Genomic DNA, 115,343 nt, shown 5'->3' with positions numbered 1-115,343 from the left:
TTTGGAAGTTTCGGATATTCTTATACCATCAATCCATTCCATTGTAAGAACATTACGTCCTGTCCGTTCCCAGTCAATACGTGGAACCCGAAATCCTGTATCATGTTGAATATTTTCAGCCATTTCAGATATAGCTGCTGCTTCTAAGCGTAAATCCATTTCAAGTCGTGTTGTTTGTGCTAAAGTATCCACCACACAAACAGGACGAAGCCTTCGAGAGGCAGGGATATAGCGCTCTTGTAAATGAGCAATGAGATAGAATCCTCTAAGATCTTTAGAAAAACGTGCTCTGATATTGGGACGAATAACTTTTACAGCACATTTTTTCTTATGGCCAGTTTCATCACTGTATTCAGCTGGATGAACTTGAGCAATAGAAGCGGCGGCAATGGGGGGATAAAAATTTACGAATAAATCATCAATAGAGCGACCAAGAGAACTTTCAATTTGAGCAATAGCGGCAGTGCAAGAAAATGTTTGGACACGATCTTGTAGCTGTGACAAATCTTCCGCAATATCACGCCCAACAATATCAGGTCTTGTGGCAAGAAATTGACCAAGTTTTATGTAAGAGGGTCCAAGCTTATTAATGGCATATGAAATATTTTCAGATCGCTGTTTCTTTTTTGTTTTGCGTCGTGCTAATGCATTCGCTATACGATGACATAGCGCTGGAAATCCTTGAAGATCATCATGAGGAAGAGCACTTAAAACACCTTCACGTGTTAAAACCCATCCTGCACGCATCAATTGAAAGTAAGGGGAAATTTGCACCATTTTTAAATTTTCCAACCTGAATGCAGCGCTGCAATCGCACCGGTGAGATTGCGGTACGATACCCGCGAAAACCCCGCATGCTTGATCATATGGGAAAAATCATCTTGCTTAGGAAATTTGCGGATAGATTCAACCAAATAACGATAAGCATCGCCATCATTTGCGATAAATTGACCTAGCTTAGGGATAGCATGGAAAGACCAAAGATCATAAATTTTATCGAGCCAAGGCATCTCGACATTTGAAAATTCTAAACATAAGAAACGTCCACCGAGCTTTAAAACACGAAAAGCTTCTCTAAGAGCTTGATCAATATGAGGAACATTGCGAATTCCAAAAGCAATCGTGTAAGCGTCAAAGCTTTGATCTTCAAAAGGTAGATTTTCTGCATTGGCTTCAACAAAATCAATCAGAGGGGCAAGACCATTTTTTTGTGCGCGTTTTTTGCCAACGCTGAGCATTGAGCCATTAATATCAAGCACTGTAGCATGGGCTTTTTGGCGTGAAGCATTAAGAATACGAAAAGCAATATCACCTGTACCGCCAGCGACATCAAGAACTTTCCAATGAGAAAGTGCTGGTGGGGAAAGCCAAGCAATCATGGAATTTTTCCACACACGGTGTAGCCCTAAGGATAAGATATCATTCATCTTGTCATAATTTTCAGCAACAGAATGAAACACACCATCCACCATGGATTGTTTTTGTGTTTCATCTACTATTGTAAAACCAAAAGAGTGCTCCATGCCACCCTTGGTTCCTACACGTTCTGTTTCAATTGCCATGTATATGATCTTCCTTATTTTTCTTTTATCGTAAATGAAATAGAGAGGGAATGTTCAACTACGAAAAAACAACGTATAAAACTACGACGTTTACACAGCCAAAAACAGAAGAGTACCTTTAGATATCAAGATTGGCAACGCTTAAGGCATTGTCTTGAATAAAAATACGTCTAGGTTCAACTTCATCACCCATGAGACGAGAAAAAAGTGAATCTGCATCGGTTGCATCATTAATCTTTACTTGTAAAAGAGAACGTGCATTGGGATCAAGCGTTGTTTCCCAAAGTTGTTCAGCATTCATCTCCCCAAGACCTTTATAACGTTGAAGAGTAACACCTTTTTTACCGTTTGTAAAAATGCTCTCTAAAAGGCTCATAGGACCAAAAATACGCTCTGTTTTATCTTTGCGACGTAAAAGAACAGGAGGATGATATATGTCGATAAAATTTTGAGAAATGCGATCAATTTGGCGTGCGTCAGTTGAATTTATAAGTCCCACATCAAGCGTAACAACATCTTTAACACCACGCAAAATACGCTCAAAACATAAACTTCCATCTGCTGTATATTGTCCACTCCAACCTTGTTCCATATCATCAGCAATCAGATTAAGGCGGTGTGCTGTAGTATCTGCTATTTTTTGCGCTTTTTCTTGTGTTGCAAAGACTTCAAGATTAAAAGCGCCAGCAATTGCTGCTTGTTCAACAATATTACGGTCATAACGGGTATGAAGACCATTTAAAAGTTGACGTAATATACGAGCATCTTTAGCGAGTTGATACAAATCAGCTCCTGCACGAACTTCTCCCGTTGAAAGCTCAAGCGTTGTTTCTTCTAATCCAGTATCGATCAAGAATTCTTCAAACGCTGCTTCATTTTTAATATATTGGGAAGATTTTCCACGCGATACTTTATAAAGAGGAGGCTGAGCAATATAAAGATGTCCACGTTCAATCAACTCGGGCATTTGTCTAAAAAAGAAAGTGAGCAGCAGAGTACGAATATGGGCTCCATCAACGTCCGCATCCGTCATGATAATAATCTTATGATAACGTAATTTATCAGGCGAAAATTCATCCTTACCGATAGACGTTCCAAGAGCTGTAATAAGTGTTCCAATCATATCAGATGAGAGCATGCGATCGAAACGTGCTCGTTCAACATTGAGGATTTTACCACGAAGGGGTAAAATTGCTTGATTTTGACGTGAGCGCCCACTTTTTGCTGAACCGCCAGCCGAATCCCCCTCGACAATAAAGATTTCTGATTTTGCGGGATCTCGTTCTTGGCAATCGGCAAGCTTTCCTGGTAGAGAAGTGATATCAAGTGCCCCTTTTCGTCTTGTGAGTTCACGTGCTTTGCGTGCTGCTTCACGTGCTGTTGCAGCTTCTACCACTTTACTAATGAGAAGTTTTGCTTCATGAGGATGTTCTTCCAGCCATATTGAAAGACCTTCATTGACCAAACTTTCAACAATAGGGCGCACTTCAGAAGAGACTAACTTATCCTTTGTTTGTGAAGAAAATTTTGGATCAGGAACTTTGACAGAAAGAATAGCTGTTAATCCTTCACGGCAGTCATCACCGGTTAAGTTCACTTTTTCTTTTTTAGCAATACCTGAAGATTCAGCATAGCCATTAATTTGGCGTGTAAGGGCACTTCTGAAACCTATCAAATGCGTTCCACCGTCACGCTGAGGGATATTATTGGTAAAACACAAGACCTTCTCATGATAGGAATCATTCCACCACAGGGCAACATCAACGCTCATACCATCCTTTTCACTTGCAATATAAATAGGAGTATCAAGCAGAGCTTTTTTTGATTGGTCAATATATTTCACAAACTCTATTAATCCACCTTCATAATGCAATTCAACGGATTTAATATCAGCATGACGCTCGTCAACAAGAAGAATATAAACCCCAGAATTTAGAAAAGCTAATTCCCGTAAACGACGCTCTAAAGTTTCAAAATCAAACTCAACCATAGTAAAGGTTTCAGAGCTTGGTAAAAATCTAATTTCTGTTCCACTTTCTTGATCGCAATCGCCAACAACTTTTAATGGAGCATCAGCTACCCCGTGGGTAAATGATATTTCATGAATTTTACCATTGCGTTTGATTTGCAATTTAAGCCAAACGGATAATGCATTCACAACAGAAACGCCAACACCGTGTAATCCGCCTGAAACTTTATAAGAGTTTTGATCAAACTTTCCACCGGCATGAAGCTGTGTCATAATAACTTCAGCGGCAGAAATACCTTCTGTTGGATGGATATCTGTCGGAATTCCACGTCCATTATCACGAACAGAACAAGAACCATCAGCATGGAGTGTGACGTTTACAAGAGTTGCATGACCGGCTAAAGCTTCATCGATAGCATTGTCTACAACTTCATAGACCATATGATGTAACCCCGATCCATCATCAGTATCACCGATATACATACCAGGACGTTTGCGTACAGCATCAAGACCTTTGAGAACTTTGATAGAAGCGGCATCATAGTTATTGCTTTGTGCTGGTGAGGTTATTTCATCACTCATAAGTTAGTCCATTCCTGTGTTCAATTTACAATATTTTATCCGCTTTTTTAAAGCTCAATGTTCTGATCAGTTATTTATGGAATAACCACATTAAATATTTACCGTATATCAGATCTAGATTCAATATCTGTCGATATATAATGGAGAGAATGATAAAATGATAGTGTACTGTTATGCTGTAAAACACTAGGACGGTGATATAAGGCGAATAAACACTTATGACTTATACAAAAAACTGTTTCATAAACGATGCTATTTACTTTGTTTATTTTTGCATATGCGTAATGTTTCAGAATTAGTTATGCATTTTTGTGTTACACTAATAAAGGTCTCACTTGTTTTATCCATAAATCAATTTTTCAATCCTAATTCTACCATATATTTAAAACAAAGGTTGCGAGCTCTCTAAGCAGTTCAAACTTTTGTATGTTAGATTGAGGCGAAAATATTTTGTATATTGGTTTGTGTCATCTTTAAAATGTGAAAAACGCTTCATTTGAGGAAAATATAAATGCGTAAATGTAAAAATACGTTTCCACGATCATCTTTTATATTCAACTTTACAATTAAAAAAACGTCTACGGTGATGTTTTTGAATAATGAGGGTAATGACGAATTATCTTACGCTTTTGTTTCTTGCATTCTCGTGAGGTTGCATCGCTCATTCAAAACAAAACGCCATTGTACTGTTTATTCACGCGCTTTTTTAAGGAGCATCTCTCAATGTTCCCAAACTCATTTTACAACGATGTTTGAATAGTATAACGCAAAATGCCCTGTGAATACTACAAGATTTATGTCCCCCATCTTTCCCATCGTGACAATAAAGTGCAAATCAGAATCATCATTTTATTTTTCAGCTCTTAAATGTTGATGCAACCTTAATGTTGAGAAAACCCTCGGCATTTGAGGGGTATTTTTACTCTTTTCTTCAATAGTATCTATATACTTCCCAGGTTGTGATACGCAAGGAAATGGTCTTAATATTTTAAGGTACGCGGGATATTTTGATAAAATAAAGTGTACCACTAAAGTATATACAGCTTATTTCTTATATTAAAAAATTAAATCGCTTTTCTCTAAAATTACTTTTTATATATTCATTTTGGAAAATTAACATCAGAAATCTAAGCATTTTCAATGGTTTCAAAAATAGCAAGAATTTTATTTATTAAACGCCAGATATTTTGGTGAAGTGCGTTAGATAATAATTAAGAAGTGTTGCATCTTAGTTTTGAAAAATGGGGGAGAGATTTTGAAAATAAAAAAATCTATATATGTGAAACATCTTCAATTGCGTTTACAGTACTTTTTATTCAATAATCCATACAATATTTTTATTCGTATTTTATTTGTAGCAGGGGGGGTTCTATTTTCCTCTTACGCAGAAGCTGAAAGGCTGCCTTCTTTTTTTGATTCGCATGAACATTTGGTACAACCTGATACAACGGATATCTTTCGTTTGCGTTTTGTAACAACTTTTGATTTTCCTCCTTTTAATTTTATTGATCAATCGGGGTATCTTGCAGGTTATAATATCGATTTATTGCGCGCTATTTGCTCAAAATTAAAATTAGAGAAGCTTTGTGAAATAGAAGTGATTCCTTGGAAAGAGCTTTTAGAACATGTTAAAAATGGTGGTGCAGAAGTCATTATTGCGGGTTTAAAAGAAACAAGTAAAACCCAGCAAGATCTTGTTTTTACAAAGTCATATTTGCGCTTTCCAGCGCGATTTGTTGCTTCTCGACGTTTAAATCTCGATGAGCCAATAAGCGATCAATTGATACATTTAACCAGTGGTGTTTTGTCTAAAAGTGTTCACGAAAAACTCTTTCAATATTATTTTCCTAAAGCCAAATGGCAAGGGTTTAAAAAGAGAGAAGAGCTCTATAAAGCATTACAAGAGCGTAAAATTGACCTTATTTTTGATGATGGATTTGCTTTATCATTATGGTTCAAAAAACAAAAATCTGTTGATTGCTGCCATTTTGTTGGGGGGGCATATATGGCGCCACAGTTATTGGGGCAAGGAATGCAGCTTGCTGTTGCAAAAAAGAATGAAAAATTGGTTGATATACTCAATTATGCGCTGAAATCTCTAGAAGAGGATGGTAAACTTACAGAACTTTATTTGCGTTATTTTCCAATAAGTTTTTTTTGATGAGTAGTTTTTTAATTAAGGGCTGTTAATCTTTCTGCGCCTAGTCGATAGGAAATAGCTTCTGCGAGATGATAGCGTGAAAGAGTATCTGATCCGTCAAGATCAGCAATTGTGCGTGCAACTTTGAGAATGCGATGATAAGCGCGTGCGGAGAGGTGCATTTTTTCACTCACATCTCGTAAGAGTATGGTCGCACTTTTATCAGGAATGGCAATCTGTTCTATAATTTTGGCAGGGCAATCGCCATTGGTACGAATATGATCAAACCCCATTGTTGAAAAACGTTTAGCTTGAATGGTACGGCACCGTGCGACGCGTTTGGCAACGTCGCAGCTTTTTTCTGATTGTTCTGGTTGCATAAGGTCCATAGCCGTCAAAGCAGGGACATCAATCCGTAAATCAATTCGGTCAAGCAGAGGACCAGAAATACGGGACTGATAATCGATTTGACAGCGTATCCCTTTAGGGCAAACATGGTCTTTTTCGCCTGCCATACCACAACGGCAAGGATTCATTGCGGCAATAAGTTGGAAGCGAGCAGGATAGCTAATATGGTGATTAGCGCGGGCGATAACTGACTCCCCACTTTCTAAAGGTTGACGAAGAGAATCAAGAACCTGTGGAGAAAATTCAGGCAATTCATCAAGGAATAACACACCATTATGAGCAAGGGAGACCTCTCCCGGTCGTCCTTTAAGCCCTCCACCAATCATTGCGGCCATGGAAGCAGAATGATGTGGGGAACGAAAGGGACAATGAAGTGAAATGGTATTATGAACCGTTTCTCCTGTAATAGAAGCAATCAGAGAGACATCTAAAAGCTCACGGCTATCAAGAGGTGGCAAAATGGAAGGTAAGCGTTGCGCTAGCATAGATTTTCCAGCACCAGGGGGACCTACAAACAAAAGGTTATGGCGTCCAGCAGCACAAACTTCTAAGGCACGTTTGGCTGTTTTTTGTCCTTTGATTTCGCAAAGATCTGGAAGTTCAGTTTCGATAGTATATTGGCGCGGTTGTGGACGTTTTTGAATTTGGGTTCCTTTGAAATGGTTGACTATAGTGAGCAGAGTCTCTGGGGCAAGAATATTTATTTCTGCATTTGCCCATGCTGCTTCAGGTCCACATTGGAAGGGACAAATTAGTCCTTTATCGAGTGATAAAGCTGTCATGGCAGCTGGTAAAACACCATTAACGGCGGTAAGTGAACCATCCAGTGATAATTCTCCTAAAATGACATAGTCTTGAGCTACTTCGGGAGGGAGGATTCCCATAGCAAGCATTAAGCCTACGGCGATTGGCAAATCATAATGCGATCCCTCTTTAGGCAAATCAGCTGGTGCAAGATTAATCGTAATTCGTTTAGTAGGCATAGAAAGTCCACAAGCGTGGAGGGCTGCTTGTACACGTTCACGGCTTTCTGCAACTGCTTTATCAGCTAATCCAACAATAGCCATTCCTATTTTACCAGACGAAATCATAACCTGTACATCGACAGGGACTGCCTCTAGACCGCGAAAAGCAACAGTTGTAATACGTGCGATCATTTATTTATTTTCCCCCTTTAGACTTGGTAGAGACAATCATATCTATTTATAAAAATCAAGAAGCATCTCTATAGCTTTTTTTATAGAGAGAACTATATACGTGGGCAGTTTTTTAGCATTCCCATGGAAAGTCATTTGTACAAATTTAACCATGATGATATGGGACGCAATAAAACATTTATAATAAGCTAAATAAATATGTTAAGAAAAAAAGAATGAGGCTGTTCGTGTTATACAACAGTGCAAAATTTTATGAAAATATAAGGGGAGGATAACGTTATGTATCGCAGAGTGTTATTTGATGTGATAAAACGTGTAAAATGTGCAAAGCAATTATATTTACCTTTCTTATTTTTATATTATTTCAAAGCGTAGTAGATGCAAAGTGTATTATAAGGTATCTGATTTTATGGTATACCAGACAAGAATTTTGTTAAAATCAGGGACTGTGCGCTGTGTATTTATAGGCTTGTGTTTTACTTTTTCTTTTCCACAGCCACTTGCTGCATTTGATTTTTTCGGCATCCCTCTTTTTGGTCAAAAGAAAACAAATTCTTCTTCACATTATGCCAAAAGTACAGAGAAATTTTATAAAGTTGATGTTGTTGCACCGCCAGGTGCACCATTAGAAGGTATAAAAATAGTTAAATCTGTTTCTTCTCTTGTTGCTGATAAAGAGAAAGCATCCGCCAGTTCTTCTGGTTTGCTCGCCAAGGCGCGTTCAGATTATCGAGCAATTCTTTCTGCTCTTTATGCTGATGGACGCTATGGTGGTGTTATTAGTATTAAAATTAATGGCTTAGAAGTCGCTGATTTAAGTCCGGTAACTCAACTTCCAGCACGATCCAATATTGTTATTACAATTAATGCTGGTCCACAATATGTTTTTAGTATTGCCAATATTGATAAAGTAGCTCCGTTTGAAAAACGTAAAGCGCATAAAATGCCCACAATTGAAGAATTGGGCTATAAAGTTGGGGCTATTGCTAAATCTGAAACCATTTTGAAAGCAGAAAAATGGGCGATAGAAGGATGGCGGCAACAAGGTTATGCTAAAGCTAAAATTATGAAGAGTGAGGTCGTGGCTGACCATGCTGCGTTGCGTGTTGAAGGACGGATTGTTGTTGCTCCTGGACAAAAGGCTTATTATGGTCCTTTAAGTGTGCGTAATATAAGTAAGAAACCACGTGTAGATTCAGCTTATATCGCGTGGATGACCGGATTGAAACCAGGGCAGATATACGATTCTGATGCGTTAGCTAAGGCAAATGAACGTCTTGCGCGCCTTGGTGTTTTTCGTGCTATCAATATACGTGAGGCTGATACTATTAATCTAGATGGTAGTTTACCGCTTGCACTTGTTGTACAAGAACGTAAACCGCGTCGTTTTGGTGTAGGCGGTAGCTATTCAACTTTAGACGGTGCTGGTTTTGAGACTTATTGGATGCATAACAATCTTTTGGGTCATGCAGAGACTCTTAAAATTGAAACAAAAATAAGTGGTGTTGGTAGCAATAAAAAGCAATCATATAATTTTAAAAATTTTGATTATCTTTTCGGTGCTACATTTGTAAAGCCCGGTGTACTCACGCCAGATACAGATTTCAGGTCAGAATTAAAAATACAACAAGATGTTTTAGAAAATTATACGACAAAAGCCATCAAAGGAAAATTAGGTATTACGCATATTTTTAATGGTAATCTATCGGGACAGGCTGCTGTAGAAGTTTCAAATGGTTATTCACGTGATATCTATTTTGGGAGCCGTAATTTTACAACAATCGGTTTCCCTAGCGGTTTGATTTACGATAGTCGTAATAATAAGTTTAATGCAACAAAAGGTTTATATGGTGAAGTTTTCATTGAGCCTTTTTATGAGATGCGTTTTAGCAACTTTGTTGCAAAAGTAACAGCAGAAGGTCGTTCTTATTGGGCGTTGGATGAAGGGGATCGTTTTGTTGTTGCTGCGCGGGCAAAGCTTGGTGCAATTCTTGGGAATGATGCAGCACAAGTACCCGCAAATACGCTTTTTTTTGCTGGTGGTGGGGGCTCTGTTCGTGGTTATGCTTACCGTAATATTGGTATCAAAACAGAAAATGATGGGGTTGTTGGTGGACGGGCGCTTATTGAGGGGTCAGCAGAATTGCGTGTTTCTTTAAATGATAAAATAGGGTTTGTCAGTTTTCTTGATGGAGGTTTAGTCGGGGAAAAGGCGAATTTTGATTTTTCTCAAAAAATTAAATGGGGAGCCGGTATAGGAGGTCGTTATATGACGGGTCTTGGTCCTTTACGCGTTGATTTAGCCTTTCCTTTAAAGAGAGAGAAGGGTGACCCTCGCATTGGTTTTTATGTGGGTATAGGGCAAGCATTTTAATGAAAAAAGGTGTACATTTATCAGCTTTCTTCTTTGTATTTTTGTTTTTTGGGGTGGGTGGTTTTGTTTTTGCGCAAAGAGGAGACATTCTTCCCTCTAGCGAAATGAAAACAGATGATCGCTCATGGTTTGTTTCTTTAATTGAACGAAAGCTTTCAGCGCCTAATCGTCAAGTTCGTTTACACAATATGCAAGGGACACTGTCTTCTCAAACATCAATTGATACTATTACTGTCAGTGATAAAAAAGGGGTTTGGCTTAAAATTACCAATGCTAAAATGGATTGGAATCGTCTAGCGTTGCTGAGAGGACGGATGGATATTAACCAGCTTTCGGCAGAACAGGTTACATTTTTACGCAAACCGCAAGGCAATTCTTCTTTTGTTTCTTCCCTTGAGACTGGTAAATTCTCTTTACCAAAATTACCGCTTGCTCTTTCTATCAATACGCTTACAGCTCAACATGTGACATTTGAACAGAATCTTTTTGGTTTTTCTGCTGATATGTCCTTAAAAGGCAATTTCACCTTGGCTGGTGGTAATTTTGATGTCGATATAGCGGCGCATCGTTTAGATGCACCGGGTTCTTTTTCTGTTCTCACCAAGATATCTGATAGTAATCGTACAGCTCAAATTGATATTTCTGCTAACGAACCACAAAATGGTATTTTGGCGAATATTTTTAACATTGAACAACGTCCAGCATTAAGTCTCGTCGTGAAAGGTGATGGTACTTTTGATGATTTGGTTATCAAACTTTCTTTAGAGTCCGATCATCATTCTATTTTAGATGGTAATGTTATTCTTGCAAGTGTTCCAGAAGGACAGAGTTTTTCTACGAAATTAGAGGGAACACTGAGCCCTTTAATACCTGTTCAATATCGTAGTCTCTTCGAATCTGATATAACATTAAAAGCAAAGGCAAGAAGAACAAAAGAAGGTGTGACACACCTTGATCAGATGGTTATTCAGAACAAAGCAATGAATGTTATAGCCAATGCTGAAATAACCGCCGATGGATTCTTGCGACGGCTTTTTGTTGATGGCAAAATGGCTCTTGATAACGAAAAGGAGTCTATTCATTTACCTATATCAGAAGTGCCAAAACCTGCGAATACTCTTGCTTTGAACATTGACTATGGTCGCGAAGGTCAACAATCTTGGAATGGGCGGTTGGTTGTAAATCATTTAAGCAATAAAAATATTTATATTCGCGATGCAATTTTTGATATGGGAGGAGTAAGCGAAAATCTTGATAATGCAGCTTCTCGTCATGTTGGTGTTCAGGTTAAAGGGACGCTTCAAGGGGTTAAAAAGATTAAGGGAGCGTTAGTAGAAAATTTAAGCCAAGCGGTTCATGTGCATTTAGATACGGATATTGTTTCGAACAAACCAATTTTGATTCATGATCTGAGTGTTACGGCTCAGGGTTTTTCTTCTTGGTTAAAAGGGACAATGGAGAATTTTGTTTTTAAAGGCGATCTCGGTTTAAAAGCTCAAACATTAACTCCTTTGGAAGTGTTCAGTAAACAATCACTTTCTGGTAATGCAGATATTAAAGCCAAAGGAACGATCAGTTTGTTGAGTGGCATTTTTGATCTCCAATTATCAGGAATGGCTGACGATATGAAAATAGGCGTGCAGTCTTTTGATCGTTTATTCAAAGGAAATACTACTCTTTCAGGTGGCACTGCTCGAAATACAATGGGCTTCACTTTACGTCATTTTAATTTGAAAAATCAATATGCAAACATAAAGGCTGATGGTTATTTTTCAGATGAAAGCGCTAAAATGGATCTATCTGCTCAAGTATTTGATCTAGCTCAATTAGATCCGAAGATAAGTGGTGCACTTACAATTCAAAGTACGGCGAGAGGGCGCAATAGCCATATAAAACTAAATACGCGTGCCCATATTTCTGAAGCATTAATTGTAGGGAAGAAACTTCAAAACACAACATTTAACATAGATGCATTTGTAGATAATACAGCACCAGTTACTTCTTTAACAGGGGTGGTAAAGGGTGAAGGAATTTTTGCTAAGAAACCTTTGCATTTATCGGCCTCTTTTGAAGATTCTCATAAAATTCGAAAACTTGAAAATATCGATATTAGAGGGGGAAGTGCAAAAATAACGGGTGATCTTTCTCAACAACTTGGCGGTTTTTTGAAAGGAGCGCTGCATATTGATGCCGATGATATTTCCGTACTTTCAGCGTTATTTTTGCAGGATGGTAGTGGAAAAGTAAAAGGAGATTTTATTTTTGATGAACAAAATGGCAGACAAAAAACCAATGTGAAGGCGCATGTTAACCATTTGAAATTTTCCAAGAATAAAATAAAAAAATTGGCAATAGATGCTGACATATTCGATCCTTTTGGCATGACTCAGTTTGAAGGAGTTATCAATGCAGAACATATTCAAACACCTTTGGTAATGGTCAATCGTTTAAATGCTCACGCTGATAGGAATAATGGACAAACGGTTTTTACTGTCCAGGCGACGTTGCATGATACTCTCAATGCACGGCTTTCTGGTCGTTTAATGGTTGAGGAACTTCCAGAAAGTATAAAACGAGAAGTGCAAATTGAAGCTGTGGACTTAAAACAACATACTTTTCATGCGACATTGCCGAAGCCATCTATAATCTCTTTTGATAAAGATGGAATGACAATCAATGAATTAGGAATTGCAATAAATGGGGGCAACATCATCTTAGCAGGAAATATTCAAGATACCCTGAATTTACAACTTACAATGAATGCCCTTCCTGCTACTTTAGTCAATTTGTGGAAATCCGATCTTGGTGCAGCAGGGAGTGTAACAGGGCAGGTTATGATTCGTGGTCATTTAAAAAAACCTGATATAACTTACGATATAAAAGGTGAGGGACTGACAACCGTTGCTTTTCAAGATAAAAAAATTATGCCTTTTTCTCTTTCTGCCACGGGAAACACTGTAGATCAAAATCTTACTTTGAATGCAAATTTAACAGGAGAAGGAGTACAAGCACAAGCTCAGGGGCGTGTATCTCTAGAGAAAAATGCGCTTGATCTTCGTATTAATTTGCAAAATTTATCTGCACGTTTGGCGAATGGTTTTATTGCAGGACAAGCGCTTGATGGGACAGTGATAGGTAAAGTTGATATTGGTGGAACAATGAAGGATCCATCTGCTCATTTTGAGCTTTCTAGTCAAAATTTAACCGCTATGACGCATAAAGGACCGATGTCAATCAATATAAATGCTCGTGGTTCTTATAAAAAATCGACATTTCATATTGAAAATATGATAGCTACTGGAGATAAAGGATTAGATCTTTCCATCCATGGGCCTGTATCTCTTAATGGTTCAGAGGCAAAATTAAACGTTAAAGGGATAATGCCTCTTGATTTTGTTAATCTCTTATTAGCTAAGCGTGGTGCACATATAACGGGTACAGCAAGAATTGATACAGCTCTTAATGGGTCATTATCAAAGCCACAATTGATAGGAAATATTTCTATAGGCGACGGTAGCTTTTTTGATTCACAAACAAATGTAGGATTAAATAATATAACAATTGAAGGCAAATTGAAAGGTGATCATATCCTTATAGAAAAAGCTTCAGCTTCTTCGTTTGAGGGGGGAGGAATTTCTGCTTCAGGTCGTATCTCTAATGATCTAGAGACAGATTTGATATTTCATCTTGATAATGCCAATTATAATGATGGTTCTATGATTCTGGCAACATTATCAGGTGAGATGACAATGACAGGTCATTTTTTTAATAGTCTTGTTCTTGGTGGTGATATCATCGTTGAAAAAGCTGAAGTTTTTGTTCCTGATCATTTTAAAAGTGCCAAGTTTCTTGATGTTAGAAATAAGAATTTAACTAAATCGATTCAAACAACACTTGAACGTGCTGATGTTAAGAACACGAACAAAAGCAAAAGCCGTATAGTTACACAAGAATCTTCATCTGTCGTGCTATCAAATATGCGTATTACAGCACGCAATCAATTTTTTGTACGCGGAAAAGGCTTAGATGCTGAACTGGGAGGACGCATTAATCTAGCAGGTCCATTGAATGATGTGCATCCAGTTGGTGAATTTAGAATGATTCGTGGACGTTTTGATATCTTGTCGCAACGTCTTAATTTTGATCAAGGACAAGCGAGTTTTAGTGGTAATCTTAATCCTACGGTTTATTTTGTAACCAACAATAACAGTGGTGATATTCGTGTCACTGTAACTGTAAGTGGGACGGTTGATAATCTTGATATTAATTTTTCATCACAACCAAATTTGCCTCAGGATGAGATTTTGGCGCGTTTGATTTTTAAACGCTCTCTTAATGAATTATCACCATTTCAGATTGCTCAACTTGCAGCAGCAGCGGCTGATCTTGCAGGTAGTTCTAATACATCTTTGTTGAATACTTTACGAACTAAAATTGGACTTGATGATCTTGATGTTATCGTTAATGAGAAGGGGAATACAGGCTTACGTATTGGACGCTACATACACAATAATATTTATTTGGGCTTTGAAGCAGGGTCTGATGGAACGACGAAAGGGACAATTAATTTAGATATTTCGCGTCATCTCAAAGCTAAAGGTGCCATAGGAAATGAACAAAATTCTAGTATAGGTCTCTTTTATGAAAGAGATTATTAAAGATTGAATTTTAAAAAAACAATTTCTTCGTTTTTTGTCTCTCATTTCTAAATCTGAGGAAGGAGGCATAGACTAGAAATCCTATAAAAGAAGAAGCTTTTTGTTGAGGCGTGAAGAGATGTATCTGAAATATTTGATTTTTGTTATGCTATTCTCTAAAGGGACAAAATCTTCACGAAAGATAGTATGTTATTTTGCTGCTATATATTTATTTTAGAGAAATACCTTACCTTGTTTTCAAGCCCATATCGTGCTGTTGCCTAAAGAATGTAGTGTGTGCAATATATTGATTTATAAAGATAATTTATTGTTATTCAACTTGAATTAGAACTTTGAATATCGTACGAATCTCTTTCGTATTGAATCAATCAAAATCATTCGGCTTGTATGCTACAAGCGGAGAATCCTGTGTGGATAAAACTATTAAGAAATAACTAAAAATGCCTCTTATGAATCATCTCGAGAGCTAAGAGCTGTCGCAACATTAGGGACTGGCAGAATAGTGTGAGTGGTGCCGGCTTGTTACTCCATAAGCGTAAAGATAGAGGGGGTTAATGGATTTATCGTTATACAATTCACGAATGTTATTGCGAATGGGCTTAGGGAAGACTTTGAGAGAGATCTCTTTAAAACAAGTACGTGAATTTGCAACACAATGGCATTCTGTTTTTACGTGAAGGACATGATTCCATTAAAGACCGTCAAAAACGTGAGGCAAGCAGAGAATTCATAAGATATCGATTTTATTGTCAAACGCATTTAAAGCAATATTTTTTAATAATAAAAATTACCTATTATTTTAGATTTTGTTTATTGTGTCTGGAATAAGATCACTTTTCTTATAACGAATAGCTCCCCAAACAGAATACTCCAAAATATAACATTATTGTGTTGCAAGTTTATGTACTTGTTTTAAAGGAACATTTCTCAGTGTGCGCTTGAGTCTATTTCATAAGATTGCTTGTGAAATGGTATAAAGTATCTCTTATGAATGGTATAAAATCTACACTACCGTTATTAATAAAGGTATAAGTATTTACTAAAGCTATAAGCCGGCATTATCATTCTATTTTCCAGCTTCTCATGTTGCTGACAATCTTTTCACTTGAAAGTGTAGAGGTATTTTTATTGCTTATCTTAAGAGTTTTTATGCATATACCAATATCTCTTATGACGTACAACAAGCGCTTTTGATTGATCCATCATAAATATAAAGAAAATTTGCAATAAGCAAATTACATCTTATCTTTTGTTTAAGATATAAAATAACAAATTACGATTATAAATCAAAGTATTAAAATGTATATTAAAAGATATTTTTGTAAAAGTATTTATCAGAATTATATGTCGTATTTTTCTATTTTAGCGGTTAAAAGAAAGAGGAATGTCATTTTGCTTTTCATCTGTTTTTTTACATATTGAAATTATAGCCTTATATAGGCACTAACGTTGTGCATTTATAAACTCTTCAAGCCGTTAAGGTATTGGAGGAATATCATTTTAGTTTCTAAATGTAGAAAAAGCAGCAAAGCTTGCTTTAAAGCAAGCTACAACAGTAAAAAAGTTTTATAATAAAACCTCTCTTATTTTTTCAATGTTTTTCTTTTAAACGGAGTGTATCTATAATTTGCAACACAATTTATAATTGTTAGCTTATTCTGTTGTACCATAAAAGATCGACATTTGAGGTGTGGTGATATAAGGTATGTAAGCCTTTTTGACACAGTATTCTGAAAGCACGTGGTGAATATTTAGGGTAAGCCTTGTATAAGTGAATCACATAAGTTGTTATCAAGAGGAATGAGCTCAATAAAAATCTAGATTGTTTACAGATCAGATTGGGTAGAGTCTTTGTCCTTTAAAAGTTGTGTGGAGAAAAAAATTATCAGTGCAGGGATAAACACGGATAAAGGTTGTATTAATCCAGATTCATCATCATCCGCGATAATTTTTTCAAACTTTTATGCTTTCTCTTTCAGGATTCACAACACTTATGAATGTTTCAACACTTATTTGAGGAAGGGAAGGGGTTTTTGAAATTTCATGGTTAAAGTCAATTGCATTCAACAAAATAGCGAGTAAAGTTTTCATCTAAATCCAAGAAGTTTATTTTCAATAAACCATAAATTCCTTGCCAACTTTGATTAAAGTAATGCTTTTTCGTGGTAACAAGTCTTTTTTATAAATGGAGCATTACCTTCTATCCATTTTTTATTTCAAATTTTATTTAAGGATCTAGAAATTAGGAGGTATGTTTTTTGAACTGGATATTATGAAGTTTTTTATAAAACCCATGTTCTTTTGCTAGCAATTCTTTTTGAGTACCTTGTTCAATCAGTTGTCCATTTTGTATGACCACAATTTTATGAGCACGAGCAATCGTTGAAAGGCGATGAGCAATAATGATCGTTGTGCGTCCTTTAGTAAGGTGATGAATAGCTTCATTAATTTGTGCTTCGGTGTGTGAATCGAGCGCACTTGTTGCTTCATCAAGAATCAGAATTTCACTATCGTGAATCATTGCTCTAGCGATAGCGAGTCGTTGTTTTTGCCCCCCTGAAAGATTACAGCCATTATCACCTATCTGTGTATCATAACCATTTGGCAAACTCATAATAAAGTCATGAGCATTTGCTGCTTTTGCTGCTTCGATAATTTCGTCATCACTAGCCCCTTCTTTTCCAAGCCCGATATTATATTTAACAGTTCCTTGAAAGAGAAAAGTATCCTGTCCTACATAGGCCATCAGGTTTCTCAGAGAGCGAAATGTTGTGTAGCGAATGTCTTGATCATTAATCAATATGCGTCCTTTTGTGGGGTCATAGAGGCGCATAATAAGGTTGATAAGGGTTGATTTTCCCGAACCGGATGGTCCCACCAATGCTGTCATTTTTCCGGCTTCTATTTCTAGGTTGATGTCTTTCAATATCATTTTGTTATTAGTGTATGCAAAAGAAACATGTTCGAAACGAATAGTTCCTTGCGTTTTATTCAGATCTTTAGCTTCTTTATGTTCTACAACTGTAAGGGGACAATCGAGTATTTCAAACATCGTACGGATATTGACCAAGCCAGATTCAATTTTAACACGTACATTTGCTAGTCTTTTTGCGGGTTCATAAGCTAAAAGTAAAGCAACAATAAAGGACATAAATTCACCTTGAACACCTGCGCGTTGGGTTGCAAGATAACCGGAAAAACAAATAATACCTGCAATGGCAACACCCGTGAGTGTTTCCATAATTGGATTGGTAATAGCTTCGAGTGTTGCAATACTGTTTGTTTGTTTTTCAACATCACAAATGGCTTTGTCCATCCGTTTTTTCATGACTTCTTCTAGTGAAAAGGCCTTGATGATTCGAATACCAACAGCCGTTTCCTGTACGATTTTGATAATTTCACCAAGTGAAAGGAGCTCTTTTTCCATCAAGCTGCGAACGCGTTTTAAAGCCATTCGAACGCCTAAAAAAGCTAGTGGTCCTACGATTAAAGTAATGGAGATTAACACAAAGTTTTGAATGAACATGACAAGCAACAGACCACTAACGGAAAGCAAATCACGTACAAAAGTTGTGATAATAGTATCAATTATATTACGTACGGCTGTCGCGTTATGAGTTACACGAACAAGAAGATCAGATGAAGTGTTATTATGATAAAAAGAGACACCTTGTTCCATAAGTCGTGCAAAAATTTTACGCTGTTGTTCAGCAATGATACTATTGCCTGCTTTGTTTAGAAAGTAAGTTTGGAAAAAAGTTGCAACTCCTTTGAGAATAAAGATAAAAGCAATGAAGCTAGAAATCAAAACAATCATAGGAAAATTTTGTGCATCAATAATCTGATTAACAACATCCCGCATAATCCATGCACTGGTTGCTGTGGTACAAGAAATGATGATCATTGAGAAGATAGCCGCACTGTACCAACGCATATGTTTACGAAAATTTTCTCGCAAAAGGCGGATAATAAGATGTTTGTCAAAAGAGGAAATTTGTTTTTTAGCCATGAAGAGCTTCTATATTCTCTCATTATTTTATGCAAGATTGAAACACTCTTAATTAAAAAGCCCCTTAATCTTTTTTACAAAAATAGCTTTTTCTTTCAAGGTTCATCACATCAATTTCACGACGGTGAGAGTGAAGAATGTAGTTCAAAGTTTCTGTAAAAGGTATAACGAAAATTCGTTGTTCATCATTATTTTTAGTTTTCAATAAAAGATACCGGTGAGTTTCACTATTGTATTTACCAATTTCCATATTGTGATAGCCTTTGGCACTTGAAATGGCTCACAAAAAACATTTCTGCTTTTTTAATAATTTTTATGTATCATCTCCATTTGTGATGTGTAAGCAAACAATTTTGCCGCATTGCATGATAAAAGAGCTTGAAATAAGAAGACCTTACGATGTTTGAGCTTTCTCATTAATATGCAAAATGACGAATTCTTCTTATAAATTGATAAAGCATTATTAAACTCTTAAAAGGATTTATACACATTTATAAAACCTTAAAAGCACCACAAAAATTCTATGTGGTGCTTCTAAATAATACTATACACATCATTTTGATGCGTTGCATGCGAATATTATTCCAATGCAAAACTATTTAGGTGCTATCACCATCATCATTTGCCGGCCTTCAAGCTTTGGCTCCAATTCGATTTTGGCAATTTCACTTGTATCTTCTTTCACACGCTGAAGAAGCTTTAATCCAAGATCTTGGTGAGCCATCTCACGACCACGAAAACGCAAAGTAATCTTTACTTTATCACCATGATCAATAAAGCGATGAACAGCCTTGAGTTTGACTCCATAATCATGGACATCAACATTTGGGCGCATCTTAATCTCTTTGATTTCGATGACTTTTTGCTTCTTACGTGTTTCAGCAGCTTTTTTTTGGGTTTGATATTTTAATTTTCCCAAATCGATGATTTTACATACAGGTGGCTCCGCATTTGGTACAATTTCAACCAAATCAAGTCCCGCATCTGCAGCCATAGCAAGAGCTTCTTGTATCGCAACAACTCCCTGATGTTGTCCCTCATCATTGATAAGCTGAACATGAGGTACCCGAATATCCTGATTTGAACGTGGTCCGTCTTTTTGGGTAGGTGTCATTTTAAACGGTTTACGAATGGTTTATGCTCCTTAAATTTTGATTCAACTACAGTTAATTTAATATACAATTATGTACCTAAAAACAACTATAATTCGTGTTATTTTCATTATTTGATTTATTACTTTTTGGAATGATTTAGATTATAAAAGTTTTTCTCTTAATTTAAAGAAATTGTTTTATAGAGGATAAAAAATCATGGATCAAAATATTCCTTGTCAGTTTTTTTCATTTGAGAACACCGCACTTGCAGTACGCTATCGCAAGGGGCGCCAATCTCCAGGTTTGGTTTGGCTTCCTGGCTATCAATCCGATATGTTAGGAAGTAAGGCAGCGTTAGTTGATCAGTTTGCTCAGAAGAATGATTTGTCTTGTTTACGTTTTGATTATTCTGGACATGGAGAATCTGAAGGTGATTTTTTTCAAGGAACAATTTCGCGTTGGGTTAAGGAAAGTTTAGCGACTTTTGAAACCTATTGTGAGGGTCCACAAATTTTGATTGGTTCCTCTATGGGGGGGTGGATTGCGCTAAGGCTTGCAATGATGCTAGCACAGAAAAATAAGAAGCTTGCTGGCATGATATTGATTGCTCCAGCACCTGATTTTACACAAACATTGGTGGAACCAAAATTAGGCCCAGAAGAATGGAAGGTTTTGGAAGAAAAAGGCTATATTGAACGACCTGCAGTTGATGATACAGAGCCAATGCCCTTTACAAAAACATTGATTGAAGATGGGCGCGAAAATTGTGTTATGAAAGGATGCATTGATGTTGGGTGTCCAGTCCATATTCTACAAGGGATGGAAGATGAAGATATTCCCTATCAGCATACATTGACTTTACTTGATCATTTACCTCTCCATGATGTAACATTGACACTTGTTCGTGATGCAGATCATCGCTTTTCTCGTCCACAAGATTTAGATTGCCTTGAAACAGTATTGAGATCTTTTATTAATCAGATTAATGCAAAGTAAGGGGTACATTTATTGATGAAGATAAAAATATATGAGCATTTCTAAACAGCATTTTATTTTTTCTGAGCGTTTTGTACCTGTACGGGTGCGGGAAAATAAGTATGCGCGCCGTCTTACCTTACGTATTGATGCCAGAAGTCAGGAGATTTGTGTAACAACACCACCAGCAATAAATCTCTATGCGGTTGAAAATTTTATTGAAAAGCATCGATCTTGGATTGAGGCACGTCTTGCTCATGTACAAATCTCTCATAAAAATGCTTATCTCAAAGAAGGGGCGACAATTCCCTTATTGGGTGTTTCTCATACCATAAAGCATAGAGAGGGACGTGGGGTAACAGAAATCATTACAGCAGATGCGGAGCAAGGGCCTGAAATTATTGTTTATGGTCAATTAGAATATCTCCCAAGACGCATTGCTGACGTTTTGAAAAAACAAGCGGCGCTTATTATAACGCCTTTGGTGGCACATTATGCTCATCAGGTAGAGCGTAAAGTCAAATCCATTTGTTATAAAGATACGAGAAGTCGTTGGGGCTCTTGTTCAATCGATAAGCGTCTTTCTTTTTCTTGGCGCCTTATTATGGCACCAAAAGAAGTTGTTGAGTATGTTGTTGCCCATGAAGTTGCTCATCTTGTTGAAATGAATCATGGGCCAAGATTTTGGGCTCTTTGTGAAGAGCTATGTCCTGATAGTAAAACATATCGTGCTTGGTTGAAAGAAAATGCTCCTAGACTGCATGCAATTAATTTTGATTCATATAATTTAGAGGCGTAAAAAACTTTCAAATGAAGGCAATATTTAACGGAACTTTTTGTTGAGTGTTTTGTTGAGTGTGTGCTTGCTCATGTATAATGAGGAAGCCATTGAAGCTCTCAGCACGATTGTTCTCCCCTGCTTGGTTTGCTGAGTGTCTTCAATGTTTTGCTTTATCTTTTTTGTAATTCAGCGTAATAACCCTAAGTTCCGATGACTTATAAAAAAATGGGAAGGTTTTTTATGTCTGTTCTTACAGATCCACTTCAGCTATTACAGGCACTTATTCGTTGTCCTTCTGTTACACCTCATGAAGCAGGGGCTTTATCAACTTTGGAACAATTTTTGAAAAAAATGGGATTTCACGTCGATCGCCCTGTTTTTACGGATAAAAATACAGATAATGTTGAAAATCTTTATGCAAAAATGGGGAGTGAAGGACCCCATCTTATGTTTGCGGGTCATACGGATGTCGTACCGCCAGGTGCATTGGAAGATTGGACTTACCCACCTTTTGAAGCTGTTATAGATCAGGGGAAATTATATGGGCGGGGTGCTGTTGATATGAAGGGTGGTATCGCTTGTTTTATTGCGGCTCTAGCGCGAGTTCTTGAGAAACGACCCATTAAAGGAAGGGTAAGCCTTTTAATTACTGGTGACGAAGAGGGGCCTGCTGTTAATGGTACGGTAAAACTTCTCAAATGGGCAGAAAAAAAAGGCGAAAAATGGACTGCGGCTCTTGTGGGAGAACCAACAAGCGTAAAGACTGTTGGTGATATTATCAAAATTGGTCGCCGCGGATCGATTTCTGGTGTCATTACCGTGAAGGGTCGTCAAGGTCATGTTGCTTTTCCAGAGAGGGCTGCCAATCCCTTGCCTTTGGCAAGTAAGCTTATTCAAGCATTGACACAAATCGTCTTAGATAAAGGGACAGAAAATTTTCAACCCAGTAATTTAGAGCTAACAAGCATCGATACCGGTAATTTAGCGGTCAATGTTATCCCAGCGCAGACAACAGTTCATTTTAATATACGCTACAATGATCTTTGGACAAAAGAAACACTGATGAAGGAAATTGAAAAGCGTCTTGCTTTGGTGCAATCAAAAAACAATGGTGATCAATATCCCTCTTATCAGCTTGAATGGATTCCAAGTTTAGGAGATGTTTTTTTGACCAAAAATGATAAACTCATTCAAACTTTATCCAATGCTATTAAAAGTGTAACAGGGAATATACCAGAATGTTCCACTTCTGGTGGTACTTCAGATGCGCGATTTATTAAGGATTATTGCCCAGTGGTTGAATTTGGCTTACCAGGGCAAACGATGCATATGGTAGATGAGTGTGTAGCCCTTGATGCAATAGAAACACTTACTACTATTTATGAGCGTTTTATTATTGAATTTTTTGCATAAAGAAAAGGTTGCTGGTTCAAAAATACCTTTATCTTGTTGTGCCATAAGATATTGCCATTTATGGTGTGGTGATACGAGACTCGTAAAACTTAATATATTAAGTAGTCTTAGAGTAAGTGATGAATATTCTTAAGTTGGGATTCTTGCCTGTAGAGTCTTTAGTTAAGTGAATTACATAATTGAAAAGCCAAAAGAGATCTGCTTGAAGAAGCAGAACTGTTTAGACCATATTGGATTGAAAATATTCGTTCTTTAAGGTGTAGAAAGGAAGTCACACGCAATCATATATGGAAAACAATGAATATTATATCATCATTGTGTGATGACAGGTTGATGTCATAAAGACACACAAAAACATGCTGCTATTGTAAAAAGTTCGTACAACATAAATGCGCTCATTCACAGCTCATGTTTTTATATGTTTTCTGCACTCGCATAAAAGGTACTTCTTGTTCCAATTAGACTCTCTTAGAATAAAGCCTATAGGAAAAGCGCTTTAAGTTTGTTTTATTTCATATATTTTGCTCTGCTTTTTTGTCCCCAAGAACTTCCGTTGCAAATCATTACGAGATAGAAGGTGAGCTTATTTAATCAGCTTTAATCTTGGTTATGATAAAGATACACAGAATTTTTTGTAGCAGCAGGTTGATTTCTTTAACCAAAGATTGTCCTAGTATTATTCTCAATTTTTTAATTAAATAACCTTAAAGGACGGGTACAGACACTTATAAGCATATACGCATACAAGTAAGATCATATGAGATTAACATCGTTTCGCTCGCTAACAAAGCAATACCGATTCATATTTAGTATATTTGCCATTTGAGCACATTATTTGTTTAGTAAAGCTCATGATGTTGCTGTTACCTATAAATTAATACCGATCATACAGCCGCGTATCTCAAATAAATATTGGTTCAGTATTTTTTGCGACAACAGCTTTTATATGCCAAAATGGGATAAAAGCATTGTGTATATCTATTTTTTATAATCTCTGAAACAGACATACAACCACAACCTGATTGAGGGAAAATATAAAAGGTATAAAGGTGAAAATCAGCGTGCTTTTTTACTTTCTTTTTTATTCGGCTTTACGGTTTTCAAAAGTAACTAGAGTAATATCTTTTTAAATAATCAGAGACTGATGCATGGCTTCATGCTTATTTCTCTGGTTCTTTAAATGGTGCCACGATTTCATAAAGAACAATACATTATCGTATTATGCATTCACATACTTGTTTTAAAGAAATTTTCTTAATGTTTGTCACATTTGTGCTACTACGGTGCTTATGAATGTTGTAATATAAAATCTATAATGCCTCCCCATCTTTATGTTTATGAAAAATAAAGTTAGAGCACCCTACACTTTCTAGCTCAAAATATTGCAATAGCTTTTAGCACTTAAGAGTGTTCATAAGAGGCCTTTTTACTCCTTTTTTATAGTTTTTATCCACATGCTTCTCTATTTTTAAGGTGTAAGCAAATGGCGATAACTAACTTGCTATAAATAGTTTTGAAATGAAAGAATCTCACAATATTCTAGTCTCACCTTGCTATGAAAAATGATAATTATGATTAAAATAAGTATGTTGTTATAAAAACTTTAATTTGCGAGTTGGCTGATGATGTGATCAAGAACAATACGTCCTTTGGCTGTTGCTTTTAAGCGTTGGTTATCGACCATTTCTATCAATTCTTGGTGTTGTAACTCGATCAGTTTTTCCATAGGGATGCGTTTGGGACTTAAGGTTTCATAGCGTATAAGTTCTAAGCCTTCGCAAAGGCGTAATCCCATAAGGAGCATTTCATTTGCCTGTTGTTCAGTGGTTAAATGTTCCGTTTCAATACAGCCATGTCCTGTTGTTTCTACCAAATTAAGCCACTGTTCGGGATGCTTTTCATTTATTGTGACATAACGTTCGCGGTTTTCAAGGTGTGATGACAATGTTTTTGAACAGAAAGAGGAATGATTCGGTGTATGCTCAATGAAACGTCCATGTGCTCCTGGACCAAAGCCTGCATATTGGTGATAACGCCAATAAAGAAGATTGTGTGCTGATTCGGCACCGGGCATTGCATGGTTTGAGATTTCATAGGCAGGAAGTCCATGTAGTGCCGTTATTTCTTGAGTAAGATGATACAGATCTGCTGCTAGCTCTGATGGGGGAAGGATAAGTCTTCCTGCATCATGAAGCCGTTTAAAGGCAGTTCCTTCTTCGATTGTCAATTGATAAAGAGAAAGATGGTCCGCTGCTAAATCAATTGCTTGTACAAGTTCAGATTTCCATTGTTCAAGGGTTTGTTCGGGACGGGCATAAATGAGATCAAAAGATAAACGTGGAAAAATTTGCCGTGCTAAAGTAATAGCGCAAAGAGCTTGTTCCACATTATGGAGTCGGCCAAGTTTGCGCAATGCTTTATCATTGAGCGCTTGTATCCCTAGAGATAAGCGATTAACACCTGCCGCACGATATCCACGAAAGCGCTCTGCTTCCACACTGGATGGATTAGCTTCTAATGTAATTTCAACTTTATCATCGACTACCCATTTTTTTGCAAGTGCTTGCAATAAGGCATCGACAGTTTGCGGCTCCATAAGGGAAGGGGTTCCTCCACCAATAAAAATACTTGTAATATGGCGTGGGCCTATTTTGTGGTATTGCGTTTCTATTTCGCGCTTAAAGGCGGTGACAAAACGTGGTTGATCAACACCATGGATGCGAACATGCGAATTAAAGTCACAATAAGGACATTTAGCTACACAAAAGGGCCAATGAATGTAAATGCCAAAAGGTTCATTCATGAGAATGCTAAAAGGTTTTCTGCCAAAAGTTTGAAAGCACGTGCGCGATGTGAAAGAGGGGGAAGATCATTACGTTTCCAGTTGTGTTTTTGCTCTGTTGACATTTCTCCAAAGGTATTTTCATATCCATCGGGTAAAAAAATAGGATCAAAACCAAAGCCTTTATCTCCCCGTGGAGGCCAAATGAACGTTCCTTCAACGCATCCACGGAAGTAATCTGCATGAGCATCAGGCCATGCAATGCAAATGACGGATATAAAACGGCATTTCCGTTGACTTTTTTCTCGTGCTCCGACTTTTTGGAGTTCATTTTCTATTTTTTTCATAGCTTTTGGAAAATTACGTGTACCATCGGCTTGAATTGCCCAATCAGCGGTATAAACGCCTGGCGCACCCTCCAATGCATCTATCTCTAAGCCTGAATCATCAGAGAGGGCAGGAAGTCCTGTTTTTTTTGCTGCTGAAAAAGCTTTAATATAAGCATTTTCTTCAAATGTTTTTCCCGTTTCTTTTGGTTCTGGCAAGCCCAGTTCTTTTGCCGATTGTATTATTAAACCGAAAGGCGTAATTAAAGTAGTGATTTCATGCAATTTTCCAGTGTTATGTGTAGCAATGACAAGTTTTTTATCTGCTATGCTTCTCATATAGATTTCTCCAAAAATGAAAGGGGAATTATTTTTGTGCTAAAAACGGTTTAAATGCTCATATACACACACATTCTGCTTAATTTCACATAATATGATTATTTTACACGTTTTATGATATTTTATTCCAATAAAATTTTTTATCTTGCACGAAGATAACCTTGCAAAGATAGGAAAGACATGTCTTTTTTATGATAGCATTTTATGGTAAACTTCCAATTTTCTGCTTGCTCTAAAGGGTGAAATTTTCTATTTACAGCGATTTTTAATCAATCTAGATTCTCTTGACAAGTCCCTACAGCAGACCACTTTACAGATCAATTCTTAATCTTAAATATTTCTCACACACTCTAACAAAAATATTTCCTGCGTAATTTATCAAGCATCACTCTGAAAGGTAGCATTTTACAGCTCAATAGGATAATATGTTTTTATACTACTTTAGACTATTTGACCAAACCTTGGCAAAACTTATATAAGAGATGAGGATTTTAAAAGTAGTGAAACAGTTGTGATGAAGCACAAAACTATTGATAATGAACTAAAATATCTTGATGAACGTTCGCGTGATATTTTTCGCCATATTGTTGAAGCTTATCTTAATGATGGTGAACCTGTAGGATCACGTAATCTTTCGCGGCTTTTACAACAGACATTATCGCCTGCGACGATTCGCAATGTGATGAGTGATCTTGAACATCTCGGTTTGATTTATGCACCACATGTTTCTGCGGGTCGAATGCCAACACAATCAGGTTTACGCTTTTTTGTTGATGCATTTATGGAAGCGGGTGATTTGCCAAACGAAGAGCGAGAAAATATTGAAATGCAAGTCAAAGAGGCTGGTCATGCACAATCGGTTGAACATTTTCTTGTCCAAGCAAGCCGAGTTCTTTCAGATCTTTCACGTGGGGCAGGGCTTGTTTTAGCAACAAAACAAGAAGGAACATTGAAACATATTGAATTTGTGCGCCTTGATAGGGAGCATGCTCTTGCCGTTTTGGTGACTCAACAAGGTGAAGTTGAAAATCGTATTGTTCATTTACCGGAAGGGGTTACTCATGCACAATTGACGGAAGCAACGAATTTTCTCAATGCCCATATCCAAGGGCTTACATTGAGTGAAGCTAAAGGGGAAATTGCCCGCTTATGCGCAGAAACACGGGCTGCACTTGATGATTTATCGCATCATCTTGTTGAAACGGGATTAGCTCTTTGGGGAGGAGAAGGTGCTGATCATAAAATACACCTCATTGTTCGCGGGCGTAGCAATTTACTTGAAGATGTGAAAGCAGAAGAAGATTTAGAACGATTACGCCATTTGTTTGATGATCTTGAAACGCGTGAAAGTATGGCACAACTTCTCGATTTAACGGATGAAGGTTCTGGGGTTAGAATTTTTATTGGTTCAGAAAATAAGTTATTTTCACTTTCTGGTTCTTCTTTAGTTGTAGCACCTTATCGTGATTCACAACAAAGAGTCATTGGTGCTTTAGGTGTTATTGGTCCTACACGGCTTAATTATGCAAGGATCGTGCCCATGGTTGATTATACAGCTCAACTTGTGTCACAGTTATTGCGTTAAAACGATGCAAGTAAGTATTTGTACTATAAAAGCTCATTGTATTATATAGTATTATATACATCGATACCCCTTGATTTTTGTCTGTAGAATTTCGATATCGAGAATAACGAATCTTATGAAGGAATAAAATTTTTATGTCTGATGAAAAAAACAAATTTACTGACGCTTCATTTGAAAATTGTGATTTAAAAAATCCAGCTGATCGTAATACACTTAAACAGGCAGCCGATGAATTTTTAAAAACACATAAAACAGAGGAACACGAAGTCGTTGAAACAGAAAGCAATGAGGTTAGTGATCTTTTAGCGTCTTTGCAGGATGAAAATAAAGAACTGAAAGATCAGCTTTTACGTCTTGTTGCAGATATGGAAAATCTTCGACGCCGTACTATGCGAGATGTGGCGGATGCAAGAGCTTATTCCATTGCTAATTTTGCACGGGATATGTTATCGGTTTCTGACAATCTCAATCGTGCTTTGGAAGCTATTCCAGAAGGTGCACGGGAGAGTGATGCTGGTTTGAAATCATTGGCAGAAGGCGTTGAAATGACTGAACGTGCCATGATGGCAGCATTAGAACGTCATGGGGTGCAAAAAATTCATCCAGAGGGGCAAAAATTTGATCCTCACTTTCATCAAGCGATGTTTGAAATTCCCAATGCTGATGTTCCAGATAATACTGTTCAACAAGTGGTTCAGGCAGGTTATATTATCGGGGAAAGGGTGTTACGTCCAGCTATAGTGGGTGTAGCCAAAGGAGGAGCAAAAGAAACTTCTGTTGAAGATGATTCGGCTTAAAACACATCAATAACAAACCTCTATCGTAAAATGCAGTATTCCCTGCAGTTTCATATATATAGGGTCTTTTCTCAAAGAGTTTTTAAAGGGTGTGACAAACACCCTTTTATTTTTGAAGTGGCCAATTTCCTTTTACAACATACACGGCATCGCTTGAGGGAAATGGCGATGAAAATAAAACAAAATGATCAACCTCAAAAGGAGGAAATGAAAAATTCCTTCGAAAGAACAGATAAGGAACAAGGTCTTCAGGTTTAGTATCAAGCAGTCGCGCAATAGTAATATGTGGAGTAAATTCTCTTTCATCAGGTGTTAGACCTAAATGGCTACGGATAGATTGCATCTTTTCGTGTAGAAGATTGAGAGCTTTACAAGGTTTAATGCGAATAACAAGAGAGGGGGCAGTATTTTCTGAACCAAAAATATCAAAACCATCTATTTGTAGCATAAAAGGAGAGAGCTTTATTGTGTCAAAGGCGTGCATAAGTATATCTGCGGTAGAACTTTCAACTTTGCCAAAAAAAGATAAGGTGACATGAAAATTTTGCGAATTAATCCACTGCGTATTTGGTAAGCCACTTTGCAACGACACAAGTTGTTGTGTTGTTTGTTGAGGAATTTGAAGGGCACTAAATAGACGACCCACAATATTACCTCTTTACAATGAAAAGATGCCACTCCAAGCACAATGATAGATAACGAGAGTGAGTTGTCTACCAAAGAACATAAGGCAATAGTATAGAAAAATAATGTTTAAAAAATGCTTACCATAATTATGAATATACACAGCTTATTTGTTTTAAGAAAATGGTTATGATATTGATAAGAATTGCGTTTTCAGGATCTGTATCACAATGATGTGCAATGGAAGATTACTTGTGTATTATAAAGGCTACAAAGTTAGCAGAAAATAAGAAAAGTTGATAGATTTTTGATGTGTGAAATTATTTTGACATTTATCTTTAGCCTAAAATAAAGCATACTTTAATACAAGGTAAAGAGTTCTCTTTTCTGTAAAAATTTAATTATATGATTAAGTCGGGGAATAGCCATAATACGCAAAACTATTCAAATTGGTCAAATAATGTTAGGAAAGGAAGAAAAAAATCGAGCATAACAAAATTACTATAAGCTTTTACATTTATGATAATTATGCCAATCTATAATGGATATGAATATTTGTATAAAAGCGGGAAGAGAAATTAAAATTCAAAATAATGATGGAAAGTTCCTATTTTCTAAGAATTATCATCTTTGTTTATGATGAAAAAGCACTAGTTTTCCTCTCCAAAGTTGTTATTGATGAGCTTTTCAAGAGCATTAAGAGCATCTGTTGCTTCTGGTCCTGAAACACGAATGGTGAGGTTGCAACCGGATGAAGCCGCTAGCATCATAAGTCCCATAATTGATGATCCGCCAACAATTTTCCCGTCCTTTTCAACTTCAACAGTAACATTAAAATTGTCAACAGTTTGTACAAATTTTGCAGAAGCACGTGCATGCAACCCACGTTTATTACAGATATTGAAATGACGACTTATACATGGGAGGGTATCTTTGGAAAACATTGGTATTTTATTATCCGCTATAAAATCATACTTGGTACATTAATATATTTACGCCCTGCTTCTTGTGCTATTCTTAACGCGTCTGATAATGAAATATCAGGACATTTGCGAATAGAAATCAGTTTAATAAGCATGGGCAAATTAACACCCGCAATCATTTCAACGCGTCCTTTTTCAATAGCAGGAATAGCTATATTTGATGGTGTTCCACCGAACACATCTGTTAATATGATGACGCCATGATCCGTATCTGTATCGGTTACTGCGGCTATAATATCACCTCGGCGCTGATCTATATCGTCATCGGGATAAACGCATATTGTTGCGAACTTTTCTTGTACTCCAACAACATGTTCCACGGCATGTAAAAATTCGACAGCCAGCTCACCGTGCGTTACAAGCACGAGTCCAATCATTTACGCAAACTCCTGTTAACTAATAAGACCCAACCATAGTTGGTGGGAAAGACATTGTACAAGGCTTTATCTTGCTGCCAAGAAAAATTTGCAAAAAAAAGGCAAAAATTGTGATTTTTTTATCTTTAGAAAAAAATTAGACAGATTTTTGCCATATTTTTCTAAACAAAAATGCTTCAATAGCTTGACAAATGGCTGTACAATCGGCTTCACGAAGAGAGGGAAGTTTTAAAAGAGGAATGTGCAAATTTTCAAATTGAAAAGTTTTATTTGTGGAAAAACGTTCATATTCCGGACCGAGAAAAATAACACAATCGATAGTTGTGTTCTTTTCAAATTCTATCATATAAAGACCAACGCCACGAATCTCGATGCCGCCCTCTAAATTATCAGGAGTGTATCCGTGAAGCTTTCCATTTTCCGCACGCAACATTGTATAATCATCACTGATAAGCTTCGCTTCACGTTTTGACCACTCAGCGCGGTCAAGCAAAGAAAGGGTGATGGTTGATTTTCCTGATCCGGATGGACCTATAATTAACAGCCCCTTGCCGCCTAGTTGAAGGCAATTTGCGTGGAGTATTTCACATTTTGTTTTCATGTCTTTTACTTTGGATAAAAGATTTATTTAGCAAGCGGAAGCATGATAGTAAAACGTGCACCAGTTTTACACTTCCCAAGTGTAGGATCAATAATATTTTCGGCTGTAATTGTCCCATTATGAGCCTCGATGATTTGCCGACTAATAGAAAGGCCAAGTCCAGAGTTTTGTCCAAAAGCATCTTCATTTGGTCGATCTGTGTAAAAACGTTCAAAAATGCGTTCAATATTTTCTGAACGAATACCTGGGCCATTATCTTCAATGGTTAAAATAAGGGTTGAAGCATGGCTTTTCATAGTAATGCAAATTTTGCCACGATTCCGAGGAATAAAAGAACGCGCATTTTCAAGAAGATTTGAAATCACTTGTCCTAAACGAAGTTCATGTCCCAATACAAGATAAGCTTTTCCATGAGGACGTGGGACAATATTAAGGCTTATATCAATAGTTTGCGTATTACGATACACTTCCTGAACAGCATGAACAAGACTTTCCAAAAGCGGTGTCATATCAACAATCTCTGCGGTTTCTCGTGCAAGCTCTGCATCGAGTCGCGATGCATCAGAAATATCTGTAATCAACCGATCAAGGCGGCGCACATCATGTTGAATAATTTCCAGCAATTTTTCTTGTGCTTCTTCATTTTTAGCCAGAGGGAGCGTTTCAACAGCACTGCGTAGGGAGGTGAGAGGATTTTTTAATTCGTGGCTTACATCAGCAGCAAAACGTTCAATGGCTTCAATACGCATATAAAGGGCATTGGTCATATCACGAATAGAAGTTGAAAGGTGACCAATTTCATCTTCACGCATTGAAAAATCAGGAATTTCTACACGCTGATTATTGCCATTACGCACTCGATTAGCCGAGGCAGATAATTTACTTAATGGATGGGCAATCGTATGGGCCAAAAAGAGAGAAAGAACCAAAAGTACGCTACCTACAACGGCAAAAACTTTAAAGATAACCAGTCTTTCGCCTTTTACAATGTTATCAATATCGGAACCAGTGGTTGAAAGAAGAAGAGCTCCAACCACTGCGCGATAGCGTTGAACAGGAACGGCAACAGAAACAATTAATTGCCCTTGTCTGTTGCGTCTTTTAGCCGTAGCAAGAGATCCGTTTAATGCGCGGTACACTTCTGGATAAGCAATACCACTGGTTTTTGTTTGTTCTCTGTCAAGAGCAATACCTTTGCCATAAAATGCGCTTGAATACCATGAAGTAAGGCGATCCCACATGTTTTGTTCTGTTTTAAGTGGGGGTAAATCATAACTAAAAACTTCTCCACTAGAATAAAGAACGCGCGAATCAAGAAGGAGAGTAGCATCACGATCATAGATACGTGCTCTTGTCGTTTTAGGTGTAATAAGACGCCGTAAAAGAGGGGCAACTTGCTCAGGGTTAATAGGAAAATCCCAAGAATCGGTTGATTGAGGAGCGGGTGTAACGCTTTCACCAGTCTGTAACTCTAAGAGTTTTTGAGGGTCAATGAGGATAGAATTTGTATCTACTGTTGCAGAAGCAGCAATAGCCCCAGCAATAATTTTTCCTTGGGTACATAAACTTTTGATTTTTGCTTCAATTAAACCATCGCGAAATTGGTTAAGGTATAAAATGCCTGTAACTAAAACGGCAAGAGCAGCAATGTTTAATATAACAATGCGACGTGTGAGGCTGGAAAAAAGCAATTGTCTAAAGAGACGTTGTGTTCGAAGATGCAAACGAGCGAACATAAGAAATGGCGTTGAGGATGTACCATTAACGGTTGTTTTTTGTAAAGTTTCCAGTTGAGAATTGTCTGTCATCGATTTGATTGCCATTCAAATTTTTGCGACAAAGTAGTTTTATACCTCGTGGAAACGATAACCTACACCATAAAGTGTTTCAATCATTGCAAAATCATCATCCACTTGTTTAAACTTTTTACGCAGACGTTTAATGTGACTATCAATGGTGCGATCATCTACGTAGACTTGATCACTATAAGCAGCATCCATTAAAGCATCACGACTTTTTACAACTCCTGGTCTTTGTGCTAAGGTTTGCAGAATCAAAAATTCCGTAACGGTTAAAATAACAGGTTTATCTTTCCATGTACAGGTGTGGCGTTCTTGATCCATCACAAGATCTCCACGTTTGAGAGAAGAGGTGGAAGAAGTTCCTGTAGAAAGCGGTTGGTTACGTGCATTAGAACGGCGTAAAATAGCTTTCACGCGTTCAATAAGAAGACGTTGGGAGAAAGGTTTAGTAATAAAATCATCAGCTCCCATTTTGAGACCAAATAATTCATCAATTTCATCATCTTTAGAGGTAAGAAAAATAACTGGAAGATCAGATTTTTGACGCAAACGACGCAAAAGTTCCATCCCATCCATTCGGGGCATTTTAATATCAAAAATAGCTAAGTGTGGAGGGTGAAGTGTGAGACCCTTGAGTGCAGATGCTCCATCTGTATAGCTTTCAACTCGATATCCTTCTGTCTCAAGCGCAAAAGATAAAGATGTCAAAATATTGCGATCATCATCAACAAGTACAATCGTTTGTGTGATTGTTGGTGTATCTTTCATGGTTTCTTAGACCTTTCTATTGCTGTGGTAGCAAATTACCCACACTTATTTATATGGGAGTTCATATTTTTTTTGCAAAACAAATATGATACAAATTGTAGCAAAGTAAAAAACCTTTTGTCATTACTGTAAAATCTTGTTTTGCTTTCATAATTTATAATGTTTCTACGTCTATTAAGATCCCTTCATTTGAGAGAAAATTTTCATAAAGGCTTTTTTTATCAAGGTTTATTACAAAGTTTATTATTGTATTTGTCTCATAATTGAACAGATGTAGTTTTGATTGTTGAAGTTTAGAAAATCTGCCTATGTGTTTTAAGAGCAAAGAAAAGAATGTGGCAATATATGCACAAAAATTTGTTTCTGCTACACGAAAGGAGGTCGTAATGGGATTTTTTAATTTTATTAAAACTGTAGGGGAAAAGTTAGGTATTGGGGACCATGAACCAAAAGAAAAGGATTTTAAGAGAGCATTTGATCATTTTCAACTCGGTACAGAAAAAGTCAATATTCAAGTTGAAGACGGTAAAGCTATTTTAAGCGGTGAAGTTCCAGATAGGGAAACACTTGAAAAAGCACTGCTGGTTGTTGGCAATTCACAAGGTATCTCTTCTGTAGATGTTGATCAATTAAAGGTTATAGATACAACGCCTAGAAAAACTTCTCGCTTTTATGAGGTTAAATCTGGTGATAATCTTTGGAAAATTGCTGAAGAGGTTTATGGAAAAGGGCAAGGTAATAAAAACACATTTATTTTTGAAGCCAATAAGCCAATGCTAAAATCTCCCGATAAAATTTATCCTGGACAAGTTTTACGTATTCCTGAAATTGACCATAGTTAATTCATCAAAGGGGATAATTTTTTACTGATGGCATAAAACAAAAAATAAAGAAGCGTAAAAAATTTCACGCTTCTTCATTTTATAAAGTTTGTATTTATAATAAAAGGAGCTTAGTGAACAGGAGAGGATTTAGAAGGTGATGGTACTTTCATAGCGTTTACAGAGAAATCAACATCAATGGTTCCTGCTTTCTCAAATGTTAATTTTGCGCTAATTTTATCACCTAACTTAAATGGTTGTGAAAGCCCCATGAACATAATATGATCACCGCCAGGCTTAAGCGTGATTTCGCCATTTCCCGGAATTTCAATGCCATTGTGCATTTTTTCCATTTTCATAATATCATTAACGACAGCCATAGAGTGTATCTCTGTTGTTTTTACTCCGTTTGTGGAAATAGAAACCAAACGGTCTGGGGTATTACTGTGATTGATAATGTAGAGATAACCGCTACCAACTCTTATACCTCTAGGTGTTTCGCGTGTCCAAGGATTGAGAATTTCTATGTCGCCAAGTTTATATTGCTGAGCACCTGCTGGCAGGGTTATACCAGCAAAGAGAAGAGCACACACGATATTTATGATAACCTTTTTGTATGGATATTGTGTATGTATTATATTCTTAAAGATGAGATTTGTTATTTTCTTAATAATAGATGTCATCATTGATTTACCCTCCTTCATAAGATTCACACTTTGAATATTTTTATTTTAGCAGAGCTTTTATTTAAAATAAAAGAAAGAAATGCTAAAATGAAATTGATTTTAATATAAAAATCATAGAATTCTTGAAATTTAAAAGAAGACAGTAAGATTTACAATGACAACACACCTCTTAACGCTTCCGTGTTCATCTCATAAATAGTATTTGCAAATGGTATAAAATCTATGATGCACTACTGTTTTACTTAATGAAGATATAATACAGAACAATCATCAACCACTTTACCAATTTTTAATATTATGACAGCTCTTGGCATTTTAAAGCGTTTATACAGAGGTATTTTTATATATTTTCAAAGTTCAAAATTATACAGTTAAGAAAAAACACTTTAGGTGAATTTAAAGCACAGATTTCAAATAGCCGCAAACAATGAGACCGTTAGAAGGAGAATTTTTGAAAGGAGATAGATAGATAATACCTTTACTGATATGAGCATTAGATATGATGACTATTTTAGTCCAAGGAAAATTTATAATATTTGTGATATAAATTATTCGCCTTTTAAAAAGCTTTTACGTGAGTATGATTTTATCAATGATGAGAAGATCAAGAGCGAGAGTGCAATCATTCTTTTATTTTTTAATTTTTATAGAAAGATATATTTTTTGAGAATTGCAAGAAAAATATATTATCCTCTCAAGTCTCTCATAAATATGGTATTTATGGGTCATTAGAGTGCCTATTTTAAAATAAATTTTTTATTTTAGAGATGTTTCTCTCATTATTCTCTTGTAGCAATAAAAGCCTGTTCTTATATACGAGGCAGCAAGGCTTGTTGCGACTTGCAGTTTATCATTATTTATATTGCTTGAAGCAATATACGGGCTTTAGGTGTTATGAGGAGCTATCTTAAAAAGATGCTTTATGAAGGTTGAGGTAGCTTGCTGAATGGAGATTATAATATGGCAAAAGTAATTGGTATTGATTTGGGGACAACGAACTCTTGTGTGGCTGTTATGGATGGCAAAAACGCAAAAGTTATTGAAAACTCAGAAGGAGCGCGAACAACACCTTCCGTTGTTGCCTTTACTGATGGGGGGGAGCGGCTTGTTGGGCAGCCTGCTAAACGGCAGGCGGTGACAAATCCTGAAGGGACAGTTTTTGCAGTTAAACGTTTGATAGGGCGCCGTTTTGATGACCCTATGGTTGAAAAAGATAAAGCGCTTGTTCCTTATAAAATTGTTAAAGGTGACAATGGTGATGCATGGGTTGAAGAGGCGGGAAAGAAATATTCTCCGTCACAAATTTCAGCTATGATTTTGCAAAAGATGAAGGAAACAGCAGAATCTTATCTTGGTGAAAAAGTTGAACAAGCCGTTATTACGGTTCCTGCTTATTTTAATGATGCGCAACGTCAAGCCACGAAAGACGCAGGTAAAATTGCTGGACTTGAAGTTTTACGGATTATTAATGAGCCAACTGCTGCTGCTTTAGCTTATGGTTTGGACAAAAGGGACGGAAAAACAATAGCAGTTTACGATCTTGGTGGTGGTACATTTGATATTTCAGTCCTTGAAATTGGAGATGGCGTTTTTGAAGTTAAGTCAACCAATGGGGATACGTTTTTAGGGGGGGAAGACTTTGACATGCGCTTGGTCGGTTATTTTGCCGATGAATTCAAAAAAGAACAAGGAATTGATCTGAAAAATGATAAACTCGCTTTACAGCGCTTAAAAGAAGCGGCAGAAAAAGCAAAAATTGAGCTTTCTTCGTCACAGCAAACAGAAATCAATTTACCATTTATCACGGCAGATCAATCAGGTCCTAAGCACTTAACAATGAAATTGACTCGGGCAAAATTTGAATCTCTCGTTGACGATTTAGTGCAGCGTACCATTGAACCTTGTAAAGCTGCGTTGAAAGATGCTGGATTAAAGGCCGGTGAGATTGACGAAGTTGTTTTAGTGGGTGGAATGACACGTATGCCCAAGATTCAGCAAGTTGTGCAGAGCTTCTTTGGTAAGGATCCACACAAAGGCGTTAATCCTGATGAAGTGGTCGCAATGGGTGCTGCCATCCAAGGAGGTGTATTGCAAGGCGATGTCAAAGATGTGTTGTTGCTAGATGTAACACCTTTATCTTTGGGTATCGAAACCTTGGGTGGGGTTTTCACACGCCTTATTGAGCGCAATACCACTATCCCGACGAAAAAATCGCAAGTTTTTTCGACAGCTGATGATAACCAGAGTGCTGTGACGATTCGTGTTTTCCAAGGTGAACGGGAAATGGCAAGTGATAATAAGTTATTGGCTCAATTTGATCTTGTTGGTATTCCTCCAGCCCCACGTGGTATACCTCAAATTGAAGTTACTTTTGATATTGATGCGAATGGTATTGTTAATGTTTCGGCCAAAGATAAGGGAACAGGTAAAGAGCATCAAATTCGTATTCAGGCATCAGGTGGTTTAAGTGATGCTGATATTGAAAAAATGGTAAAGGATGCAGAAGAGCACGCGGCTGAGGATAAAAAACGCCGTGAAGGTGTTGAAGCTAGAAATCAAGCGGAGGCTCTTATTCATTCAACTGAAAAGTCGCTCAATGAATATGGCGATAAAGTATCAGCTGAAGAAAAGGGACAGATTGAAACAGCAATATCTGATTTGAAATCTGCGCTTGAAGGCAGTGATACGGAAGAAGTAACAACAAAGATGCAAAAATTAGCAGAAGTCAGTATGAAACTTGGACAGGCTATGTACGAAGCCTCACAAGCAGCGAGCGCTGACACTGAAACAGAGGCAAAGAATGATGATGTTGTTGATGCTGATTTTGAAGAAGTTAATGATAAGAAGAAATAGTGTCAGCATATGTGTTGATTAATTGATAAACCCGGCCTTTGAAATATAAGGCTGGGCTTTATTATTTGAGATAAGTTGCAACTTTGTTGCTAAAAATATAAATTAAAAGCAATATTATCCATAAAGATGGATGACAGAAAAATTATCAGGAATACATGATGAAGGTTGACTATTATGAAATTCTTGGCGTGACTCGCGAATGTGATGATAAAAAGTTGAAATCTGCTTTTCGTAAGTTGGCAATGCAATATCATCCTGATCGCAACGCGGGGGATAAAGAGGCAGAGCGAAAATTCAAAGAAATTGGCGAAGCCTATGAAGTTCTTAAAGATCCCCAGAAGCGTGCTGCTTATGATCGATTTGGCCATGCGGCCTTTGAAAATAGCGGTGGTCAAGGGGGAGCAAATCCCTTTGGTGGTTTTGCTGCTGGTGGTGGATTTGCGGATATTTTCGAAGACTTTTTTGGTGAGATTATGGGAGGGACACACCGTAAGCGTGGTGATAGTCGCGAACGTGGTGCAGATTTGAGTTATAATATGGAAGTGACTTTAGAAGAGGCATTTTCAGGAAAAACTGCAGAAATTAATATTCCCAGTTCCGTTACGTGTGATGTTTGTGAAGGATCAGGAGCGAGAAAAGGCTCTAAGCCGCAAGTTTGTGGAACATGTCATGGATCTGGTCGTGTGCGTGCTGCACAGGGTTTCTTTTCTATTGAGCGGACATGTCCTACATGTCATGGACGTGGTGAAACTATTACGGATCCATGCCCCAAATGTCAGGGGACACGGCGTATAGAGAAAAAACGTTCATTAAGCGTAAATGTTCCAGCTGGTATTGAAGATGGAACGCGTATTCGCCTTTCTGGTGAGGGTGATGCTGGTATTCGTGGTGGCCCCAATGGTGATCTTTATATTTTCCTTTCCATTAAACCGCATGAGTTTTTTCAGCGAGAAGGAGCAGATCTTCACTGTCGCGTTCCTATTTCAATGGTAACAGCTGCTTTAGGAGGAGAGTTTGAAGTTTCCGACCTTGATGGTGTTAAAGCACGCGTTAAGATTCCAGAAGGGACACAAAATGGACGTCAATTCCGCCTTAGAGGCAAAGGTATGCCCATGTTGCGCCGTCAGCAAGCAAGGGGTGATCTTTACATCCATATCACGATTGAGACGCCGCAGAAATTAACGCAAGAACAACGTGAATTGTTGCAAAAATTTGAGAAACTCTCAAATCATGAAAATTCACCGCAATCACATGGTTTTTTTTCACGTATGAAAGAATTTTTTGAAAATATTTCTGGTTAAAATTATGTGAATGTTCTCAGAATAATTAGAGAGAACTGTGGGAAAGTTATTTTCATTAAGCTTTCTATTGTCTCATTATCTTTGAAAAGCATTTTTTCTTGAAAAGAAAAGAGAGAGACAGCTAATTTAGGATAAACTCCTGCTGCTGATAGTTTTTATATTTCATGAGTTTTATGGATAAGTCTTATTTTTGAGTGTCTATGACATTTTAAAAAGGGCTTATCCATATAAGAACGCAATTGAGTGATTGATAATAAATATTGCCAGTGTCATGATAACTGCCTTTATGCATTCAGTATTTTTGGTGTTTATTTTTTCACTCAAAATTTCTTTTTAAAGACTCTATAATAAAATTATAAAATAGGTAGCGGCTTGCCAAGAAACGCTAAATAAGCTGTTAGGCAATCCATCTTTTTCAAATAAAGTATCAACTTCTTATAACCGATTTTATTTTTGGCATTTTTCATAGTTTTAATCACTGCTTCCTTTAAAATAAGTGTTATTTTGTTCGGAATAGCTTTTACATGCCTCATCTTAGCTTTTAGCAGTAATCATGTCTTTTTAGATGCGGATTTAGTTTTGTATTTCTGATGTCATAAATAGTTCTTCCAGATAATAAAAAACGCTATAATCAAGTTTATTTTGTTCCAAAGAAATTGTGGAATGAGATAATGTGTGTTGAATGCTAAAGAAGACATAACAAAACACTTTTTGAGTTATTCGATGTATCTCTCTTGTGGGGAAACAGATTCGATGGAATTCACTTAATTGAATTTATTGGCATAATAAAAAGTTGGTGGGAAGATAGAGGAAGTTACCTTTAAAAAGAAAAAATAAATACAATAAAAAATAGCACAATATGCTTAGAAAACAGCACGATATATTGTTGAAATTGATTGGTGATATGGAAAGAGAAATTTACGAAATGAATCTTTTTTCATAAAATAACATAATTAAAAGAGTTAAAAATTCTACAAAACATTGAATAATTCAAGCATGTATCGCTATGCAGAAAGAAAAACTTAATGACCGATCATGAAAAATGAGAAGTTTTATAAAACCTTACGAAGAGAGTAATCTAAACAATTAAATGCTTTTACGAAGATGCTTCTGAAGAGTTATCGAAATAAAGTCACAATATATGATAATTTTGCAAAGCCTTTTTTTGATTTTACGATATAAAAAGATAAATTATGATTATAAATCAACTTATTATGATTCTCCATGAGGAGCGTTCAATTGACATTTCCTCATGTTTAATGATTGAGAAAAAGTCAAATTTTTAAAACCAAAGTTATAGTTTATTGGGATAAGCTATAAAGCAGTTGAGTGATTTCTTATCTTGGGAATATGTTAATTTTATTATTATAAGAAACTTTATTTTTATCTTACAAAATCAATGGTTGTATATATTCCTATTCATTGTTAAGTATCCATAGGGATAAACTAATGAGTTGAATGTACGGCTTAGCTTCAAAATTTTGCTTTTCAATTTTATATATAAGGTCATAAAATAATGACATTTTTTTACGTCTATTTTGTTTAATTTTTCGCTGTCAATTTTTAAAGGAAGTTTTTTGTATTTCATTTTGCTATTCCTTTTTCGTAATTTAGAGGAAAATTGACGATTTTCAGGGGAGGGGGTGGATAGAGTAAAGTTTGGTTTTATTGTTTTCACTTTTCCTAAATTTCATTAAGAGATGGTAAAAAGTGATGAGGAGGCTCTATTGATGGATGATGCTAAAAACGGTGATGTAGATGTTTTGGAAAAACAAGCAGCATTTTTATCGTCTGCTTTACCTTATATGCAAAAATATGAAAATGAAACGGTCGTGGTAAAATATGGCGGCCATGCTATGGGTGATCCTGCTTTGGGGCGAGCATTTGCGCGTGATATTGCTCTATTAAAGCAATCGGGGATCAATCCTGTTGTTGTTCATGGTGGTGGGCCTCAAATTGCTGAAATTTTAATGAAAATGGGGATTGAATCACGATTTGAAAACGGACTACGGGTAACCGATGAGCGGATCGTTGAAGTGGTTGAAATGGTTTTAGCGGGTTCCATAAATAAAGAAATTGTTGCTCTCATCAATGCTGAGGGTGAATGGGCAATAGGATTATGCGGCAAGGATGGCAATATGGTTTTTGCCGAAAAGGCTTATAAAACTGTCATTGATCCTGATTCGCATATTGAACGTGTTTTAGATTTGGGGTTTGTTGGTGAGCCTGTTGAAGTTGACCGCACATTGCTAGATCTTTTAGCATCTTCTGAAATGATACCAGTTCTTGCTCCTGTAGCTCCAGGACGCGATGGTAAAACTTATAATATCAATGCTGATATTTTTGCTGGAGCTATTGCTGGTGCATTAGAGGCTAAACGCCTTTTATTTCTCACTGATGTTCCTGGTGTTTTGGATAAACAAGGTAAACTTTTAAAAGAATTGACAGTTTCTGAAGCTGAGAAATTTATTAAAAATGGGACAATTTCAGGAGGCATGATTCCAAAAGTAGAGACTTGCATAAAAGCCCTTCAAAATGGTGTGGAAGGTGTTGTCATTTTAAATGGTAAAACTCCTCATTCTGTTTTACTAGAGCTGTTTACCGAACAGGGAGTTGGAACGCTTATTGTTTCATAAATTGTGGGGAAAATTGGAAGAGAAAGTTTTTCATGGTGAATCTAAAACAGTTTAAATATCCTTTATTAAGTAAGCCAGAATTGGCAATATTTACTGCGACAATATTGTGGGGCATTACATTTTTAGTCATTCACATTGCGGTACGCTATAGTGGTCCTCTGTTTTTTGTTGGATTTCGTTTTATTGTTGCATCTCTTATATGTGGGGTAATTTTTTGGCGCTCTATAAAAGGTATAACTGTTTATGAAGTTTTCGCTGGGATGGCAATAGGTTTAGCCATGTTTTTTGGTTATGCTTTTCAAGCAGCTGGACTTCAAACAATTATTAGTAGTCAGTCAGCTTTTATCACAGCGCTTTATGTACCGATGGTTCCAATCTTGCAATGGATTGTTTTTAAAAAACCTCCCCGTTTAGCTTGTTGGATTGGCATTATTTTCGCTTTTATTGGGCTTGTATTTATTTCAGGACAAAAGCCGGGAAATTTTGATTTTTCAAAAGGCGAAATTTTAACTTTGTTAGGCGCTTTAGCGATTGCTGGAGAAGTCATACTCATCGGAATTTTTGCGAACAAGGTTGATAGTCGGCGTGTAACCATTATTCAGTTATTTTTTAGTGGTTTTTTTTCATTTGCTTGTATGCCTTTGATGGGAGAAAGCATTCCTGAATTTTCGTGGGTTTGGTTTAATATTGGTATAGGATTGGCATTAATGAGTGCCATCATTCAATTAGCTATGAATTGGGCACAAAAGTCTATTTCCCCTACGCGTGCGACACTCATTTACGCAGGTGAACCGGTATGGGCTGGTATTGTTGGGCGTTTGGCTGGAGAACATTTATCTCCCTTAGCTTTATTGGGCGGTTTGCTTATTCTGATTGGGATCATTGTGGCTGAATTACAACCTTCACAATGGCGTAAAAAAAATAAAGCAATTAAAAAAATTGATTAGCTATACATTTTTTTATTATGATTTTATTGCATGAGCTTTTTGCTTATAGAGTTTTCATTTTTGGAGCTTTTTTAATATTCAGATGATTAAGAAGTTCTATAAATTATTCCAGTTTTTGCATACCAAATTGGAGAAATAGTATGCTTCTCTCTGTTTGTCAGATTTCTGAACCGGGCAGACAACCTTCATTGAGCCAAAACATGAGGTGATATAAAGGTAAAAATTAACGCTCATCTTTAAATTCGGCTTTAACAACTTTCAAAAACATCTACGGTAATGTTTTTGAATAATGAAAATTACGCACTGTCGCACGTTATTTCTTTTGTCCCTTAATAGAGTTACGCTTCTCACGCAAAATAGAACGCCCAAAGTATCCCCATAACGTTGTACATTAAAGCGTTTTTTAAAAGATAATTTTCTCAATATACATCATATTCATTGACGGTTTGCATGAAGTATAGAAAAACCACAGAGCATCATCATTTTACTTAAAATAAAAGGCACGAGCATTTTCTTTATCTGTTCTCAATATTACGATAGCTTTTGGCATTTGAAAGAGAGAGGTATTTTTACTCATTTCTTAAACGTTTTTATCCATACACTAGCTCTGTTTTATAATGGGTGAGCAAAAAATTTATTGATTCATTATGAGAAGATTTAAAATGAGAGAAGCTCGCGATATTCAGAGCTTTAATTTAAATTGCAAAACAATAAACGATCATTATAAATCAATGCGTTATCCAATGAATCGAAGAGGATTGGTGTGTTTTATATTTAATGGAGGAAGGAAGGAGTTATATAAAAAGTATATAAAAACATCACTCAATAGAGCGTATTTCTAAAGTTTTAAAAATTGAGAAGAAACTCTCTCGATATTCATGTTATTTTATATAAGATTGCTAAAAAAGCAGATTATTGCGTACAAATAAAAAGCATTTCTTGCGAATTTTATTGCAAGCCTAAGTGATATACACGCCCATCATATAAATATGATAATACATTGATTTATAATTATAATATAGCATTATTCACATTCAATTATGACCCTGAATACCGTAAAATTTTCTCACGTCAAATCATTTTCATGTTAAATCAATCCAAATCACTTTCTTACACGTCACAAGTGAGTGGGTGGGGCCATGTGGGTAAAAACTGTAAAAGAAAAGCATATCTCTTATAAAATTTTTCAAATGTAAAGGATCGTCGCAATATTGAAGATTGGCAAAGTGTGTGATGGTGCCAGCTTACTACAGCATATGAGTTATCAAATAAGATGCGAAAAGATCATTTTAGCAGCCTTGGATTTAATTTAGCAAATAAAAGCCTCATTTTTTAGGCTATAAAAAGTTGTGTTTTGAGAGGCTTTTTAGGTTTATATTCTTTTGTAAGGAGCTGGAGCATAATTGGTCTTTGCGTTTTGTATTATTCTTTGCTAAATCGCCTTATATGACAATAGATCGTAATTATATTCGTAATTTTTCCATAGTGGCGCATATTGATCACGGCAAATCCACTTTAGCTGATCGTTTGATTCAAATAACAGGTGGGCTTGATACACGTGAGATGAAAGAACAAGTACTCGATTCCATGGATATTGAGCGTGAACGTGGAATTACTATTAAAGCACAGACGGTACGTTTACACTATAAGGCAAAGAATGGTGAAACCTATATTTTAAATCTTATGGATACACCAGGTCATGTGGATTTTGCTTATGAGGTTTCGCGTTCATTGGCAGCTTGTGAGGGTTCTCTGTTGGTGGTGGATGCAAGCCAAGGCGTAGAGGCGCAGACGTTAGCAAATGTTTATCAAGCCATTGATAATTCCCATGAGTTGGTTGTTGTTCTCAATAAAGTTGATCTTCCAGCAGCAGAACCTGAGCGAGTTAAAGAACAAATTGAAGATGTGATAGGCATTGATACATCTCAAGCAGTAGAAATATCAGCAAAAACAGGTTTGGGTGTTCCTGATGTTTTGGAGGCAATTGTTGCACAATTACCACCTCCACATACAGGCGATGTTGCAAATCCCTTGAAAGCAATGTTGGTTGATAGCTGGTATGACGCATATCTTGGTGTCATTGTTTTGGTACGGGTGATAGACGGTATTTTAAAAAAAGGCCAAACCATTCGTATGATGGGTACAGGTGCAAAATATCCAGTTGAGCGCGTTGGGGTTTTTACACCTAAAATGGTACAGGTTGATGAATTAGGACCAGGCGAGATTGGTTTTATCACTGCTTCTATCAAAGAGGTAGCAGATACACGGGTTGGGGATACGATTACTGAAGAGCGTCGTCCTTGTGAAAATGCTTTGCCTGGTTTTAAGCCGGCGCAACCGGTTGTTTTTTGTGGGCTTTTTCCAATTGATGCTGCTGATTTTGATGATTTGCGTGCAGCCATGGGCAAATTACGCTTAAATGATGCGAGTTTTTCTTTTGAAATGGAAACATCTGCGGCTTTGGGGTTTGGTTTTCGCTGTGGCTTTTTGGGACTTCTGCATCTTGAAATTATTCAAGAGCGATTAGAGCGTGAGTTTAATTTGGATTTAATTGCGACAGCACCTTCAGTTGTTTATCGCATGAATATGAATGATGGTTCTGTTAAAGAGTTACATAATCCAGCGGATATGCCTGATGTGGTTAAAATTTCTTCCATAGAAGAACCATGGATTCGGGCAACAATCATGACTCCTGATAATTATCTTGGGTCAATTTTAGAGCTATGCCAAGAGCGGCGTGGGGTACAGGTTGGTTTATCCTATGTTGGAACCCGTGCTATGGTAACGTATGATTTACCACTGAATGAAGTTGTTTTTGATTTTTATGATCGGCTAAAATCGATTTCAAAGGGTTATGCTTCTTTTGATTATCAAATGACAGATTATGCAGAAGGTGATTTAGTTAAAATGTCTATTTTGGTGAATGGAGAGCCTATTGATGCATTATCGATGCTTGTTCACCGCACGATTGCAGAAAAGCGTGGGCGTTCAATGTGCGAAAAACTGAAAGATCTTATTCCTCAGCATATGTTTCAGATTCCAGTTCAAGCGGCTATTGGTGGTAAAGTTATAGCGCGCGAAACGATTCGTGCTTTGCGTAAAGATGTAACAGCGAAATGTTACGGGGGTGATGTTACGCGTAAGCGCAAACTTTTGGAAAAGCAAAAAGAAGGCAAAAAGCGGATGCGCCAATTTGGAAAAGTAGAAATTCCACAATCGGCATTTATTCAAGCGCTCAAAATGAACAAATAATGAAAAAAGGGGTATTTTCTCTCATTGATTGCGCTTTTGCTTTTGTCGATTGGTTCAGGTGTTTAAAGAACACTTTTAAATAGAATTGCGTCGTGCTTCATGTTCTTGTGTATTGCATAATGGTATCACTTCCTCACGTAAAACAGAATGCTTTAAACAAAATACATTTATGTTGCATATTGGCGTGCTCGTTTTCGTAAATCATCACTCAATACATCAAACTCCATTTCACAACGGGGGCTATGAAAAATATAACGTAAAATACACTGTGAATGATATAAAATCCATTTGGCATTACCGCTTTTACGCGTCAGAAAGGTGCAAAGCGCACCCATCATACTTTTTTTCAGCTCAAAATATTATGACAGTCCTTATCACTTGAGAGAATTCATTAAAGGTATTTCACTCTTTTCTTGAAGTGTTTCTTACCCACACACCAACTGCGTTTATAACGTGCAAGGAAATGATAGTGATTGATTCACTATGAAAGGATTTGAAATGAGAGAATCCTTGTATTCGAGGTTATTATTCAAGTTAAAAAACGATGAAATATTATTATGAATTAATCTTGTGTCTAAGAACGTAAAAGATCATTAATAGATGTTTTTTCTCGTGTTTTTTGATCAACGCGTTTTACAATAACAGCACAATAAAGGTTTGGGCCTGCTTCACCATTTGGTAAAGGTTTTCCGGGGAGAGAACCTGGTACAACCACTGAATAGGCTGGTACTTCACCAATAAAAATTTCACCTGTTGTACGATCAATAATCTTTGTTGATTTTCCAATAAAGACTCCCATTCCCAAAACAGCACCTTCACGGATAATACAGCCTTCAACAATTTCAGAGCGAGCACCGATAAAGCAATGATCTTCAATGATTGTTGGATTTGCTTGCAGTGGTTCTAAAACACCTCCAATACCAACACCGCCAGAAAGATGGACATGTTTACCAATTTGTGCACAAGAACCAACGGTGGTCCATGTATCAACCATTGTGCCCTCATCGATAAAAGCACCAAGATTGACAAAGGATGGCATCAATATAACATTGGGTGCAATGTAAGCAGAATGACGTACAATGGCTCCAGGAACGGAACGGAAATCAGCACTTTTAAAATCTGCCTCTTGCCAACCAGAGAATTTTGAAGGAACTTTATCCCACCAATGTGTCCCATTGATTCCACCAGTAATAATTTGCATAGGATTAAGCCGAAAAGAGAGTAAAACCGCTTTTTTCAACCATTGATGAACATGCCATTGTCCATTTTTTTGTCGTTCTGCAACACGGATTTCACCTTTATCAAGAAGGTTCAATGCATGTTCAACACTCTCACGTATTTCGCCTTTTGTGGTAGTATCGATAGAATCGCGGTCGTCAAAAGCTTTTTCGATAATAATTTCAAGTTGTGTGATATGGGTCATGACGAGAGTTCCGTTAAACAAGTTGAAAGCTTCAAGATTTATTCTCTATGAACTACGCGAAGAAATGTGTTCAGTCAATAAAACGATGAGGAAGTAGGACAGGTGCATGAAAAAAAGCTGTAAAGAAAAAAGAAAAAGGGAGCAAGAAAACTGGACGCCACTTCTCCATACGAAGGATGCTCTACAACAAATACATAAAGTTTCTAATTCAGCACAGGTGCATTCGTCTACTTATCGTTTAGCCTATATCGATCAAGATTTTATGATGCGTCCAGAGCTGCGTTCACAACGTATTAGTCTTGAATTTTTAAAGCCGGAAATAACCCTTAAAGAATATGATATTCAATCAACAGTTGTTTTGTTTGGTGGTGCGCGTATTCCTGAACCTAGGCAAGCAGCGTGGGCTGCAAAAAATGAAATACAAAAGAAAAATTTGCATGCTATGTCACATTATTACGATGAAGCAAGAGAGTTTGCACGTTTGTGCTCACTTTATTCTGCTACGACACAATATCGTGAATTTGTGGTTGTTACAGGGGGCGGACCAGGAATCATGGAGGCGGGAAATCGTGGTGCTTGTGATGTTGGTGCCCCAACGATTGGCTTGAATATTATTTTACCACATGAGCAGGAGCCTAATTCGTATGTGTCACCGCATTTATGTTTTAATTTCCACTATTTGGGGATGCGCAAAATGCATTTTTTAGTACGAGCGAAAGCCCTAGCCATTTTCCCTGGCGGATTTGGAACTCTGGATGAACTGTTTGAGACATTAACTTTAGTACAGACGGGGCGTATGAAACAGGTACCAATTTTATTGTTTGGCAAAGAATTTTGGAGCAATACTGTCAATTTTGAGTATCTGTCTGCACAAGGTACAATTTCTCCTACTGATATTAATTTTGTGAAATTTGTTAATACAGCAGCAGAAGCTTTTGAAGAAATTCGTTCTTTTTATAAACTGCCTTAACGACTTTTGAGATGCTCACTCTTGAAGGATAATTAATACTCTACTTTGGTTAAATAAAGTCCTGAGGGGGGGGCAACAACACCACAACGTTTACGATCTTTAGCATGAAGAGCTGTTTCGAGATCTTGAGCTGTCCAACGTCCAATACCCACTTCCATGAGGCTTCCTGCGAATGAACGGATTTGATGATGAAGAAAAGAACGAGCTTGTGCATAAAGGAAAATTTCTTCACCTTCTCTTTGAATATCGAGACGTTCAAGGGTGCGAATAGGGCTTTTGGCTTGGCAATGTGCTGAACGGAAAGTTGTAAAATCATGTTGTCCTACAAGCTTTTGCGCAGCTTCATGCATGGCTTCAGCATGAAGAGGTTTTGGTATCCACCACACGCGTTTGGCATTTAAAGCTGGTGGAGAGCGACGATTAAGTATTTTAAAAAGATAATGGCGTTTTACAGCGGAAAATCGTGCATCAAAGTCATCAGGGACATTTTCTACATTTAAGATTGAAATCGCCTCTCCCTGTTTACGTAAAAGAGCATTGAGCGCGTCACGCACAGTATGGGAGAGCCAGTTTTTTTCAAAATCAACATGCGCAACTTGTCCCGTAGCATGTACGCCCGCATCGGTTCTTCCTGCTGTTGTTATGGTCAATTGTTGTCCACTAAAGCAAAAAATTGCTTGTTCAAGAGCTCCTTGTATCGTGTGAAGTTTTGCTTGACGCTGCCAACCAGCATAATTTGAACCATCATATTCAAGAGTGAGTTTAAAACGTGGCATCTTAAAAAACAGCAGAAATATGAGCACCTCGCAAAAAGGTTGCGCACTCAAGAATTTTACCGCCAGATCTTTGGAGAGAGGTTATTTCTATCCGTCCTTGCCCACAATGGATAATCAAAGAATCTGGTTCTATCCGTCCAATTTCAAGAGAAGGACCTGTTGTTAAACGACTATCAAGAATTTTTACACGTTCTTCTCGTCCACCGATATTCATATTGCACCAGCAACTAGGAGAGGGAGAGAGCGCGCGAATATGCCTATGAATAAACTCTGCAGGTTTTGTCCAATCAATGCGGGTCTCTTCTTTTCTAATTTTGGCGGCATAGGTGATGCCTTCTTCTGATTGTGGGGTCAGTTTAAGTTGTCCTTTTTCAAGAGTGGATAAAGTCTCTACCATAAGTTCTGCGCCAATATGTGAAAGTCTGTTTGAAAGCTCAGCAGTGGTGGTGTTATCAGTAATGGGGATGGAGCGAGAAAGAGCGATAGGCCCCGTATCAAGTCCTTCATCCATTTTCATGATCATGATACCTGTTTCTTTATCACCAGCCATAATTGCTCGTTGAATAGGCGCAGCACCACGCCAACGTGGTAAGAGTGAAGCGTGGGCATTAAAACAACCAAAACGTGGCGTTTCGAGAATAGCTTTGGGTAAAAGGAGTCCATAAGCCACCACAATAGCAGCATCAACAGAAAGTGCTGCAAATTGCTCCTGTTGTTCGATTGTTTTGAGTGTTTGAGGCGTGAAGACAGGAATGGATTTTTCTTTTGCTACGGTGTGAACAGCGGAGGGGATTAATTTAAGTCCTCGACGTCCTGCTGGACGAGGGGGTTGACTATAAACAGCAACAACATCATGACCTGCATCCAATAAAGCATGTAAAATAGGAACAGAAAAATCTGGTGTTCCCATAAAACTTAATCGTAAAGCCATTACAAAACTGCTTCCTGCATGTTTTTTTCTTTTGCGCGTTTTTTAAATTTTCGTATCACCATATCGCGTTTGATCTTTGAAATGTAATCAATAAAAAGGCGCCCATCTAAATGATCAATTTCATGCTGCAAGCAAGTTGCTAAGAGATCGTCTGCTTCAATTTCTGTTTGTTTTCCTTCACGGTTCTGATAGCGAACACGAAGGCGTTTAGGACGTTCAACCTCTGCAAAATAATCAGGAATAGAAAGACAACCTTCTTTGTAAATATTACGCTCATCTGAAAGCCATAAAATTTCAGGGTTGATAATAACAAGTGGTTTTTTCTGCTCATCTTCAGAATTTCCAGAGACATCTATAACCAACATACGTAGCGGTATACCAATTTGAATAGCAGCAAGACCAACGCCTTTAGCATTATACATGGTTTCCAACATGTCATCCGCAAGTTTTTGGAGAGCTGAATCGACCTGCTCAACAGGTTTGGACACTTCCCGTAAAATCGGATCAGGTAAAGTAACTAAAGATCTCATTGGCATAAGTAGAGATTAATCAATGGTTTGTTATTGGTCAATATTGAATAACGGATTCTTGCGTTTTTTTACAATAAGAGCGTTATATTACAATTTATGTTTGATTCGTTTTTTTCCATACTCGCTGGTGATTTTTTTTCTAAACTAATGCTTTTGCTTTTATTTATACTTGTCTGTTTGGCATTTTTTATGTTGATACATTCTCATCGAAAAAAAGCATTTTTGGAAAATGAAATTGCTGAACGCGCACGTGAGGCACAAATGCAGATGGCTACCTTGCTGAAAACACAAGCTGAAATGCAAGGGCGAATGCAAACGATGGCGGAAATTTTTGGTCAACGGCAGGCTGAATTGAATAAATCACTCAGTGAGCAACTCAATGGGATGACAACAAGCTTAGGCCAAACACTTCAGGTACAGACCAAATCCACTTATGAAAATTTGAATCGTTTGCAAGAGCGTTTAGCAGTGATTGATGCAGCACAAAATAATATTCAATCGCTTACGGGACAAGTTGTTCAGTTGCAGTCCATTTTAAGCAATAAGCAGACGCGTGGTACTTTCGGTCAAGGGCGGATGGAAGCAATTATTGCCGATGCCTTACCAACAAACGCTTATGCTTTTCAGGCTGTTCTTTCCAATGGAAAGCGCCCAGATTGTCTCATTCATATGCCCAATAAAGCTCCTTCTCTTGTTGTTGATGCTAAATTTCCTCTGGAAGCTTGGAATGCTATGCGTAAGGCAGAATCAGCGCAAGAGCGTCAAGAGGCAGAACGCCAATTTCGTACCGATATGGAAGTTCATATTCGTGATATTGCACAAAAATATTTGATTCCTGGAGAAACCCATGACACTGCTTTCCTTTTTGTGCCATCTGAATCGATTTTCGCAACAATTTATGAGGACTTTGAGGCATTGGTACAAAAATCCAATAGAGCCCATGTGATTATTGTTTCACCATCTTTGTTGATGCTCTCTGTCCAAGTGGTACAAACCATTATGAAAGATGCGCGTATGCGTGAACAAGCGCATTTAATTCAATCAGAAGTAGCAAAATTGATGGAAGATTTTGGACGAATGGATACGCGTGTTCGCGCACTACAGAAGCACTTTCATAAAGCAGGTGAAGATATAGAGGGAATTTTGATATCGTCCTCCAAAATCATGAAACGGGCAAATCGCATTGAAACTGTCGAATTAAAAGAAAATTACTCTGAACCAACAAAAATGACAACATTGGCTCAGTCGCAAACATTGCGTTTTGCTGATGAGGAATAAAGCAAAGCAAGCTTCTTAGATATTACAAGTTAGATCATGTTCTTTATTGATTGGTAATCATTTTTTAGTATCTCTATCTTGTTTTATTTCTTAAACGAGAGGAATAGGAATATGCGACACCTTTTGTTTTTAGGGGCACTGGTGTTTTTGCTAGAGGGATGCGCAACAACCACTCCCATCCACACAAATAATGCTTGTGCTATTTTAGCACAAAAAAATGGTTTTTTTGACAATTGGGGTAAGGTGTCTCAAAGAGCGGAAATGCGCTATGGAATTCCTATGCCTATTATTCTTGCAACCATTAAGATGGAATCGAGCTTTCGTCACAATGCACGTCCTCCACGCAAAAAACTACTTGGTTTTATTCCATGGAAGCGTCGGTCGACAGCTTATGGTTATGCTCAAGCGCTTGATAGTACATGGGCAATGTATCTTCGCTCTACAGGAAAGTCTTTTGCATGGCGTACGAATTTCGCAGATGCTGCTGATTTTGTTGCTTGGTATCATCGCCAAAGTGTTCAACGCAATGGGGTGAGGTTTGATGATGCATATAGCCTTTATTTAAATTATCATATGGGGCATGGTGCTTATGCACGTAGTGGTGGGCATGTCAGTGCTGCGCTTTCACAGACAGCACAGCGCATGGCAAGGATATCGAGGCTCTATGAACAGCAATTAAAAAGATGTGGATGGCATTAGGGAAGATTTTTGAAAATCTCAATCAGGGAATTGATGGGATAGAATTATTCGAAAGCAAAATTCCGCATGATATGATAAAACAGTGCCGTTTTTCCGATCGTTCAATGAAATAAATTGTTATTTTTTAGAATAAACTCAAGCAACAGAAAGTTTTTGCAATACACAATATATTTGAAGATACTCTCGACATTTTTACCTCCTTTGTTAAAAAAATTTATAATAGAAACTATCTTCTATTTAGCGCTGGCATTTCGCATTGGGCTAAGTGCCAGCGCTTATTGAAGAAAAATTTTAAAATATAATATCATTTTTTATTTTCATTATGCGTATTACTGGCTGATTATTATATGAATATTTTCTTTGTTAAGCGTATAAAATAGCAATTAAAACAAATGCAATTCGGGCATCATAAAAAGGGTAAAATATTCAATATAAAAAAACGAGAAATGCATTAAACGAAAAAACGTTATTTTGTATAAAGAGGGCGCTACAGTCTTCAAAAGAACTAGGTGTATTTAGTATTGTATGAAATAAAACATATTCGTCCATCCAGTCCATCTTAATTGAAAAAAGTTATCTTATTGTATTGTAAAAACACTCCCGTTTATAGGATGATAAGGTATATGCAACTTTACACACAATGAATATTCAGGGTAGGGAATATTCAGAGAAAGATTTGTAACGCCTATGAAGTAACAAGTCAGTCTCCAATGTTGTGATAGCTTTTGCATTTGAGAATATTTATGAGAAGCATTTTTATTCTTTTTCTTAAATGGTTTAAGCATATTGATTTATAAAGATAATATATCGTTATTTATATTAAAGTAAGAATCTCGAATGGCGTAGGGTTTTATCGTTTCAGATCTCTTGAGGTTGAATCAATAAAACCATTGGCTTGCAGATAACAAGCACAATGGGTATGTGGATAAAAACTGTGAAAGAAAAGACTAAAAATATTTTTTTATGAACATACATTTTCAAATGTAAGAATTATCGGTAACATTGGGAATTAGCACATATAATGATGGCACCACTTTGCTCTCACACCTCGACCTTGTTTGTGACGTGCAAGGAAAAAAATTAATTGATTCAATATATTATTTAAGTGTTAATATACCTTAGTATTGAGCAGGTATACGCTACTCAAGGTAGGTATTTTTTAATTGGCAGAACATCTGATCAGGCTAAAAATACTCGAAAAAAGTTCTGATTCGCAATAATTGAGAAGTATATTTTAATATTTTATTCTCTACTCTTTGTTTAAGTACTTCATATCTTTTAAAAAGATACCAGTAACCAACATATTATGATATTTGTGGAAATATTGTGGTAAAGGAAATTCAGATTTTGTCCTTTAAGACAAGGCGCAGATTAAACAGATCATTTTCTATTTCTGTGCAAAGCATAAAAAAATTATCTACTTTCATGGTTGCGACAGTAAATTTTATAATCCAACAAATGATTAAAAATGTATTATAATGTCATTAAAATGCAAGGAACAGGCGCTATTGGAATGATAATTAAATAGCACATAAACCTTTTAAATTGATGCACACATCTTTTATTATGATTGATTCCCTTGATAGAACAGTTGGTCTTTTTGGTGGAGCTAAGCGGGATCGAACCGCTGACCTCTTGCATGCCATGCAAGCGCTCTCCCAGCTGAGCTATAGCCCCTATAAAAACAAATTGTCCCAAAAAGACAGTATACAATTCCAGCTTTTCTAGAACGATCAAAATTGAAGATCAAGAAGAATTTACATTCAATAGAAAAGATGTCCTCTTTTACTTCTTTTAAGCATCGTCATCATTAGAAACACCGCCTCCGAGAATATCAGTAACGTCATCATCTTCATCGTCACCATCATGAGACAAAAATGTATCATCATCATCACCAAGATCTACATCACTATCTTCTAAATCAGGAAGATCGTCATCTTTAGAATCCACATCATCATCTTCAAGAAGCATAAAAGCAGATTTTTCAAGTGCTGTATCAAGCTCTTCAGTATCAACTTCTTCTTCATTATTTGCTTCCGCTGCTGCAACTTCAAAGTAAGAACGCGGATAAGAAATCCCTGTATAGGGCGACACAATAGGATCGCGATTTAGATCGTAAAATTTTTTTCCTGTTTCTGGATCAACACGTTTAGTTCCAAGTTCTTGTTTTGCCATAAACCGTGCCTCTTTGATTAACTATTATTCCATTAAAAGATAAATTTTATGGTGCTTAATCGAAAAATAATACCTTTGTCAAAGATAAATACACTGTTCCACAGTGATTTTTTCATGACGTCTTTTAAAGCATGTGCTAAAGGATGCACAATTTCATAAAAGTTAGATAGAATTAAATAGAATTTCCATGCAAAAAGCAATCCCTATAACCACCTATAAATCGAGTAGTCTCTCTGGAAAAATTCAAATACCAGGAGATAAATCAATCTCTCATCGCTCTCTTATATTGGGAGGATTAGCAAGTGGTGAGACATATATTCATGGATTACTTGAAAGCGCTGATGTACTCAATACAGCTGCTGCTATGCAAGCTATGGGTGCCTGTATTATTAAAAAAGAAGACTTCTGGATCATACGAGGAACAGGGAATGGTTGCCTTTTAGCTGCACAAAAACCTTTAGACTTTGGAAACGCTGGAACAGGTGCTCGTTTGGTTATGGGAATGGTTGGTCCGTATCATATGAAAACAACCTTTATTGGTGATGCTTCTCTCTCTAAACGTCCAATGGGACGTATCCTTGATCCACTGCGTCTCATGGGGGTTGAAATTGAGGCAACGCGCGACGATCACCTTCCTTTAACGCTTTATGGTCCGAAAATGGCTAATCCGATTCGTTACCGTGTTCCAATAGCTTCCTCCCAAATTAAATCAGCAATCCTGCTTGCTGGACTCAATACCGCCGGCACTACAACTGTTATTGAACCAGTTCTGACACGAGATCATACGGAAAAAATGTTAAAAGCATTCGGTGCGCAACTTGAAATAGAAAAAGATAACGAAGGTGCGCGTTTGATTCATCTTAATGGTCAACCCCATCTTACTGGACAAACGATTCATATTCCGGGTGATCCTTCTTCTGCTGCTTTTCCAATTATCGCAGCCCTTCTTATAGAAGACTCTGATATCACCATTGAAAATGTTTTGATAAATAACTCTCGAATAGGACTTATCGAAACATTGTGGGAAATGGGTGCTCAAATTGAATTTTTGAACCGACGTCAAACAGGTGGAGAGGATGTTGCTGATCTACGGATAAAATCATCGGTCCTTAGAGGCGTTACGGTGCCCAAAGAACGTGCTCCATCGATGATAGATGAATATCCTGCTTTGGCAGTAGCAGCTGCCTTTGCAGAAGGCAAAACAGTTATGCTAGGAATTGAAGAATTGCGTGTAAAAGAATCGGATCGATTGTCTGCTGTTGCTCAAGGATTAAAAATTAATTGCGTAGACTGTGAAGAAGGTCAAGATTTTCTTATTGTTTATGGAAAAGGTTCTGCCAAAGGTTTGGGGGGTGGGTATGTTGCCACACATCTTGATCATCGAATTGCTATGTGTTTTCTCATTTTTGGGCTTGTGTCAGAAAAACCTGTTACCATTGATGATAAACGAATGATCGCTACGAGCTTTCCAGAATTTATTCCTTTTATAAAACAACTTGGGGGAAAAATCGCTTGAAGCCTTTTGTTATCGCCATTGATGGACCTGCAGCCTCAGGCAAAGGAACCTTAGCACGCAAAATTGCTGCACATTATCGCCTTCGTCATCTCGATACTGGTCTTACTTATCGTAGTGTTGCTCATACGCTTTTACAACAAAATTTAGCTCTTAATGATGAAAAAAATGCTATTATTTATGCTAAAGAACTTGATTTTAATACCTTAAATCCTTCTCTTCTTTCTTCTCATGAACTTGGTGAAGCGGCTTCAAAAATAGCAATTAACCCTGCTGTACGCAAAATTCTTGTCGAAAAACAACGCAACTTTGCTAAAGTTTTGCCCGGCTGTGTGCTTGATGGGCGTGATATCGGAACGATTGTTTGTCCTGATGCCGATATCAAGTTTTATATTCTAGCCAATGTTCAAACACGCGCCAAACGCCGCTACCAAGAGATTTTAAAAAAAGGTGTTCAAGCAAATTATCATGAAATCCTAGCTCAACTTGAACAGCGCGACAGTCGCGATATAACGCGCAAACAAAGTCCACTAAAACCAGCAAAAAACGCCCACTTGCTTGATACGTCAGAATTGAGTATAGAAGCAACATTTGAAATTGCATGCAGTTTTGTTGATCCAATCATAAAAATGCATATAATTGGATAAATTCGTTAAGGTAACTTCCAGCCTAGCGCTAACTTTTTTCCTTTATTCAAGGAAAAGGCTAGGGAGTTACTTATGTTAACACTAACCTAGCGCTCATACCTTATAATACAAGGTATATATTAGGAGTTCTTATGTCACAATACAATCCCACAACAGCGGATTTTGAAGCCCTTTTAACAGAATCTTTTCAAACTAATGATCTTAATGAAGGATCTGTTGTTAAAGGTCGTGTTATTGCAATCGAAAAAGACATGGCCATTATTGATGCTGGTCTTAAAGTCGAGGGACGTATTCCTCTCAAAGAATTTGGAGCTAAAGCAAAAGATGGTTCTTTGCAAGTTGGCGATGAAGTTGAGGTTTACATTGAACGCATTGAAAATGCGATGGGTGAAGCTGTTTTATCGCGTGAAAAAGCACGGCGCGAAGAAAGTTGGGTCCGTTTGGAGGAAAAATTCAATGCTGGTGCACGCGTTGATGGAGTGATCTTTAGCCAAGTAAAAGGTGGTTTTACAGTTGATCTTGATGGTGCCGTTGCTTTCTTGCCTCGCAGCCAAGTTGATATTCGTCCCATTCGTGATGTTTCACCCCTCATGCATAATTCACAGTCCTTTGAAATTTTGAAGATGGATCGTCGTCGTGGCAATATTGTGGTCTCACGCCGCACTGTTTTAGAAGAAAGTCGCGCTGAGCAACGTTCAGAAATCGTACAAAATCTTGAAGAAAATCAAATCGTTGAAGGTGTGGTGAAAAATATTACAGATTATGGTGCCTTTGTTGATCTTGGTGGGATTGATGGTCTCTTGCACGTTACAGATATGGCATGGCGGCGTGTTAATCACCCATCTGAAGTGCTCACAATTGGCCAAACGATTAAAGTGCAGATTATTCGCATTAATCAAGATACGCACCGTATTTCTCTTGGAATGAAACAGCTTGAAAGTGATCCTTGGGAAAGCATCAGTGTCCGGTATCCGATTGGTAAAAAAATTACGGGTGCTGTTACCAACATTACTGATTACGGTGGTTTTGTTGAAATTGAACCAGGAATCGAAGGGCTGATCCATGTTTCTGAAATGAGCTGGACAAAGAAAAATGTTCATCCTGGAAAAATTCTGTCTACATCACAAGAAGTAGAAGTGGTTGTTCTTGAGATTGATCCTTCTAAACGGCGTATTTCTCTTGGCTTAAAACAAACATTTGAAAATCCATGGGAAGCTTTTGCTAATAAATTTCCTGTCAATTCGCAAATTGAAGGAGAGGTTAAAAATAAAACAGAATTTGGTCTGTTTATTGGGCTTGAAGGCGATGTTGACGGTATGGTTCATTTGTCTGATCTTGATTGGAACCGTCCTGGTGAACAAGTTATTGATACTTACAATAAAGGCGATATCGTTAAAGCTGTGGTCCTTGATGTTGACATTGAAAAAGAGCGCATTTCTCTTGGAATTAAGCAGCTTTCCAGTGATAAAGTTGGAGAAGCAGCTGCTTCTGGCGAATTGCGAAAAGGTGCAGTTGTAACATGCGAAGTGATTGCTGTTAACGACAATGACATTGGTGTGAAATTGATTGACCACAACCTTGAGACAACCATTCGGCGTGCTGATCTTGCGCGTGATCGTGATGAGCAACGTCCTGAGCGTTTCGCAATTGGGCAAAAGGTTGATGCTCGCATCACAGCATTTGATAAAAAAACACGTAAAATTTCAGTATCGATTAAAGCTTTAGAAATTGCAGAGGAAAAAGAAGCTGTTGCACAATATGGTTCTACAGATTCAGGTGCTTCTCTTGGTGATATTCTGGGTGCAGCTTTGAAAAAACAAGAACAAGATTAATCATCAATCATTAAAGTTGGTGTTATTATTAAGGTCACTCATTAGGAGTGACCTTTTTATTTTCTAAAAAAAATTGTCTGCTTATTTTTAAATTATTGAAACAAAAATTATAAATGCTTGCAAATAAAAACAAAAAGTTTGTTTTTTGTCTAACAACGGTTCACTATTCAGATAAAATGCTTACAATTTAAATAAAAAACGATGTAATTAAATAACAATGGGACATGGCGTGCATAATACCCTTCATAAAATACTTTTTTCTCAAAAAGAGAAAAAAGATCATTTTATTAATACGGATTTTCCTCTTCGTGCAATCTATAAGGTACAGGAAGATCTTTATAACTTAGGGCATGATATAGCTTCTGGTAAAGAAATTTTACTCCCTGAATATGAAGGAGTAGGAGATTTTCGCAAGAGATTGAATGAAAATGCTAAACTTATTCTTCATGCCTTTCATACCAGTGATTTTGCTGCCCGAAATGATGAAACCATCGCACCATCTGCTCAATGGCTCATTGATAATCATTACACCATTGATAAAACCATACAAAAGCTACGTCGTAATCTACCCAAGTCCTTCATAAAGCAACTTCCTCTTTCTACACACAAAGCCGGCATACCACGAATTTTTGCTTTAACTTGGCTTTATATTGCGCATACCGATAGCAGCTTTTCACAAGAAACACTCACTGCTATGACCAACGGATTTCAAGAAGTTTGTGCGCTCACAATTGGTGAATTGTGGGCTCTTCCTTCAGTTATGCAAATGCTGCTCATTGAAAATGTCCGTCGTCTTTCAGTACGTATCGAAAAAGCGCGACATATGCGCCATCTTGCTAGTCAAGTAGCTGATAAAATTTCTCTTGTAGAAAATAAAACAAATCCACACTCTCTTTTTACGCAGTATAAACCATTTACTGTTGATCCAACTTTTTCAGCACATTTATTCTATCGCCTGCGCAGTGCATCTGTCGATTCAACCGTAGCATTAACTTGGCTTGAAAAGCAATTGAAAAGCCAAGGTAGTAGCTTAGAGATTGCAACAGCTGATGAACATACCCGACAAGCAGCAGATGGTGTGACCATGGGAAATATTATCCGTGCTCTTAAAGCTATAGATGATGTTGATTGGACAGCATGGTTTGAAACAGTGAGTTGTGTTGATTCTATTTTGCGTAAAAATAGTGATTTTTCTGAAATTGATGCTCACTCACGCAATATTTATCGACAAGTCATTGAAAAAGTTTCTCGCTTTTCGCCTCTTAGTGAACTGGAAGTTGCACATAAAGTTGTAGAAATGGCAAATTCCACTTCTAAAGATATGCCTCATCATTCTTGTGTGGGGTGGTACCTTGTTGATGATGGTCGTGGCATATTTGAAAAGGCTTGTGGGTATATTCCGCCCTTTCTCATAAAATGGACACGCGCTTCCTGTTGCTCAAAATTGAGAGTCATCGCCGTTCCTATCTCTTTTCTGACGCTTGCTCTTTTGCTGGTAATTTACGCCCTTTTACAAATATCTGGCATGACACAATGGATATCTTTTTGCTTTACTGTATTGGCGCTTTTTCCTGCTATGGATGCTGCTTTTGCTTTATTTAACACTGTTGTTTCGTGGTTTGTCCCATCAAAACAACTCATTGGTTATGAATATAAAGAAGGTATTCCAAAACATGCACGGACAATGGTTATTGTACCTACTTTGATGACATCACGCGATGATATTGATGAACAAGTGCGCAATCTTGAAGTGCACTATCTTTCCAATCCTAAAGGTGCCATTCATTTTGCACTCATTACAGATTGGGTGGATGCTCCATTGAGAGAAACGCAAGATGATCTTGATTTATTGCACTATGCGCAAAAGAGTATTGATAAACTCAATAGTCGTTATCATCGTGATGAACTTCCGCTTTTTTTCCTTTTACATCGCCGACGCCTTTATAATACAAGCGAAAAATGTTGGATGGGATGGGAACGAAAGCGAGGAAAACTTCATGAACTTAATCGGCTCTTAAGAGGCGATAAAAATACAAGCTTTTATCCTCCCAATCCACATCTTCCTATGGATTGCCGTTTTGTTATGACGCTGGATTGTGATACACGTCTTACTCCAGAGAGCGTCGCGAAACTTGTTGGAAAGCTTAACCATCCACTCAATTATCCCGTTTTTGATCCACAAAGTGGAAAGGTTGTAAAGGGCTATAGTATTTTACAACCACGCATTATTCCTTCTCTTACAACAGGAAAAAAAACATCAATTCTCCAACGGGTTTTTTCTATAAACCGTGGCATTGATCCTTATGTTTTTGCTGTTTCTGATACTTATCAAGATCTTTTAGGAGAAGGCACCTTTATCGGTAAAGGTCTTTATAATATTGATGCATTTGAACAAGCGCTTGATGGCAAAATTAAAGAAAATACTATTCTTAGCCATGATCTCTTAGAGGGAGGTTATGCTCGTACTGCTCTGGTAAGTAGCATAGAAGTCATTGAAGACTATCCAACTGCTTATAATATTGATGTTATGCGTTATCATCGTTGGGTCCGCGGTGATTGGCAGCTTTTGCCTTATCTTTTTCCCCACCGTCAAATAAGTTCCGTGACGCGTTGGAAAATGCAGGATAATTTACGTCGTTCTCTCACTCCACTTATGTGGTTAATCGCAGCATTTGCAGGATGGGCTTTTTTGTCTTTAAAGAGTGCAATCGTCTGGCAACTATTCTTGTTGTTTAGCTCCTTCATTTCACCCATTCTATGTGTATTAAAAACGCTTGTCTCATCCAATATAGATCATTCTTTGCGTGGACATTTTCAATTAATTTGGAACAAAATTGCTCTTACAAGCGCTGATATATTTCTTAAAACGACGTTCCTTGCTTATTCGGCGTATTTTATGACCGATGCGATTATTCGTACACTCTATCGTATGACGATTTCAAAACAGCATCTTCTTGAATGGAAAACTTCTGCTGCAACAAAATCAATACCCAATAGTTTGCGTTTCTATGTTTTTACAATGGCACCAGCATCGCTTATTGGTATTCTTACTATAGCACTCCCTCTTTTTTCTGATAGTTTTGCAAGCTTGGTTGCTTTGCCTTTTGGGATAGCATGGTTTTTTTCACCCTTCATTGCTTGGATTGTGAGTCAACCTTCAACCTTTCAAGATAGCCTTTATCTTTCTTCAAAAGATGAAAAAAAACTCCGCTCTATTGCACGGCGGACATGGCTTTATTATGCAACCTTTGTCAATGCACAAAACAACCATTTGCCTCCCGATAATTTTCAAGAAGATCCTGAACCTCTTGTTGCTCAACGTACATCGCCTACGAATATTGGGGTTTATCTCCTTTCTATTATTGCAGCACGTGATTTTGGCTGGATTGGTTTTGAAGAGACCATTACCCGTATTGAATGTACATTACGCTCTCTTGCAAAAATGGAAAAGTTCCGCGGTCATCTCTATAATTGGTATGAAACGGATACACTCAGGCCTCTTTTGCCTACTTATGTATCAACCGTTGATTCAGGAAATCTTGCCGGTCATTTGGTAACACTCTCTTCTGCCTTAAGTGAATGGGCTGAAAAACCTCATGTTTTTTTTCAAAGTGATCGAGAAGGCTTATCGGATGTTCTTGCTATTCTTGAAGAAACTGTCAGAGAAATTCCAGATCATCAACCCAGTTTACGCTCTTTACGCCAAAAAATCGAAGAAAACATCACTCGTTTTCATGATTCTATCTTCACTTTTATAGAACAAGAAAATACGATTCCTTCTCACATCATAGATCTTTCACTTGCAGCCCATGATATTGTGCACTTAGTCGGTGAACTTGACCACAAAATTCAAACGATAGAATCTGCTCGTGCGCTTTCTTGGGCTAAATGCCTTATCGACACCTGTAACGCTCATCATAATGATGCGACTGCTCATTGTGATACTGAAAAATTACGTAAAAAACTAAACAGGCTGGCTATAATGGCAAGGCAAATAGCCTTTGATATGAAATTTGACTTTTTAGAACAGCCTAAACGGCATCTCTTATCCATAGGATATCGTGTTCAAGAAAACAAACTCGATGAAAATTGTTATGACCTACTTGCTTCAGAAGCACGTCTTGCAAGCTTTTTTGCCATCGCAAAAGGAGATATAAAACTTAAACATTGGTTTCGTCTTGGTCGACTTCTCGTACCCATAGGTGGGAAAGGTGCACTCCTATCATGGTCTGGATCAATGTTTGAATATCTTATGCCATCTCTCGTAATGCATGAACCTTTAGGATCTCTCCTAGATCAAACAAATCGATTGATTATTCGTTGTCAAATACAATATGCCCATAAACGGGAATTGCCATGGGGTATTTCAGAAGCCGCATTTAATGCTCGCGATCATTTAATGAATTACCAATACGCTCATTTTGGTGTTCCAAACCTCGGACTCCAACGTGGTCTTTCACGCAATGCTGTCATTGCTCCCTATGCCAGCCTTCTAGCGGCACAATATGCTCCTGCTTGCGCTGTCGCTAATTTAAAACGACTCCGTGATCTTGGAGCTTTAGGAACATATGGTTATTATGACTCTGTTGATTTTACTCCAACACGCGTGAAAACAGGGGAAAAATACGCCATTATACGCAATTATTATGCGCACCATCATGGCATGTCTATCCTTGCTCTTAACAATGTTATTTTTCAAGGGCGAATGCGTGATCGTTTTCACCGTGATCCCGTTATTGAAGCAACACAATTGCTCTTACAGGAAAGAGCGCCTCATCTCATTCCTATTATTCATACCAAAGCTGTTAATCGTATGCGCAATAAGTCTCAAGCATTTGACGCAGCCCCTTTGCGCATTATTACAAACCCGTTACTCAAACCACGAGCAACTTTACTTTTGTCTAATGGCTTTTATTCTACCATGTTAACAGCGAACGGTTCTGGTTACAGCCGTTGGCACGATTATGCGATTACGCGCTTTATTCCTGATGCAACAGAAGATCAACAAGGTACTTTATTCTTCTTACGTGATACGCATAGTGGACGGTGGTGGTCTGTTACTGGTGAGCCAACACGTGTTATTGAAGAAGAAGCTGTCAGCATTTTTACAGATGAAAAGGCTGAATATACAAAAATGGTTGATGGTATTAAATCAACACTTGAATGTCTTATTACATCTGAAGGATGTGGCGAAGGGAGACGTATTCAACTGATGAATACGACAAATAAAGACCGACTCATTGAAGTGACTTCTTATGGTGAATTAGCGCTTGCCACGATGGATACAGACCAAGTTCATCCTGTTTTTTCCCGTATGTTTATAGAGACAGAAATTACTGAAGAAGGTAAAACAATTTTTGCCAAAAGGCGCAAACGCTCGCCTAGTGATCCTGAAATCTATGTTACCCATTTTGTTTCTAGTACAACAGATATTCTCCAAGAGACAGAAGCTGAAACAGATCGCTCTCTGTTTATTGGTCGGGGGCGATCCATTCATCGACCCGCTGCATTTGACCAAAATGCTCGTTTCAGTAACAGTCAAGGTTGTGTTCTTGACCCTGTTATGTCATTGCGATGCCGTATAAAAATTTCAGCCCATGAAAAAGCAGAACTTATTTTTTGGACTTTTGCTGCTCATACAAAAGAAGCGCTAAATAATCATATTAAACATTATCGACAACCTGATATGTTTCAAAAAGAACTTTCAATGGCATGGACGCGCTCACAAGTCGCACTGTATCAGAGCGGAACCCAGCTTAAAGAAGCTATTGTCTATCAAAAATATGCAACACCGCTTATTTATCCAGAAAGAACGTGGCGTCTTCCTTCTGAAATATTAGCAAAAACGCTAGGAAAACAGTCTAATCTTTGGCCCATGTCTATCTCAGGAGACAATCCACTCTGTCTTCTTAGATTAAATAACGAGGGAAATATAACTGTACTGCGCGAGCTCCTTAAAGCACATGAATATTGGCGTATGCGTGGACTCATTGTTGATTTGGTCATTCTTAATGAACAAACATTTTCTTATATACAAAGTACACAACGCGCTCTTGAGTGGGTCTGTGAATCTTATTATCACCACACGCAAAAAGCAGATGAACGCCAACATATTTTCATGCTTCGACGCGATCAAATGAGTGAACAGAGTTTTAAAACGCTTCTTGCATCAGCGCGTATCGTTCTTGATGCCCAAAATGGCTCTTTATCTGAACAACTTAAACGACTTGATGAGAATGATTTTAATCTCACAGTTCGTAAAAATTATCAAGAACCTTATGATCAATTAGACTTGCCAAGATATAACGAAGGACAGCAATTTACAACACAAACTGAACAAAATCTTTTTTCTTCCATTGGTCTTATTAGCCAACAAAAACCATCCTCTTTTCTCCCAAATGGAGAAGATCTAAGGTATTGGAATGGTTACGGTGGTTTTAATCAGCACAATCATTATGTAATACGTCTTCATGGACGTACCACTACACCGCATCCGTGGATTAATGTCATTGCTAATCACAGATTTGGTTTTCATGTCTCTGCTGAAGGTGCAATTTTTACTTGGGCTAACAATAGCCGCGATTATCAACTAACTCCTTGGGCGAATGATCCAACGTCTAACCGACCAGGAGAAGCTCTTTATCTGGTTGATCGCCAGTCTTTAAAACGTTTCTCACCCGTTTCTACTGTTGAATGTGACGAAAATATTGTCTATGAGGCGTGTCATGGGTTTGGATTCTCAACTTTTAAATCAACACATTCAGAAATCGCATTAGAACTGACTCATACACTTGATCCCGAAAAACCTATTCGCTTTTCACGTCTTATCCTTACGAATGAAGGGAAAAAACCACGCAGTTTACGCCTTTATAATTATGTTGAATGGGTTTTGGGAAATGTCCGTACAAAATATGCCCCCTTTATTGTTTCCTCTTATGAGACCAGATGGGGTGCACATTTTATTCAAAATCCCTATCACATCGAGAAATCTCAACAAGTTACATTTTTATCAGCATCCGAAATGCCAACCAGCACGACGACCAATCGCGCTGAATTTATTGGTGCAACGGGAACCGTAACACGTCCAAATGCGATCCGTAAAGCCGCTGCTCTTTCAAATACCATTGAAGCAGGATGTGATCCTTGTTCAGCATTCGCCTATGATATTGATCTTCAACCAGGGCAAACAAAAGAAATCATCTTCTATCTTGGCAGTGCTGAAAATAGGCAAGAAGCTGAAAAATTACTCAATCAAGTACGTGCAAGTGATTTTGAAATTCAGCTCACAAAACAAAAACAGCAATGGAGTGATTTTGTTTCTCCTTTCCAAGTCAAAACACCTGATGCTTCTTTTAATCTTATGGTCAACCATTGGCTTCCTTATCAAATCTACGCATGCCGCATCATGGCACGCGCAGGCTTTTACCAAGCGAGTGGTGCATTTGGTTTTCGTGACCAGTTACAAGATAGCTTGTCTTTGTTATTGCTGGAACCACAATTAGCACGTGAACAATTGTTAAATGCAGCAGCGCACCAATTTCTTGAAGGTGATGTGCAACATTGGTGGTTGCCTGACACAAATGCTGGTGTTCGTACATACATTTCTGATGATATCGTTTGGCTTGCATATGCAACAGCTCTTTATGTCACTACCACTGGTGATGACGCTTTTCTTGATACGCTCATTCCTTTTATTGAAGGTGATGTTCTCAAAAGTGGGCAACAGGATGCTTATTTTCAACCCACCCAATCCCCAAAGGTTGCAACAGTTTATGAACATTGTGTTTTAGCTTTAGACCTTGCCATTAAACGCTGCGGACCACATGGTCTCCCTCTTATTTTAGGTGGGGATTGGAATGATGGCATGAATTTGGTCGGTGTGGAAGGAAAAGGCGAAAGCATTTGGTTAGGATGGTTTCTTGGGTACACATTACAAGCATTTATCTCTTTAGCCAAAAAACGTGGTGACAATAGCCATATGCAAATATGGAGTACGTACCTTGAACATTTAACAAAATGCCTAGAGAAAAATGGTTGGGATGGTGCTTGGTATCGACGTGGTTATTTTGATGATGGAACACCTCTTGGCTCTAAAATCAATGATGAATGTCAAATTGATACCATTGCTCAATCTTGGGCTATCATTTCTCAAATGGCATCGCCTGAACGTCAAAAACAAGCAATGACATCAATGTTGGAACATCTCTATGATAAAAAAGGCGGACTCATTCGCCTTTTTTGGCCGCCTTTTGATAAAAGTACGCTCGAGCCTGGTTATATAAAAGGTTATCCTCCAGGAATTCGAGAAAATGGTGGTCAATATACGCATGGTGCCATTTGGAGTATTTTTGCGTTGGCTGAAATGGAACAAAACGATAAAGCTTATGCTTTATTTTCTATGATAAACCCAATTACCCATGGACAAGATCCTGAAATTTATCGTGTTGAACCTTATGTAATGGTCGCAGATATTTATGCTGTTGAACCACGATGTGGTCAAGGCGGTTGGACTTGGTATACAGGTTCAGCCGGTTGGTTTTATCGCGCCGCAACACAAGCTATTCTTGGAATACAGCGTCAGGGAGACCTATTGTTTTTGCAGCCACATTTACCCTCTATTTGGCCAAAATATGAAGCAACAATGAAGTTTTATGATGCCGTTTATTGCATTAAAGTAAAATGGGGACCTAAAAATATGCTCTATATTAATAGCAAAGAATATACCGAAGTTCATATAGGGATAAAGTTACAAAAAACAGGTCAGCATGAAATTATACGTATTGTCAAATCTTAAAGATTAAAGATGAAAAAAGAGAGCAGACTTTTTATTCTTGTCCAAAACTGTAGAGTTGTTATATTGCACCGCCTATATTAGCCGTGTTGGTGCATAATATTTTAGATTTTATGAAAATGAAAGAAAAAGGTTATGAATCATCCGGATATTGCTAGACGTGTTTACAATCACACTTGGAAACTTGATCCCATTATTCGGTCACTTCTTGATACGGATTTTTATAAGCTTCTAATGGTGCAGATGATTTGGGGGTTATATCCTAATGTTAATGTTACTTTTTCCCTCATAAATCGCTCTAAAACAATACGTCTTGCCGACGATATTGATGAGAGTGAATTGCGTGCCCAACTTGATCATGCTCTTAGTTTGCGCTTTACAAAAAAAGAAATGATTTGGCTTGCTGGTAATACATTTTATGGACGCAAACAAATTTTTGAACCGGATTTTCTTCAGTGGCTTGAGAATTTTCAACTTCCAGAATATGAACTCACCCGCAAAGATGGCCAATATATCCTTCATTTTCATGGACCCTGGGCCCATAGTTCCATGTGGGAAATTCCTGCCCTTGCTATTATTAGTGAATTACGTTCACGTGCTGCTCTCAAAAAACTAGATCGTTTTGCTCTTGATGTACTTTATGCGCGTGCTAAAGCAAAAATGTGGAGTAAAGTTGAACGTCTCAAAAAATTGCCTGATATTAAAATATCTGACTTTGGGACAAGGCGTCGCCATTCTTTTTTATGGCAGCGCTGGTGTGTGGAAGCATTAAAAGAAGGCATTGGTCATTCTTTTACTGGAACTTCTAATGTTCTTCTTGCCATGGATACGGATTTAGAAGCTCTTGGAACCAATGCACACGAATTGCCTATGGTTATTGCGGCTCTCAGCAACAATGATGATGAATTACGCAGAGCTCCGTATCAAGTCTTGCAAGATTGGAATCGTTATTATGGTGGAAATCTTCTCATTGTATTACCTGATACCTTTGGTACAGAAGAATTTTTACGCAATGCACCAGATTGGGTCGCTGATTGGACGGGTTTCAGACCCGATAGTGCGCCTCCTATTGAAGGTGGTGAACGTATTATTCAATGGTGGAAAGAAAAAGGAAAAGATCCACGCAAAAAACTTTTAATTTTTTCTGATGCTCTTGATGTCAATACAATTGAAAAAACCTATCATCATTTCCATGGTAAAGTGCGCATGAGTTTTGGATGGGGCACGGATCTTACCAATGATTTTACAGGCTGTGCACCTCAGGAAATCGAAACTCTTGATGCTCTTTCCCTTGTTTGTAAGGTGACCTATGCCAATGGTCGACCAGCCGTAAAACTTTCAGATAATCCTGAAAAAACGATCGGTGATTCAAAAGAAGTACAACGTTATCTCAATTTTTTTGGTAATAAAAAACGAATTGCTAGACCTATAAAGACATAGTTTCCGGTTCTTTAAAACAAGTATATTGATCCATCATATTGTTTATAAGATTGATTTTTGTCCTACCCTAAGGACGAGGATTCTTAACCTTTGCTGGTCTGTAAACAGTTCGGCTGTTTTTGAGCAGATTCTACTTGGCCTACCACGCATACGCTTCACTTACATAAGGCGCGATAGATAAGACTTAAAAATATTTACGACGCATTAAAAAAATACTTAACGGGCCAAGGAAGTTTAGCCAAGGAGATTTTCTCATTTTAACCCTGTTAAATCAAGCACACTCATCTCCTTGCATGTATGAAGGTTTTCAAGTTCTAAGGGTTATTGTTGTAGTTTGACAGTAGGTTTTATACTAAGTGGGAAGAGGTTGGATTAAGTAGGAATACGTGGTAATTTGTTGTTTTTATGTACAATTTTGACCATTCAATGCGCGTTTTATCAAAATAGATTTTGACACCTAAAATTGCAAAAATTACCGAAAATCAGAAAAAAGTGCGTTTCCATAAGTAAAAATGAGAAAAGGCTTTCAAAACCCTTTGAGAACATCTTTAAACTCTTTGAAAAAATAAATTGGTACAAAATCTAGTGTCAAAATATACAAAACCAGATGACAAGCTATAATTGTAGCATTAGGAATTACTAAGGCAACATTGGAGGATGACAAATAGCATGGTGACTATTGGTGTGCATTTTGAAAGGCAAGGATGATGGTGCTCAAATAGATTTTATACACGTTACAATGAGATTTTACTTTATCCATGTATGGTCTGCTATTATGAAATGAGTAAAGTGTTGGGAGATGTTTCATTAAAATAAATGTGTAAATAACATGATTTGGGAGACCTTTTGTTTTACGTGAGGGGCATGACTTCATTAAAAAACAGAGAATGCAATAATATTTTTATTTCGAATAAGCTTTATACAAAGACAGAGAAATTATTTATTCGCATATTATAATAAGAATGCGTGTATATATAAAACCATTTGAAAAACTCTGTTGTTTCTTATGAATTATTCTTAAGTTAATAACAGATGTAACATTAAAGATTGATATAATAGACCGGCTTCTTAACTGTATAAGTATAAAAATGATGGTGTTTAGTAAGCTTTGTATTATATCCTCATTAAGAGATATGAAAACAAACGAAATGTCTTTTAGAAAGAAATGACTATCATATCAATGACTTTTTAATGATGTATATGTAGAGATTCATACAAACATGCTTTACAAAAATAATGACTCTCTTCCATGAATGTGATTTATCATTGTTTACCAAGTGAGAACATTTTGAGTGTTCATAAAAATTATTTCACAAACATATTATTAATTAATTGCGTTCAAAAAGCTTGCTATTTCATATGCATTTTGGAAATGGAGAGCTTATATTCAAAACTTAAAAGTTCTCATAGTTTTTACAAATAAGTTGAAGCTAAAAAGAGTATCCCATAAAGCCTTTTTTATCATTAGGAAGATGGACGTGTTACAATATAAATGGCAATCAGCAATAATATAACCGCAACAAGTAAAGAAATCCACAAAGGAGGGTGTAGCATTACAAAAAAGGATAAAAATCCTCCTGTCATACTCATCATTGCAAAAACTTTAACGAATGGAGAGATTGCTTTTTTTTCTTCCCATCGCTTAATAGGGGGACCAAAAATACGATGATTATTCAACCATTGATGAAAACGTGGAGAAGAACGCGTAAAACACCATGAGGCAACCAATAAAAAAGGCACAGTTGGCATAATAGGTAATACGACACCGATAATACCTAATATAACCATCGCCCACCCTGCTATATAATAGCAGATACGTAAAGGGTGCGATATCTTCAAATCTTTTTTCATTTTCTCGTACTATTTTCCTCTACGCAAAACCCTATACAAAAACATTGTATCTGTTTTTTTCTGTTTACATGTCTGAGTGCACAATTACGCTCTACCCCTTCATGCGTAAGTGTCTTTGCTGTTATAAGTTCCTTGAAAATACCGAATAGCTTACACAATATTATAATCATTTTAAATGATTTCAAGAAAAGAGGAGAGATTTTAGAAAAACAAAAAAATAAAAAGGCTGCAGAAGAAATCAATGCAGCCTCTTAATTAAGAATGCAGTGTTGGGGGGGAGAAAATTTACTGCATTCACCTGCTAGATATTAGGAGGAAAAATAACCTAGCACCCCAAACTCTAATTAAAATAAAAATGAGAAACAATATATAAAAATGCATGGCTGATATGCATGAATTTTAACACTTTCAAGTCTCTTGAACTGTGTTTCGACGAAAGAAAATCATCATGAAAATAGCCATAAAAATCAACGTCAAGATCAACACAATTGTGGAAGCAGAATCAGAGCCGATAAATAAGCTGAGATAAATCCCTAAAAAACCAGAAAAAGCTGCAACAAGTATCGCGATCATTAACATAAAAGAAAACCGATTTGTGACAAGATAGGCAATTGCTCCTGGTGCTATCAGTAAAGAAATAACGAGTACGATCCCTACAGCTTTCAAAGCTGCAACAATTGTAAGAGAAATCATCGTTAGCAGGGTATAGTGGAGTAGAGATATTGGTAACCCCATTGCACGTCCTTGAACTGTGTCAAAAATATACAGCATAAAGTCGCGCCATTTTGCTGCTAAAATAAAAGTGACAACAGCGGAAATGATTGCCGTCTGCGTTATATCAAGCCAGTTAACACCTAAGAGATTACCAAATAGAATATGATTCAAATCTAAGCTACTATAAATAGACGTGGCTAAAACAAGCCCCAAACCAAACATTGAAGAAAAGACCACACCCATCACCGTGTCCTGTTTGATACGGCTATTGCTCCCTAAAAAACCCGTTAATAGTGCACACACCATTCCTGCAACAAAAGCACCGCAAGTAATCAAAGTCATTGTAATATTCTCTGGACGCATATGCTGAAACCAAGCAAATGGCAAAGAAGTTAAAAATGCGATTACCCATGGTGTTGTCATATAACCAACAACAACACCTGGAAAAACTGCATGAGAAATGGCATCGCCTAACAGCGCCCATCCTTTCAAAATAAGAAAACAGGAAAGCATCGCCATGGGAATAGAAAGAATCATGACAATAAGCATACCCTTAAGCATAAAAGAAAACTGAAACGGAAGCAGTAATTGATCAATCATGATAATATTACACCCTTTTTTGCCGCATTTATGCGTAAGCGCGCAGCAATAAACCCATGTTTAGGAGCAAAAATAAAAGCCAAAACAAATAAAGATGCTTGAAAAAGCACTACAACCCCCCCCGTTTGTGCATTCAAAAAATAACTCACATAAACACCCAAGACACTTGTGAAGGTTCCAATTACAACTGCAATAACCAAGATGTTCACGAAACGATCACTTAAAAGATAGGCCGTTGCCCCAGGTGTCACAACAAGACAAATGACTAAGAATGCTCCAACGGTTTGCATCGCAGCAACAGTACAAGCGGCAAGCAATGTGAAAAAGAGAATCTTTAAAAATTTTACGTTTAATCCAATGGCATGCGCATGCGTTTCATCAAATAATGACACAAGAAGATCTTTCCATTTCAAAAGCAATATAAGCAACGAAACAAAGCCGATAAAAGCCAATTGTAGAATATCTGTTGAACTCACTGCTAAAATATTTCCCAAAACAATCGTATCAATATTAACAGCCATTGGTTTTAATGATTTGAGAAACAACCCAAAGGCAAAAAAGGAAGAAAAAATAAGCCCAATAATGGTATCTTCTTTAAGCTTTGTCCGGTGGTTAAAAAAGAGCATTGCTGCTGCTGCAAGACCACCAGAAAAAAAAGCGCCGAGTGAAAAAGGTAATCCTAAAAGGTAAGCTCCTGCTACACCAGGAACAATCGAATGGGAAAGTGCATCACCAATCAATGACCAACCTTTTAACATCAAAAAAGCTGAAAGAAAGGCACAAACACACCCAACTAACCCAGAAACCCACATTGCATTCACCATATATTGATAGCTCAGTGGCTCAAGCAACCAAGAAATCATGCAACGTGCTCCACTCTTTCAATATCTTCACAAACTGCAGACTGCTTTCTTCCCATGAAAACATCATTTTTTTTTGTGGTTTGAAGATCAAAAATATGGTGATGCAAAGACCCTCCAAAAGTTTTCTCCAGATTTTCCTTTGTAAAGATTTTTTCTGTTAACCCAGAAGCTAAAACAGTACCTTTTATTAAAACTGTATGATCACAAAATTCGCGAACAGAACCCAAATTGTGAGTTGAAACCAAGATCACTGCTCCTTCTTTACGGAGATCTTGTAACAAAGCAATGATTTTATCTTCTGTTGTAACGTCAACCCCTGTAAACGGCTCATCTAATAAAATAGCTTTTGCTTTCTGTGCAAGAGCGCGCGCTAGGAAAACACGCTTTTTCTGTCCACCAGAAAGTTCTCCAATTTGGCGCTTGGCAAAAGCCAACATATCAACGCGTTCTAAGGCAATACGAACGGCTTCATAATCTTGTGTACGGGCATAGCGAAAGAAATTCATATGACCGTACCGCCCCATCAATACAACATCTTCAACCAAGACAGGAAAATTCCAATCAACATCTTCACTTTGAGGAACATAAGCAATAAGATTTTTTTTCAAAGCTATATCAACGGGCAAATCAAACATACGAATTTTTCCCTTTGAGGGGCGTACAAACCCCATAATCGCTTTAAATAACGTTGACTTACCGGATCCATTAACACCAACCAATGCCGTAATAGAACCCTTTGGACTTTCAAAATTCACTTCACGTAAAGCTGTATGTCCATTACGATATGTTACCGTTACTCCTTGGGCAAAAATTCCACATTCCGTCATTGGTTTTTTACTCCCTCTACTAAAGCATTGCTAATACGCCCACTCGTGACACGTAATAAATCAATATAAGTGGGTACCTCACCATTTTTCTCACTTAAAGAATCAACATAAAGAACACCACCGTATTTAGCTCCTGTTTCTCTGGCAACCTGCTTAGCAGGCGCAGGGGAAATAGTGCTTTCAGAAAAAACTGCATGAATATTGTATTTGCGAACCATATCAATAACATGCTTGACCTGCTGTGGTGTTCCTTGTTGGTCAGCATTGATGGGCCATAAATAAAGTTCTTTTAGATCAAAATCACGCGCCAAATAGCTAAAAGCCCCCTCACTGGTCACAAGCCAACGTTTATCTTGCGGTACAGCTTCTAATTCAGCCCTAATTGGATCAATCGTTGCACGAATTTTCTGTTTATAAATTTCAGCATTCTGTTTATAAATTTCAGCATGTTCAGGATCATATTTTACAAAAGCATCGCGAATATTATCAACGTAAATCAAAGCAGAGGTCGGTGACATCCACGCATGAGGATTGGGTTTACCGCTAAAGGGGCCCTCACCAATTTTAATGGGTATAATACCTTTTGAAACAACAACACTTGGAACATCCTTGATATTTTGAAAAAACTTTTCAAACCAAAGCTCTAACTCTAAACCATTCCACAATACAAGGTTAGCTCCCTGAGCACGCATAAGATCGCGTGGGGTGGGTTGGTATTCATGAATTTCCGCACCTGGTTTTGTAATGGATTCAACATCAGCGGCATCACCTGCTACATTGCGTGCCATATCAGCAATGATAGTGAATGTCGTAACAGCTTTAAATTTACCAGCACACAAAGCAAAATTGGGTGTAAAAAAAATAACACTTCCAAAAACTATGGTGAAAAACGTTCTTACGTTCATTGATTCTCTCTTTCCTTTATATGCCTTCTTTTTATTGCAAATAATTTGCATTATCATTTAGCAATAGCAGTTATCTTTTACATTTGCAATGAAGGATTAAGAGAAAAAATAACTTTTCAAGATGTTTAAAAACAGTTTTTTCATATTGAAAAAATTGATGATTTAAGCAGCTTGTTTTGGTAAGGAGGTCCCCTTTCAAGAAGTTCTATAGCTCTTGAATGCCAAACAAAAAGGGAGCACGCAAAGATGCTCCCACTTCATGTAAAATATCTCATAAAAAATGAGAATACTCAGTAGCGCAAATATGCACCTGTCATTTTGGTAACATTATCCACGATCTTTGAGGCAAGCTTTTCTAAATCTTCATCTGTTAAAGTCCGTTCTATGGGCTGAATAGTTACTTCAATTGCAACAGATTTTTTATCTTCACCAAAGCTTAAATCTTCAAAAATATCAAAAACCCGCACTGAATGAATAAGTTTTTTATCGGCTCCACTTGCCGCCCGAATAATAAGAGAAGAGGCAACAGTTTTATCCGCTATAAAGGCAAAATCACGCCGCACCATTTGAAAAGGTAAGAGTTTCAAAGGAGGACGGCTTTTGGTCGTTTTTTTCTTTGATTCTGGAATTCGATCTAGAAAAATTTCAAAGCCGCATAAAGGGTCACTGACATCTAACTTTTCTAATGTAGCAGGATGAAAAACACCAAAAAAACCAAGAATAATCTTTGATCCAAGTTTTATGACACCTGAACGACCAGGATGATACCAATCCGGTGCTCCAACTTCAATCTGCACTTTCCCAACATCCATATCGCATGCTTCTAAAATAGCTAAAGCATCTGCTTTGGCATCAAAAACATCAACGACGGTTGCATTTCCATTCCAAAAACGCCCAGCCCCTTTAAATTGCTCTGTTCCGCGACGAATTCCACTAACAACACGGTGTTGTTTATCAGGGGTGTCGCCCTCATAAATACTTGAAACTTCAAACAAAGCAAGATCGGAAAAACCACGATCAGCATTTCTTTGTGCCGCCATAATCAAGCCAGGTAAAAGGGAAGGACGCATCATTGACATATCAGCAGCAATAGGATTAACTAATTTAAGCTCTTCTTGACCTCCTCCAAAAGCAAGAGCTTGATTTTCAGAAATAAAAGACCATGTCACCGCTTCTTTCATACCACGTTGCACTAGAGCCAAACGTGTAGCACGTGAACGAATTTGTGCGCATGTTAAAATTTGATCTTTTCCTTCTGCAAAGTTTTCCAAAGGAATAGGTTTAATTTTATCTAACCCATAAATTCTCATAACCTCTTCCACCAAATCGGCTTTACCCATAATATCAGGGCGCCATGATGGTACTTTTACCGTAACGACTTCTCCTTTTCCTTCAACAAAAAATCCAAGTTTTGTTAAAATAGAGATGACTTTTTCAGGTTCTATTTCCAAATTTGTTAAACGTTTAATTTCAGAAAAAGGAAAAGCGATCTGTTTGATTTCTTGTTGCTGATAGCCAACGATCTTCTTTTTAGATACTTCACCACCACAAAGACGTAAGACCAATTCTGTTGCAATCTCAAGTCCTGTTTCTATAAAAGCCGAGTCAACACCTCGTTCAAATCGATAACGTGCATCACTGATAAGACCTAATGCTCTTCCTGTTTGTGCAATGCTTCGCGCATCCCAAAGCGCCGATTCAATAATAATGCGATGTGTTGTTTCATCACAACTCGTTCTTTCACCGCCCATGATACCGGCAATCGAAACAACCCCCTCGTCATCTGCAATGACACAATTTTTAGGGCCCAGATGATAGATTTTTCCGTTCAGTGCTTGAAGTTGCTCTCCTTCACGCGCGCAACGTACACACAAATTACCTTTAATTTTATCTGCATCAAAAACATGGAGTGGACGACCAAGGTCAAAACTGATGTAATTGGTCATATCAACAAGCGCATTAATCGGTCTCAGACCAATTGCATTCAAACGCTGTTGCATCCACTGTGGTGATGCACCATTTTGAACATTGCGCACTTCACGCCAAGCAAAACCTAAACATAATGATGAATCTTGCGAAAAATCTAATGAAACATCGAGAGGTGTTTCAAAGGAAGGATCAAATTTTGACAGGGATAATTCTTTTAATTTTCCCATTCCAGCGGCAGCAAGATCACGTGCAATACCACGAACACCTGTGCAATCGGAACGATTAGGGGTCAAACCAATATCAATAACCGGATCATCTAAACCAGCATAAGCTGCAAATGAACCTCCAATAGGACTATCTTCTGGAAGTTCAATAATCCCATCATGCTCATTTGATAATTCAAGCTCCGCTTGTGAACACATCATCCCAAAACTTTCAACACCTCGGATTTTTCCTACAGATAATGTTACATCAAGTCCTGGAATATAAGTGCCTGGTAGTGCCAGAACACCAACAAGACCTGCGCGTGCATTTGGTGCTCCACAGACAACTTGAACAGGTGTGGAAGTCCCTGTATCGACTGATAAAATTTGAAGTTTATCTGCATCAGGATGCTTTATTGCTGTTAAAACTTTTGCAATCACAAAACCTTTTAAAGAAGACCGATCATCAACGTAATCAACTTCAAGACCTATAGCGGTTAATTTTTCACAAATTTCATTCAAAGATGCATTTGTTTCTAAGTGATCTTTTAACCAGGACAATGTAAACTTCATTTTAAAACCTCACATGAAAGCGATGACTAAGATCACACATTTCTATTAGGAAAAAAAGCAGGCATATCAAAGCAACGAAAGCCATAATGGTCTAACCAACGCAGGTCAGCATCAAAAAAAGCCCGCAAATCAGGCATACCGTATTTCAACATGGCAATACGATCAATGCCCATGCCCCATGCAAAACCTTGATATTCATCTGGATTTAAACCAACATTTTTCAACACCTGGGGATGCACCATTCCGCATCCTAAAATTTCCAACCAATCCTGTCCTTCTCCGAACTTTACTTCTGAACCAGAACGATCACATTGAATATCTACCTCCATAGATGGTTCGGTAAAAGGGAAAAAAGAGGGACGAAAACGCATTTTTACAGAGGGAACTTCAAAAAATGCTTTACAAAAGGTTTCATGTAGCCACATCATATGGGCTATGGTGGAGGTTTTATCGATGACAAGACCTTCTACCTGATGGAACATGGGAGAATGTGTTGCATCCGAATCCATGCGGTAAGTTTTTCCAGGAATAATGATCCGTATCGGTGCTTTTTGTTTTTCTAGTGTACGAATTTGTACGGGTGATGTATGGGTTCGCAATAATTTTCGTTCTCCCATTTTATCAACATCAAAAAAGAAGGTATCATGCATTTCACGCGCTGGATGCCCTTCAGGAAAATTCAATGCTGTAAAATTATAATAATCTGTTTCAATATCAGGTCCCTCTGCAAGAGAAAAACCCAACTTTGTATAAATGGCAATAATTTCCTCAATCACTTGTGAAATAGGATGAATGCGTCCCCGTTCTATAGGTGAAGAGCGAACAGGCAAGGTAACATCAACTTTTTCACGAGAAAGACGGGCATCCATTGCCTGTCTTTTCAGAAGATCACGCTTTTGTGCCCATAATTCTAAAATGCGATTTTTTAATCCATTAAGAACTGGTCCAACTTTATGGCGCTCGCCAGCATCCATTTTTCCTAATTCTTTTAATTTTTCAGAGATACTACCTTTTTTACCCAATGCTGCAATACGCACTTCTTCAAGTGCTTGTTCATCACCTGCTGCCTCTAAGGCTAAACAAATTTCTTGTTCCAGATGCTCAATATCATTCATATTTTTGCCTATTTTTTAATAAAGAAAAACCCGCACTCGCAATAGCCAGCACGGGACCTCGAATAAATGAATGCTTTAAGAGAACACGACTGGCTTATTTGACAGCGCCTTCGAAAGCATTAGGTGTCGTATCTTTTAAATATTCTAAAGCTTTTTTTGCCGAAGCTACTAAAGCAGAAAATGCTTCTGCCTCATGGATTGCTATATCTGAAAGAACCTTACGATCAACCTCAATACCGGCTTTTGATAAGCCATCAATAAAACGTCCATAAGTTAAACCTTCTGCGCGAACAGCCGCATTAATTCTCTGAATCCACAAAGCACGGAAAGTACGTTTCCTATTTTTGCGATCACGATAAGCGTATTGCTTTGAACGATCAACCGCTGCTTTAGCTGCACGAATGGTATTTTTACGACGACCGTAAAAACCTTCAGCCTGTTTAAGAACTTTTTTGTGCTTAGCGTGTGCTGTCACACCTCTTTTCACACGAGCCATATTATAATCTCCTCAAAATCAAAAGCGTAAGGTTTAAATACCATTCGGCAAATAATGCTGAATGACTTTTTTAGCATCTTGTTCACACAAAACCATTGTTCCACGTGCATCGCGAATAAATTTATTCGAACGCTTAATCATGCCGTGGCGCTTACCGGCAGCTGCTACTTTAATTTTGCCTGACGCAGTGATTTTAAATCGCTTTTTAGCGGATGATTTGGTCTTCATCTTGGGCATTTTGCTACTCCGTACATTAATTTATTCAATCAAACATTTTATTCACTCAAGCGGACCAACGCTTGAACAAGCATTTAAACAGCCACGGCATGCCCTGCCGGGCGGCTCTTAAAGACGTTTTCATAAGCTAGTATACACAAAATAGCAAGACCGTATTACAAAAAAATCGGCGCTCCATTGTCTTGAAGCTCAACCAAAGGTGCTGGAATTGCATTTGTTTTGATGGCTGCTTTACATAAATCGGCAATAATGCATTGCGTACATTGTGGTTTACGGGCTTGACAAATATAGCGACCATGTAAAATCAGCCAATGATGCGCATGGCGAATATAATGAACCGGTATAATCTTTAATAATTTTTTCTCAACAATTTCTGGTGTTTTTCCAGGCGCCAAACCAAGACGGTTGCTAAAGCGAAAAATATGTGTATCTACTGCCAATGTAGGCTGACCAAAAGCAACATTCAAGACCACATTAGCCGTTTTGCGCCCAACTCCAGGAAGGGCCATGAGTGCTTCACGCGTATCGGGTACTTGACCACCATATTGATTAATTAAACAGTTGCAAAGCGCATAAACATTACGTGCTTTTGCACGCCAAAGGCCAATTGAACGGATATGATTTGCTATTTCTTCTTCCCCTAATGCAACCATTTTTTCCGGTTGATCAGCAAGGAAAAATAATTCTTTTGTCGCTTTATTAACGCTTACATCTGTCGCTTGAGCCGAAAGCACAACGGCAACTAAAAGTGTAAAAGTATTTATATAGTTAAGATCACTCTTAGGTGTTGGGCGTTGCACAGAAAAACGGCGAAATATTTCCGCAATTTCATCTTTATTATACAATATACTAGATAAATTTCGCACCTTTGATAATTTTATGTTACTTTGAGGCATTGAACTCTCTTAAATCTTCTCTCTTGAAGTTATCATTCATGCTCGCCATATGAGAGGAGTGCAGCGAACACTTTTATAGAGTTTGGTCAAGTAAAGCCGTTTTAAAGAGGATACTCATGAATGACACATGTGACGCCTTTCTCCAATCCTTTTCTTTTAGGGTTTGAAACCGTAGAAAAAATATTGCAACGTATCGGTAAAGCTGATGAGGCTTACCCAGCCTATAATATTGAACGTTTGCATAAAAGTGATGATGCAAATCATATCCGGATAACTTTGGCTGTTGCTGGATTTAAGATTAACCATCTTAATATTTTACTCGATGATAATCAATTGGTTATTCATGGTAAACAAACAGACAACCAAAATCATCAATATTTATATCGCGGTATAGCTGCGCGACAATTCCAGCGAACCTTTGTTCTCGCGGAAGGGATGCATGTTACAAATGCAGAGTTGAAAAATGGTCTTTTATCAATTAATCTGTATCAACCAAAATTAAAAAAAGAAATAAAACAGATTCCAATTAAAGTCAGTAGTGGTGAGTCATAAAAGTTAAGGCGTAAAGGAACAGTGAAATGGGAGAACACAAACAAAACTTGTCGTTTCAGAACACATCCTACTCTGATGCGGGACAGATTGCCTATTTAAAAAAAGTTTGTACAGATGATCTGGCTAAAAACTTTCCAGATCTTCCACCAATGACCCCAGGCATTACGATATGGGCTCTCTTTGGTGAAACAGGTTATCCTATCATTTTATCCGATGAGCGTTCTATCGCCCTTGCTGGAGCCAATGAGCATGAACTACAAATTGTAACTCTGCACTAGATTACCTTACGAGAAAAAGCTGTACTCTTTATAAATTCTATCTGTTTTTTCGTAAAGGGTGTAATGTGAGTTATAATTAGATTAAGTATTGATTTATATTCATAATTAATTTTTTACAACTGGAATGAGAGTCCCAAATATCATAAGGTTCTCTCATTTGAGATCTTCTTATATTGAAACAATTAAAGTCACTTGCTTGATGTCATAAGCAGGGAGAGCCATGTGGATAAAAACACTTGAAGAAAGGAATAAAAATATCTCTTTTTAATTGTCTCAATTACCAAGGACGTTCACGATATGGGGATAAAAAAATGTATGATGGTGTCAGTTTTCTTCTTCATAAGTGTGAAGATGTCCCTTATAGATTTATATTATTCACGGGGGCTGTTATACCATTCATAGGCGCTATCGTGAAATGGGCTCGAGTGCAATGAGTATAAAGGCTATACAAGTGTATTTTGTTTGGTGTGTTTTGTTCTTCCTGAGGGGAGTAGCTCTATTGAAGAGTGTAAAAACAAAAGCATGAGATAATGCGTCATTATTATTTAAAAGATATTTTTATGAATGCGTTTGAAAGGTGTAAAGCTGAATTATAAGGAGATGATAGATTTTTATCACGATTTCTTTATATTCTTTCCAATTCCAGAAATTACGCAAACAGATAGATGCAATATACTAACCAAATCTGGCATACAAAAATCTGGAACAGTTCGTGTCATACTGAAGCGTTTTGATATTTGTCTCAAACGTGGACTCGCACAGGGATTAGATGTTGATTAACAGGTAATAAAAAACAAAGGCTTTATGAAAAAGTTTATGCAGAGCTTTTAATTTTGTGCTTCAAATGCCGCAGTACAAGGTATTTTTCTCTTTTGAATATTAAAGCTCTTGTTTTTATAATGAAGTTACAGCACAACAAGCAAAATGGAATTATTTGAGGGGAAAAAAATAATGCCTTCTTACCGTTCAAGGATATCGACCCACGGGCGTAATATGGCAGGAGCCCGCGGACTTTGGCGTGCAACAGGGATGAAAGATACTGATTTTGGTAAACCCATTATTGCGATTGCGAATTCTTTTACACAATTTGTACCAGGGCATGTCCATTTAAAAGATCTTGGGCAATTAGTCGCACAACAGATAGCAGTTGCCGGTGGTGTTGCGAAAGAATTTAATACCATTGCTGTAGATGATGGAATTGCGATGGGGCACGATGGAATGCTCTATTCGTTGCCCTCACGTGAAATCATTGCTGATTCTGTAGAGTATATGGTTAATGCACATTGTGCAGATGCACTTGTTTGTATTTCTAATTGTGACAAAATTACGCCTGGTATGTTAATGGCTGCTTTACGGTTGAATATTCCGACAATCTTTGTTTCAGGCGGTCCTATGGAAGCAGGTAAGATTAAATGGAAGGATCAAGATCTAACGGTTGATTTGGTCGATGCCATGGTTGCAGCAGCTTCAGAACAAAATTCAGAAGAAGAAGTTGCTGAAATGGAGCGTGCTGCTTGTCCTACATGTGGTTCTTGTTCAGGAATGTTTACGGCCAATTCTATGAATTGCTTAACGGAAGCATTGGGGCTTTCTCTTCCCGGAAATGGATCAATGTTAGCAACACATGCAGATCGACGAATGCTTTTTGAAGAAGCTGGAAAACAGATTGTTGCATTGGTTAAACGTTATTATGAAGAAGATGATGAAACAGTTTTGCCGCGCTCTATTGCTTCACGCAAGGCTTTTGAAAATGCAATGACCGTTGATATTGCCATGGGGGGATCAACCAATACAGTACTGCATCTTTTAGCTGCAGCGCAAGAAGGTGAGGTGGATTTTACCATGACGGATATTGATCATCTTTCACGTTGTGTTCCTGTTTTATGTAAGGTTGCTCCTGCTGTTGCAAATGTACATATGGAAGATGTTCATCGCGCTGGTGGTATTATGGGGCTTTTAGGTGAACTGGATGCGGCAGGACTCATTGATACATCAACTTATACGGTTCACGCAAAAACAATGAAAGAAGCTCTTTACCGCTGGGATGTAAAGCAAACTAATGAGCCAACAGTTCATGCATTTTATCGTGCCGCTCCAGGTGGTATTCCAACACAGACAGCTTTTAGTCAATCTTGTCGCTATGAGACCCTTGACCTTGATCGTGAAAAAGGTGTGATTCGCGATAGGGAACACGCATATTCACAAGATGGAGGATTGGCAGTTCTTTATGGAAATCTTGCAAAAGATGGCTGCATTGTAAAAACAGCAGGCGTTGATCAATCAATTTTAACTTTTAAAGGTCCGGCAAGAATTTTTGAAAGCCAAGATTCAGCTGTTTCAGCTATATTAACTGATAAGATTAAAACAGGTGAAATTGTTTTAATCCGTTATGAAGGCCCACGTGGTGGACCTGGAATGCAAGAAATGCTTTATCCAACGAGTTATCTCAAATCTAAAGGATTAGGCAAGGTTTGTGCACTTGTTACAGATGGACGTTTTTCAGGTGGAAGTTCAGGGCTCTCAATAGGACATATTTCACCAGAAGCTGCTGAAGGAGGAGCAATTGCGTTGGTGGAAGAGGGGGATATCATAGAAATTGATATTCCAAATCGTAGAATTCATATGTTGGTGGATGACGTTGAGATGAAGCAGCGCCGTTCTAAGATGGAAGCAAAAGGAAAAGGCGCTTGGCAACCGATTGAGAAGCGTCAGCGTAAAGTTTCAAAGGCTCTCAAAGCCTATGCAGCGATGACCACATCTGCTGCAAAGGGTGCAGTACGTAATATTTGATGAGTTGAATAGAGATAGTGCTCTGATTTTTTGCATCTTTTGCACGATATTCTAAGCTAATTATTTTATGAGTTTATGAACTTATCAGAATATTTCGAGTCATGATGAGTATGATTAAAAAGCTATCAATACAACTAAAAACTGCGGTAGATTGCTTATTTTAGCAGCTATGTAAAACAGATACAGTATAATTACTTTTCATATCATATTCCAATCTTATATGAGATTATGATTTCTTATTACTCATATTTATGAAAGATATTTATTGTACTGGTGGCATTATCTTGTTGTACCGTAAAACACTGTCATTTAGGACTGTGATATACGGCATCTTCCTTAAATATTAAGTGTGTTTTTAGTGTGTGGTGAATATTCTTAGACTTGTTTGTAAAGCTTTGAGTTTAAGAGAAGCGCATGATTAGGAAGTCAAGGAAAATCCGTTAGAAGTTGGACTATTTGCAGACTTGATTCGAATGAAAATCCTTATCCATTAAGGTGTGGGAAGGAGTTGAAGGATGTTTATGAAAATAAAGTACAGCTGTGATATATCTGATTATATGTTTCATATGAAAACAGTAAAAGAGCTCTTTATAACTTAAAATGTGAAGAATAACTTAAAATGTGAAGAAAATACGAGACCCATTATCCATGAATTTATTATGCAAAATGGGATGGTATTCCAACACTGACAGTTTTAAACTAAAAATATTGCTATGATAACAATAATATTGATCGTGAAAAAGCATAATTCATTAAATATGGCGTATTTGCAACGTGGAGGAGATTTCATGACAATCTTTACAAAAAACGACTATCTTGTAAAAATAGTCGATCTTGACCAATTTTTTGTATAAGAGCCAATATTAATCTAAGGGAATATGAAATATAATGCATAGGGTTTTGCCTATAGGCAATTACACTTATCAAAATATATTATGTAGAAAAGCGATGGGAATACGATAAATAACTGTTTATGCTGTGGTATATCAAAAATGGTTACGTTATCTCCTATTAAGAAGGTTTTTTAATAAAAAATAACATCTGTTTTCTATAAAGGGTTACTCTTTTCAAGCTGTTTGAGGTGGTAAATTGCTTCTAAAGCTTGTTTAGGAGAGAGTTCATCGGGATGAATATTTTTTAAAGCTTCGTGAAGTATGCAATGTTTGTTTTTTGCTTCATTGACGGGAGATGTTGCTTTAAGAGAAAAGAGTGGTAAATCATCAATGAGTTTATGTCCTTTTCCAGCCATTTCGCCTTGTTCTAATTGATGGAGTACATCTGTTGCTCGTGTAATAACGGCTGGGGGAAGTCCAGCAAGCTTTGCGACTTGTACACCATAGGAACGGTCAGCCGCTCCTGGTGTGACCTCATGAAGAAAAACTACATCACCATCCCAGTTTTTGACTTTCATGGTTACATTATGCAGTCTGTCAAGTTTTTCGGTAAGTGCGGTCATTTCATGAAAATGGGTAGCGAGAATAGCACGACAATGGTTAACTTCATGGAGATATTCAACAGCAGCCCAAGCAATAGAAAGTCCATCAAAGGTTGATGTTCCACGTCCTATTTCATCAAGAATAACAAGGGAATGGTGGCTAGCATGATTGAGAATCGTTGCTGTTTCAACCATTTCCATCATAAAGGTTGAGCGCCCTCGTGCAAGATCATCGGAAGCTCCAACGCGACTAAATAGGCGATCTACGACACCAATATGTGCTGAAGTTGCTGGAACGAAGGACCCCATTTGCGCCATAATAGCAATAAGAGCATTTTGCCGCAAAAAAGTTGATTTTCCTCCCATATTAGGCCCTGTCAACAGCCAGATTGCTGCATATTGCTGATTTTCTTGCACAGAGAGATCACAATTATTGGCAATAAAAGGTTCTGCTGCTTGTTTGCGGAGTGCTTGCTCGACGACAGGATGGCGTCCTGCTGTAATGCGAAAGGTAAGTGAAAGATCAATTTTAGGGCGGCAATATCCTTGTTCTTCAGCAAGATATGCTAAAGCGACAGAGACATCTAAAATAGCAAGTGCTTCAGAGGCTTTACGAATAAAATCAACTTGTTCGGTAATTTCATGAACGAGAATATCAAAAATCTCTAGTTCAAGTGTCAATGCGTGATTGGCAGCATGGGCAATACGGCTTTCAAGGTCAGCGAGCTCTGTTGTCGTAAAACGCATAGCGTTTGCCATTGTTTGCCGATGAATAAAACGTGCTTTAGCTTGTGGATTATTTGTAAGGGAAGATGCTTGTGTGCTGGTTACTTCAATGAAATAACCTAGAATATTATTATGCTTTATTTTAAGCGTCTTAATATCTGTTTCTTGGGCATATTGCGCTTGAAGCTCAGCAATGACACGGCGAGATTCATCACGTAAAGCACGCATTTCATCGAGCTCTTTATGATAATTAGAACGAATAAAACCACCATCACGTTTAAGGAGTGGGAGATCATCAGCTAATGCCTGTTCTAAATGAAAGTATAACGCTGTGGGTAATTTTGAGAACACCTGTTGTACATCACTTATTTCTTGAGGCAGAAGCTCATTATCAAGAAGTTGATGCAATTCACGAATGATTTCAAAGCCACGCTGGATTGTTGCCATATCACGGGGACCTCCTCGTCCAAGAGCCAAACGTGAAACGGCGCGGGGCATATCTGGTCCCCCCTTTAAAATAAGCTTTATCGCTTCTGCAAGAGAAGGATTACGTAGAAAAAAATCGATAGAATCCAAACGCGTATCAATAGCTGAAGGAGTGGTGAGGGGAGCAATAAGGCGGTCAATAAGAAGGCGTGATCCTCCTCCTGTTACAGTGCGATCAATAGCTTTTAATAAACTTCCATCCCGTTGACCTGATGTCGTACGAATAAGTTCAAGGCTTAATCTGGTTGCGGCATCAATAAAAAGAGTCGCACTTTCATTTTGGCGCTCAGGCTGCATGAGGGGAGGGCGATGTGTGATTTGTGTTTTTTCGATATAACGAATAGCAGCTACAATTGCAGAGAGTTCACAGCGTGAATAATCGGCAACGCCTTCAAGAGTTGAGAGTTTAAAATAATTGCAAATATCGCGTTCAGCGGTGAGTGCATCAAAGAGACAAGCAGGTTGAGGTGAAACGATACGATCAAGAACACTAAAAAGTGACTTGTGAGATTTATCATGAAAAAATGAATCAGCAACAATGATTTCTTGTGGATCAACACGCATAATATCTGCTAAAAGTTTTTCTTGGCGGCTTTCTGTTACACGAAATATGCCTGTTGAGATATCAATCCAAGAAAGAGCAAATTCCTCTCCATCGCTAGTTTTTATACGGGAAAGTGTCATCAAATAATTTGCGCGTGTTGGATCAAGGAGTTTTTCTTCTGTTATTGTTCCTGGTGTTACAAGGCGAACAACATCACGCCGAACAACAGATTTTGAGCCACGTTTTTTTGCTTCAGCAGGATCTTCTATTTGTTCACAAACAGCAACTCGGTAACCACAAGCAATCAGTTTTTGTAAATAATCATCAGCAGCATGAACGGGAACACCACACATAGGAATATCTTGTCCTAAATGTTTTCCACGTGCTGTGAGTGTAATTCCTAAGGCCTGAGCAGCTTCAATCGCATCATTAAAAAATAATTCATAAAAATCCCCCATTCGGTAAAAGAGAAGGGAATCATGATGGACGGCTTTGATTTCTATGTACTGCTCCATCATAGGTGTAAGACGTTCTTGAGAGGAAGCAGATGGGGAGGCAGGCTGTGGAATTAAATTATTTTTATGATTGTTTTTTTTATCCATTTGTACGAGGCCTGTTTCCTTTAAGTGAAGTTTTTACTCTTTTTTGTTTACTTCAATATCTATTTATCTCTAAATTGCAACGCATCATCAGATTTGCTAAGGCAAGAATAGCGATTTCTAATATATGAATCAAATTTAATGACTATACGCATTATCAAGCAGAATTTACACTGTTTTTGGAGAAAATAAAGTGAGATGAAAAAGAGCGAGCAAGATCAGAAAATGTCTCAAACTGTTTACAGTGCGAGCGAAAGAGAAGCTCTAGATTTTCATAGTCGTGGTCGACCAGGAAAGCTTGAGATTGTTGCAACAAAGTCTATGGCAACACAGCATGATTTAGCACTTGCTTATTCACCAGGTGTTGCCGTTCCAGTTAAGGCAATTGCTCAAAATCCAGCGCTAGTTTATGATTATACAGCAAAAGGCAATCTTGTTGCTGTTATTTCAAATGGTACAGCTATTTTAGGGTTAGGCAATTTAGGTGCACTTGCCTCTAAGCCGGTCATGGAAGGCAAAGCAGTGCTGTTTAAGCGTTTTGCGGATATTGATTCCATTGATTTAGAAATTGATATAAACGATACAGAAAGTTTTATCAATTTAGTGCGTCATTTAGAACCTTCTTTTGGTGGAATTAATCTTGAAGACATTAAGGCGCCAGAGTGCTTTATGATTGAAAGCCGCCTACGCGAGGTGATGAATGTACCTGTTTTTCACGATGATCAACACGGTACAGCGATTATTGTTGCTGCGGGTGTTCTCAATGCTTTGACTTTAACAGGGCGCGATATGCAAAATACGCGGTTAGTCTGTAATGGTGCTGGTTCTGCAGGGATTGCTTGTATTGAACTGATTAAAGCGATGGGCTTTCGTTCCGAAAATATCATATTATGTGACACAAAGGGTGTGGTCTATGAAGGCCGCAAAGAGGGAATGAATCAGTGGAAATCTGCGCATGCTATTCAAACAGATAAACGTACGCTTATGGAAGCAATGGAAGGTGCAGATATATTTTTTGGGGTTTCTGCTAAAGGTGCTCTTACTCCTGAAATGGTAAGATCCATGGCACCCCAGCCGATCATTTTTGCTATGGCTAATCCCGATCCAGAAATTACGCCGGAAGAGGTTATGCAAGTGCGTCATGATGCCATTGTCGCAACAGGGCGTTCCGATTATCCAAATCAGATTAATAATGTTCTTTGTTTTCCTTATATATTTCGTGGTGCGCTTGATGTGCGTGCAAGAGTTATTAATGAAGCCATGAAGATTGCTGCGGCAAAGGCTCTTGCTAATTTAGCGCATGAAGAAGTGCCTGACAGCGTTGCAGAAGCTTATTATGGAAAGCGATTAAAGTTTGGTCCTAACTATATCATCCCTGTTCCTTTTGATCCGCGTTTATTTACGGTTGTTTCAATAGCGGTAGCAAAAGCAGCAATGGAAAGCGGTGTTGCGCAAAAGAACATAGATGATTTAGAGGCCTATGAGCGCGATTTGAATGCGAGACGTGATCCTACTTCCTCGATGATGCGTAGGGTTTATAACCATGTTCGTCAAGCGCCAAAACAAATTGTATTTGCAGAAGGTGAAGAAGAGCAAGTTATGCGAGCAGCCGTTTCCTATGTTCATCAAAAATTGGGACAAGCAATTTTGGTTGGTCGTGAAGAGCAAGTAAGAGAAGCGGCTGTTATCGCTGGAATTGATCTGGAGCGTGAAGGTATTTCTATTATGAATGCTAAGCTTTCTTGCCGTACAGATGCTTATGCGAATTATCTTTATAAAAAAATGCAGCGTCAAGGTTGGCTGTTGCGTGATTGTCATCGTCGTATCAATAATGATCGCAATTATTTTGCTGCGTGTATGGTGGCACTAGGAGATGCTGATGCAATGGTTACAGGGGTGACACGCAATTATGAAACAGCGTTGATCGATATACGTCGTGCAATTGATGAAAAACCAAAAGAACGATTGATTGGTATTTCAATGGCTATTTGCCGTGGACGAATTGTGTTTATTACGGATACAGCCGTTTATGAAAATCCTAATGCTGAAGAACTTGCAGATATAGCTGAACAAGCAGCTTCATTTGTGCGAGGATTTGGATATCAACCACGGGTAGCATTTCTAGCATTTTCTACATTTAGTTATATGAAAGGGAAGACGACGCAGCAAATTCAGGATGCGATTAATATTTTGCATGAACGCAAAGTTGATTTTGAGTTTGATGGAGAAATGAGTGCTGATGTGGCACTCAATTCCAAATTGATGCAGCAATATCCATTTATGGGATTAACGGAGCCTGCTAACATTTTGGTTATGCCTGGATATCACGCATCTTCCATTGCAAGCAAAATGTTACAAGAACTCGGTGAAGCAACTATCATTGGTCCTATTTTAATTGGATTGGAAAAATCTGTCCAAATTGTACCGTTTAGTGGAAGCGATACAGATGTTGTCAATATTGCAATGCTTGCGGCTTATCATGCCGCAAAAGTCGTCTAAAGGAAAAAAGCCCCTAATATACCAATAATATATCAAGGGGCTTTTTGATAGCAAAAAAAATAAATTTTTTAAGAGGGCTGTATTTGATTGTCTTTTTGCTCTTCAGAAAGACGCTTTTGGAAGAGTGCTGCAAAATCGATAGGATCAATCCACAAAGGTGGAAAACCACCACTTTGAGTAGCATCAGATATAATTTGGCGAGCAAATGGAAATAAAAGACGGGGACATTCAATAAAGACCAGTGGCATAACATGTTCTTGTGGAATGTTTTTAAGGTGAAAAACACCACCGTAAATAAGTTCTACATGAAATAAGGTTTCAGTTTCATCATTGGCTTTGACGGAGAGAGACAAAACGACATCATAATTGTCATCACCAATTGGGTTAGCATTGACGTTAATATTGATATCAATTTGTGGTGATTTTTCACGTGCACGTAATGAACGAGGAGCACCAGGGTTTTCGAATGATAAATCTTTTAAATATTGAGTTAATACAGCAAAAACCGGCTCTCCACCACTGTTATTCATTTCATCTTCGGCCATACGACAAACCTCTTCCATTATAATATGTATATTTATTTTAGATCTAAAGACCAGATTGGTTATCACGCCTTGCAAAAGGTTGCAAGAAATGCGCTCTTTATCTTGAATATTTTTTTAGTTTGTTACAGATTTTTTAGGCATTTCAATGGTTATCATCATTTTTGCGCCATGGAGATTCTGTCGTATCATGAATTGTGTAATCTTCTGCTTTTAGATCAATTATTTTTTCAGAGTCATTTTTTCTTTTAGTATTGGGATTCATTTTGTTTTTTAATGATGCAAAGAAATGCCAAGCAACAGAGCGAATTGGTTTAATAAGAAGTAATATTCCCAAGAGGTCAGTTACAAAGCCGGGAAGAATAAGTAAAATTGCACTAAACATGATGAAAGCATCATTAATAATATTATTTTCTAATGTGCGTCCTTGGATAAGTTCATTTTGTATATTTTTTAAGAGGCTAATCCCTTGAATTCGCAATAAAACAACCCCAACTATGGTTGTGAGAATAACCAAGCTCAAGGTTGCCAAAATACCAATTTCTTGACCAACAAAGATAAAACCAGCAATCTCGATTAAAAGAATGCAAAGAAAGATAACAACAAAAAAACGAGGATTTATAGAATAAAGTTTTATCACATGAAAGTTTCCTTCTAGATGAGTAGGGGGGAGAAATTCTTAAGAGAACTCCGTTTAAATACAAAATCTATAAAAATATTTGAATGATAAGATTCCTTATTTTACATATTTATTGATAAATGGTATTGACTGCAATGTTTATTAGAGACTTAAGCTTTGGAGATTGACAGCGCCTATGGAATTTGACGTTATACTTGTCATAGCTCTTGTTGTTATGGTTGTTATTTTTGTGCAACTCCGTAATGTATTAGGGAAACGAATTGGGTTTGAAAAGCCACCCTTTGATCCTTATTCACGACGTTCTAAAAAACAAGTTGAAGCAGAAACGGCTGATAATATTGTTTCGTTCCCTCATCAGAAAAATTCACAAAAAGACGACTTTAGTGAAATTGATAAAATTTCACCGGAGGGGAGTGTTTTGAATAAAAATTTGCGGGAATTGCATAGAATTGATCCTCATTTTTCTCCTCAACTTTTTATAAAAGGTGCACAAATTGCGTATGAAATGATTGTAACAGCTTTTGCCAAAGGTGATCGCAATCAACTTAAAAGCTTGCTTTGTCAGGATGTTTTTGAGAGCTTTTGTATGGCTATTGAGCAACGAGAAAAAAATAAAGAAAGAATAGAATTCACTTTTGTTGGAATTAATAAGGCCGAATTTGTTGCGGCGGCAATACAAGAAAAAGATGAACTTTTAACGATACGTATTGTCAGTGAGATGATTTCTGTTACTTATAATGAACAGGGCGAGCGTATAGACGGTGATCCTGATGCTATTGTAGAAATCAGGGATATTTGGACTTTTGTTCGCAATAGTTTATCGTCAGATCCCAACTGGAAGCTTTTTGCTACAGAAAATGAAAATTAAAATACTTTTTGTTTTTCTTCCATAAGCATTCAATGATTTATGAGAAATTAAAATGTCCTCAAGTAAATGGAGACAAAAAAGAGATTTATTGGCTTCACAAGATCGTCTTTTATGGGAGATGGTTTGTCGTACGATAACACCGCTTCACGGTAAGATGCTCTCTTCTGCTTCAGAAACTATTGCAAATATTAATGATAAAAAACAGCCTGTAACTCAAATCTCCTCATTGTCTCAGGAAAATCAACAACCCTCGACAATTATTAAAAGAGAAAAGAGGTCAGTTACACAAGCACAAAAGATTCATTTCTTTGATCATGTTGCATATCGTAAAATTTCCCAAGGTCGTTGTCCTCTTGAGGCGCGTCTTGATCTCCATGGTTATATGCAGGAAGAAGCTTATTTTTTCTTAAAAAAATTTCTACAGTCCTCTCAGCAGAGAGGATTGCGTTATGTCCTTGTGATTACAGGAAAAGGACGATCCGTTGGGAGCGATGGAGCTTTGTATAGATTTGTTCCGTATTGGTTATCAACACCAGCTTTTCGATACTATGTCCACGCGTTTGAGCAAGCAGCGCGTCAGCATGGCGGAGAAGGTGCGCTTTATGTTTGGTTGCGCCGTTTTGTGTCGGGAGAAGGAAAGTGATGTTATTGTGGTCGCTCTTAGATTTTATAATTATTTATACTTATAATTTATTGTTTTTGTATATTTCGTAAGAGCCTTGAATACAATATTCCCTTCTTTATAATTTTTTATAAAAAATTATAAAGATATTATTTTACATTCTACGTATTGCTTCACGCTTTTGTTTATCGCATTCTTTAACGGGGCACATCCCTCACGCAAAACAGAATGATATTGAATTGCATATATTCACAGGCTTGTTTTAAAGAAACATCTCTCAACGCTCCCAAGCCTATTTTGCGACGGCATCCGTGAAGAGTATAATGATAAATCCATGAAGCACCCCCTATCTTTATACTTAATGAAAGGGCAATCTGGCATCATCATACACTTTGCCATCTCCCAATGTTGCAACAACCCTTTAAGTCCTTGGCACTTGAAAGCATTTAATAAGAGGCATGCTTTTCTTTAAGTGTTTTTAACTCTCTACAGTTCTCATCTCGCTCGTGACGCCCAAACAAAAGATTTTGATTGTTTCAATATAAGAGGACTTAAAATGAGAGAGATATAAATGGATCTCATTCAGGTTGCAAAGCGATAAATTATTTTTATAAACCACAGCATTACTCTATATAAATACACGAAGAATAAAAACATGAGAAATTGAGAAACTAGCTTATTCAAAAGATGTCACTATGGATAGTGTTAAAAGCAGTACAACTAAATTAAAGAAAATTGTGAAAATAAACAGGAATATAACTTTACAACACACAGCTGCGCAATAGCACCAAAAGATACAGTTTCGTTGAATAGTTTCATGAAGAAATTTTTTCATTTATTAAAAGCTCCATTAAATTTCTTTCTCATAATAATTCGATAATTAAAATTTAATAGCGAAGCGCAGAAGGCGTAGAATACGAGATTCAATTGAGGATATTACACTCTTATCCGACGTCTTTCAGATATTGGTTGAAATGCTAGCTTAGCATGAAAGGCACAATAGGGGCTATTTTCATCAGAATCTGCACCACAAAAATGAAAATCTGCTGATAATGGATCGCCAACCGGCCATCTACATGTATTTTCACTCAATTGTAGAAGATTAAGTTGACGTGATATAGGCACAACTACATTGGATTTTGTGGACATATCAACTTCTTTTACATCTTCCACTACAAATTCTGTCTTTAAAGCGGTTTCTTCAATACTTACAGATGATGTGTTTATTGGCGATACCGTGGATGTGTTGCGACGCACACGTGGAGATGATGGGCTGCTACTTCCCACGGGAGTTTTTTGCGCACGCGTGCTTCCTTGTGCTGTCTTACCACGTCCTGGTAACTTTAATCGATGTACTTTGCCGATGACTGCATTTCTGCTGACCCCACCTAATTGAGCAGCAATTTGACTTGCACTTAACCCTTCACTCCAAAGCTTTTTAAGAAGCTCAACGCGTTCACATGTCCAACCCATACCAGCACTCCATTCCGATTACGTCACTAAGATGCTCTCCCCCGTTGCATCTTCAAATGTTTAAATAATGTTTTCATTACGCTGAATGAAAGAACTTTACACTCTACGTGAGCATAAAAAAATCATCCAACCTGTGGATTTACAAATCAAAACACATCATCTTGCTTATTATATTGTAAATTACAATATGCACTCACTCTATGACAAGAGTCTTTACCTCTTGAAGAGTTTATTTAGAATGTTTTCCCCAACTTGCAAATCAATCATAGGTTAAACTTTCACTTTTGTTTAAGGCTTTTTCCCAAAATGCTTATTTGTAGAACCTTCATTGACTTTTTTTCAATTGGTGTAATGATCTATTCTATAGGTGTAATCACTAATCGTAATGAAATGTTGAAAGCACCGTAACGAAATATACCATGCTGTTTTATTTGTAGTGTTGCTTTATATATATATTGAAAAGACTAAAATATAAAGGGAATTATGATGGATGCCGTCTCTATACAACCACTTTATGAATGCTTCGCAAGACGAAATTTGCATTTTGAACAGGGGCATGGTGTATGGCTTATTTCCGATAAAGGAGACCATTATCTTGATTTCACATCTGGCATTGCTGTTAATGCATTAGGATATTCACATCCAAAATTGGTTGATACGCTCAAGATACAAGCTGAAAAACTTTGGCATGTTTCTAATATTTTTCAATCTCCTGAACAAGCATCTTTTGCCACGCGGCTTTGTGCAAATAGTTTTGCGGATAAGGTTTTTTTCTGCAATTCAGGCACTGAAGCATTGGAGTGCGCATTCAAAACGGCACGTCATTATTACTATGCTACTGGTCATTCAGAACGCATTGAAATAATTACTTTTGAAGGGGCATTTCATGGACGTACACTTGCTGCACTTGCTGCGACTGGGCATGAAAAGTATCTTGAAGGCTTTGGACCTAAAGCTGGTGGATTTATTCAAGTACCTTTTTGTGATGAAATCGCTTTGCGTAACGCTATTAATAAAAATACCGCCGCTATTCTTATTGAACCTATTCAAGGAGAAGGAGGAATACGAACGGTTTCTCATGAATATTTAAGATTTTTGCGTAAAATATGCGATGATAATGGTCTGTTGTTGATTTTGGATGAAGTGCAAACGGGCATGGGACGAACAGGAAAGCTTTTTGCTTATGAATGGAGTGATGTCACGCCTGATATTCTTACCCTCGCAAAAGGACTAGGAGGTGGATTTCCATTGGGCGCTTGCCTTGCAACGGATAAAGTTGCAAAAAGTATGATACTTGGAACGCATGGATCAACCTTTGGAGGAAATTTGCTTGGAATGGCTGTAGGAAATAGTGTTCTTGATGTTTTGTTAGAGCCAAGTTTTCTCATCCATGTTCAGCGCATGGGTGATAAACTAAAAAATGGGCTTTTGCACATTCTCAATATCTATCCTGATATTATCTGCGCAGTTCAGGGGATGGGGCTTATGTTGGGTCTTCAATGTGTTGTGCCTTCAAATCTTGTCGTTAATGCTTTGGAAAATGAATATCTCTTAAGCGTTGCAGCCAACAACAATGTTGTGCGCTTATTGCCTCCTCTTATCATTAGGGAAGAAGAAATAGATGAAAGTTTGCATCGTATTGAAAAAGCAATTTCCTATCTTTCGCAAATAAATAAAGAAAGACAAATATCACACATATGACAAATGCTCTTCGTCATTTCACGGATTTATCCATTTTAACGCCAGCAATGGCACGTGCACTGATTGATTATGCAAAAATTCTTAAAGCATCTTTTAAGGCAGGAAAAGGTTCAAAACCTTTTATAGGTAAAACACTCGCGATGATTTTTGAAAAACCATCCACACGAACCCGTATTTCATTCGATATCAGTATGCGCCAGCTTGGCGGAGATACGATCATGCTCACGGGTTCAGAGATGCAACTTGGTCATAGTGAAACCATAGCTGATACGGCGCGCGTTTTATCCCGTTTTGTGGATATTGTGATATTGCGAACAACGAAACACCAACGTATGCTTGAATTGGCACAATATGCACAAATTCCTGTCATTAATGCCCTTACAGATGATACACATCCTTGCCAAATTCTAGCAGATATCTTAACCTATGAGGAGCATCGGGGGCCTATTTCTGGTAAAATATTTGCGTGGATGGGGGATGGTAATAATGTGCTCCATTCCTTAATTGAAGCCGCAGCTCTTTTTGGTTTTCATTTGCGTATTGCTACTCCAAAGGGCAGTGAACCACAGGAAAAATTTATACATTGGGCACGTGAGCGAGGAGCACATCTTATGCTAACCCATGATCCCCAAAAAGCAGCTCAAGATGCTGATTGTATTATGACCGACACATGGGTCTCCATGGGACAAGAATTTCGTGCTCGCAGTCGTTCTATTTTTCAGCCTTATCAAGTCAATGAATCTCTCATGAAATTAGCAAAACCTGATGCTCTTTTTATGCATTGTCTTCCTGCTCATCGTGGTGAAGAAGTGGTTGATTCTGTGATTGATGGACCGCACTCCGTTGTTTTCGATGAGGCTGAAAATCGTCTTCATGCTCAAAAAGCAATTCTTTCTTGGTGTTTACAAAATGCGTTTTTCTCTCCACAATAGCCTCCCTACAACAAATTATATAAAAAAGGCAAAGCTATGAGTGAACAAGCTAAAGATGAAGCCTCTCTCAACAACAACTTCTTGCATGAAGATGATAGTGTTATTCCCTTTCAAGTTGAAGAACTTGATATCCGTGGACGTGCCGTACAACTTGGGGAAACTTTAAATTCTATTCTCACAAGACATCAATACCCTGAACCGGTTTCTTATCTTCTAGCAGAAGCTTTACTTTTAACGGTTCTGCTTGGAACTTCTCTAAAACTTACGGGAAAATTTATTTTACAAACTCATTCCGATGGACCAGTTAATATGTTGGTGTGCGATTTTTCGCCTCCTTCCAGTTTACGTGGATACGCTCGTTTTGATAAAGAACAGCTTAAACAAGCCATAGACAATAATCAAATCTCTTCAGAAATACTTTTAGGAAAAGGCACTTTAGCTTTCACAATTGATCAAGGTCCCCATATGCAACCCTATCAAGGGATAGTTGCATTAGATGGATCAAATTTACAAGAAGCTTCTCGTATTTATTTTGATCAATCAGAACAAATTCCTACCGATATCCGTTTGGCTGTTGCTATATTAATTAATCGTGACCAACAAGGAAAACCGCAGAAAAGCTGGCGAGCTGGAGGTATTTTGACCCAACTTTTGCCCCAATCATCGTCTCATCACAAGCGAGAAGAAACGAAAACTCATATCCAATTGGATAACCAATGGCAAGAAGCTAAAATACTCATGAAAACGATTGAAAGTTCAGAATTAACAGATCCCCAGGTCGGTAGTAAACAGCTCTTGTTCCGTCTTTTTCATGAACAAGGTGTTAGAGTTTTTAACCCTTTTTCTCTTGTTGATCAATGTTCTTGTTCACACGAAAAAATTAAAGGAATCCTAGAAGGCTTTTCTATTGATGAACGCAATAAAATGGTTCAAAATAAATATATTTCAGTTACATGTGAATTTTGCTCAAAAATGTATCGTTTTACAGCGCAAGAATTTTTGGAAGAAAAAACATAATCAAACATTTTTCATTAAAAAATGATGATTGCAACAAAAGCCTATTTTATTTGCGTCATAAAAGTTTACGCATAAGCTCATATGAACTTCTAGAATATTTCTTTCTTTAGCTTTTTTCGATGTATGCCAATGATCTTTCTTTTGCAATCAGTATTAATATCATACAGTACCTTCAATATATTGATTTATAATAGTAATTTATCGTTTTGCATGTTGAATGAGAGTCCAGAATATTGTAAAGTTCTCTCATGGCAAATCTCTTTTATATTGCATCAATTAAAATCACTTGCTTGCACGTTACAAGCAGAGCTGGCGTGGGGGTAAAACACGAAAAAAGGTGTAAAAATCCTTCTGAATCGTCTCAAGTGCCAAGGCTATGTCGTAATACCCAAGAGCTGGCAAAATAAATGTGTGGTGATAATAGCTTGCTATTTATATTAAGCGTAAAAATGGTGGTGCTCTATAAAACGGCATACATAGCGTGGTAAAACTGGATGTTTTTACTTACAAGTCTGCATTATTATATTTTTCAACTTAAAATATTGCCAATTATTTTCATATTTAGATGATTCATAAAAAGTATTTTTAGCCTTTTCTTAAACATTTTTTTAATTCAACATAAAGAAATTTGAAAAAATCTCATAGTATTCGGTGTTTTCATTTAATAGATAAAAATGGTAAAAATTATTTAAAATCAATATGTCGATATTTTATTTGTCTTCTGTCATAATCGCTTGTTCAATTTTTGGTAGAATTTTTTTTTGATAAATTTGCCATGTTAAGGGACCAGCATGTTTGGCAATAATAATACTCTCTTTATTCAAGAGAAAGGTTTCTGGTGGTCCATACACCCCCCAGTCAATAGCTGTATATCCTGAAACATCAAAGCCAATAAATTTAAAAGGATTACCAAAACTGTTTAAAAAGCGCAGGGCGTTTGTTTTATTGTCTTTGTAATTAATACCAATCAGATCAAAACGTTTATCTTGTGCAATTTGCATAAGAATAGGATGCTCTTCGCGACAGGGCAAACACCAAGAGCCCCAAAAATTGACCAATGTAACACGTCCTTTAAACTGTTTTGAATTGAGATAACTTTCTTTATCAAGAAGAGGAAGATGAATATTGGGAGCAGGTTTTTCAGCCAATGCGTTTGGGAGAAGAGAAGAATCTTGAAGGTGTTTTTTATCCATAAAGTTGAAAAAAAACATCATGAGAAGAAGAAAAAGCACAAATGGTCCAAAAAAAACAAGCAGAACAGGTAAAGATATATTTTTTTTAAGTTTTAGAGGGATGTTTTTCATTATACTTTTCTTTTTGGGACAGCTCTTTTTTGTTTAGCTGTTGGAGAATTTTTTTTTGGTATAGGGCTTTGCAAAGAATATATCCAATAAGACATAAGAGGGATATTGCAGAAAGCACATAGCTTAAAACAACAATTTGCTCGTGTTTAAGGGTGCTCAGGAAAAAATCAATTTTCTGAGATAGATTTCCTAAAAGTCCGCCGTGGATGCCATTTAGGTCGAGCATGATGAAGCGTCCTGTTGTTGTGCACGACGGGATTTTTTAATCTGAAGTATTCGGATATAATGACGATTGATTTCATTTCGCATAGCCATCAAATAAAGAGCAATAAACATAAAGATGAAACAAAAGAGCATTGTTATAAGGGGCCATAACATAGCATTGTCGATTGTTGATCCTCCAGCACGTAACAATGATGCTGGTTGATGCAATGTATTCCACCAATTAACGGAAAATTTAATAACAGGGATATTAACAAATCCAACAAGTGTAAGAATTGCAGTAGCACGAGCGGCTTTTACTTGGTTGTCAAAAGCACGCCCAAGCAGGATAATGGAGAGATAGATAAAAAGCAGAATTAAAACTGATGTTAATCGTGCATCCCAAACCCACCATGTTCCCCATGTAGGTCGCCCCCAAAGCGCTCCTGTCATGAGAGCCAAGGCGGTAAAAATTGCCCCAATAGGCGCTCCACATTTAAGTGCTACATCAGCAAGATGATATTTCCAAATCAGGTTTCCTAAAGCCGCTGCACTCATCGTTACATAGCAGAATGTAGACAACCACGCAAAGGGTACATGAAGGTACATAATCTTAACAGTAATGCCTTGTTGATAGTCATCAGGGGAATGCATCACTAGAATAAGCCCTAAGATAAGGAAACACAATGTTATGCCGGCCAACCAAGGTAAGACGACTCTGCTTATTTTCATGAAAAGGGTGAAACTTGCAGGGAGTAACCTGATTTTATATGTACGAGATAGTTTATTCATAAAATTCATAATAGGCAGAGTTTTGCTATGCGGCAATCATCTTTTATTATTCTGATAAAAGTTTAAGCGTTATCGCAGCAACAAAAGAGCTAAAGAGACTCAAAAGAAGTGAAAAAGCGCTGAGAAGAGCTAGAGAAGTGAGAAAAGAGGTATTTGGGTTTATTGGGGCTGTAGCAGCGGAAACACCAAAAATCATAATTGGAATGATCCACGGCAAGATAATGATAAAAATAAGCAAAGTACTGTGCAACAATGAGGTTGCGAGTGCAGCGCCTATAGCACCAATAAAAATAATAGCTGGTGTTCCGCATAAAAGGGTAAGTATTGTTGTAAAAGTTATTACTACATCTAAATGGAGCATGAGGGCTAAAATAGGTGTGGCAAAAATAAGAGGAAGCATTGTTCCTACCCAATGGGCAAGACATTTTGTAAAGACAATTAGTGTAAAACTTTGTCTTTTTCCTGAAAGGATAAATTGGTCGAGATTACCATCATCGCGATCGATTTGGAAAAGTTTGTTCAGATTGAGGAGTCCTGCAAGAAGGGCCCCAAACCACAATATACCTGGTCCTATTTGTGCAAGAGTTTTGGGATCTGGTCCAATGGCAAAGGGGGTTATGACAACAACAGCGATAAAAAACAATAATCCTGTTAGTGAAGTGGCTTGTAGCGCTAATAATAGTTTAAGATCACGCCAGAACAGTGCTTTCATTTTATTCTCTCCTAGAGAGGTAAAAATTTTTCCAGAGCGATTTTATGGTTTTCTGGAATGCCTATGGAATTATGAGTTGCAGCGATAATCATACCACCTTGATTGAGATGACGCTGGAAAATACGAGCAAGGAGTTTTTGAGCATGGTTATCAAGCCCAGATATTGGTTCATCTAAAATCCAAAGAGGACGATAGGAGAGCAAAAGGCGAGCAATAGCTACGCGTCTTTGTTGTCCAGTTGACAGAGCGTTAAAGGGTAAATGTTCAAGGTTAGAAAGACCAATATCGGCAAGAGCTTCATGCGCAAAACGTAAATGTTGACCGTAAAAATCTGCCCAAAATTGCAAATTATCAATGACAGATAAGAGAGGTTTCATAGCATTTTGAGGACCAAGATAATGACAAGCAGTTGCAACAGGGTATATTTGATCATGGTCTTTAAGTATTATATGACCTTCAGCAGCCTCAAGAAGACCGACAATGATTCGGAGTAATGTAGACTTTCCGATACCATTAGGACCGGTGATTGTCATAAGTTGCTGTGAAAATAAACAAAAAGAAAGACCTTGAAACAGAATTTCCTCGTTTCTGTAAGCGGCTAAATCTTTGCCTGATAACACCATGTGATTGCCTATTTTGTTTTTATTTTCATATTCTTTATTGCATTATAGAATAAAAAACACATTTTTTATGCAATTGTACCTAGAATAGTTCTAGAAATAGTTCTATAAGGGATACCTTACATCAATATCTGGTGTAAAATGGTTTCTGGCGCTGATTTCCGCATTATGCCTAGAGGGTGGAGGGGGAAATGGATGGCGGAGGTAATTGCGTCTGCGCTCAAGCTGCGACCTTGACTCGTAGTTTGTGTTGTTCATTCCTGGAAATTGGGTGGTTATAGTATGAGGGTGGACAGTCATGACTCAAATTGATAGCTTTAATTGTCGTAGAGTATTAAATGTTGGTGGCAAAGAATATACTTATTATAGCTTGATTGAAGCGGAGAAGAACGGACTTGAAGGTGTTTCTCGTTTACCGTTTTCGATGAAAGTTATTCTCGAAAATTTATTGCGATTTGAAGATGGTCGCACAGTTAAAAAAGAGGATATCTTCAATGTTGCTAAGTGGTTAAACGACAAAGGGAGCGCTGGGGCAGAAATTGCTTACCGTCCTGCACGTGTTCTTATGCAGGATTTTACAGGTGTTCCAGCAGTTGTTGATCTTTCTGCAATGCGTGATGCTATGGTTAAACTTGGCGGTAACGCTGAAAAAATTAATCCTCTCATTCCCGTTGATCTCATCATTGATCACTCAGTTATTGTTGATGCTTTTGGCAATTCCATGGCTTTTAAGGAAAACGTTGAGCATGAATATGAACGCAATGGTGAACGCTATCGTTTCCTTAAATGGGGGCAACAAGCCTTTCAAAATTTTCGCGTTGTTCCTCCAGGAACAGGGATTTGTCATCAGGTTAACTTAGAATATTTAGCACAATGTGTATGGATGAAGAATGAAGAGGGCTGTGAGACGATTTATCCTGACACCTGTGTGGGAACTGATTCGCATACGACTATGGTAAATGGTTTAGGGGTTTTAGGTTGGGGTGTGGGTGGTATTGAAGCAGAAGCAGCAATGTTAGGCCAACCTGTTTCTATGTTGTTACCTGAAGTGATTGGTTTTCGTCTAACAGGTAAACTTAAGGAAGGTGTAACAGCCACCGATCTCGTATTAACGGTGACCCAAATGCTACGTCGGAAGGGTGTTGTCGGTAAATTTGTTGAGTTTTTTGGTCCTGGTTTGGAGCATATGACGCTTGCTGATCGGGCAACGATTGGAAATATGGCACCTGAATATGGAGCAACGTGTGGTTTTTTCCCAATTGATAAGGAGACAGTGCGTTATCTCAATATGACAGGGCGTGATGAAAGTCGGATTGCCTTAGTGGAGGCTTACACCAAAGCACAAGGGATGTGGCATGATGAAATGGTGGCTCATCCCATTTTTAGTGATACAATTGAATTAGATATGGGAACCGTTGTCCCTTCTATGGCTGGTCCTAAACGTCCTGAAGGACGTATTGCATTGGAAAATGTTGGGCAGGGTTTTGAGAAGGCATTGGTCGAAGACTATAAGAAGACTTCTGGACAAGATAAGCGTTATCAGGTTGAGGGTGAAGAATATACGCTTGGTCACGGTGATGTGGTGATCGCTGCGATTACGTCGTGTACGAATACATCGAATCCAAGTGTTCTTATTGCAGCGGGTCTTTTGGCACGAAATGCTGTGGCAAAGGGTCTTAAGAGTAAACCATGGGTAAAAACTTCTCTTGCACCTGGTTCACAAGTCGTTGAAGCTTACCTTCAAAATTCGGGTCTGCAAAAAGATTTAGATGCATTAGGATTTAACTTAGTAGGATTTGGGTGCACAACATGTATTGGGAATTCTGGTCCTTTGCATCCAGCTATTTCCAAAACGATTAATGACAATGGTATAATTGCATCTGCGGTTCTTTCAGGAAATCGTAATTTTGAAGGGCGTGTTTCCCCTGATGTGCAAGCGAATTATTTAGCTTCACCACCATTAGTTGTTGCACATGCGCTCATCGGGACGGTGTGTAAAGATTTAACCAAGGAGCCTCTAGGTGAAGATTCAAATGGCCACCCCATTTATTTGAGAGATATTTGGCCAACTTCTCAAGAAATACAGGAGTTTATCGAAAAAAATGTCACGCGGAAGGTTTTTGCCGAAAAGTATGCAGATGTTTTTAAGGGAGATGAAAATTGGCAAAAAGTTCAGATTCCTACGGGTTCTACCTATTCTTGGGATGAGCAATCCACCTATGTACGCAATCCACCTTATTTCGATGATATGCAGAAAACACCTGATATCTTACCAGATATTAAAGATGCACGGATTTTAGGTTTATTTGGTGATAAAATCACGACGGATCATATTTCTCCTGCTGGTTCTATTAAAGCAGCTTCTCCTGCCGGAAAATATTTAATGGATCATGGTGTTAAAGTGGCTGATTTTAATCAGTATGGAACGCGTCGTGGGAATCATGAAGTTATGGTGCGTGGGACCTTTGCCAATATTCGCATTCGTAATTTCATGTTAGGGGAAAATGGTCGAGAAGGAGGTTATACGGTTCATTATCCGTCAGCGGTAGAACAAACTATTTACGATGCAGCAATGGCGTATAAACAAGAAGGTATTCCACTCGTTGTTTTTGCAGGTATTGAATATGGTAATGGATCATCCCGCGATTGGGCTGCCAAGGGAACCAATCTTCTTGGTGTCAAAGCAGTGATTGTGCAGTCTTTTGAAAGGATTCATCGCTCTAATCTTGTTGGTATGGGCATTGTCCCTTTTGTCTTTGAGGAGGGGCTAAGTTGGAAATCTTTAGGCTTAAAGGGAGATGAAAAGGTGACAATTGAAGGGATTCATAACTTGAAACCTCGTCAAAAGACTGTAGCGAAAATTACTTTTTCTGATGGTACGGTAAAAACCGTTCCATTATTATGCCGTGTTGATACTGAAGATGAGCTAGATTATTTGCATCATGGTGGAATTTTGCAATATGTCTTGCGTAAGTTAGCCGTTTAAATTCTTTTGTTTGTTAAGGAATATCTATTATTAAGCTATAAAGTTGCGGATCAAAGAGTTTAGCTTCGTTTTTTTATGGCTATCTTTGAAAATCTAATTGACGTTAGCTTTAGGATTGCGCTATAATCCACACGGTTATAGGCAGCTTTATAGTTTTGCTTGGGTTGGATTTATTTATATTGGTAGAGTTGTTATTGAGACTCATTTTACCAAGGTGTTGAAAGAGAGATTATATTTATGGCGAATACACCTTCTGCTCGAAAAGCGGTGCGCAAGGTTGCGGCGCGCACACAGGTTAATAAGGCCCGCCGTTCACGCGTTCGTACTTTTATACGTAAGTTTGATGACGCTTTAGCGGGTGGGGATAAGGCATCTGCAGAGATTGCATTTAAGAATTTTGAGCCTGAAATTATGCGTGCAGTTTCTAAAGGGATTTTTCATAAAAATGCTGCTGCGAGGAAAGTATCACGTTTAGCTAAACGTTTGAAGGCTCTCAGCGTTTAAGCTTTTCTCCTTTAATTGAGAACAAAGCCAGTATCCATGAGGATGCTGGCTTTTTGTTTATTATTTCAAAAAGTTTCTATTGAAAATAAGAATCGATAATGATTCTCCACTTGAAAAAGGAGAGAAAGTTTATAGGGGGAGGTATGGTTATCCACAAGCTTTGTGGATTTGTACAGAGTCTTTTTTGTCAAGCATTTTATTTTTTTTTTTAAATCTGAAGAGATTCTTTAATTATTGGTAAATTTAGAGAAAAAAAATGAATTGAATCAATATTTTTTTCAGTCCTCATTAATATAAGCATTTTTTTCGGGTTTTTTGATTTTATTTTGACCTCTTGCATTTTACCTCTGCTGTTTTGTATGGTTCTTATGAAGACTAAGAAGCATGAAGGGGTCACATCAGCGCATTATTCTGTATTTTGTTGAATACAAGATGTTTTGATTTAGGCTTTTCGAAACTTTTGTGTTGGAGAGGTTTTCTGACGGTTTTTTAGTTTTCTTAATGGATATGTTTACCATTTTAGAAGGGTGGGTCATATCATGAGTGCAAGTAAATCTTATTGGTCATCTTTGTTAGTAGGGTTGTGATGAGGCTATCCTAGGGGAGGGTGAGTAATCTTATTTGGGGTAGGGCGTTTTGCCTTCGCTAGATTTATTTTAGTTGTTTGGCAGGACAAAATTTTATTTTTATCAGGATGGAAGATGGTGGATAAATTGAACTCTAAAGCTAGTTCCTTTAAAAGGGTTTCGGTAAATATCCTGTCGGCAGAGAACATAATAAAGAATAGGATGACGGAAAGTGATGAGAACGTTTGTAGAAATGCTTCTATAGGGCATTCTATTGTTTCAGAGGAGGAAAGTGCGGCGGCTTTTATACGTGTTATGGCGCAATTAAAGGTGCAGGTTGGTGTTGAGGCTTATACCAGTTGGTTTGGACGTGTGAAGCTTGCTGAATATAGTCATACTCTTGTAAAGCTTTCTGTTCCTACTGCTTTTTTACGTTCATGGATTAATAATCACTATGGTTCTCTTTTGACTCATTTATGGAAACAAGAGAATTCAGCAATTCTTCGTGTTGAAGTTATTGTTCGTGGTATGGAACGCGTTTCAAGAGATGTCGTTTGTAAAAGAAGTGTTCCTCCTGTTGTGCTAGAGGAGCAGGCGACTTCATCGTTTGTTGAAAGTTGCGCAGAGCATTCAGTTAAGAATTCTCAAACGGGAGTTTTTGGATCTCCACTTGATTCTCGCTATACTTTTGAAAGTTTTGTTGAGGGGGCTTCTAATCGTGTTGCTTTAGCAGCTGCGCGTTCCATTGCAGAGGGGCATAAAAGTGCCTTACGTTTTAATCCTCTTTTTATTCACGCATCTGTTGGCTTAGGAAAAACACATTTGCTTCAAGCGATTGCTGCTTCTGCATTGAAGCGTTTAACGTCTGTGCGCGTTATTTATTTAACTGCTGAATATTTTATGTGGCGTTTTGCAACAGCTATTCGTGATAATGATGCTCTTTCTTTTAAAGAACAGCTTCGTGATATCGATCTTTTGATTATTGATGATATGCAGTTTTTGCAGGGTAAGTCGATACAACATGAGTTTTGCCATTTGCTTAATATGTTACTTGATAGTGCAAAACAGGTTGTTGTCGCTGCAGATCGTCCACCAGCAGAATTAGAATCGCTTGATCTTCGCGTTCGCTCTCGTCTTCAGGGAGGGGTAGCTCTTGAAATTGAAGCACCAGATTATGAAATGCGTTTGCAAATGTTGCGCCAGCGGTTGAAGGTGGCACAACAAGATGATGGCATGGTATCAATTTCTGATGATATCTTGGAATATATTGCGAAAACGGTTTTAGGGTCGGGGCGTGATATTGAAGGTGCGTTTAATCAGCTCTTGTTTCGTCAATCTTTTGAGTCTGATTTATCTTTAGAGCGGATTGATGAATTATTAGGTCATTTGACACGTCCTGGTGAACCTAAGCGTATTCGGATTGAAGAAATTCAGCGTACGGTAGCACGCCATTATAATGTTTCTAAACAGGACTTGTTATCTAATCGTCGAACACGTACGGTTGTGAAGCCACGGCAAGTTGCAATGTATTTAGCAAAAGTATTAACTCCTCGCTCATTACCAGAAATTGGGCGCCGTTTTGGTGGGCGAGATCATACAACAGTTTTACACGCTGTGCGTAAAATTGAAGATTTGGTTTGTGGTGATCAGACCTTGGCTAAGGAACTTGAGTTGCTTAAGCGGTTGATTGGAGAACAGGCGGTATAGTGTTTATCGTTTCTTTCTTTGGAGAGACTTTAAAGAATTTAATGAAAAGATTTATTTTTTCTTATGCAGGAGTGACTTGTCATTTTAAGAGAGGTTTAATAAACTCTAGCAGGCGATTCTCTAAAGGGATCTATTCTTTAATTCTAAGGAATTCTTATAGTTTTTAGTAAATCATACGGGGCTTTTATGCGTATTACAGTTGATCGCAGTCAATTTCTCAAGTCTCTTGGTCGGGTTCACCGTGTGGTAGAGCGCCGTAATACTGTTCCTATTTTATCGAATGTGTTGATTGATGCAGAAAATGGCCGTGTACAGTTAAAAGCAACAGACCTTGATTTAGAGGTTATGGAATCTTTTGCAGTTAATGTTAAACAAGCTGGAGCAACAACTGTTCCGGCACATTTGCTCTATGATATCATTCGAAAACTTCCTGATAGCAATGAAGTTGTATTATCCCTCGATGAGAATCAAGCAGGTACAATGTCCATTGTTTCGGGTTGTGCACATTTTCAGCTTCAATGTCTTCCGAGGGCAGACTTTCCAGAGTCTCTTCCTGGGCAATTTGGTTATCGTTTTTCTCTATCGGCATCAGGCTTAAAACATTTACTTGATTGTACACAATTTGCTATTTCTACTGAAGAAACCCGTTATTATCTTAATGGTATTTATTTCCATATTATTAATGATGGTGTTTTGAAATTGCGTTTGGTTGCAACTGATGGTCATCGTTTGGCACAAGTTGAGATGGAAGCTCCTTCGGGAGTTGAGGGAATGCCTGGTGTTATTGTTCCCCGTAAAGCTGTAGGAGAATTGCAAAAACTTCTTTCAGAAGAAAATGATAGCGATGTATGTATAGAGCTTTCGGAGACAAAAATTCGTTTTTCTATAGGCTCTGTGATTTTTACATCAAAATTAATTGATGGAACATTTCCAGATTATCAACGTGTTATCCCTCTTGGAAATGATAAAGAATTAATTGTTAATAGGCAGGACTTTTCTTCTGCAGTTGATCGTGTTTCAACGATTTCAAGTGATCGGGGGCGTGCAGTTAAATTAACGATTGAGCATGGACAGTTAAGGCTTGTTGTTAATAGCCCAGATTCGGGCAGTGCAGAAGATCAATTATCAGTAACTTATGCATCTGAACCGCTTGAGATAGGATTTAATTCACGTTATCTTTTGGATATTGCTGGGCAGCTTTCAAGTGATGAGATGGTTTTTATGTTGGCTGAGGCTGGAGCACCAGCTCTGATTCGTGATAATGATGATGCGGATGTGCTCTATGTACTGATGCCTATTCGCGTTTAGGGGCAGTTGTTTTGCAATGCATAGCCAGTCATGTGCACAAAGTGGCAGTGAGACAGCTGAAGCTTTTACGTTATCGCAATTATTCTTTTTTCAATATTCATTTTTCTGGTCAGCATGTGGTTTTTACTGGGCATAATGGTGCTGGTAAGACGAATCTTTTAGAGGCGTTATCTTTTCTTTCTCCTGGTCGTGGTTTGCGGCGTGCTGTTTATTCTGACGTTAGTTTTGTAGATGGTGGTGGTGGAGGATTTGTTGTATTTGCGCGTCTTGAATGCGCTCTTTATGGTGAAGTAAAGATTGGTACAGCTTTTGAGGTTAGCGATAACAGTCGAAAGGTCCATATTAATGGTGTGAATGAGTCGAGTGATTGCCTAACAGATTATTGTCATATTAGTGTCCTAACACCGTCTATGGATGGTCTTTTTACAGGTCCTTCACTTGAGCGCCGTAGTTTTTTGGACCGTATGGTTTTGGCGATTGATCCCTTGCATAGGCGCCGCATAGCCGATTATGATAGAGCTATGCGCGCACGTAATCGTTTGTTTTTAGATGGAAATGAAGATTGTGCTTGGTTTGATGCTTTAGAAAAGCAAATGGCAGAATTGGCGACAGCTATTTCTGCGGCGCGTGTTGATGTTATTCGTCTTTTAAATGACATGTTTACACAAATGCCTTCACAGATACCTTTTCCACGAGCTTTTTTGCAAATTGATGGTTTTTTAGAAACAGCTCTTAGTGAAATATCAGCAACTGAAGTTGAAGAACAATTTTGTGATCGATTGCGGCATAATCGCGCAATGGATCGTGCTGCTGGTCGGACGTTAGAAGGACCACATCGTGCAGATTTGCAGGTTTTTTATGCTGATAAAAATAGAGCAGCAACATCTTGTTCAACAGGTGAACAAAAAGCGCTGCTAACAGGTTTAGTTTTGTGTCATGCACGTCTAACAGGTATGATGTCGGAAAGATCTCCCATTCTTCTTCTTGATGAAATGGCTGCCCATCTTGATTCGCATCGACGTGCTGCTCTATTTGATATTCTTGATGATTTAGCTGTACAAACATTTATGACAGGAACAGATCGTCTTTTATTTGATGACTTAAAAGGACGCGCAGAATTCTTTGAGATTAAGGATGGAGCTTTATTGCCGTAAAAACATGCTAAATATTTTTTTAATAAGTGATAGGTCTGAAAGAAAAGGCTTGCTATGTCAGAGATAATAACGATTTTAAATGGTCCTAATTTAAATTTTCTAGGTCAACGTGAGCCAGAAATTTATGGAACTGAAACTCTAGAAGATATTGAAAAAAGATGCAGAGAATGGGCAAAAAAAAATGATATTATAATAAATTTTTATCAAAGTAACTATGAAGGGCAATTAGTGGCATGGATACAAGAAGCAATAGAGGCAAGTTCTGGATTGATCATTAACCCAGCGGCTTACAGTCATACATCTGTTGCACTTCTTGATGCCCTAAAAATGTTTTCAGGGCCGAAAGTAGAAGTTCATTTATCTCATATTTATCAGCGTGAAGCTTTTCGTCACCATTCTTATACATCTGCAGGTGTAGACGCTATCATAACTGGGTGTGGAGGTGATGGATATCGGTTTGCACTTGAGTATATTGCAAAACAATTAAGCAAAACAATTAAATTGTGATAGGTAAAGAGTAAGCGTTTAATAAGAGTAATATAGGCATTTAATTCTCTTGATAATTATTTTCAAATCTGTACAATGTGAGGTATATATTTATGACAGTTTTTAGTGCGTATGACGGGGGTAAATAGAGATGAAAAGCTTTGTTAGACAATTAGAAATGCTTGTGATTTTAGGGGGAGCACTGCTTTTGTCTGGTTGTAAAATTGATGTTATGCAGCCATCAGGTTATGTTGCACGTCAACAGCTCATTTTGATCGTTGTTTGTGTGGTGGTGATGCTTTGTATTGTTATCCCAGTTATGGTGAGTGTGGTATTTTTAGCTATAAAATATCGTGCATCGAATATGAAAGCGGACTATTCTCCTGATTGGGCACATTCAAATAAAATTGAAGCATTGATGTGGGGTATTCCAGTTGTAATTGTAATGGTTTTAGGTTCATTAACAGCTTATTATACCTATAAGCTTGAACCTACAAATCCTCTTCCAGTGGAAGTTGTAGGTGAAGGAAAGCCATTACAGATTGATGCTGTTGCTCTTGATTGGAAATGGCTTTTTATTTATCCTGAATACGGTGTTGCATCGATTAATGAGATTTATGCGCCTGAAGGACGTCAAGTTTTATTGCAATTGACGTCAGAGAATTCTGTCAATGCTTTTTGGGTTCCCAAATTGGGTACAGTTCTTTACGCTATGCCGCAGATGAATGCTAAGTTGCATTTGGTCGCTGAAGAGCAAGGAGTATTCAAAGGAGCCTCAGCAAATTATAGTGGTGATGGTTTTTCGGGTATGCGGTTTAAGTGGCATTCTGTGTCTTTGCAGGATTTTGAGGATTGGATTGTAAAAGCTCGGGCTAATGGTCGAGTACTTGATCGTTCATCTTATCGTCAACTTTCTATTGCGCCTCGTATGGGTGATATTGCTGCGAAGGAAAAAGATGCTGAAGTTCGTTATTTTGCACCTGTTGAGAAGCGGCTTTACTATCGTGTTGTTAATCGATGTATCGATGAAAAGACGGTATGTAATGAAGATTTAATGAAACGTGCTGCTGCTCAGACGCTATGGGGTGCACTATGTTCAGTATTTGATCCTGATGTTATTTAACAGAGTCAATAAAGTAAAGAGCCCTTTTAACAAAGGTTTCTTTTAAACTTGAATTTCATTTGAAATGGGTTGAGAAATGTTTGGAAGACTTACAGATCCTACGGCAGGTGCTTTTCATGCGCTTGCACATGAACCGATCGTTTTGTATACATGTATTGCGATTGTTTTGGTTGGTTTAATTGCTGTTATTGCTCTAACAGTACTTGGGTGGTGGGGGATTCTATGGCGAAATTGGATTACAACGGTTGACCATAAACGCATAGGTATTATGTACATCGTTCTTGGAATTATTATGCTTGTTCGCGGTTTTGCGGACGCACTTATGATGCGAACGCATCAAGCTTTAGCTCTTGGGAGTGAAACAGCAGGTTATTTGCCCCCTGAGCATTTTGATCAAATTTTTTCGGCGCATGGTACGATCATGATTTTTTTCATGGCCACGCCTATTTTATTTGGTCTTTTTAATTATCTTATACCACTTCAAATTGGTGCGCGTGATGTTGCTTTTCCCTTTGCAAATAATCTAGGTTTTTGGATTACGGCTGCAGGGGCGATATTGATTAACATATCCCTAGGTGTTGGGAATTTTGGTCGTGGTGGTTGGTTGATGTATCCACCTTTTACAGAATTGCAAACGAGTCCAGATACAGGGGTAGATTATTATTTATGGTCACTTCAGCTTTCTGGTATTGCAACAACAATGGGATCAGTGAATTTTATTGCAACGATGATTAAAATGCGTGCTCCTGGAATGACAATGATGAGAATGCCTATTTTTTGTTGGAGTGCTTTTGTCAGCAATGTTCTTATTGTAGTCATTTATCCTGTTTTGGCTGTAGCATTTGCACTCTTGGCATGTGATCGTTATTTGAACATGAATTTCTTTACCAATGTTGGTGGCGGAAATCCGATGGTATGGATTAACTATGTTTGGGTTTTTGGTCATCCTGAGGTTTATGTTTTGGTTGTTCCTGCTTTTGGAATTGTTTCTGAAGTTGTATCAACTTTTTCTTCAAAACGCCTCTTTGGTTATACTTCAATGATATGGGCCATGTTGGTTATTTTGATTCTTTCGCTTCTTGTTTGGGGACATCATTTCTTCACAATGGGTGGGGGTGAAGCTGTAAATACCTTCTTTAGTATTGCTACGATGATTATTGCAGTTCCAACCGGTGTAAAAGTTTTTAATTGGCTGCTTACGATGTATAGAGGTCGGATTCGCTTTGAGCCTCCTATGCTTTGGTGCATGGGTATGATCTTTACATTTGTTGGTGGTGGATTAACAGGTGTTTTATTATCTATTGTTCCTGCTGATTGGCAGTTTCATAATTCGCTCTTTTTGATAGCACATTTCCATCATACAATTATTGGAGGTGTGGTTTTTGCGTACTTAGCAGGGATTGCATTTTGGTTTCCAAAAGTTTTTGGTTATAAACCAAATCGCATACTAGGTATTACATCTTTTTGGTGTTGGTTTATTGGTTTTTACCTTGCCTTTTTCCCCGTTTATGCGCTTGGTTTAATGGGGGCGACGCGTCGTTTGCAGCATTACATGGAACCTAGTTGGCAGCCGATGTTTATTATTGCTGCATTGGGTGCTTGTATTATCTTACTTGGTATCCTTTGTTTTGTGCTACAGGTTGTTTTGGCGATTTGGTACGGTATTAAGCATAAAGGGCACTTACCGGTAACATTAAATGATTCTTGGGGTGATGCACGTACACTTGAATGGTTTACCTCTTCACCGCCTCCTTCTTATAATTTTGCCCTCCTTCCAAAGATACAGTCTGATGATGCTTATTGGAATATGAAGAAAAGTGGTTATCAACGGCCGACAAGTGGATTTACAAAAATTCATATGCCATCGAATACATCGGCTGGAATTATTGCTGGCTTCTTCTCATTAGTTGTTGGTTTTGCGCTTGTTTGGCATATTTGGTGGCTTGTTGCGGTTGGACTGGTTGGTTTTATTGCAACGCTTGTGTGTCATTCATTAACAGGTGATCATCATGGTTACTATATTCCAGCTGAAGAAGTGCAAAAAACTGAAGATGCCTTTACGGCTGTTCTTAAAGAACAAGGAGTGACAGTATGAGTGCTGTAACAATGAATAACGCGAGTACTATAGATGAACTTCACCACGATAGTAGCTCGGTAATGACGTTTGGTTTTTGGGTCTATATTCTTTCAGACTTAATCCTGTTTTCGACACTGTTTTCAAGTTTTGCTGTATTTTCTGCTTCTTATGGTGGTGGTAAAGCGGGCAGTGAGTTTATAGATTTAAAGTTTGTTTTGGTTGAGACTGCTTTCTTGTTGTTTTCGTCCGTCACTTATGGCTTTGCAATGGTACAAGCACATAAAAATAACATCAGTGGTGTGCGTTTATGGATGGCTATTACCTTTGTATTGGGGTGTTGCTTCATTGGTATGGAACTTTACGAATTTCATGAACTTTTGAGTGAGGTTTTTTATTTTGATCCAAATGCTTATGCGGGTATTGATCCTGCAACAGGTTTACAGCTTTTTGGACGGGAAATTCTCTCTGCTTATTGGTCAGCATTTTTTGCTTTGGTTGGCACCCATGGACTTCACGTAAGTGTTGGCCTTCTTTGGATGGTTGTGATGTTTTTTCATCTTCGTCGTAATGGCTTGGATCAGAACAATAAAACACGTTTAGCATGTCTTTCCATTTTTTGGCATTTACTTGATATTGTATGGATTGGTGTTTTCACCATGGTTTATCTATTAGGAGCGTTGTGATGAGCGTGCAAAATGAAACACATGGTCCCAGTACTGGTTCCTATTTGGTTGGTTTTATTCTAGCTGTATTTTTCACTTTGGGTTCTTTTATTCCTGTGATGTATGGAATGATGGAAAGTTGGGCAGTTAGTACAAAGGTTGCGTATCTTATTGGGATGGCGATTATTCAGATTATAGTACAAATTGTTTTCTTTTTGCACTTGAATTCTGGTCCAGACGCCAAGTGGAATTTAAGCGCGTTGTGGTTTGCTGCTATTTGCATTTTTGTTATTATTGGGGGAACTTGGTGGGCTATTTCTCATTTGAATTATAATATGATGGGTGGTTCAGGACGTGTTATTGAACCGGAAATATCAAGTAGAGATGATTCTTCAGTGTCTGAGCAGTTATCAAACAAAGATATCTCCGTAAGAAAACAGCCAGAAAGGATACAGGGCTCAGAGGTTTCGATGGAGCAAGGTGCAAGTACGCAAACTCCTGTAGATCAAGCACCTGGTTCAGAAATGCCCATGGGGCAGGGTCTAAGTACGCAAACTCCTGTAGATCAAGCACCTGGTTCAGAAATGCCCATGGGGCAGGGTCTAAGTACGCAAACTCCTG

83 protein-coding genes, 1 tRNA gene and 1 pseudogene (1 of these 85 running past the window's edge) are annotated in these 115,343 nt (G+C 37.7%); 42 read left to right on the top strand and 43 right to left on the bottom strand.

Annotated elements, in window-relative coordinates:
* The 3 genes from ubiB to gyrB all read right to left on the bottom strand — a co-directional run.
* Nucleotides 1-777, bottom strand: partial view of a 2-polyprenylphenol 6-hydroxylase gene (gene ubiB / locus ACFINE_RS02120; RefSeq protein ID WP_375620872.1) — the 5' portion only. It extends 810 nt beyond the left edge of the window; only the first 777 of its 1,587 coding nucleotides appear in the window; its start codon is at nucleotides 775-777; its stop codon lies beyond the left edge, outside the window.
* 2 nt (nucleotides 778-779) lie between these two features.
* Nucleotides 780-1,562: a bifunctional demethylmenaquinone methyltransferase/2-methoxy-6-polyprenyl-1,4-benzoquinol methylase UbiE gene (gene ubiE, locus ACFINE_RS02115; protein WP_375612796.1), complete on the bottom strand. Its 783-nt coding sequence runs from the start codon at nucleotides 1,560-1,562 to the stop codon at nucleotides 780-782.
* A gap of 118 nt (nucleotides 1,563-1,680) precedes the next feature.
* Nucleotides 1,681-4,113 (bottom strand): DNA topoisomerase (ATP-hydrolyzing) subunit B, encoded by a 2,433-nt coding sequence (gene gyrB / locus ACFINE_RS02110; RefSeq protein ID WP_375611371.1) that lies wholly within the window; start codon nucleotides 4,111-4,113, stop codon nucleotides 1,681-1,683.
* A gap of 1,255 nt (nucleotides 4,114-5,368) precedes the next feature.
* Here gyrB and ACFINE_RS02105 point away from each other — a divergent pair.
* On the top strand, nucleotides 5,369-6,274 hold the full coding sequence (locus tag ACFINE_RS02105) for a transporter substrate-binding domain-containing protein (protein ID WP_375611372.1): 906 nt from the start codon (nucleotides 5,369-5,371) through the stop codon (nucleotides 6,272-6,274).
* Between the two features lie 11 nt (nucleotides 6,275-6,285).
* On the opposite strand, the gene ACFINE_RS02100 is transcribed toward ACFINE_RS02105, so the two are convergent.
* Nucleotides 6,286-7,818 (bottom strand): YifB family Mg chelatase-like AAA ATPase, encoded by a 1,533-nt coding sequence (locus tag ACFINE_RS02100; protein ID WP_375611373.1) that lies wholly within the window; start codon nucleotides 7,816-7,818, stop codon nucleotides 6,286-6,288.
* A 409-nt stretch (nucleotides 7,819-8,227) separates the two neighbouring features.
* Between ACFINE_RS02100 and ACFINE_RS02095 the strand changes: the two genes are divergently transcribed.
* Both ACFINE_RS02095 and ACFINE_RS02090 read left to right on the top strand, forming a co-directional pair.
* Nucleotides 8,228-10,192 (top strand): autotransporter assembly complex family protein, encoded by a 1,965-nt coding sequence (locus ACFINE_RS02095; RefSeq protein WP_375620871.1) that lies wholly within the window; start codon nucleotides 8,228-8,230, stop codon nucleotides 10,190-10,192.
* On the top strand, nucleotides 10,192-14,850 hold the full coding sequence (locus tag ACFINE_RS02090) for a translocation/assembly module TamB domain-containing protein (protein WP_375620870.1): 4,659 nt from the start codon (nucleotides 10,192-10,194) through the stop codon (nucleotides 14,848-14,850). The genes ACFINE_RS02095 and ACFINE_RS02090 overlap by 1 nt, the downstream gene beginning before the upstream one ends.
* 1,953 nt (nucleotides 14,851-16,803) lie before the next feature.
* Here ACFINE_RS02090 and ACFINE_RS02085 read toward each other — a convergent pair.
* From ACFINE_RS02085 to infC, 4 genes are all read right to left on the bottom strand, one after another.
* On the bottom strand, nucleotides 16,804-16,941 hold the full coding sequence (locus tag ACFINE_RS02085; RefSeq protein WP_375620869.1) for a hypothetical protein: 138 nt from the start codon (nucleotides 16,939-16,941) through the stop codon (nucleotides 16,804-16,806).
* A gap of 151 nt (nucleotides 16,942-17,092) precedes the next feature.
* Complete coding sequence (locus ACFINE_RS02080; protein ID WP_375620868.1) at nucleotides 17,093-18,859, bottom strand: ABC transporter ATP-binding protein; 1,767 nt, start codon at nucleotides 18,857-18,859, stop codon at nucleotides 17,093-17,095.
* 64 nt (nucleotides 18,860-18,923) lie between these two features.
* Nucleotides 18,924-19,109 (bottom strand): hypothetical protein, encoded by a 186-nt coding sequence (locus ACFINE_RS02075; RefSeq protein WP_375620867.1) that lies wholly within the window; start codon nucleotides 19,107-19,109, stop codon nucleotides 18,924-18,926.
* A gap of 345 nt (nucleotides 19,110-19,454) precedes the next feature.
* Nucleotides 19,455-19,973 carry a translation initiation factor IF-3 gene (gene infC / locus ACFINE_RS02070; protein WP_026500140.1) on the bottom strand — a complete coding sequence of 173 codons (519 nt, stop codon included), beginning with the start codon at nucleotides 19,971-19,973 and terminating at the stop codon, nucleotides 19,455-19,457.
* A 196-nt stretch (nucleotides 19,974-20,169) separates the two neighbouring features.
* On the opposite strand from infC, the gene ACFINE_RS02065 reads away from it, so the two are divergent.
* From ACFINE_RS02065 to dapE, 3 genes are all read left to right on the top strand, one after another.
* Nucleotides 20,170-20,949 (top strand): alpha/beta hydrolase, encoded by a 780-nt coding sequence (locus ACFINE_RS02065; protein WP_375620866.1) that lies wholly within the window; start codon nucleotides 20,170-20,172, stop codon nucleotides 20,947-20,949.
* Between the two features lie 31 nt (nucleotides 20,950-20,980).
* On the top strand, nucleotides 20,981-21,727 hold the full coding sequence (locus ACFINE_RS02060; protein WP_375620865.1) for a M48 family metallopeptidase: 747 nt from the start codon (nucleotides 20,981-20,983) through the stop codon (nucleotides 21,725-21,727).
* Between the two features lie 222 nt (nucleotides 21,728-21,949).
* Nucleotides 21,950-23,122, top strand: a complete 1,173-nt coding sequence (dapE, locus tag ACFINE_RS02055) for a succinyl-diaminopimelate desuccinylase (RefSeq protein ID WP_375620864.1) — start codon at nucleotides 21,950-21,952, stop codon at nucleotides 23,120-23,122.
* A 1,603-nt stretch (nucleotides 23,123-24,725) separates the two neighbouring features.
* On the opposite strand, the gene hemW is transcribed toward dapE, so the two are convergent.
* The gene (gene hemW / locus ACFINE_RS02050) at nucleotides 24,726-25,925 is read right to left on the bottom strand and encodes a radical SAM family heme chaperone HemW (RefSeq protein ID WP_375620863.1); all 1,200 of its coding nucleotides are present in this window, start codon (nucleotides 25,923-25,925) and stop codon (nucleotides 24,726-24,728) included.
* Nucleotides 25,922-26,569, bottom strand: a complete 648-nt coding sequence (rdgB, locus tag ACFINE_RS02045) for an RdgB/HAM1 family non-canonical purine NTP pyrophosphatase (RefSeq protein WP_375612805.1) — start codon at nucleotides 26,567-26,569, stop codon at nucleotides 25,922-25,924. Before rdgB ends, hemW begins: the two co-directional genes overlap by 4 nt.
* Before the next feature lie 514 nt (nucleotides 26,570-27,083).
* Between rdgB and hrcA the strand changes: the two genes are divergently transcribed.
* Both hrcA and grpE read left to right on the top strand, forming a co-directional pair.
* Nucleotides 27,084-28,154 carry a heat-inducible transcriptional repressor HrcA gene (hrcA, locus tag ACFINE_RS02040; RefSeq protein ID WP_375620862.1) on the top strand — a complete coding sequence of 357 codons (1,071 nt, stop codon included), beginning with the start codon at nucleotides 27,084-27,086 and terminating at the stop codon, nucleotides 28,152-28,154.
* Nucleotides 28,155-28,288: 134 nt separating this feature from the next.
* On the top strand, nucleotides 28,289-28,951 hold the full coding sequence (grpE, locus tag ACFINE_RS02035; RefSeq protein WP_375620861.1) for a nucleotide exchange factor GrpE: 663 nt from the start codon (nucleotides 28,289-28,291) through the stop codon (nucleotides 28,949-28,951).
* 106 nt (nucleotides 28,952-29,057) lie between these two features.
* Here grpE and thpR read toward each other — a convergent pair whose 3' ends face one another.
* The 6 genes from thpR to ACFINE_RS02005 all read right to left on the bottom strand — a co-directional run bounded on the left by thpR (nucleotide 29,058) and on the right by ACFINE_RS02005 (nucleotide 34,106).
* A complete protein-coding gene (thpR, locus tag ACFINE_RS02030; protein WP_375620860.1) occupies nucleotides 29,058-29,597 on the bottom strand; it encodes an RNA 2',3'-cyclic phosphodiesterase in 540 nt (179 codons plus the stop codon).
* 628 nt (nucleotides 29,598-30,225) lie between these two features.
* A complete protein-coding gene (locus ACFINE_RS02025; protein ID WP_012754483.1) occupies nucleotides 30,226-30,519 on the bottom strand; it encodes an HPr family phosphocarrier protein in 294 nt (97 codons plus the stop codon).
* A 17-nt stretch (nucleotides 30,520-30,536) separates the two neighbouring features.
* Nucleotides 30,537-30,935 carry a PTS sugar transporter subunit IIA gene (locus ACFINE_RS02020; RefSeq protein ID WP_375611386.1) on the bottom strand — a complete coding sequence of 133 codons (399 nt, stop codon included), beginning with the start codon at nucleotides 30,933-30,935 and terminating at the stop codon, nucleotides 30,537-30,539.
* A gap of 136 nt (nucleotides 30,936-31,071) precedes the next feature.
* Nucleotides 31,072-31,536: an HPr kinase/phosphatase C-terminal domain-containing protein gene (locus ACFINE_RS02015; protein WP_375620859.1), complete on the bottom strand. Its 465-nt coding sequence runs from the start codon at nucleotides 31,534-31,536 to the stop codon at nucleotides 31,072-31,074.
* Nucleotides 31,537-31,559: 23 nt separating this feature from the next.
* Nucleotides 31,560-33,344: a stimulus-sensing domain-containing protein gene (locus tag ACFINE_RS02010; RefSeq protein WP_375611388.1), complete on the bottom strand. Its 1,785-nt coding sequence runs from the start codon at nucleotides 33,342-33,344 to the stop codon at nucleotides 31,560-31,562.
* A 39-nt stretch (nucleotides 33,345-33,383) separates the two neighbouring features.
* Nucleotides 33,384-34,106 carry a response regulator transcription factor gene (locus ACFINE_RS02005; protein ID WP_005774392.1) on the bottom strand — a complete coding sequence of 241 codons (723 nt, stop codon included), beginning with the start codon at nucleotides 34,104-34,106 and terminating at the stop codon, nucleotides 33,384-33,386.
* Nucleotides 34,107-34,492: 386 nt separating this feature from the next.
* On the opposite strand from ACFINE_RS02005, the gene lysM reads away from it, so the two are divergent.
* Nucleotides 34,493-34,948 carry a peptidoglycan-binding protein LysM gene (lysM, locus tag ACFINE_RS02000; protein WP_375606145.1) on the top strand — a complete coding sequence of 152 codons (456 nt, stop codon included), beginning with the start codon at nucleotides 34,493-34,495 and terminating at the stop codon, nucleotides 34,946-34,948.
* Nucleotides 34,949-35,058: 110 nt separating this feature from the next.
* On the opposite strand, the gene ACFINE_RS01995 is transcribed toward lysM, so the two are convergent.
* Nucleotides 35,059-35,613: a copper chaperone PCu(A)C gene (locus ACFINE_RS01995; RefSeq protein WP_375611390.1), complete on the bottom strand. Its 555-nt coding sequence runs from the start codon at nucleotides 35,611-35,613 to the stop codon at nucleotides 35,059-35,061.
* Nucleotides 35,614-36,573: 960 nt separating this feature from the next.
* On the opposite strand from ACFINE_RS01995, the gene dnaK reads away from it, so the two are divergent.
* The 5 genes from dnaK (at nucleotide 36,574) to lepA (ending at nucleotide 46,602) form a co-directional block, all read left to right on the top strand.
* Nucleotides 36,574-38,466 (top strand): molecular chaperone DnaK, encoded by a 1,893-nt coding sequence (dnaK, locus tag ACFINE_RS01990; protein WP_375620858.1) that lies wholly within the window; start codon nucleotides 36,574-36,576, stop codon nucleotides 38,464-38,466.
* 158 nt (nucleotides 38,467-38,624) lie between these two features.
* On the top strand, nucleotides 38,625-39,767 hold the full coding sequence (dnaJ, locus tag ACFINE_RS01985) for a molecular chaperone DnaJ (RefSeq protein ID WP_375611466.1): 1,143 nt from the start codon (nucleotides 38,625-38,627) through the stop codon (nucleotides 39,765-39,767).
* Nucleotides 39,768-41,497: 1,730 nt separating this feature from the next.
* Nucleotides 41,498-42,403 carry an acetylglutamate kinase gene (gene argB, locus ACFINE_RS01980; protein WP_375611391.1) on the top strand — a complete coding sequence of 302 codons (906 nt, stop codon included), beginning with the start codon at nucleotides 41,498-41,500 and terminating at the stop codon, nucleotides 42,401-42,403.
* Between the two features lie 32 nt (nucleotides 42,404-42,435).
* Nucleotides 42,436-43,350 (top strand): DMT family transporter, encoded by a 915-nt coding sequence (locus tag ACFINE_RS01975; protein WP_375611392.1) that lies wholly within the window; start codon nucleotides 42,436-42,438, stop codon nucleotides 43,348-43,350.
* Between the two features lie 1,446 nt (nucleotides 43,351-44,796).
* Nucleotides 44,797-46,602: a translation elongation factor 4 gene (gene lepA / locus ACFINE_RS01970; protein WP_375611467.1), complete on the top strand. Its 1,806-nt coding sequence runs from the start codon at nucleotides 44,797-44,799 to the stop codon at nucleotides 46,600-46,602.
* Between the two features lie 574 nt (nucleotides 46,603-47,176).
* Here the strand turns inward: lepA and dapD are convergent.
* On the bottom strand, nucleotides 47,177-48,025 hold the full coding sequence (gene dapD, locus ACFINE_RS01965; RefSeq protein ID WP_375620857.1) for a 2,3,4,5-tetrahydropyridine-2,6-dicarboxylate N-succinyltransferase: 849 nt from the start codon (nucleotides 48,023-48,025) through the stop codon (nucleotides 47,177-47,179).
* Nucleotides 48,026-48,131: 106 nt separating this feature from the next.
* Here dapD and ACFINE_RS01960 point away from each other — a divergent pair, with 106 nt between their 5' ends.
* Entirely contained in the window at nucleotides 48,132-48,995 is an 864-nt protein-coding gene (locus ACFINE_RS01960) for an LOG family protein (protein ID WP_375620856.1), read from the top strand.
* A gap of 32 nt (nucleotides 48,996-49,027) precedes the next feature.
* Here ACFINE_RS01960 and truA read toward each other — a convergent pair whose 3' ends face one another.
* Genes truA through def form a run of 3 tightly spaced genes read right to left on the bottom strand, consistent with a single transcriptional unit; the run spans nucleotide 49,028 to nucleotide 51,238 of the window.
* Entirely contained in the window at nucleotides 49,028-49,771 is a 744-nt protein-coding gene (gene truA / locus ACFINE_RS01955) for a tRNA pseudouridine(38-40) synthase TruA (protein ID WP_375612809.1), read from the bottom strand.
* 1 nt (nucleotide 49,772) lies between these two features.
* Nucleotides 49,773-50,702: a methionyl-tRNA formyltransferase gene (gene fmt / locus ACFINE_RS01950; RefSeq protein WP_375620855.1), complete on the bottom strand. Its 930-nt coding sequence runs from the start codon at nucleotides 50,700-50,702 to the stop codon at nucleotides 49,773-49,775.
* Entirely contained in the window at nucleotides 50,702-51,238 is a 537-nt protein-coding gene (gene def / locus ACFINE_RS01945; RefSeq protein WP_375620854.1) for a peptide deformylase, read from the bottom strand. The genes fmt and def overlap by 1 nt, the downstream gene beginning before the upstream one ends.
* A 90-nt stretch (nucleotides 51,239-51,328) precedes the next feature.
* On the opposite strand from def, the gene ACFINE_RS01940 reads away from it, so the two are divergent.
* Both ACFINE_RS01940 and ACFINE_RS01935 read left to right on the top strand, forming a co-directional pair.
* Nucleotides 51,329-52,510 (top strand): DNA recombination protein RmuC, encoded by a 1,182-nt coding sequence (locus ACFINE_RS01940; RefSeq protein WP_375612812.1) that lies wholly within the window; start codon nucleotides 51,329-51,331, stop codon nucleotides 52,508-52,510.
* Between the two features lie 111 nt (nucleotides 52,511-52,621).
* Complete coding sequence (locus ACFINE_RS01935; protein ID WP_375611399.1) at nucleotides 52,622-53,209, top strand: hypothetical protein; 588 nt, start codon at nucleotides 52,622-52,624, stop codon at nucleotides 53,207-53,209.
* Nucleotides 53,210-54,810: 1,601 nt separating this feature from the next.
* Here the strand turns inward: ACFINE_RS01935 and ACFINE_RS01930 are convergent.
* Together ACFINE_RS01930 and ACFINE_RS01925 are read right to left on the bottom strand one after the other, a co-directional pair.
* A tRNA-Ala gene (locus ACFINE_RS01930) sits at nucleotides 54,811-54,886 on the bottom strand.
* A 117-nt stretch (nucleotides 54,887-55,003) separates the two neighbouring features.
* On the bottom strand, nucleotides 55,004-55,384 hold the full coding sequence (locus ACFINE_RS01925) for a TIGR02300 family protein (RefSeq protein WP_375611400.1): 381 nt from the start codon (nucleotides 55,382-55,384) through the stop codon (nucleotides 55,004-55,006).
* 187 nt (nucleotides 55,385-55,571) lie between these two features.
* Here ACFINE_RS01925 and aroA point away from each other — a divergent pair, with 187 nt between their 5' ends.
* The 5 genes from aroA to pncB all read left to right on the top strand — a co-directional run bounded on the left by aroA (nucleotide 55,572) and on the right by pncB (nucleotide 69,607).
* Nucleotides 55,572-56,900, top strand: a complete 1,329-nt coding sequence (gene aroA / locus ACFINE_RS01920) for a 3-phosphoshikimate 1-carboxyvinyltransferase (protein WP_375611401.1) — start codon at nucleotides 55,572-55,574, stop codon at nucleotides 56,898-56,900.
* Nucleotides 56,897-57,544 carry a (d)CMP kinase gene (gene cmk, locus ACFINE_RS01915; RefSeq protein ID WP_375611402.1) on the top strand — a complete coding sequence of 216 codons (648 nt, stop codon included), beginning with the start codon at nucleotides 56,897-56,899 and terminating at the stop codon, nucleotides 57,542-57,544. The genes aroA and cmk overlap by 4 nt, the downstream gene beginning before the upstream one ends.
* Nucleotides 57,545-57,675: 131 nt before the next feature.
* A complete protein-coding gene (rpsA, locus tag ACFINE_RS01910) occupies nucleotides 57,676-59,376 on the top strand; it encodes a 30S ribosomal protein S1 (protein ID WP_026500132.1) in 1,701 nt (566 codons plus the stop codon).
* A gap of 229 nt (nucleotides 59,377-59,605) precedes the next feature.
* Complete coding sequence (locus tag ACFINE_RS01905) at nucleotides 59,606-68,170, top strand: GH36-type glycosyl hydrolase domain-containing protein (protein WP_375620853.1); 8,565 nt, start codon at nucleotides 59,606-59,608, stop codon at nucleotides 68,168-68,170.
* Nucleotides 68,171-68,302: 132 nt separating this feature from the next.
* Complete coding sequence (gene pncB, locus ACFINE_RS01900; protein ID WP_375611404.1) at nucleotides 68,303-69,607, top strand: nicotinate phosphoribosyltransferase; 1,305 nt, start codon at nucleotides 68,303-68,305, stop codon at nucleotides 69,605-69,607.
* A 1,464-nt stretch (nucleotides 69,608-71,071) separates the two neighbouring features.
* Here pncB and ACFINE_RS01895 read toward each other — a convergent pair.
* The 10 genes from ACFINE_RS01895 to nth all read right to left on the bottom strand — a co-directional run bounded on the left by ACFINE_RS01895 (nucleotide 71,072) and on the right by nth (nucleotide 80,816).
* Nucleotides 71,072-71,458 carry a YbaN family protein gene (locus ACFINE_RS01895; RefSeq protein ID WP_375611405.1) on the bottom strand — a complete coding sequence of 129 codons (387 nt, stop codon included), beginning with the start codon at nucleotides 71,456-71,458 and terminating at the stop codon, nucleotides 71,072-71,074.
* A gap of 408 nt (nucleotides 71,459-71,866) precedes the next feature.
* Entirely contained in the window at nucleotides 71,867-72,772 is a 906-nt protein-coding gene (locus ACFINE_RS01890) for a metal ABC transporter permease (RefSeq protein WP_375620852.1), read from the bottom strand.
* Nucleotides 72,769-73,635 (bottom strand): metal ABC transporter permease, encoded by an 867-nt coding sequence (locus ACFINE_RS01885; RefSeq protein WP_375611406.1) that lies wholly within the window; start codon nucleotides 73,633-73,635, stop codon nucleotides 72,769-72,771. Before ACFINE_RS01885 ends, ACFINE_RS01890 begins: the two co-directional genes overlap by 4 nt.
* A complete protein-coding gene (locus ACFINE_RS01880; protein ID WP_273790252.1) occupies nucleotides 73,632-74,462 on the bottom strand; it encodes a manganese/iron ABC transporter ATP-binding protein in 831 nt (276 codons plus the stop codon). The genes ACFINE_RS01885 and ACFINE_RS01880 overlap by 4 nt, the downstream gene beginning before the upstream one ends.
* Nucleotides 74,459-75,367, bottom strand: a complete 909-nt coding sequence (locus ACFINE_RS01875; RefSeq protein WP_375620851.1) for a metal ABC transporter substrate-binding protein — start codon at nucleotides 75,365-75,367, stop codon at nucleotides 74,459-74,461. Before ACFINE_RS01875 ends, ACFINE_RS01880 begins: the two co-directional genes overlap by 4 nt.
* Nucleotides 75,368-75,657: 290 nt before the next feature.
* On the bottom strand, nucleotides 75,658-78,072 hold the full coding sequence (gene pheT, locus ACFINE_RS01870; protein ID WP_375620850.1) for a phenylalanine--tRNA ligase subunit beta: 2,415 nt from the start codon (nucleotides 78,070-78,072) through the stop codon (nucleotides 75,658-75,660).
* 32 nt (nucleotides 78,073-78,104) lie between these two features.
* On the bottom strand, nucleotides 78,105-79,187 hold the full coding sequence (gene pheS, locus ACFINE_RS01865; RefSeq protein WP_375620849.1) for a phenylalanine--tRNA ligase subunit alpha: 1,083 nt from the start codon (nucleotides 79,185-79,187) through the stop codon (nucleotides 78,105-78,107).
* Between the two features lie 94 nt (nucleotides 79,188-79,281).
* Complete coding sequence (gene rplT / locus ACFINE_RS01860) at nucleotides 79,282-79,683, bottom strand: 50S ribosomal protein L20 (protein ID WP_012754515.1); 402 nt, start codon at nucleotides 79,681-79,683, stop codon at nucleotides 79,282-79,284.
* 33 nt (nucleotides 79,684-79,716) lie between these two features.
* Nucleotides 79,717-79,920: a 50S ribosomal protein L35 gene (rpmI, locus tag ACFINE_RS01855; protein WP_183193590.1), complete on the bottom strand. Its 204-nt coding sequence runs from the start codon at nucleotides 79,918-79,920 to the stop codon at nucleotides 79,717-79,719.
* Nucleotides 79,921-80,075: 155 nt separating this feature from the next.
* Entirely contained in the window at nucleotides 80,076-80,816 is a 741-nt protein-coding gene (nth, locus tag ACFINE_RS01850) for an endonuclease III (protein ID WP_375620848.1), read from the bottom strand.
* Between the two features lie 120 nt (nucleotides 80,817-80,936).
* Between nth and ACFINE_RS01845 the strand changes: the two genes are divergently transcribed.
* From ACFINE_RS01845 to ilvD, 4 genes are all read left to right on the top strand, one after another.
* On the top strand, nucleotides 80,937-81,368 hold the full coding sequence (locus ACFINE_RS01845; protein ID WP_375612819.1) for an Hsp20 family protein: 432 nt from the start codon (nucleotides 80,937-80,939) through the stop codon (nucleotides 81,366-81,368).
* 26 nt (nucleotides 81,369-81,394) lie between these two features.
* Nucleotides 81,395-81,646 carry a DUF1150 domain-containing protein gene (locus ACFINE_RS01840; protein WP_012754519.1) on the top strand — a complete coding sequence of 84 codons (252 nt, stop codon included), beginning with the start codon at nucleotides 81,395-81,397 and terminating at the stop codon, nucleotides 81,644-81,646.
* A 600-nt stretch (nucleotides 81,647-82,246) separates the two neighbouring features.
* Entirely contained in the window at nucleotides 82,247-82,426 is a 180-nt protein-coding gene (locus ACFINE_RS01835; protein WP_375611413.1) for a hypothetical protein, read from the top strand.
* A 171-nt stretch (nucleotides 82,427-82,597) separates the two neighbouring features.
* Nucleotides 82,598-84,436 carry a dihydroxy-acid dehydratase gene (gene ilvD, locus ACFINE_RS01830; protein ID WP_375620847.1) on the top strand — a complete coding sequence of 613 codons (1,839 nt, stop codon included), beginning with the start codon at nucleotides 82,598-82,600 and terminating at the stop codon, nucleotides 84,434-84,436.
* 1,048 nt (nucleotides 84,437-85,484) lie between these two features.
* Here ilvD and mutS read toward each other — a convergent pair.
* The gene (mutS, locus tag ACFINE_RS01825; protein WP_375620846.1) at nucleotides 85,485-88,229 is read right to left on the bottom strand and encodes a DNA mismatch repair protein MutS; all 2,745 of its coding nucleotides are present in this window, start codon (nucleotides 88,227-88,229) and stop codon (nucleotides 85,485-85,487) included.
* 195 nt (nucleotides 88,230-88,424) lie between these two features.
* Between mutS and ACFINE_RS01820 the strand changes: the two genes are divergently transcribed.
* A complete protein-coding gene (locus tag ACFINE_RS01820; RefSeq protein WP_375620845.1) occupies nucleotides 88,425-90,725 on the top strand; it encodes an NADP-dependent malic enzyme in 2,301 nt (766 codons plus the stop codon).
* A 68-nt stretch (nucleotides 90,726-90,793) separates the two neighbouring features.
* On the opposite strand, the gene secB is transcribed toward ACFINE_RS01820, so the two are convergent.
* Both secB and ACFINE_RS01810 read right to left on the bottom strand, forming a co-directional pair.
* A complete protein-coding gene (gene secB, locus ACFINE_RS01815; RefSeq protein ID WP_375611417.1) occupies nucleotides 90,794-91,270 on the bottom strand; it encodes a protein-export chaperone SecB in 477 nt (158 codons plus the stop codon).
* A gap of 142 nt (nucleotides 91,271-91,412) precedes the next feature.
* Entirely contained in the window at nucleotides 91,413-91,907 is a 495-nt protein-coding gene (locus tag ACFINE_RS01810) for an FxsA family protein (protein ID WP_375612822.1), read from the bottom strand.
* A gap of 175 nt (nucleotides 91,908-92,082) precedes the next feature.
* Between ACFINE_RS01810 and ACFINE_RS01805 the strand changes: the two genes are divergently transcribed.
* On the top strand, nucleotides 92,083-92,775 hold the full coding sequence (locus tag ACFINE_RS01805; protein ID WP_375620844.1) for a Tim44/TimA family putative adaptor protein: 693 nt from the start codon (nucleotides 92,083-92,085) through the stop codon (nucleotides 92,773-92,775).
* Between the two features lie 52 nt (nucleotides 92,776-92,827).
* On the top strand, nucleotides 92,828-93,418 hold the full coding sequence (locus tag ACFINE_RS01800) for a Smr/MutS family protein (RefSeq protein WP_375611420.1): 591 nt from the start codon (nucleotides 92,828-92,830) through the stop codon (nucleotides 93,416-93,418).
* Nucleotides 93,419-93,554: 136 nt separating this feature from the next.
* Here the strand turns inward: ACFINE_RS01800 and ACFINE_RS01795 are convergent.
* Nucleotides 93,555-93,803 (bottom strand): annotated as a pseudogene (locus tag ACFINE_RS01795) (Arm DNA-binding domain-containing protein); the annotation flags it as partial.
* Nucleotides 93,804-94,333: 530 nt separating this feature from the next.
* The gene (locus tag ACFINE_RS01790) at nucleotides 94,334-94,870 is read right to left on the bottom strand and encodes a GcrA family cell cycle regulator (protein ID WP_375617530.1); all 537 of its coding nucleotides are present in this window, start codon (nucleotides 94,868-94,870) and stop codon (nucleotides 94,334-94,336) included.
* A 486-nt stretch (nucleotides 94,871-95,356) separates the two neighbouring features.
* On the opposite strand from ACFINE_RS01790, the gene ACFINE_RS01785 reads away from it, so the two are divergent.
* The 3 genes from ACFINE_RS01785 to ACFINE_RS01775 are packed head-to-tail and all read left to right on the top strand — an operon-like array spanning nucleotide 95,357 to nucleotide 98,520.
* A complete protein-coding gene (locus tag ACFINE_RS01785; RefSeq protein ID WP_375620958.1) occupies nucleotides 95,357-96,571 on the top strand; it encodes an aspartate aminotransferase family protein in 1,215 nt (404 codons plus the stop codon).
* Nucleotides 96,568-97,503, top strand: coding sequence for an ornithine carbamoyltransferase (argF, locus tag ACFINE_RS01780; protein WP_375620843.1), 936 nt, complete (start codon nucleotides 96,568-96,570; stop codon nucleotides 97,501-97,503). The genes ACFINE_RS01785 and argF overlap by 4 nt, the downstream gene beginning before the upstream one ends.
* A gap of 36 nt (nucleotides 97,504-97,539) precedes the next feature.
* Nucleotides 97,540-98,520 carry an Hsp33 family molecular chaperone gene (locus ACFINE_RS01775; protein WP_375620842.1) on the top strand — a complete coding sequence of 327 codons (981 nt, stop codon included), beginning with the start codon at nucleotides 97,540-97,542 and terminating at the stop codon, nucleotides 98,518-98,520.
* Nucleotides 98,521-99,230: 710 nt separating this feature from the next.
* Here the strand turns inward: ACFINE_RS01775 and ACFINE_RS01770 are convergent.
* The 5 genes from ACFINE_RS01770 to ccmA are packed head-to-tail and all read right to left on the bottom strand — an operon-like array spanning nucleotide 99,231 to nucleotide 102,152.
* Nucleotides 99,231-99,824: a DsbE family thiol:disulfide interchange protein gene (locus ACFINE_RS01770; RefSeq protein ID WP_375620841.1), complete on the bottom strand. Its 594-nt coding sequence runs from the start codon at nucleotides 99,822-99,824 to the stop codon at nucleotides 99,231-99,233.
* Complete coding sequence (locus ACFINE_RS01765; RefSeq protein WP_375612828.1) at nucleotides 99,799-100,050, bottom strand: hypothetical protein; 252 nt, start codon at nucleotides 100,048-100,050, stop codon at nucleotides 99,799-99,801. Before ACFINE_RS01765 ends, ACFINE_RS01770 begins: the two co-directional genes overlap by 26 nt.
* Nucleotides 100,038-100,817 (bottom strand): heme ABC transporter permease, encoded by a 780-nt coding sequence (locus ACFINE_RS01760; protein WP_375611426.1) that lies wholly within the window; start codon nucleotides 100,815-100,817, stop codon nucleotides 100,038-100,040. Before ACFINE_RS01760 ends, ACFINE_RS01765 begins: the two co-directional genes overlap by 13 nt.
* A gap of 46 nt (nucleotides 100,818-100,863) precedes the next feature.
* Nucleotides 100,864-101,529 carry a heme exporter protein CcmB gene (gene ccmB / locus ACFINE_RS01755; protein WP_375611427.1) on the bottom strand — a complete coding sequence of 222 codons (666 nt, stop codon included), beginning with the start codon at nucleotides 101,527-101,529 and terminating at the stop codon, nucleotides 100,864-100,866.
* An 11-nt stretch (nucleotides 101,530-101,540) separates the two neighbouring features.
* A complete protein-coding gene (gene ccmA / locus ACFINE_RS01750; RefSeq protein ID WP_375611428.1) occupies nucleotides 101,541-102,152 on the bottom strand; it encodes a heme ABC exporter ATP-binding protein CcmA in 612 nt (203 codons plus the stop codon).
* Nucleotides 102,153-102,447: 295 nt separating this feature from the next.
* Here ccmA and acnA point away from each other — a divergent pair, with 295 nt between their 5' ends.
* From acnA to cyoD, 10 genes are all read left to right on the top strand, one after another.
* Nucleotides 102,448-105,135 carry an aconitate hydratase AcnA gene (gene acnA / locus ACFINE_RS01745; protein ID WP_375612829.1) on the top strand — a complete coding sequence of 896 codons (2,688 nt, stop codon included), beginning with the start codon at nucleotides 102,448-102,450 and terminating at the stop codon, nucleotides 105,133-105,135.
* Nucleotides 105,136-105,372: 237 nt separating this feature from the next.
* Nucleotides 105,373-105,639 (top strand): 30S ribosomal protein S20, encoded by a 267-nt coding sequence (gene rpsT / locus ACFINE_RS01740; RefSeq protein WP_375620840.1) that lies wholly within the window; start codon nucleotides 105,373-105,375, stop codon nucleotides 105,637-105,639.
* Nucleotides 105,640-106,340: 701 nt separating this feature from the next.
* Complete coding sequence (dnaA, locus tag ACFINE_RS01735; RefSeq protein ID WP_375620839.1) at nucleotides 106,341-107,912, top strand: chromosomal replication initiator protein DnaA; 1,572 nt, start codon at nucleotides 106,341-106,343, stop codon at nucleotides 107,910-107,912.
* Between the two features lie 186 nt (nucleotides 107,913-108,098).
* On the top strand, nucleotides 108,099-109,220 hold the full coding sequence (gene dnaN / locus ACFINE_RS01730) for a DNA polymerase III subunit beta (RefSeq protein WP_375620838.1): 1,122 nt from the start codon (nucleotides 108,099-108,101) through the stop codon (nucleotides 109,218-109,220).
* 20 nt (nucleotides 109,221-109,240) lie between these two features.
* On the top strand, nucleotides 109,241-110,374 hold the full coding sequence (gene recF / locus ACFINE_RS01725; protein ID WP_375611469.1) for a DNA replication/repair protein RecF: 1,134 nt from the start codon (nucleotides 109,241-109,243) through the stop codon (nucleotides 110,372-110,374).
* A gap of 54 nt (nucleotides 110,375-110,428) precedes the next feature.
* The gene (aroQ, locus tag ACFINE_RS01720) at nucleotides 110,429-110,881 is read left to right on the top strand and encodes a type II 3-dehydroquinate dehydratase (protein WP_375611431.1); all 453 of its coding nucleotides are present in this window, start codon (nucleotides 110,429-110,431) and stop codon (nucleotides 110,879-110,881) included.
* A gap of 130 nt (nucleotides 110,882-111,011) precedes the next feature.
* Nucleotides 111,012-111,983, top strand: coding sequence for a ubiquinol oxidase subunit II (cyoA, locus tag ACFINE_RS01715; protein ID WP_375620837.1), 972 nt, complete (start codon nucleotides 111,012-111,014; stop codon nucleotides 111,981-111,983).
* Nucleotides 111,984-112,059: 76 nt separating this feature from the next.
* On the top strand, nucleotides 112,060-114,078 hold the full coding sequence (cyoB, locus tag ACFINE_RS01710; protein WP_375611433.1) for a cytochrome o ubiquinol oxidase subunit I: 2,019 nt from the start codon (nucleotides 112,060-112,062) through the stop codon (nucleotides 114,076-114,078).
* Nucleotides 114,075-114,743 (top strand): cytochrome (ubi)quinol oxidase subunit III, encoded by a 669-nt coding sequence (locus ACFINE_RS01705; RefSeq protein WP_375617543.1) that lies wholly within the window; start codon nucleotides 114,075-114,077, stop codon nucleotides 114,741-114,743. Before cyoB ends, ACFINE_RS01705 begins: the two co-directional genes overlap by 4 nt.
* Nucleotides 114,743-115,343: cytochrome o ubiquinol oxidase subunit IV (cyoD, locus tag ACFINE_RS01700; RefSeq protein ID WP_375620957.1), on the top strand; the 601-nt coding region annotated here is incomplete at its 3' end. The genes ACFINE_RS01705 and cyoD, both read left to right, overlap by 1 nt.

This window comes from Bartonella sp. AA97HXZ, from assembly GCF_042196985.1.
Classification (GTDB): domain Bacteria; phylum Pseudomonadota; class Alphaproteobacteria; order Rhizobiales; family Rhizobiaceae; genus Bartonella.
The sequence above is the reverse complement of the archived record's forward strand: the minus strand, read 5'-3'. Positions and strand labels throughout refer to the sequence as shown.

Coding starts and splice junctions, on each gene's coding strand:
- dnaJ (WP_375611466.1), top strand. CDS start 38,625: ATGAAGGTTGACTATTATGAAATTCTTGGCGTGACTCGCGAATGTGAT.
- ACFINE_RS01995 (WP_375611390.1), bottom strand. CDS start 35,613: ATGATGACATCTATTATTAAGAAAATAACAAATCTCATCTTTAAGAAT.
- dapD (WP_375620857.1), bottom strand. CDS start 48,025: ATGACCCATATCACACAACTTGAAATTATTATCGAAAAAGCTTTTGAC.
- aroA (WP_375611401.1), top strand. CDS start 55,572: ATGCAAAAAGCAATCCCTATAACCACCTATAAATCGAGTAGTCTCTCT.
- mutS (WP_375620846.1), bottom strand. CDS start 88,229: ATGGATAAAAAAAACAATCATAAAAATAATTTAATTCCACAGCCTGCC.
- ACFINE_RS01790 (WP_375617530.1), bottom strand. CDS start 94,870: ATGGGTTGGACATGTGAACGCGTTGAGCTTCTTAAAAAGCTTTGGAGT.
- ACFINE_RS01895 (WP_375611405.1), bottom strand. CDS start 71,458: ATGAAAAAAGATTTGAAGATATCGCACCCTTTACGTATCTGCTATTAT.
- def (WP_375620854.1), bottom strand. CDS start 51,238: ATGCCAATGAGATCTTTAGTTACTTTACCTGATCCGATTTTACGGGAA.
- pncB (WP_375611404.1), top strand. CDS start 68,303: ATGAATCATCCGGATATTGCTAGACGTGTTTACAATCACACTTGGAAA.
- ACFINE_RS02005 (WP_005774392.1), bottom strand. CDS start 34,106: ATGAAAGATACACCAACAATCACACAAACGATTGTACTTGTTGATGAT.
- fmt (WP_375620855.1), bottom strand. CDS start 50,702: ATGGCTTTACGATTAAGTTTTATGGGAACACCAGATTTTTCTGTTCCT.
- ACFINE_RS01805 (WP_375620844.1), top strand. CDS start 92,083: ATGGAATTTGACGTTATACTTGTCATAGCTCTTGTTGTTATGGTTGTT.
- cyoB (WP_375611433.1), top strand. CDS start 112,060: ATGTTTGGAAGACTTACAGATCCTACGGCAGGTGCTTTTCATGCGCTT.
- argB (WP_375611391.1), top strand. CDS start 41,498: ATGGATGATGCTAAAAACGGTGATGTAGATGTTTTGGAAAAACAAGCA.
- ACFINE_RS02075 (WP_375620867.1), bottom strand. CDS start 19,109: ATGGAAATTGGTAAATACAATAGTGAAACTCACCGGTATCTTTTATTG.
- ACFINE_RS02080 (WP_375620868.1), bottom strand. CDS start 18,859: ATGGCTAAAAAACAAATTTCCTCTTTTGACAAACATCTTATTATCCGC.
- acnA (WP_375612829.1), top strand. CDS start 102,448: ATGACTCAAATTGATAGCTTTAATTGTCGTAGAGTATTAAATGTTGGT.
- ACFINE_RS01935 (WP_375611399.1), top strand. CDS start 52,622: ATGCGACACCTTTTGTTTTTAGGGGCACTGGTGTTTTTGCTAGAGGGA.
- dnaA (WP_375620839.1), top strand. CDS start 106,341: ATGGTGGATAAATTGAACTCTAAAGCTAGTTCCTTTAAAAGGGTTTCG.
- ACFINE_RS02065 (WP_375620866.1), top strand. CDS start 20,170: ATGGATCAAAATATTCCTTGTCAGTTTTTTTCATTTGAGAACACCGCA.
- hemW (WP_375620863.1), bottom strand. CDS start 25,925: ATGAATGAACCTTTTGGCATTTACATTCATTGGCCCTTTTGTGTAGCT.
- dapE (WP_375620864.1), top strand. CDS start 21,950: ATGTCTGTTCTTACAGATCCACTTCAGCTATTACAGGCACTTATTCGT.
- dnaK (WP_375620858.1), top strand. CDS start 36,574: ATGGCAAAAGTAATTGGTATTGATTTGGGGACAACGAACTCTTGTGTG.
- ACFINE_RS01800 (WP_375611420.1), top strand. CDS start 92,828: ATGTCCTCAAGTAAATGGAGACAAAAAAGAGATTTATTGGCTTCACAA.
- ACFINE_RS01885 (WP_375611406.1), bottom strand. CDS start 73,635: ATGATTTCTTGGTTGCTTGAGCCACTGAGCTATCAATATATGGTGAAT.
- ACFINE_RS01835 (WP_375611413.1), top strand. CDS start 82,247: ATGATAGATTTTTATCACGATTTCTTTATATTCTTTCCAATTCCAGAA.
- ACFINE_RS01890 (WP_375620852.1), bottom strand. CDS start 72,772: ATGATTGATCAATTACTGCTTCCGTTTCAGTTTTCTTTTATGCTTAAG.
- grpE (WP_375620861.1), top strand. CDS start 28,289: ATGTCTGATGAAAAAAACAAATTTACTGACGCTTCATTTGAAAATTGT.
- lepA (WP_375611467.1), top strand. CDS start 44,797: ATGACAATAGATCGTAATTATATTCGTAATTTTTCCATAGTGGCGCAT.
- ACFINE_RS01845 (WP_375612819.1), top strand. CDS start 80,937: ATGACACATGTGACGCCTTTCTCCAATCCTTTTCTTTTAGGGTTTGAA.
- ACFINE_RS02090 (WP_375620870.1), top strand. CDS start 10,192: ATGAAAAAAGGTGTACATTTATCAGCTTTCTTCTTTGTATTTTTGTTT.
- dnaN (WP_375620838.1), top strand. CDS start 108,099: ATGCGTATTACAGTTGATCGCAGTCAATTTCTCAAGTCTCTTGGTCGG.
- ACFINE_RS01820 (WP_375620845.1), top strand. CDS start 88,425: ATGAAAAAGAGCGAGCAAGATCAGAAAATGTCTCAAACTGTTTACAGT.
- ACFINE_RS02025 (WP_012754483.1), bottom strand. CDS start 30,519: ATGTTTTCCAAAGATACCCTCCCATGTATAAGTCGTCATTTCAATATC.
- rpmI (WP_183193590.1), bottom strand. CDS start 79,920: ATGCCCAAGATGAAGACCAAATCATCCGCTAAAAAGCGATTTAAAATC.
- ACFINE_RS02010 (WP_375611388.1), bottom strand. CDS start 33,344: ATGACAGACAATTCTCAACTGGAAACTTTACAAAAAACAACCGTTAAT.
- lysM (WP_375606145.1), top strand. CDS start 34,493: ATGGGATTTTTTAATTTTATTAAAACTGTAGGGGAAAAGTTAGGTATT.
- nth (WP_375620848.1), bottom strand. CDS start 80,816: ATGCCTCAAAGTAACATAAAATTATCAAAGGTGCGAAATTTATCTAGT.
- argF (WP_375620843.1), top strand. CDS start 96,568: ATGACAAATGCTCTTCGTCATTTCACGGATTTATCCATTTTAACGCCA.
- cyoA (WP_375620837.1), top strand. CDS start 111,012: ATGAAAAGCTTTGTTAGACAATTAGAAATGCTTGTGATTTTAGGGGGA.
- ACFINE_RS01705 (WP_375617543.1), top strand. CDS start 114,075: ATGAGTGCTGTAACAATGAATAACGCGAGTACTATAGATGAACTTCAC.
- rplT (WP_012754515.1), bottom strand. CDS start 79,683: ATGGCTCGTGTGAAAAGAGGTGTGACAGCACACGCTAAGCACAAAAAA.
- ACFINE_RS01775 (WP_375620842.1), top strand. CDS start 97,540: ATGAGTGAACAAGCTAAAGATGAAGCCTCTCTCAACAACAACTTCTTG.
- ACFINE_RS02100 (WP_375611373.1), bottom strand. CDS start 7,818: ATGATCGCACGTATTACAACTGTTGCTTTTCGCGGTCTAGAGGCAGTC.
- ccmA (WP_375611428.1), bottom strand. CDS start 102,152: ATGGTGTTATCAGGCAAAGATTTAGCCGCTTACAGAAACGAGGAAATT.
- ccmB (WP_375611427.1), bottom strand. CDS start 101,529: ATGAAAGCACTGTTCTGGCGTGATCTTAAACTATTATTAGCGCTACAA.
- ACFINE_RS01785 (WP_375620958.1), top strand. CDS start 95,357: ATGGATGCCGTCTCTATACAACCACTTTATGAATGCTTCGCAAGACGA.
- ACFINE_RS01940 (WP_375612812.1), top strand. CDS start 51,329: ATGTTTGATTCGTTTTTTTCCATACTCGCTGGTGATTTTTTTTCTAAA.
- ACFINE_RS01765 (WP_375612828.1), bottom strand. CDS start 100,050: ATGCTCGACCTAAATGGCATCCACGGCGGACTTTTAGGAAATCTATCT.
- aroQ (WP_375611431.1), top strand. CDS start 110,429: ATGTCAGAGATAATAACGATTTTAAATGGTCCTAATTTAAATTTTCTA.
- truA (WP_375612809.1), bottom strand. CDS start 49,771: ATGCCACGTTTTAAACTCACTCTTGAATATGATGGTTCAAATTATGCT.
- ACFINE_RS01925 (WP_375611400.1), bottom strand. CDS start 55,384: ATGGCAAAACAAGAACTTGGAACTAAACGTGTTGATCCAGAAACAGGA.
- ACFINE_RS01880 (WP_273790252.1), bottom strand. CDS start 74,462: ATGACGGAATGTGGAATTTTTGCCCAAGGAGTAACGGTAACATATCGT.
- ACFINE_RS02015 (WP_375620859.1), bottom strand. CDS start 31,536: ATGAAAACAAAATGTGAAATACTCCACGCAAATTGCCTTCAACTAGGC.
- hrcA (WP_375620862.1), top strand. CDS start 27,084: ATGAAGCACAAAACTATTGATAATGAACTAAAATATCTTGATGAACGT.
- ACFINE_RS01975 (WP_375611392.1), top strand. CDS start 42,436: ATGGTGAATCTAAAACAGTTTAAATATCCTTTATTAAGTAAGCCAGAA.
- pheS (WP_375620849.1), bottom strand. CDS start 79,187: ATGAATGATATTGAGCATCTGGAACAAGAAATTTGTTTAGCCTTAGAG.
- ilvD (WP_375620847.1), top strand. CDS start 82,598: ATGCCTTCTTACCGTTCAAGGATATCGACCCACGGGCGTAATATGGCA.
- ubiE (WP_375612796.1), bottom strand. CDS start 1,562: ATGGCAATTGAAACAGAACGTGTAGGAACCAAGGGTGGCATGGAGCAC.
- infC (WP_026500140.1), bottom strand. CDS start 19,973: ATGACACCTACCCAAAAAGACGGACCACGTTCAAATCAGGATATTCGG.
- ACFINE_RS02085 (WP_375620869.1), bottom strand. CDS start 16,941: ATGAAAACTTTACTCGCTATTTTGTTGAATGCAATTGACTTTAACCAT.
- ACFINE_RS01875 (WP_375620851.1), bottom strand. CDS start 75,367: ATGAACGTAAGAACGTTTTTCACCATAGTTTTTGGAAGTGTTATTTTT.
- ACFINE_RS02020 (WP_375611386.1), bottom strand. CDS start 30,935: ATGATTGGACTCGTGCTTGTAACGCACGGTGAGCTGGCTGTCGAATTT.
- secB (WP_375611417.1), bottom strand. CDS start 91,270: ATGGCCGAAGATGAAATGAATAACAGTGGTGGAGAGCCGGTTTTTGCT.
- ACFINE_RS02095 (WP_375620871.1), top strand. CDS start 8,228: ATGGTATACCAGACAAGAATTTTGTTAAAATCAGGGACTGTGCGCTGT.
- ACFINE_RS01770 (WP_375620841.1), bottom strand. CDS start 99,824: ATGAAAAACATCCCTCTAAAACTTAAAAAAAATATATCTTTACCTGTT.
- rdgB (WP_375612805.1), bottom strand. CDS start 26,569: ATGAGAAGCATAGCAGATAAAAAACTTGTCATTGCTACACATAACACT.
- rpsA (WP_026500132.1), top strand. CDS start 57,676: ATGTCACAATACAATCCCACAACAGCGGATTTTGAAGCCCTTTTAACA.
- ACFINE_RS01840 (WP_012754519.1), top strand. CDS start 81,395: ATGGGAGAACACAAACAAAACTTGTCGTTTCAGAACACATCCTACTCT.
- ACFINE_RS01760 (WP_375611426.1), bottom strand. CDS start 100,817: ATGAATAAACTATCTCGTACATATAAAATCAGGTTACTCCCTGCAAGT.
- pheT (WP_375620850.1), bottom strand. CDS start 78,072: ATGAAGTTTACATTGTCCTGGTTAAAAGATCACTTAGAAACAAATGCA.
- ACFINE_RS02060 (WP_375620865.1), top strand. CDS start 20,981: ATGAGCATTTCTAAACAGCATTTTATTTTTTCTGAGCGTTTTGTACCT.
- ACFINE_RS01960 (WP_375620856.1), top strand. CDS start 48,132: ATGAAAAAAAGCTGTAAAGAAAAAAGAAAAAGGGAGCAAGAAAACTGG.
- rpsT (WP_375620840.1), top strand. CDS start 105,373: ATGGCGAATACACCTTCTGCTCGAAAAGCGGTGCGCAAGGTTGCGGCG.
- gyrB (WP_375611371.1), bottom strand. CDS start 4,113: ATGAGTGATGAAATAACCTCACCAGCACAAAGCAATAACTATGATGCC.